Here is a 115,343-nt window from a genome sequence, read left to right as displayed (position 1 = left end):
ACCAAGCATGCCGATATCAAGCGGCGCTGCCGCCGCCTTCATGTGTTTCAGATGGCGTCCGGTTTCGCTACAGGTCTGATGCAGGTCGTCCAGTGGCGCGCCGGACAATTCAAGCTGGCCGCCGGGTTCAAGGGTCACCGCGCCACCATCGGCATCGACAATACCGATAATGTTGCCCTTTTCCATGATTGGTTCGGCGTCTGGCCCAAGTTCGGTCAGCAATCTGTCCAGCAGCACGCCGATACCAGCCTCGCCCTCATAGGCGACTGGCGTCAGGCTCCGCCTGTGAAACAGGAATTTTTCATGCTCTGTGCCGATTTTCTGTTCGCCAAAGGGCGTTTCACCATCGGCAATCCAGGCAATCATCTGCCCGACATCTACGGGGTCGTCTTGGTGATCATGCATCGGAGTGGGTCCGTCCCTCGCATGGCGCCCCGCAATTTGCGGCCCGGGGCGTCGGACTGATGGTGGCTGACATCATGCCCAGTCTCCGCACACTGACTGGAAACAGGCAAGGGCCGCAATGGCCGCTGTGTCGGCGCGCAATATGCGCGGGCCGAGTGAAAGTTTCAAACTATTTTGACGGGCGGAAATCAGCGCCCTTTCCGGATCCGAAAACCCGCCTTCAGGGCCAATGACGATTGCCGCCCGCACAATGGGCGCGGCGTCTGACAACACGCGGATGGCATTCCGGTCGGTATCGCCGGCGCTGGCTTCGTCGCAGAAAATGATGTGACGGTCCGTCTCGCAGCTATCGAGCGCCGCGGCAAGATCGGTAAAGGGCATGATTTCGGCAATGTCGAGCCGTTCAGTCTGTTCGGCCGCCTCGATGGCGTTGGCCAGCATGCGATCATCATTCACCCGGGATACCTGACAATGGTCGGTGCGGACCGGCCAGATACGACGACATCCCATCTCGGAGGCCTTCTGCGCGATGAAATCAAGCCGCGCCTTCTTCACCGGCGCAAAAAGCAGCCATAGATCGGGGCTGGCGATCTGCTGGCGTGTCGCCTGTTGCATGACAAGCTGGCATTCACGCTTGCCTTCTCGTTGGATTGTGGCCTGCCATTCACCATCCCGACCATTGAAAACCAGCACCAAATCACCATCCCGGCAGCGCATCACGTTGAGCAGATAATGCTGCTGTTCCCGAGATGGCAGGATGGCGACTCCGGCGGCAAGTTCATCGGAGACAAACAATCTGGCCTTGGCAGATGTTGCGGTCATTTGACACATGTAAGCCGCCGGCGCCAGCTTTACAAGCCGGTCGTCAGCGCGTTGACACACCCACCTGACCGGCTATACGCGGCAGGTAAACTGCGCTAAGGCTGGTGCCCATGAATGACAGCGGCAGACATCCATCATCCGGCGGCAACGCCCCGCGACAACGCCACACCGACATCAATCCCGGCGGTATGTGGCGACGGTTGCCTCGGCCGCTTCATCCCTACATCCTGCTGGCCCGTTTCGACCGGCCCATAGGCTGGTGGCTGCTGTTACTGCCAGGATGGTGGGTTATTCCCGCCGCCACAACTGAAACCGGCCCGATGGTCGAGCTGATGCTGCTGTTCCTGATCGGCGCGGTCACAACGCGCGCGGCAGGCTGTGTGATCAACGATCTGTGGGACCGGCGGCTGGACCAGCGGGTCGAGCGCACTGCCGGCAGGCCGCTTGCCGCCGGTACGGTCAGCATCGGCGCGGCATTTGTCTTTCTTGGCCTGCTTGGCCTTGTCGGGCTTGGCGTTCTTGTCCGGCTTCCCGTTGCCGCCATCCTGACGGGACTCGCCGCGCTGCCGCTTGTGATCCTGTATCCACTTGCCAAGCGCGTGACCTGGTGGCCACAGGCGGTTCTCGGCCTGACCTTTTCCTGGGGGGTGCCCCTTGGATGGGCGGCGGCGACCAATATGACATCTGCCTTCGGGGATCTGCCGACGGGGCTGCTGATGGTCTATGCCGGCAGCGTGGCCTGGGTATTCGGCTATGACACCATCTATGCCGTTCAGGACATGGAAGATGACCGCACCGTCGGGGTCAGGTCATCTGCGCTCGGGCTTGGCGGACACCTGAAGCAGGGTGTTGCTGCGGCCTATGTGCTGGCCATTCTGGGGCTTGGCGGCGGGTTCTGGATGCTGATCGGACCCGGAGTGTGGCTTGGCGGGCTGGCGGCGATGGCGTGTCATCTTTGCTGGCAGGTGGCGCGTCTGGAGCCTGACAACCCCGCTGGCGCACTGCGGCTGTTTCAGTCAAACCGGGATGCCGGGCTGATCATGACCGCCGGTCTTGTCTGCTCGCATCTTGTTGTCTGACAGCTAGAGAAACGCGCCGATTTCGTCAGCCTCGACAATCTGCATCTTCCAGGGACCGTCGGCATTCATGGCCCGCCCGGCAAGCAGCCTGTTCACCGCCTGACGACACGCCTTGTCACCTGTTACCCTTGTGATGAAGCTGTCACGGTCCGTACCAAGACCAAGCGCCGGGTCGATGCCGGCAACATAGGCCTGAATCAGGGCCGCCGCCCTGTCCTGTGCCAATGTCGGAAACTGGCGGTTGCGGGCGGGAATGCGGCTGAGCCCTGCCGGCTGGCCGGCACCAAGATCCAGAACGCCGTTGCGCGCGCAGTAGCCGAATACCGGCTGCGCCGCGGCAACAATATCTCCACCGGCATCCGGCACCTGCAGATGGGTCACCGTACCGGTCAGCATCCGGACATAGTCATAGGCAACACCAACCGCTTCGGTACGGTGCATGATCGCCAGCTGCGCGTCATCGAGCCAGGCCACATTCAACATGACATCGGTGCCGCGCGAGGGATAGGCAGTGCAGGACACCGCGCCGTAATAGCTGACCGTCGCAGCATGGACAATGTCACAATCATGGAGGATGGCGGGCGTGACCGGCACAATGGCCCCGTCACCAAACTTGCGAAGAAGCTGCACCGGAGCCCGGTTCGACCCGACCGACAGCACCGCGGTACGACCGGCAAGAATCTGTGGATCATCCAGCGTCACCAGACGGCCGGCATTCAGCACAAACGCGCCATCCGGCGCGGCATAGGGATAGTCGGTGGCGCGCTGTGTGTCGGACTGCGCGGCAAGATAGGCATCATCAAGTGGCGCTGTCATGATGCCCGGTCAAAGTGTCAGGCCGGTGGCTTCGTCAAACCCGAGGGCGATGTTCATGTTCTGCACCGCCGCGCCGGACGCCCCCTTGCCAAGATTGTCAAGCCGCGCCGTCAGCCAGAACTGGCTGGCATCGGCATTGGCAAAGACGAACATCTCCAGATAGTCACTGCCGGCAAGCGCGGACGCATCAAGCATCAGAGCGGCCGTTTCCGGATCAACTGCACGCGCCGCACCCATACGCAAAAACTGCGTACCTTCATAATGTGCTGCCAGAACATCATGGAGGTCGGCCGGTGACACGGATTTCGAAAGCTGCGCTGCATGCAGCGGCAGATGCACCAGCATGCCGGCATAGAAGGACCCAACCGATGGCATGAAGATCGGCGGCGTTTTCAGCCCGGCATAGCGCGTCATTTCGGGAAGATGCTTGTGCGCCAGCGCCAGCCCATAGGCACCGTGAGGCGGCAGATCGCCATTTTCATGGCGGGCAATCATCCCCTTGCCACCGCCGCTGTAGCCGGACACGGCCGGCGCGGCGAGCTTTGCGTCTGCCGACAGCAGGCCGGCATCGACAAGCGGTCTGACAAGCGCCAGAAATCCGGTCGGATAGCAACCGGGGTTGCTGATCTGGCGCGCGGTGGCGATGTGGTCGCGGACGTCATCTGCAAGTTCGGGAAACCCATAGGCCCAGCCATCGGCAGTCCGGTGGGCCGAGGACGCGTCGATCACCCGTGCGCCCGCTTCAGCAGCCATCACCGCCGATTCCCGCGCCGACTCGTCAGGCAGGCAGAGGATCGTCAGGTCGCAGTCACCCATCATCGCACGCCGCGCCGCCGCATCCTTGCGCCGCGCGTCATCAAGCAGGACGGGGTCTACCAGCGGATGCGCCAGCAGCCTGTCATGCACCTGCAGGCCGGTTGTACCGGCCCCGCCATCGATGAAAATGCGATAGGTCATCGCGATTTCATAAACAGAATGGCCGCCCCATGCAAGGATGGTTATAAGGATGATTATTGGGACGGCCCGGTGGTTGAAACGCCGCCCTTCACCCTATATCTGGGAAGCGTTATGAGCACTGTTGATGAACATCTGATTTCCGAACTCCTCGACGCCGCGCGAGCTGCCGGCGCCGATGGAGCCGACGCCGGAGTGGCCCGCAGCGAGGGCACCTCGGTTTCCGTCCGACTTGGCAAGGTCGAATCAAGCGAGAGATCCGAGGAGGTAAACGCCGCCCTGCGGGTCTTTGTCGGCCAGCGCAATGCGTCGGTTTCGACAAGCCAGCTTGACAGCGAGAGCATCCGTACGCTGGCGGCGCGCGCCGTCGCGATGGCAAAAGTGGCCCCCGAAGACCCCTATGTCAGACTTGCCACCGCAGATGAGATCGCCACCGAGATCCCACAGATCGACATCTATGACCCGGACATACCTTCGGTTGCGCATCTGACCGAGACCGCCACGACGGCCGAGGCAACGGCCCTCGCGGTTGACGGCATCACCAATTCCGAAGGGGGCTCGGCAAGCCACGGCGTGACGCATGTCATGATTGCGACCACAAACGGGTTTGCCGCCGATTATCGTCGCTCGTCACAAGGCATTTCGGCGGTCGTGATCGCGGAAAAAGACGGTGCGATGGAACGCGACTATGACTACACGGCGGCCGTGTTCGGCGAGGATCTGGACGCCCCCGAAGAGGTTGGCGCCAGCGCCGCCAGCCGGACACTGGCCCGGCTTGGCCCCCGCAAACCACAGACAGGGCAATTCCCCGTGGTCTATCACCAGCGGGTTGCCGGATCGCTTGTCGGCACGCTTGCCAGCGCCATTAACGGCGCGGCGATTGCCCGCGGCACAAGTTTTCTCAAAGACAGCATGGATACACAGGTCACCAGCGCCGGCCTGACCTTCATTGATGACCCGCTGCGCCCACGCGGCATGTCGAGCCGGCTGTTCGATGGTGAAGGCCTGCCTGTCAGCCGCCGCGCCATGGTCGAGGACGGCATGCTGAAAAGCTGGTTTCTCGATATCGCCTCGGCAACCAAGCTTGGCCTGACACCCACAGGCCAGGCGGCGCGCGGCATGGGAAGCGCACCGGCACCGGGAAGCAGCAATTTCTATCTGGAAAACGGTGATATGAGTTTTGACGAGCTGATCGCCGACATCACGGACGGGTTCCTTGTCACCGAGATGATGGGAAGCTCTGTCGACATGATCACCGGTGACTACAGCCGCGGTGCCGGCGGTTTCTGGATCAGCAATGGCAAGGTTACCTATCCGGTCGCCGAGGCCACGATCGCCGGCAATCTGAAGGACATGTTCATGGCCATCACCCGTGCCGATGATATCGATATGCGGCGTGGCACCGCCGCGCCGTCATTGCGGGTCGAGGGCATGATGGTGGCCGGATCATGAGTTTTGCCGCCCCACCCGGCGCGCGTCGCGGGATGCGTGACTGGATGGAACTGATCTTCAAGGATCACGGCTTTCTGCGGATCTGGTGGCACAATCATCACCTCGTCGCGCCCGGCATGTGGCGATCGAACCAGCCGGGACCATCGCGGATCCACGCCGCCGCCGCCAGCGGCATCAGGACAGTGATCAATCTGCGCGGCCCGCGAAGTGACGGCGGCTGGCAGCTTGAGGCCGAGGCCTGCAAGGCGGCCGGCATCACGCTGCTGGATTTCACCGCGCGATCCCGCGCCGCGCCCGACAAGGCGATGCTTCACGCGGCGCGCCAACTTTTTGCCGAAGCACAGCTTCCGGCGCTGATGCATTGCAAGTCCGGGGCCGACCGTGCCGGCCTGATGTCGGCGCTGTATCTTCTGATTGTCGAACACAGGCCAGTCCGCGAGGCGGCGGCACAGCTTGCCTGGAAATATGGCCATGTGAAACAGGCCAAGACAGGCCTTCTGGATGCGTTCCTGGCGGCCTATGCGCCGTATGAAGATCAGGGGATGGCGTTCTTTGACTGGGTCGACAATATCTACGACCCCGAAGAGGTGACAAGGAATTTCCAGGCCAGGGGATGGGCCGTTCGCCTGACCGACAGCATCCTGCGCCGCGAATAGGCCTGAACCAGCTGCCTAGCCGCCCAGTGATTGCAGGCGGCACAACCGCGCATACAGACCATCAGCCGCCAGCAACGCATCATGCGTGCCCCGCTCGACGATGCCACCGTCTTCCATCACCAGTATCATGTCGGCATCGCGAATTGTTGACAGCCGGTGGGCGACGACAAGCGTTGTTCTGCCGGATTGCAGACGCAGCAGCGCCGCCTGAACCTGTTGTTCCGATGCCGCATCCAGTGCCGCTGTGGCTTCATCAAGAAGCAGGATCGGCGCATCCTTGAGCATGGCCCTGGCAATCGAGATGCGCTGTCGCTGCCCCCCGGACAGGCGGTTGCCCATCGCACCGACCTGAGTGTCATAACCATGATCCAGCGCCATGATGAAGTCATGCGCGGCTGCCGCCTTTGCCGCCTCTTCAATGTCCTGGCGCCGCGCGTCGGTGCGGCCAAAACCGATATTGGCGGCGATCGTGTCATCGAACAGCACCGCATCCTGACTGACCAGAGATATGTTCCGGCGCAGGCTGTCCAGTGTCACCCCGGCGATATCGGTGCCGTCGATCATGATCGCGCCACCGGTAAGGTCAAAAAAGCGCGGCAACAGATTGATCACCGAACTTTTGCCAGCGCCACTCGGCCCGACGAGCGCCACGGTCTCGCCACGACGAGCGGTGAAACTGACATCGCGAAGCGCCGGCGGCGCTTCCTGAGATGCGGTGTCGTAGGCAAAGCTGACAGCATCAAAGCTGATCGTGCCCGCCACCTTGCCAAGGTCGGTGGCACCGGGCCGGTCGGCAACAAGCCGTGGCCGATCAAGCAATGACAGCACACGTTCCGCAGCGGCAAGCGCCTCCTGGGTCACGGCGTTCAGCGTGCCAAGCCCGCGCACCGGCTGTACAAGAAGGATCAGGGTGGTGATAAAAGCGATGACATCGCCAACCTGAAGCAGACCATTGGCAACCCGCCAGCCAGCCAGCGCGACGACGCCGCCGACCGCCACACCGCCAACCACCTCGAGTATCGGGTCGATCTTGGCACGGCCGGTAAGCAGCCCGACAAGCCGTTCATACAGGCCGTCAAAGGCCGATTTCGTCCGCGCGATTTCTGCCGCTTCACGCTGATAGGCCTTGATCATCCGCGCACCCTGCAATGTTTCTGCAAGGAGCGAGGTCACATCCTCCATATGTTCCTGCAGATTGCCGGAAGCGCGTCGCTGCCGCGCCCCAATGCGGATGATGGGCTGCATCGCCAGCGGATAGACCAGCAGAACGATGATGGCCATCAGCCAGTCGAGCCACAGCATCGCCCCGATCAGCACGATGATCGTCAGCAGGTCACGCACCAGATTGTTGGCAAGCCGCACCGCGGCCTCGCGAACCAGATTCAGGTCATTCATGATCCGCGACATGAAGGCGCCTGCCGGTTCGCGTGACAGCACCGCCAGATCGGCATCGATCAGCGTCCGCGCCATGTCCTTTTGCAGATCGGTCGTCACCCGCAGCGCCAGCGCATTCACCTGCACGGTCTGGGCAAACAATGCCAGCCCCTTGACCAGTGCCAGCACAATGATGGCGGGCGGCGCCAGCCAGATCACCTCGGCCGCGCGTCCATCGGCCAGAGCATTGAAAATATACCGTGTCAGAAGCGGATAGGCCGAGGCGGAACCCGCGACAACCGCCATCAGCGCGAAGGCGACCAGCAGACGTCCAAGATAGGGTCGCACCCACCCGCGCCACAACCGCAGCAGAATGGCGCGGCTGTCCGGCGCATCATGGTTCGGCATATTCGTCTGCGGATCGGGAGTCGAAGTCGTGGTCAAGAAAGCAATCCTGTTCTGCCCTGCGGTGACCCCGATCTGCCATGCGCCGTCAGGTTCAACATCATGTCTTCGCCACCGACTGGCTGGCCAGCACCGCGGCAACAACATCAAATGCCTGTGCTGCCGTGATGCGGGCAATGGCCCCCGGCTCACCAAAGCGGCCATCCGGTTCGGCAATCGGTATAATCACATCACTATAGTCCAACGGTCGGGATTGCGCAAAAATACCTGCCGCCGGCCGACCACAGGCAGCGGCAAGGTTCAGCAGGCTGGAATCATTGCCGACAAACAGCCGCGCCGCATTGATCAGGGCAATGGCCTCGTCGAGCGGTGCCGTATTTGCGATCAGATCGCCGGGTGCCGCCGGATCGGTGCGTATCGTATCGATGATCGGCTGTTCCGAAGGCGCACCCATCACGACAATCCGCAGGGATGGCGCAACATCCTTTATCCGTGCTGCCAATTCCGCAAAATGGGATGAAGGCCATTTGCGCTCTTCATCCATCGCGCCAATTCCCATCACCACCATGTCGCGAAGCCCTTCAGAAGGGACACCAAAGGCCGGGATGCCGACCTGATCGCACCAGAGGTCGGCGGCCTGCTGTGCGGTGGCCGTCGGCGGCATGCGCCATTCCGGGCTGGCCAGCCCGAACCCGTTCATCTCCGCGAATCTGGCAAGCTTGCGGGTCGGATGCTCGTAACGCGCCTCACGGTCAAGGAAGTCACCGCGATTCAGCCACCGCCGGCTGCCGCCAATGCCATAACCCCAGCGATTCCGGATGCCGGCCAGCCGGGCCGCCATCGCATAGGTGGCGCTGTGATGCAGTATCAGAACATGCTCAGCCTGGCTGCGCCGAAAGGCCGCCGCAAGCCGCAACAACCCTGCAGGACCATCATGCCGTCCCTTGCGGCCGCGCAGCGAGCGTTCGATCGACAGCCATTCGACAATGCCCTCGGTTCCGGCGAACAGGACTGGTGCCTTTGCCGTCGGCTTGCAGGCAAGGATGACATCGAAATGCGCCGCAAGATGATCGATCCAGGGTTTGTGCCAGACCATGTCACCAATACCGACAAGCGGCTGCACCACAAGCAGACGCGGGCGCACACCGCCACTATTTGCCATTAGGTCGCGCTGCAACGCCATGATCAGAGGCCCCTTGTCGGATCGCAAAGGCGGGTGATGTGCAATCGGCCGCCCCTGTCAGCTGGACGGCCACCGGCTCGCCGGTTATAACCGCAAGGCTGGCTTGGGGAAACCGTAATCAGTTCAGGTACCCGTTATCGTCACCGAGCCAAAGCGATACGGAATCTGGAACTGGACCCATGACATGCATTTTATTCACCCCGCCGGCGGCTTTTGTTTCCGGACCAGCCCGACCCGTTATGCTGAAGCGCTTGATAAGAACCAAGATCGGCCTGTTCTGCCTCAGCTGGATAGCTGCGTTGATTGTTGCTGCACTGATGGCAACGGTACGCTGGCGAACTGACAATCCTGACGGCCTGCGCAGCCTGCTGGCGGATCATGACGGATTCATCCTCGTCTTCTGGCATGAGCATATCCTGTCGATGCCTTGGCTTTGGCCACGACGTCACCCCATGACAGCGCTGCAATCACCGCACCCGGACGGCCGGATGCTGGCGCATACGGTCAATCATCTCGGTGTCAGAACGGTCTGGGGAAGCTCGAACCGCAACGCGCTGTCAGGGCTTCGCGGGCTGAAACGCGTTCTTGACCGGGGCGGCATCACCACCATCACCCCGGACGGTCCGCGCGGCCCGGCCCGACGCGCCGCGATGGGGCCGGTTGCGCTGGCACACCTTTCTGGCAAGCCCATTGTGCCTGTTGCCTGGGCAACAGACCGTTTCTGGCGCGCGCCGGGATGGGACGGCATGCGTATTCCAAAGCCTCTGTCACGCGGCGTTCTGGTTGTTGGCGACCCCATCGCGCCGCCAGCCACCGGGGATCGCTCGAACATGGAAGCACAGCTGAAAAGACTGGAAGCCGCCATGAATGACACGGCACGGACGGCGGACCGTCTGGTCGGCGCGGCGGATGGTCGGAGATGAGCGTGCCGGCAAGTTACAATCTGATGTGGCGGCTGGCACGCCCGGCGATTCCCGTCATCTTGAAACGCCGCGTTGCCGCCAGCAAGGAAGATCCGGCACGAATTGACGAGCGGTATGGCAGGTTTGATCACCGGTCCGACATTCCCCCATCACCGATATGGATCCATGCTGTCAGCGTTGGTGAAAGCGTTGGTGCGGTGGCGCTGGCGCGGGCGCTTCGCGCGCGGCGTCCCGATATCCCGCTTCTTGTCACGACAAATACCGTTACCGCTGCGGCGCGCATCGCATCACAACCTGCCGATCTCGGGCTGACACATCTGTTTCAGCCGCTTGACCATCCGGATATGGTTGACGGCTTTCTGCGCCATGTAAGGCCGCGCGGGGCGCTGTTCCTCGAATCCGATTTCTGGCCCAACCTGATCACCCGGACAGCGGCGGCAAACGTGCCTGTGGCACTTGTCTCCGCACAATTGTCAGACCGCGCCTTTGCCCGATGGACACGGCAGCGCAGACTTGCCAGCGCCGTCTTTGGCGCTGTCAAACTGGCGCTGGCAGTTGATAGCGAGCAGGCGCACAGGTTCGGCAAACTGGGCATGAACCCGCAAAATGTGCATGTTGGCGGGTCGCTGAAGCTGCCGCCGGCCATCGGCACTGTCGATGAAGGTCTGGTGTCAATGCTGGGACAGGCGGCAGGTGGCAGACGCATCCTTCTTGCCGCCTCGACCCATGATGGCGAGGACGGGGCGATTATTGACGCCGCAGCGACGCTTGGTGACAGCTGGTTTACCATCATCGCGCCGCGACACCCCGACCGCGGCGGTGCGGTGGCGTCACAATGTGCGGCTGCCGGTTTTGACGCGGCACAGCGAAGCACCGGCAGGGCCGCAGCACCCGGCGACAGCATCTATATTGCTGACACGCTTGGCGAGATGGACAGTCTTTTCAGCGTTGCCGACATCGTCTTTCTTGGTGGGTCACTGCAACCGCTGGGAGGACACAACCCTGTTGAACCGGCGGCATATGGGCTGCCGATCATCACCGGGCCCCATATTTACAAGAATCGCGCCGAATTCGCCGGATTGTCCGCGGCCGGTGTGGTCAGTGAGATTGCCGATGCCGGGGCGCTGGCTGCCGTGGCAAGGCAGGTCACAGACGATTCGGACAGGATGACACGGATCGCGCAGGCGGCGCGTGACTATGCGGCGCGGGCTGGTCAGCGGCCCGAATTCGCGGCAGACTCCTGTCTTGGCATTATCGAGGGAACAGGCAGCACAGCATGATGAAGACGCCGGCATTCTGGAGTCATCGCGGCATTGCCGCCATCTCGCTGTTGCCTGTAAGTCTGCTATGGCGTGCGGGCAGCGCGCTGAAACAGATTACAGCGCGTCCCGTCACGCCGTCGATTCCCGTCATCTGCGTTGGCAATCTGACAGCTGGCGGCACAGGCAAGACCCCGCTTGTCGGCTGGCTTGCCGACAGGCTGACCGAACGTGGCTGGACACCGGCAATTCTCAGCCGTGGATATGGCGGCAGCGCCACCAGACCTGTCTGGGTCGATCCAGCCGAACATGATGCGGACACTTGCGGTGACGAGCCGCTGATGCTGGCCGACGGGCGGCCGGTGATGGTGTCGCGTGACCGGGGCGCCGGCGCCCGCGCCATAGCTGCCGGTGGCACCCATGATGTCATCATCATGGATGATGGCATGCAGAATCCGACGCTGCGCCGCACCCTGACAATCGGTGTCTTTGACGGCGGCAGTGGCATCGGCAATGGCTGGTTGATGCCGGCCGGACCTCTTCGCACGCCCTTTGCCAACGGGCTGGCCGAGCTTGATATGGCGGTGATCAATGGCGATGACGAGACCGGGTTGACAGGGCGCATTGGCGATGCGGCACCGGTGTTCGCGGCCATGCTGCGCCCCGAGGCCAGCGTCATCGAATCCCTTGCCGACACGCCGCTTCTGGCCTTTGCGGGCATTGGCCGACCAGCCCGGTTCTTTGCCAGCATCGAGGCAATCGGCGGCCAGATCGCCAAGAAACTGTCATTTGCCGACCACCACCCCTATTCACAGCAGGATCTGGCACAGATTCAGGAAGACGCACAGCGTTATGGTGCCCAGATGATCACCACCCAGAAGGACTGGATGCGGCTTCCGGCCGACTGGCGCGCCCGTGTCATCATGCTCCCCGTCAGCGTGGAAATGCCTGGAGACATCGCCTTTCTCGACGCCATTGAGCAGCGGCTTGCCGAGGCCGGCTTCAAGGGGGTCATGCATGGGTGATCCATCTGGCGATACAGTCGCCACCGAGTTTGGCAGGGCTGTGGTCCGCAATGTTCGGAAGATTTTCATCTGGCCTCTGGAAGCCGCACTTGTCGTGCTGATCTTCGGGATTGCGCGTCTGCTTCCCCTGCCCGTCGCCAGCGCCGCCATGGGCGGGTTGTTTGCCGGTCTTGGGCCCCTCACGCCGTGGCAGCGGCGCGCGGCGCGGAATATGAGGCTGGCGATGCCTGAAATGACAGCCGGCGAGCAACGCCGCGCTCTGGCCGGCATGTGGTGGAACCTTGGTCGGGTGATTGGCGAGTTTCCGCATGTTCACAGAATGGTCGGACTTGGCAGGATCGAATTTGAGGGGCTGGAACATCTGCGCGATCTGCAGGGCGGCGCCATCCTTGTTGGCGCGCATATCGGCAATTGGGAGCTTGGCCCCTATGCCGCCCTGACGGAGGGGCACAAGGTGGCCGCGATCTACCGGCCGCTGAACAATCAGCTTCTTTCATGGCTGCTGGCGCGCCGCCAGGCCAATTATGGCGGCGACATCTATCGCAAGGGGCGCGAAGCGGCGCTTGGCATTGTCAGCACGCTTCGCAAGGGACAGGTCATGTGCCTTCTTGTCGACCAGCAGCTTCGCGAGGGGATGGCGGTGCCTTTCTTCGGGCATCCTGCCCAGACATCCATCAGCCATGTCAAGCTGGCCATCCGGAAACAGGTGCCGTTGATCTATATGCGTACGCAGCGGCTCGCGGGCAGCCGTTTCAGGGTCACCATCTCGCCGCCCATTGCGCTCCCCCCCTCGGATGATGATTCATCCGTGCTGGCGGTGGCATCGGAGATCAACCGCACCATTGAAAACTGGATCAGGGAAACACCGGACCAGTGGTTCTGGCCGCACCGGCGGTGGGGAAAGAACATTCAGCCGCCGGCCTGACAGTCACCGGCAGACAGGGTGGCTTGATTCACCGGACAGGTCTCACCCGATGGACAGATCAGATCAGATCAGATCAGACTGTCCTGAGTGTCGGAAGACGGTTTTTTCACTGCCTTGGGCCGCCGTGCCGGCCTTGCCGGTCCCTTATCGGATCCACCTGCCGGATCACCCTCGGCGTCAAGCCTTGCCGTGCGACCGCCATCGGCAAAGCGCACCGCCACCTCGGCGCCCGGCGGCGCCTCGGCAGCACGTTTCACAGGCCGGCCGTCAGGCGTGGTGACAAGAGCAAAACCACGTTCAAGAACACGTTCGAATGAATTGGCCTCAAGCAGGCGGCCCGCCTGGTCAAGCGCCACGCGCCGCCTGTCGAGCTGCATATCGACCAGCTGACCGAGATTCGACCCAAGCGTGCCAAGTCTGGCGCTGACCTCGGTAAAATGGCGCTCCGGCGGCCGCAGCCGCGCCCCCAGATCGGCCAGCCGCAGGGCTGTCGCGGACAGCCGCTGCTGAAGCCCACGCTCCAGCCCGGCAACGGCAAGGTCGACGGCCTGGGCGCGCCTTTCAACCATTTCCGCCGGATTGAGAAGGCCGCGTTCGGCGACACGGAGCGCCTGTGTCGCCCGGTCAAGCCGTTGTGCGATGCCACCACGGATACGCGCCTCGATCTCGGCGATCCGTGACAGCAGATCAGCCCGCACAGGCACCGCCATTTCAGCAGCAGCTGTCGGTGTCGGCGCCCGCTGGTCGGCAGCAAAGTCGATCAGCGTGGTGTCCGTCTCGTGCCCGATGGCCGATATCAGGGGAATCCGGCAATCACACACCGCGCGCACCACCTCTTCCTCGTTGAAGGCCCAGAGATCCTCGAGCGATCCCCCACCACGCGCCACAATCACCAGATCCGGTCGCGGCAGATCGCCCCCCGCCGGCATTGCATCGAAACCGCGGATGGCACGCGCCACCTGCCCGGCCGCATCAGGGCCCTGGACAAGGGTGCCCCAGACAAGCACCCGCACCCCGAACCTGTCGGTCAGGCGATGCAGGATGTCACGGATCACCGCACCGGTGGGGCTGGTCACCACACCAATGACGCCTGGCATGCGCGGGATCGGTTGTTTACGCTCGGCATCGAACAGCCCCTCGGCGGCTAGGCGACGGCGGCGCTCCTCAAGCTGTTTGAGCATTGCCCCTTCACCAGCCATTTCCATGGTCTGGACAACGATCTGGTATTTTGAACGACCGCCATAGATGGTCAGCTTGCCGGTGACAATCACCTCCAGCCCTTCTTCAGGCTGCACCGCCAGTGACCCGGCAACGGTTTTCCAGCACACCCCGTCAAGCGTGCTTCGGTCATCTTTCAGGGTGAAATAGAGGTGTCCCGACGCGGCACGGGTCGGGCGTGAGATTTCGGCCCTGATCCGCACAAAGTCAAACTGGCTTTCAACCGTTGCCTTGAGATGTTGCGCAAGCTCGGTGACAGTCAGGAAAGGTGGCGCGTTGGAACCGGTTTCATTCAGCGACCCGGCGGAGTCAACAGAACTGTCATCATGCATGGGCGGGCCTCTTTCTTAGCAGCTCGATCTTATGCCATATTGTGCGCCGGGCAAACCACCATGCCTGTCATCCACCCGAAGGATCATCCAAAAAGGACCACCTGATGAAAATACTTCTTATCGGCAGCGGCGGCCGTGAACATGCTCTTGCCTGGGCCATTGCCGGATCAGCGCTGACCGACGAACTGATCATCGCACCGGGAAGCGCCGCGATGGCATCGCTGGGCCGCTGTGTCGATGTCGGAGTGGACGATCTTGACGGGATGCTGGCGCTTGCCAACGACATCCAGCCTGATCTGGTTGTTGTCGGCCCCGAGGCACCCCTTGTCGCAGGACTTGTCGACAGGCTGACCGCCGCCGGGCACGCCGCCTTTGGACCGGACGCGAGCGCCGCACAGCTTGAAGGGTCGAAGGCGTTCGCCCGCGAGGCCTGCGCACGATTTGGCATTCCCCAGCCCGGATTCACCGTCTGTCGTGACATGGACAGTGCGATTGCCGCCATCACCGCTGTCGGCGGCGCCTGTGTGGTCAAGGCGGATGGGCTGGCCGCTGGCAAGGGTGTTGTTGTTGCCGACACCGCCGACGAGGCTGTCGCCGCGGCGACCGAAATGCTGGATGGCAGATTCGGCGAGTCCGGCAGGACATTGCTGATCGAAGAGCGGATTGCCGGGCCCGAAGCGTCGCTTTTCGCCTTGATCGACGGACCGAATGCCCTGTTCATGGGGAGCGCGCAGGACCACAAACGCGCCTTTGACGGCGACAAGGGGCCAAATACCGGCGGCATGGGCGCTGTTTCACCGGCACCGCGTCTGACCGAAGCGCTGCAAAGGCAGGTCATGGAACAGATCGTGGCACCACTTGCCACGGGCATGGCGGCTGAAGGCACGCCCTATCGGGGCATTCTCTATGTCGGGTTGATGCTGACCGACAGCGGCCCGCAGGTCATTGAATTCAACTGCCGTCTTGGCGACCCGGAAGCGCAGGTCATCCTGCCCCGGCTGCGCTCCGATCTGGTGGCGGCAATGCTTGCCACCATCGACGGCACGCTTGGGCATCTCTCGCTGCGGTGGGATGATGGCGCGGCGGTAACCGTAGTGATGGCAACAAACGGCTATCCGGGAGAGTATGAAAAGGGAAGCGTCATTGCCGGCACCGACACTGCCTGTGACGGGGATGATGTCATCCTGTTTCATGCCGGAACGACGATTGACGGTGACGGCACCCTGCGCGCGGCTGGCGGGCGGGTTCTGGCGGTAACCGGCCTTGGTAGCGATGTGGCGGCGGCCCGCAGCGCCGCCTATGACGCGGTTACGGCCATCGACTGGCCCGGCGGGTTCTATCGCCGCGATATCGCTGCCGGCCAGGGATAGCGATCAGCGTCGTTCGGCAAAAAAGGCGCGAAGAAGCGATGCCGACTTTGTTTCGGACAGACCCCCGTATATTTCGGGCCGGTGGTGGCAGGCCGCGCTGGCAAAAAACCTGACACCGGCCTCGACCGCGCCAGCCTTGACGTCATGCGCGGCGAAATAGAGCCGCCGGATCCGGGCCAGCGAGATGGCCCCGGCGCACATCGTGCATGGCTCCAGCGTCACCCAGAGATCGCACCCGTCAAGCCGTTCATCACCCCGCACGGTCATCGCCATGTCGAGCGCCACCAGTTCGGCATGCCGCAGCGCGTTCGAGTCGCGCTTCATGCGGTTCTGCGCCAGCGCGATGACAGCACCCGACGGATCGGTCACAGCAGCGGCCACAGGCACCTCTCCCGCCACGCCGGCAGCCTCGGCCTCGGCCAGAATCAGCGCCATGATGTCGGGACGTTCAGAGGATTCGGTCATGCCGTTCTTGTGGCATAGACACCGGCGATTTGCAAAGCGTGGGAATTGCGAGTAACACGAGCCATATGAGCGACAAACCCTCCTTTACCCTCGACGGACCCGCCGCATCGGAACGGATTGCCAAACATATCGCGCGCGCCGGTATCTGTTCACGCCGGGAAGCCGAGAAACGGATCGAAGATGGCCGGGTCACCGTCAATGGCGAGACTGTGACGAGTCCGGCGCTGAATGTCAGCGCCGCCGACAGCATCACCGTCGATGGCAAGCCGCTTCCCACGCGCCAGCCGGCACGCCTGTGGCGCTATCACAAACCGCGTGGCCTGATTGTCACCGCACGGGATGACAAGGGACGCCAGACCATCTTTGACACCTTTCCCGACACCATGCCGCGGGTGCTGTCGGTTGGCAGGCTCGATCTTGATTCCGAGGGGCTGCTTCTGCTGACCAATGATGGCGATCTGGCGCGGCATCTGGAACTTCCCAGTACGGGATGGAGCCGCAAATACCGGGTTCGTGTACAGGGACAGGTTGATCCCGAAGCCCTGCCACGGCTTGCCGACGGCATCACCATTGACGGTATTCGGTATGGAAAGGTGGCAGCCCAGCTCGACCGGCAGATGGCCAGCAACGCCTGGCTGAGCATCGCCATTCGCGAGGGCAAGAATCGCGAAGTGCGGAAAATCATGGAGCATCTTGGGCATCATGTCAGTCGCCTCATCCGGGTTTCCTACGGCCCCTTCCAGCTTGGTGATCTGGCTTCCGGCGCGATTGAACCGGTAAAGCCGCGGGTGCTTGCCGATCAGCTGGGGCTGGTGCCGGAGACGCCAACATCACAGGGCGGAGATGCGGCGCCAACCGCCAACCGCCATCGCAAAAAGCCATTTCGAGGACCACGACATGCGGATCATCGCCGGCCGACATCGCGGCACAAAACTGGCCCAGCCCGGCGGCGCTGACACCAGGCCGACCGGCGACCGGGTGCGCGAATCGCTTTTCAACATTCTTGAAGGCGGTCGTTTCGGTGATGTGCTGCGAGGGGCCATCGTCATTGATGCCTTTGCCGGCACCGGTGCGCTGGGGCTTGAAGCGCTGTCGCGCGGCAGTGCCCAGGCAAGTTTCATCGAACGTGACCAGGCCGCGCTGTCGGTTCTTCGCGCCAATATCGCCCGGCTTGGCCGCGCCGATGACAGCCGGGTCATTGCCGGCGACGCCACCTCGCTGGCCAGATGGCAGGGCATGCCGGCGTCACTTGTCTTTGCCGATGCGCCCTATGGCAGCGGTGACGGACTCGGCGCGGCAGCGCGGCTTGTGGATATCGGGGCTGTGGCAGCAGGTGCGCTGATCATTCTGGAGACCGAAAAATCCGAACAGCCCGACAGCGCGGCGCTGACGGCAGCCGGCCTGACGCAGATGGATGATCGCCGCTATGGTCGGGCCAGACTTCATTTTCTGCAATCCGCCATCTGACGGGATTCATCAGCGACGCCCGAACAGCCGTTCCACATCGGCAAGTGAAAGCCGAACCCAGGTCGGACGCCCATGATTGCACTGTCCGGAATTTGGTGTGTCTTCCATTTCCCGCAAAAGCGCGTTCATCTCGGCATCGTTGAGCCGCCGCCCGGCCCGCACCGACCCGTGGCAGGCCACTGTCGCCAGAACGTGTCCGATCTTGTCTTCCAGAACCTGACTGCCACCAAGCTCGACCAGCTCTTCGGCGATGTCGCTGACAAGGCGCGTTGCATCCGGCGTCCCGAGAAGAGCCGGGATGCCACGAACCAGAATACTGCCCTCGCCAAAGCCTTCGATCTCCAGCCCCAGCCCGGCCAGAAACCCAGCTTCGTCGAGAACCGCCTGCCGCTGATCGGATGGCAGATCCACAACCTCGGGGATCAGCAGCGCCTGGACCGCCACCCCATCGGCGGCAAGCGCCGCCTTCATCCGTTCCATCACAAGCCGTTCATGCGCGGCATGCTGGTCGATGATGGTTATGCCGTCGCGTGTCTCGGCAACAATATAGGTCTTGTGAAGCTGTGCCCGCGCCGCGCCGAGAAGCGTGTCGTCACCGACAGTGTCGTCTGCCTGATCTCCTGTTGATCGGGCGGTCGGCGGCATGTCACCGGCAAGCGAAGACTGTACCGGCTCTGTCAGCGGTGCCTGCCAGTCGGCAACCGGCCCGGCATAGGCTGGTGCCGGTGGGGCCGCAAATCCCCGGCTTCCGGCGCGCCCGGATCCGGAAAACAGCCGTGTTGCCGTCGTCGCGCCCTCTGCCGTTGTCTGCACCCCATGATCGCGAAGCTGTGCCGATATCGCCCCGACAAGAAGCGAGCGCACGCCCGACGCATCACGGAACCTGACTTCCGACTTCGCCGGATGGACATTGACGTCAAGAGCCGTTGCCGGCAGATGAAGGAACAGCGCCGCCATCGGATAGCGCCCACGCGGCAAGGTATCGCCATATCCGGCACGCACCGCCCCAAGCAGCGAACGATCCTGAACCGGACGGCCATTCACGAACAGGAAGATCGAGGCTGGTGTCGGCCTGTTCATTGTCGGCAGGCCCGCCAGCCCGCCAAGCATTGCCTCGTCCCGTCTGGCATCAATCACCAGCGCCTCGGCCCCGAATGTACGTCCCAGGACATCGGACAGGCGGCGCTGCAGACCCGTGTCGTCATCCGATTGCGGCGCCAGATCAAGAAGCGCCCTTCCATCGCCTTTCAGGGTAAACCCCACCCCGGGCCAGGCCATCGCAAGACGCCTTACGATATCAAGACAGCGCCCCTGCTCGGTGCGCTCGGTCTTCAGGAATTTCAGCCGCGCCGGAACCGCCTTGAACAGCTGCCGGACCTCGGCAGTGGTGCCGCGGGCAAGAGCCGCCGGTTGGGGCGGCGCAACGCGTCCGGCATCGACAGTGATCTGCCAGGCATGAGGCTCATCAGCGGTGACAGAAGTAATGGCAAGCTGCGACACCGCCCCGATCGACGGCAGGGCCTCGCCGCGAAATCCCAGAAACCTGATCTCGTCAAGCCGACTGTCGGGAAGCTTTGATGTGGCATGGCGCCGGATTGCCAGCGACAGGTCGGCAGGCGACATGCCATGCCCGTCGTCACGGACTATGATTTCGTCTATGCCGCCGCGTTGCAGCGTGATGTCGACGCGGCTGGCGCCGGCATCAAGGGCGTTTTCGACAAGTTCCTTGAGAGCGCTCGCCGGTCGTTCGACAACCTCTCCGGCAGCAATCTGATCAACCAGCGTGTCGGGAAGTTGCCGGATCCCGGACATATGGCTAGTTGCCGATCGTTACCGACTTGTCATCGAGAACGTCCAGCGCCGGCGATCCGCCATCGGTGGCGGACTTGCCTTCACGAATAGCACGGCGAAGCCGCTGATCCTCGGCGAATTTGTCAAGCACAGGCCCGATATCCGGAAGGCCGCCAAACAGGATCTGCAACGGGATGCGTCTTTCGAAACGGATGCCGTAGGTTTCCTCGTCAACAATTTCGCGGATGTTTTCGGGCACCGCGGCAAAATTGAACAGCTGCTCGTAATTGTCGGCCGCCCTGCCCTCGCTCGCCCCGAGAGCGGCGGCGGCAACCGACCGTGCATCGATCGGGCTGTCATTCGACGTGGCAGCCTTCGGCGCGGTTTCGGTCAGCTGTTTCGAGCTGGCAAAGAAATTCGGGGGCAGCGACAATGGGGGGCGGACAACCACCTCGAATTCATCAGGCGATGATTTTTCCTCGCCGATGGCCTTGCGAAACCCGGTGCATCCGCTGGCCGCAAGCCCGAACCCGGCAAGCAGGAGGCAGGTTACCGCCACACGACCGGCGCGGCGGCGTATCCGGGGATTGTTGTGGTCTGCACCAGCCAGGGCCGGATTGTTCGAATAGGTCATGTCGGTCCATTCTCTCGCTCGACAAACAGGCTGACGATCCACAACAACGCCCCGACAGTAATCGCGGCGTCGGCGATATTGAACGCCGGCCAATGCCATGTTTGAACATAAACGTCGATAAAATCAACCACCTTGCCAAAGCGAACACGATCCAGTGCGTTGCCAACAGCACCGCCGGCGATCAACCCGGCCCCAAAGCGTTCCAGTCGTTGAAAAGCCGGCGCCTTCCAGACCATCCATGCCGCCACCGCAAAAGCCAGCACAGTCAACAGCAGCGGCATCACGCCGCCGGCGTCGGCCAGCATGCCGAAACTGATGCCGGGATTCCAGACAGGCACGAAATTCAGGAACGGCAGGACTTCAACACGTTGCGGCGGATCGAAGATCCAGCCGAGCATCAGCTGTTTGGTCACCAGGTCGGCGACAAGCACCGCCAGCCCGGTCACCAGCACCGGACGGCGGCCATTCAGCCCTTGTGTATCGTCAGGTTCCTGCATTCACCACATCATCGCAGCGCTGACAGATTTCCTGACTGTCCGTGACCTCCGGCATGACCCGCCAGCACCGGGCACATTTGTCACCGCTGGCCGTGGCGAAGGCCACCGCCACATCCTTGACACCTTCCAGCCGAAAAGCGTCGGCAGGTGCCGCGTCGGTGCTGATATCCGCAGCCGAGGTGATGAAAAGACTTGCCGCATCCTCGCCCTCGAAGGCGGCCGCAAGATCGGCACTTACATGCACGGTCGGGGCCGCCTGAAGCGAGGCCCCGATGGCGCCGTCATTACGCGCTGTCTCAAGCGCGCTTGTCACCACCTGACGAACCTGCCGGATAGAGTCCCAGCGCGCGCCAAGCGCCGGATCAAGCCAGGCCGCGGGAATCGCATCATAGCTGCGAAGATGGACCGAGTTTTCCATGTCCTGAACCCGCGACTGCCAGGCTTCCTCGGCGGTGAAACACAGAATGGGCGCCAGCCACGCCGTCAGCCGTTCGAACACCTCGTTCATCACTGTCCGGCAGGCGCGGCGCTCGACCGAATCCAGCGCGTCACAATACAGGCGATCCTTGCGGATTTCGAAATAGAAGGCCGACAGATCGCTGTTGCACAGGGTGTGAAGCTCGGTGAAGATGCCGTGGAAATCATACCCTTCGGTCAGCACACGGATACGATCGTCAATCTCCGCCAGCCGGTGCAGAACCCACCGCTCGAGAGCCGGCATCTGATCATGACCCACGGCCTCGTCAGCGGTAAAGCCATCCAGCGCGCCGAGAAGATAGCGAAGCGTGTTGCGGAACCGGCGATAGCTGTCGGTTGTCCGCTTGATGATTTCCGGCCCAATCCGCAGATCATTGTAATAATCGGAACTGACCACCCACAACCGCAGGATATCGGCACCATTCTGGTCCATGATCTTCTGGGGCGTGACCACATTGCCAAGCGATTTTGACATCTTGCGGCCCTGTTCATCCAGCACGAAACCATGTGTCAGCACACCCTTGTACGGCGCAACACCGCGTGTCGCGCAGGATTGCAGCAGCGATGAATGGAACCAGCCACGATGCTGGTCCGAGCCTTCGAGATAGAGGTCGGCCGGGCTTGCCAGATCGTCACGTTCTTCCAGCACGAAGGCGTGCGTCGAGCCGGAGTCAAACCAGACATCGAGAATGTCGACGACCTTTTCAAAATCATCGGGATTGTAGTCCGGCCCGAGGAAGCGCGATGAATCCGAGGCGAACCAGCAATCAGCGCCTTCCTCGCGCATCGCGGAGACAACGCGGTCGATCACCGCCTGATCACGAAGCGGCTCGCCGGTGGCCTTGTTGACAAAGATGGTGAGCGGCACGCCCCAGGCGCGCTGGCGCGACAGGCACCAGTCGGGACGCTGCTCGATCATCGAGGTCAGGCGACGCTGGCCAGCCGGCGGATAGAAAGCTGTCTTGCCAAGTTCGGCAACGGCGGTGGCGCGAAGGCCATGCGATTCCATGGACACGAACCATTGCGCCGTATTGCGATAGACAAGCGGTGCCTTGGACCGCCAGGAATGCGGATAGGAATGGAAAAGCTTGCCGATGCCGATCACACCGCCATGTTCCGCCATGATCTCGGCGATCTTCTGATTGTCACGCAACACATGAAGGCCTGCAAAGACCGGCAGATGGTCCATCAGACTGCCATCCTCCGCCACCGTGTCGGGAAGCGGGATGCCATGTTCAAGATGCGCCAGTTCGTAATCCTCGACACCGTGACCCGGGGCGATATGGACAAAGCCTGTTCCCTGCTCGGTGGTGACATAATCGGCAAGCAGCATCGGCACGTCATGGTCATAGCCATGCTCATGCATCGGATGACGCGAGACCGTGCCTTCGATATCGGTGCCTTTCAGTGTCGCCAGCGTTTCGGTTTCGGCAATGCCGATGGCGGCTGTCACCTCGGCAACAAGATCCGTCGCCAGACAGATCACATCACCCCTGGTCGCCAGCGCCCCCTCGTCCAGCGCGGTGATCCGCAATACCGAATAGTCGATGTCGGCACCGCAGGCCATCGCCCGGTTGCCCGGCATGGTCCAAGGGGTCGTTGTCCAGATAACGATGTTCGCACCTTCCAGCGCCGGATGGCTTGGTGTCTGCACCGGAAAGCGCGCATAGATGGTGACAGAGGTATGATCCTGATATTCGATTTCCGCCTCGGCAAGCGCCGTCTTCTCGACCGGTGACCACATCACCGGCTTGGCACCGCGATAGAGGCTGCCATCCATCACCAGGCGTCCCAGTTCGCCGGCGATTGTCGCCTCGGCTTCAAAGGCCATCGTCGTATAGGGGTTGTCCCAGTCACCAAGCACACCAAGGCGCTGGAATTCATCGGACTGCACGGCAAGCCAGTGGGCGGCGAAATCACGGCATTCCTGACGGAATTCCTTGACCGGCACCTCGTCCTTGTCCTTGCCCTTCTTGCGGTATTGCTCCTCGATCTTCCATTCGATCGGCAGACCATGACAGTCCCAGCCAGGTACATAGTTGGCATTCTTGCCAAGCATCGACTGTGACCGGTTGATGACATCCTTGAGGATCTTGTTCAGCGCGTGGCCGATATGAAGCTGCCCGTTGGCATAGGGCGGACCGTCGTGAAGCACGAAAAGTTCGGCATCGGCGCGGGTTTCGCGAAGCCGCCTGTAGATATCGATCTGCTGCCACTGGGCCAGGATTTCGGGTTCTTTTTGTGGCAGGCCACCCCGCATTGGAAAGTCGGTCCGCGGAAGGAACACCGTTTCTTTGTAACTCATCGCAAGCTGTCTCGCTTTCCAATCATCTTGTCCGGCAGGCTCTGACCTGGCGGCTGGTCTATTCAGGCTGTCTGTCTGATGGGGGGCAGAAGGGCCCGCGCCGCGCGGGCATCCTTTGCAATCTGGGCCGTCAATTCATCAATGCCGGTAAATTTGCGCTCGGGGCGGATAAAGGATTTCAGGCCAATGGCAAGCCGGCGTCCATAAAGGTCGGGCTGCTGGTCGAACAGATGCGCCTCGCACAGCACGCCGCGATCCTCGACTGTCGGTCGCACGCCGATATTGGCCACACCATTGCCGAGAAGCCGGAATGGCTGGCCCGGCGCCGCGTCATAGATCTGAACCGCATAGACCCCGAAGGCCGGATGCAGCAGATTGCCGAGCGGGATGTTGGCTGTCGGAAACCCGATGGTGCGACCCCGCTGGTCGCCAAGCTGCACAACACCCGTCACCGACCAGTCATGGCCCAGCATTTCTGCCGCACGCTCCGGTTCACCATCCTGAAGGGCGGCCCGCACACGGCTTGATGTGATTACGGCGCTGTTGGGATCGGACAGCAACGGCACAGCGGTGGCGCTGATGCCGATACCGGCACCAATGTCATTGATCGTTGCGATATCCCCGCCACGCCCGCGACCAAAGGCAAAGTCCGACCCGGCAAACAGCGCCTTTACGCCCAGCGCCGGCAGCACCGATGTAACAAAGCCCGCGGCATCGGTGCAGCGCAGATTGTCATCGAATCTGACATGGATGATCCGGCTGACACCAAGGGCCGAGATCAGCCTGTCCTTTTCCTGCCTGTCGGCAAGGTGGAACGGCGCGTCATCCTGCCGGAAAAATTCACGAGGGTGGGGATCAAAGGTGACAACCGCCGAGGCAAGGCCATGCGCCCGCGCCGCTTCGATGGCAGACGAGATCACCTCGGCATGCCCGCGGTGGACACCGTCGAAATTTCCGATTGCGGCAACCAGCTCCGGCCCACCCAGAGGGGGGTGGCCGACACTCCAGTCGATGGTTTCGCAGTTTTGATTGTAGCTAGGATCCATGGCGCGGCACTATATCGTGCAACCTGCCCGAATATCAACGCTCGAACGTGCTTTAATTTCTGCGTCGGCAGAACCTGTCAGGCTGACGGAAGAGACCGGAAGCTGCCAGCTGTCGGGCGAATTGCCGCTCCGCCTCCAGCAGAGGTTGGCGATGACAGGGGCCGCGTCTATACTTCACACCAAGGGCGTCCGGTGCAGATGATCAATCCGGGGCATCCGATTTCGCAACTGCAGGGTCGCGGCATGAACGACATATCTCTCAGCACACTTTCAGACAGTCTTGGCGTGTCGACATTGTTGACCGAACAGACGCTGACCCTGGCCACCGAATATGGGCTGAACTTTCTGGCGGCACTGATCACCATCATCATCGGCGTGTGGGCGTCGCGGCGGTCCAGTGCGATGCTTCGCGACTGGCTGACAGGATCAAGCCGCTTCGACAAGACGCTGGCCCCGATCCTGGCCGCGCTTGTGCGGTATCTGATCCTGACGCTTACTGTCGTCGTTACCCTTGGCAATTTCGGGGTTGAGACAACATCGATCATCGCCGTTCTCGGTGCCGCCGGCCTTGCCATCGGCCTGGCCCTGCAGGGTACATTGTCGAATGTTGCCGCGGGGCTGATGCTGCTGTTTCTGCGGCCTTTCAAGATCGGGGACTGGGTCGAGGCTGCCGGCGTGTCCGGGTCGGTGCGGGAAATCGGTCTTTTCACCACCATCATCGACACATTCGACAATGTGTATATCAGCGTGCCGAATTCGGCCATCTGGACATCCAATATCATCAACCATGCGCGCTATGGCACAAGGCGGCTCGATCTTGATATCGGCGTCAGCTATGACAGCAACCTCGACGAGGTCGAGGCGGCGATGATGGAACTTGCCGAGGATGCCCGTGTCCTGGCGGATCCGGCACCGCGATTCCTGGTTGTCAGCTATGGCGACAGCGCCATCAATGTGCGGCTTCGCGCCTATGCGGAATATGATGATTTCTTTGATCTTTACTGGGACCTGAACCGCAGGCTGAAAGGTGTTCTCGATGCGCGGGGAATCGATATTCCCTTCCCGCAACGGGTTATTCGCCATATTGGCGACGGTTCCTCGCCAGCGGAGGGTGACGAGGGTTATGACGGATGAACCAATCCTGAAAGTTACCCGCGAAAGCCTGGCTTCTGGCACCATCATGAAAATGGCGAATGAGCGCAATGACGGTGCTGTCGATATTGCGTCTGAAGACGAACTTTACGCCTCGCGCCGCCAGCTCGTCCCGGATGATGCCGATTGCTCCGACATCTGGATTTTTGGCTATGGCAGCCTGATTTTCAATCCGGTGATCGACTATGTCGAACAATCACCCGCCCGCATATATGGCAATCACCGGCGGTTCTGCCTGTGGACACGGCTTGGCCGTGGATCGCCCGACTGTCCGGGGCTGGTGCTGGCGCTTGACCGCGGCGGCAGCTGCACCGGGGTTGGGTTTCGGCTCAATCCCGAAACGGCGATTTCCGAGCTTGATCTGCTGTGGCGTCGCGAGATGATCACCATGGCCTATCGCGCGCGGTGGCTGACGCTGCATACCCCGCAGGGTCACAAATCTGCGATCGGATTTGTCGCCAGACCGGAACGACCGAATTATGCCGCCCCGATGTCGATCGAGGATGAGGCTGGCGTGATCGCCGCCGCAAGCGGCTTTATCGGGCCATGCCGCGACTATCTTTTCGATACGGTCGCAGCGCTTCGCGAGAATGGCATTTCGGATCCGCATCTGGAAAATCTGACACAACATGTCAAGCAGAGGCTTGCCAGTGACGGGGGGGTCGGTTAGTACCGTGGCTGGAACATGCGAGTGTGGCGGAATTGGTAGACGCAGTGGATTCAAAATCCACCGCCCGCAAGGGCTTGGGGGTTCGAGTCCCCCCACTCGTACCATCACCCTGCATCATCTTTCAGGGCATCATCTCTCAGGGATTTGACCGAGGCCCGTGATGACATCACTCTGGCGCTACTGCAAAGACCGGTATGACAATGTCATAGGCATCGCCGGGACGGCTGCCGCCGAACGTCTGATGTGGCTGTTTGCGGTGCTGGAATCGATCATCATCCCGATACCCGTCGACCCGCTTCTGGTCGCCACGGTGCTGGCCAGACCTGCGGCATGGATCCGGCTGACCGCTGGATGCACCATCGCCTCGATCATTGGTGGCGGGCTTGGCTGGGCGCTTGGTGCGGGTCTTGGTGTCGGCATCGAACAGATCCTGGCCATGCTGCCACATGTCATTGCCGCGCCGGAGAAATTCGCCGCCGTTCAGGACGGGTTCGTCACCTTTGGCATTATCCTTGTCTTTATCGGCGCCTTCACCCCGCTTCCCTACAAGGTTATCGCCGTCAGTGCCGGAATTGCCGGCTTTGCGCTGGTGCCATTTCTTGCCACCTCGCTTGTCGGTCGCGGCCTGCGCTTTGCCATTGTTGCCGGCATTGCCCGCCACCATGGCGATGCGCGCATTGTCATGGCCCTGCTCAGCACACTTGTCTTTCTGATTGGAGGCGCGCTGTGGCTGGTCCATTGACACCTGCACCCCGCCCTTCGCTTGGTGCCGAACTGTCGGTAATCCTGGCGCCCCGAAACGGGCTGATCATCTGCGCCGGTATCTCGGTCGCACTTCTGATCGGGGCTTTCCTGTTTGAATATGTCGGCGGCATGGCACCCTGCAGCCTGTGCATCTGGCAACGCTGGGCGCATGTCGGGGTGATCGCCGCCGCCGGTATCGGGGGTTTGATGCTGCCAGCCCGTATAGGCCTGCTTGGCGTCGCCGCCGCCGCGCTGGCAAGCTTTGCCGTGGCCGGCTATCACGCCGGGGTCGAATGGTCACTGTGGGACGGACCGACAGGATGCACGGCAAATCTGGCGTCGGGGGCGAATATGGCGGATCTGGTCGACCAGCTTCTGGCGACGCCTGTTGTCCGCTGCGACGACGTGCCATGGTCCCTGTTCGGACTCTCGATGGCAGGGTGGAATGCGTTGTTCAGCCTCGATATCACCGCTGTGGCGATACTGGCTTACATCTTTGGTGGACGCATAGCGAGACAGACATGACGGAATTTTCCAGACCCGTCGCCGGGCGGCGCGATATCGAACGGTTCCTGCGGGTTGATCATGCCGGCGAGCGGGCCGCACAACAGATCTACCGCGGTCAGCTTGCGGTGCTGCGCAACCACGCCACCGGCCCACAGATCCAGCATATGATGGAACAGGAAGTCGAACATCTCGAGGCGTTTGAATCCCTGCTGAATGAACGCCGGGTGCGACCATCACTTTTCGACCCTGTCTGGGGCGCGGCGGGCTTTGCGCTCGGCGCGGTAACAGCGGCGATGGGGCCAAAGGCCGCCATGGCCTGCACGATTGCCGTTGAGGAGGTCATTGGCGAGCATTACGCCAAACAGGCGGACCAGCTTGGCGACGAGGAAGCAGAGCTTCGCAGCACCATTTCAAAGTTTCGCGATGATGAGCTGGAGCATCGTGACATCGCGGTCGATCATCGCGGACGCGAGGCCATGTTCTATGCAGCACTGAAAGCGGTGATACAGCAAGGGTGCCGCACCGCCATCAAGATCGCCGAACGGGTCTGATCGAAAGGCCGGCGGCCCCGCGGATCACGCCGCCGCTCAGCTCTGCTGAAGTTCGGAATCCCAGTACAGATAGTCCCGCCAGGACTCATGGAGATAGTTCGGGGGAAAGCCGCGGCCATTTTCCTGCAACTGCCAGATATTGGGTGCCGCCGGGCGTTCCAGCGGCATCATCCCGCATTGTTCCGGCAGCAGATTGGCCTTGCGAAGATTGCACGGGCTGCAGGCCGCCACAACATTTGTCCAGGTCGTGCGCCCGCCGCGTGACCGCGGTACGACGTGGTCAAAAGTCAGGTCGGCGGCGGCATGGCCGGTGCCACAATACTGGCATGTAAATTTGTCACGCAGAAACACGTTGAAGCGGGTGAAGGCCGGGTTGCGCATCTGCGGCACATATTCCTTCAGCGCGATCACCGACGGCAGCTTCATTTCCATTGAAGGCGAGCTGATCGAAAAGTCATACTCGCTGACGATCGTCACCCGGTCGAGACACACCGCCTTGACCGCGTCCTGCCAGGACCAGAGTGACAATGGAAAGTAATTGAGCGGGCGGAAATCTGCATTCAGGACAAGAGCCGGTGCGAAACTGCCTGCGTTCATCATGTCCCCCGTGTGGTTCAACCCTCACCAACCACCAGCAAAACATGTCAGCGCCAGAAAGACAAGTCTTCCACTATATATTGCGCACCGCGACACAGTGGCCGCTAAATATTGCGGAAGACTGACGGGTCGGCCGGCAGCTGCCGCGACCAGATCGTCAGTCGGGCAGATGTATGGCCAGGAAATCGATTGCCTGTGTCAGCGCATCCGGATCGATGCCATGTCCCAACCCCGGACGTGTCACGCAGGCAGCCTCGATGCCATGCGTTGCCAGAATCTCCGACGCGGATCCCATCATGGCAAAGGGTACCACCTGGTCATCGGTGCCATGAACCAGCATCACCGCTGGCCGGCCCTCAATATCCGCTATATCGCCAACGCCGAGAAGCGCGCCCGAGAAGCTGACAACAGCCTGTGGCCGGTCGGCCATATGCAGCCCGCAATGCAGGCTCATCATCCCGCCCTGTGAAAATCCAGTCAGCGCCACAGCCGTCATATCAAGCTTCAGCTCAGCGATCGCGGCTGCCACCGCGCCTTCGATCACCGCTGCCGCGGCGGCCGGACCATCGGTTGTATCGGCAAGGTCAAACCATTGTCTGCCCATCGGGTTCATCGAGCATGGATCGGGTGCATTGGGAATGAAAAAGGCCGCACCCGGAAAGCGAAGCGACATCGGATAGGCAAGGTCCGCAAGGTCACTGGCATCGGCCCCCCAGCCATGCATGATGATGATCAGGCTCGACGGCATGCCGCCGCGCGCCGGTTCATTGAAATGGCCGTTCAGCCCGCCAAAGCTCTTCATCATCATCCGGTCCCCCTTACACCCCGCCACGGTTCATACAACGTCACGGTTCACTTACCACCACGCTGGCAAGAGGCTACACCCGACCGCCCTATCTGGTCTATATTCGCGGGCATATGGGCAGACGACGACGCCCGCCACAGCCACGAACAGGAACCCCGTGACCGTTTCTTCGTCACCACAGACCCCCGTCACGCGGTTTGCGCCAAGCCCGACCGGCCTTTTGCATCTTGGCCATGCCTATTCCGCGCTTGTCGCCTCGCGGCTCGGCAATGGCTATATCCTGCGGATCGATGACATAGACCATACGCGGTGTCGTCCGGAATTCATCGACCGGATCTATCGCGACCTTGAATTCCTTGGCCTCCCCTGGCGGGGAGACCCCGTATTCCAGAGCCGCCGGCTCGCTCTCTATGATGATGCGCTGGCCAGTCTGCAGGCGCGCGACCTTGTTTATCCCTGCTATCTGACGCGGGCGGAACTTGCCGACGTACTGTCCGCACCGCAGGAAGCGCCGCTGGCAACGGACAGCGTCCTTTCGACGAGCGAGGCGGAACGGCGATCGGAACAGGGGATGTCGCCCGCCTGGCGACTGCGGACCGGCCATGCGCTCGACCTTGTCGGAGATATCACCTGGAATGATCTTGCCACCGGCCAGCGCCGTCCCGTTGACATGTCCAGCCACGGCGATGTGGTTGTTGCCCGACGAGATATCGGCACCTCCTATCACCTGTCGGTTGTGGTGGATGATTCGCTGGATGGCGTCACGCTTGTCACACGCGGCGCCGACCTTTTGGAAAGCACCCATGTGCATCGGTTGCTGCAGGCGCTTCTGGACCTGCCCTCTCCGGACTATTTCCATCACCGGCTTGTGCGGGATGAAGCCGGAAGCCGCCTTGCCAAGCGCCATGACGCGCAGAGTATCCAGCAGCTGCGTGACGCGGGTCATCGGGCTGAAGATATTGTCGCATCTCTTCCGGATGTAACAGTTCCATTACATTTTGCAGTCGATTTTTGAAATTCAACTGAATGTTTTTACATTGTTTTTTACAAATAGTTGCGCCGGTGATTTTTTTGCCGAAATGCCGTCAAGCCGGGGTTGACGGAGCCATGCTGCAAGCGCATATACGCCCTGCACGGCGAGATGCTGTGCGTTTCCTCCCTAAACTCGGCCGTGAGATATCTCACGGCCTTTTTTTTGCGCAAGACGACAAGCGCAAGACGACAATCTGTAACACGGCAATCTGATGGTGTTCAGGGTGCCGTGTCGGGGTGCGACGTGTCGTTCCTTGCCAACCCCGAAGCCACCGGCGTAGCATGTGTGAAATTCATGGAGAGACGCCATTATGCCGCTCACAGACGCCGCGCCAGCCAGCTCGACAGGTCAATTGATCGACCCGTACGGCCGCACCGTTGAATATCTCCGCGTCTCGGTGACGGATCGCTGTGATTTTCGCTGTGTTTACTGCATGGCAGAGGAAATGACCTTTTTGCCAAAGGCAGACCTTCTGACACTTGAAGAGCTGGAGATCATGTGCCGGCGGTTCATGGCCGCAGGTGTTCGCAAAATCCGGCTGACCGGGGGCGAGCCGCTGGTCAGACGCAACATCATGCAGCTGATCCGCGCCCTCGGTGCCGAGGTCAAGGCCGGCCAGCTGGACGAGCTGACAATCACCACCAATGGCAGCCAGCTGGTGAAAATGGCAGACGATCTGTTCGATGCCGGGGTGCGGCGCGTCAATATCTCGCTCGACACTCTGGATCCGGACAAATTTCGGCAGATCACGCGGTGGGGTGATCTCGACAAGGTTCTGGCCGGACTGCGCGCCGCACAGTCGGCCGGGCTTGCCGTCAAGATCAATGCCGTCGCGCTGAAGGGCGGCAATGATGCCGAGCTTGGCGACATGCTGGCCTGGTGCGGTGATGAAGGCTTCGACATGACGATTATCGAGGTCATGCCGATGGGTGACATCGGCACCGAGAACAGGCTTGATCAATATCTGCCGCTGTCACGTGTGCGCGCCGACCTGTCGAAACGCTTCACCCTGACAGATATCCCCTTCCGTACCAGTGGCCCGGCCCGCTATGTCAAAGTCGAGGAAACCGGGCGCAAGCTTGGATTCATCACCCCGCTGACACATAATTTCTGCGAAAGCTGCAATCGGGTGCGGGTGACCTGCACAGGACAGCTCTATATGTGCCTCGGGCAGGATGACAATGCGGATCTGCGGCGTGCCCTTCGCGATGGCGGTGAGGCGGCGCTTGATGACTCGATCGCCGAGGCCATCGGGCGCAAACCCAAGGGCCATGATTTCATCATCGACAGACGTCACAGCGACCCGGCGGTCAGCCGCCATATGAATGTGACGGGTGGCTGACCCCGGCGGGGCTAATTCAGGTGGGGCGAATTCAGGCGGGGCGAATCCTGTTTGGCGATTTTCAATCGGAACAGGATCAGACGACTGATGCAGCCTGTCGTCGCTGCGCCAATCCCAGCCAGACCAGCGCCAGCGACAGCACGGTGACCGGAACAAGAGCCGCCAGGCTGACGGCATCCCATCCAAGCTGGCTGTGAATGGCCCCGGCCGACAGCGAGGCAACAGCCACGGTCGTGGTCGTGGCAAGATCGGCAAATCCCTGAACACGTCCGCGTTCTTCCGGTTCGGCAACCGCCGCAACAAGCGAGGTGCCGCCAACATACAGGAAGTTCCAGCCGAGCCCGAGCGTTGCCAGCGCCATCCAGTAGGGCCAGAAACCAACAGCGCCGACGGCAAGATATATCGTCACACCATACAGCAGAACACCTGCCCACAGCACGCGCAGCGCTCCGATTCTAGCGATGATCGACCCGGTGAAGAAGGAGGGCAGGAACATGGCCACGACATGCCATTGAATGATCGTGGCATTGGCCGAATTGCCAAGCCCGGCCACATTGACAACCTGCAGCGGTGTGGCCGTCATGAGATAGCTCATCAGCGCATAGCCAAGCGCGCTGCAGATAACGCCGACCACAAAAACGGGCATGCGAAGGAAAGCACCAAGGGGCCTTCCTCCGCTGGCACTCCGCTTGGGCACTTCGATCCGCAGGCCGGACAGCGCGATGATTGATGTCAATTGAACGATGGCAACGGTGAAGAAGCATCCCGCATACAGGATGTCCGGCACCAGATCGACCGTCCGTCTGGCAATTTCAGGCCCGAGAACGGCCGCCGCCAGCCCCCCTGCCAGAACATAGGCAATCGCCTTTGGCCGCAGATTCGTCGCCACACCATCTGCCGCGGCATAACGGTAATAGCTGGCAATGCCCATCGCCACGCCAAGCCCCATGCTGCCGGCACAGAACAGCAGGAAATTGCCGGTTACGACAGCCACGCCAAGGCAGGTTGTCGACATACAGCTGATCAGCACCCCGGCAATCATCACAGGGCGCCGACCAAACCGTGCCATCAGAAGCGACGCCGGAAGGGTGACCATCATTGATGTGATGAATTGCAGCGACAATGGCAGCGTCGCCAGCCAGGCGACAGGTGCCAGCAACACCCCCACAAGAGCCGTATTGATGATGTTGACATTCATCGACGTCATCGACAGCGCCTGCGCGATGGCAAGCCTGATGACGTTGCGGCGCTGCGTTGTACTGTCCATCAGCGGGACGGCCAGCCGCAGACCAGCGCGGTTGCTGCGGCGATTGAAATAGGATCAGTTGTCAAGAAACGATACCGTTCAGGCTTTGCCGGATGGCAGTTTGCGGCCAAACAATTCGAGCCGGTGATCAACAAGTTCATAGCCCATTTCACGGGCAATCTGCTCCTTTAGCGCTTCAAGCTCTGCATGGTAGAATTCAATCACTTCACCGGTTTCCACATCGACAAGATGCTCGTGATGTTCTCCGGATTCCTCGTATCGTGCCCGACCATCACCAAACTCCAGCCGGTCAATGACACCGGCCTCTTCAAGAAGCTTGACGGTGCGATAGACGGTTGCAATGGAAATCGTACTGTCTTCGTCGACAGCCCGGCGATACAGCTCGTCAACATCGGGATGATCTTCAGAATCGCCGATCACGCCGACAATAACCTGACGTTGGCTTGTCATGCGAATGCCGCGGCTGAGGCATTTTTCCAGAAGACCAAGAGACATGGCTGTTCCGTCGTGGCTGGCAAGGATATTGCCGAGCAGGGTTATGCGAGGCCGGTATTTTGCCCGTTAACCGGACAAACTGCAACCTTGTGCCTGCAACCTTGAACCTTGTGCCGGCATCTGTGTGCCGCCGCAGCCCTGCAACCGGATATGGCCCCTGTCCGGCGGGACACGAGTTTGATTGACCTTGCTTTCACTTGCCATGCAGGATGCCGACATGGAAATCGTCAGAGTAAAGCAACAGAACCATGCCCTTGGCGCCCTGCAGATTTGCGCCGGCATGCTGATCATCCCGTTTCTTGACGTATTTGCCAAACTGCTGGGGGTTACGCACGGGCCGTTCGAGATCACCTTCTGGCGGTTTTTCATGCAGACTGTGCTGATGCTGCCCTTTGTCCTGGTTTTGCGACTGTGGGATGTCCCTGCAGGAACGTTGATTCCGCAGGCGGTGCGGGGGCTGCTGCTGGCAATGGCAACGGTGTTTTTCTTCTCCGCCCTTCAACATCTGCCAATGGCCGAGGCGATTGCCATTTTCTTTGCCCAGCCGATTATCCTGACATTGCTGTCGGTGGTGTTGCTTGGCGAACGGCTGCGCGCGCGGCGGATCAGCGCCATTCTTGTCGGACTCGCAGGTACGATCATCATCGTTCAGCCAAGCGTCCTGATTTTTGGCTGGGCCGCGATATTGCCGCTTGGCTCGGCGGTATCGATGGCCCTTTACATGGTGCTGACCCGGCATCTGGCGGATGACGTCGATCCGTATCAGATGCAGTTTCTTGGCAGTGTGGCGGCGATGATTGTGCTTGGCGCCGTGGTGCTGGTCGGCAGCCTGTTGTCAATTCCCGGTGCCAGCATGACGATGCTGACCTGGCAGGAAACGGGCTGGGTGATCGGCATGGGAATTGCCGCCACGCTGGGTCATGCGTTCATTGTGCTGGCCGCCGGCAAGGCCCCGGCCAGTCTGCTGGCCCCCTTTCAATATGTCGAGATCATTGGCGCGACGACACTTGGCTATCTTGTCTTTGGCGACATTCCCGCCAACAGCACCATTCTTGGTGTTGGCATCATCATCGCCAGCGGTCTGTACCTGTTTCATCGTGAAAACATAGCCGCGCGCCGACAGGCCGCCGGAGACTAGCCGTCAGCCACCAGGTTGCTGGCGGTGGTAATGCAGTGCCGAGACCGGGATCGAGGCCGCATAGGCGGCCGCCAGCGCCATATAGGTGATCCAGGGTTGCATGAAGATCCCGGCAATCAGGATTGACCCGACAGCCATGACCGGCAATACGGTGCCAACCGGCAGCTTGACCCGCTTGCCAGCGAAGGTCGGCAACGCAGATACCGCCAGCCCCCCGATCAGAACCAGCCAGCCACTGACATAGGCGGCCTCGCGCGCCCAGGCGATTCCGAATTCCAGATCAACGGCAATCGGCACAAGAACCAGAAACGCCGCCGCGGGCGCTGGCACACCGGTGAAATAGTCTTTCGATTGTTCCGGCGGACTGCGGAGTTCGGAGTCGAAGCGCGCCAGTCGCAGGGCGATCGACACCGCATAGAACATGGTCGCCCACCAGGCAAGATTTCCGGAATCCTTCAATGCCCAGAGATACAGGCACAGCGCCGGCACAACGCCAAAAACCACCAGGTCGCTGAGACTGTCGAGCGCCGCCCCGAAGGCCGAACTTGTCTTGAAACGGCGGGCGGTGCGCCCATCAAGCGCATCAAACACAGACGCCAGCGCAATCAGTCCAATCACCGCCGCCCAACGCCCATCAAGCGCAAATCGCAACGCTGTCAGGCCGGAAATCAACCCGGCCACGGTCAACACATTTGGCAAAAGCCAGAAAATCGAAACCGTTCTGAAAGGACGCGGCTGACGCGGTGCGGGTGTCATTATGCCTGCCTCGATTCATCGGGTTCCTGCAAGTTGCCGGACATGTCGGCAAGCACCGTCTCGCCAGCCACCGTGCGTTGTCCTGCCATCACCAGCACCGGTGTGGTGGCCGGGATCCAGACATCGACACGGCTGCCAAACCGGATGATCCCGAATTGCTGGCCAATCGCAAGCTGATCACCGATATCGGCCTCCAGAAGGATCCGTCTGGCAACCAGACCGGCAATCTGCACGATGCCGATAGCCTGTCCAGCGTCTGTTTCCATGATGATATTCTGCCGTTCATTGGCCTCGGCAGCCTTGTCCAGACTGGCATTGAAGAATTTGCCGGCGTGGTAGCTTGTCGCCGTCACCCGCCCGGCAACAGGCGCGCGGTTCACATGCACATCGAACACATTCATGAAAATGGCGATGCGGCGCCATTCACCGTCAGGCAAGCCCAGATCGGCAGGCGCCGGCGCGACGCCGGTTGACAGCACGCGGCCATCGGCCGGTGCCACAATCAGATTGTCGGTGACAGGTGTTGTACGGACAGGATTGCGAAAGAAGTAGACGCACCAGAGGCTGAGCAGCGTTCCCGGCAGCGCAAAGGGCGACCAGAATACCGTGATCAATAGGCTGGCCACGACAAAGATAAAGATAAAGGGCCACCCTGCCGGGTGGATCGGCACCAGGACCTCGGTGGTTATCGCCTTGTAGATATTCATCGACGGATTTCCGGTTCAGACAGGCTTCAGCATCGCAACAACCTATGCGCTACGCCGGAAAAAATCACCCAGAAATGCGTGTCGCGGTGTTCTTTGACTGGACCGGCACGCCATCACCGACCAGCCCAACCGGCGTTCACTCGGCGTCATCTGCCGCGGCAAGGCCGCGTTCCCTCAATTCGCCAAGCTTTTTCATCATCGCCTCGCGTTCCAGCGCCCGCGGCGCATCGAGCCCCGGCACTGTTACCTCGATCACCGGCCGCGGATAGACCGGCCTGTCGGGCATTGCCGCCTGCAATATCCTGCCTTTGGCCGGCTGGGGTTCGGATATTTCCACCGCAACGGGCTGCTGGTTCTGTGACGGCGTCGGCGCGGCTGATACGCCATCAAAGGCCGGTTCCGGCGTGGTTGGCACGAAAGCCGGCGATGGCATGCGGACCGGATACAGCCCGAGCTGTCGATGTTTTGTTGCCTGCACGGGCTGGTCCACAGCCTTACCGGTATAGATGCCGAGAAATTCATCGACAAGAAGCGTCTGCCAATGACAGGCCTCGACTTCCCACGGGCGCAGGTGCCAGGCAAGATTGTCGATGATGATTGGCTTGCCACCCATCCAGCGCGCCACGTCCACCCTGGTCTTCTGGCCGGCGACCCTTGTTTTCTTTGACGAAATCAGAAGCCGCTCATTCACCGCCTGCGAAATGTGAAGCATTTCATGGGCGACGGTTTCGGCAGCATCACGAATGCCGGCGGCTGTCGACACGGTCATTTCAAAACATGTCGGGGCCCTTGTGCCAAAGCCGGCCTTCTGCCGCGCCAGCATCGCGCGGGTCACCAGAACGCGCAGCGGATGTCTTGTCACATCTATCAGGACGTTCAGGCGCTTGCGCTGACGGGCCGTGAACAGACGCAAGGCCATGTAGTTCGCCGCATAGGCCAGCAATTCCGCTTCACCGGGGACCGAATCGTTGGAAGTTACCTCGACCATCGTCATGATGTGGCATGCCCTGATAGATTAACTTTATTAGCAAAACATAATAGTAAGACATGTATTACCACGTTAACCTTTTTGTTCAAACTCCCTGAAATTCTCATTATTTCAGATTGTTGATTCACTCTTTGATGATTTCCACAAGCCAAGGCGCGCCACTCCGGCTATAGTTTGATCCGTCGTCAGTCAGGCGATCACAATACGGGCATATCGCCCGGATCGGGCCCGGCCCGTAACCCACCCGAACAGGTATGAACCCGAACAGCTATGAACACCAACAGGTATGAAAAGGTAGAGGAAGATGGACGATATGTTTGAAACAGGCCTGGCGCAGCGCAAGGCTACACTTGGCGATGCGTATGTCGACGGCGTTTTCGAAAGTGCCGACGATTTCAACCGGCCGTTTCAGGAAGCCATGACAGCCTGGTGCTGGGGTTTTGGTTGGGGTGATGACGCCATTGATGCCAAGACGCGGTCAATGATGAACCTGACGATGATTGGTGCGCTTGGCAAAATGCATGAATGGGAACTGCATTGCCGTGGGGCCATCGGAAATGGCGTCACCCGCGAAGAACTGCGCGCCATCATCCATGTCATTGCGATCTATTGCGGCGTTCCGCAGGGCATCGAATGCTTCCGTTCGGCCCGCAAGGTGCTTGACGAATTGGACGGCTGAAACACGGCGATCTCTGAAACCGAAAGCGGGGCCACCCGAATTCCGGACAGTTTCATCCAATTCCGGACAGTTTCATCCGGGGAAAAGCGACTAAAAACTGGACATGGGTCCTATTTTGGGCGATTTTCACTTGGTTAGAACGCTGCAAGTACCGTATTGATGTCTTGGAACATTTCAGGATGCGTTTAGGGTGACTTGCATTGTGGACGGAAACGCTTGTGATTGTTAGGGGGTCATGAGTATGCGCCAACTGTGGATTTCATTGATCGCCGGGACAGCTCTGTCTGCCGGCGGGACCGCTTTTGCCGGCGGTCTTCCTGAATCCGGTGCCGCATCAACCGCGTCTGCGGGGGCAGCAGAACAGACCACTACGGCGCCGGCAACAACCAGTGTCGAAACCACCGTGTCTGCCACAGGTTCGGCAGGCGGTGGTGCCAGCCAGCCTGCCTCTGGCCAATCCGGCACTGGCGGAACGGCCGCCTCTGGCACAGCCACACAAACCGCCAGCGGCGGCGTTGATTCGGGTGAAGTCCAGACGGGATCCTTCATCGCCATTGAAGACGACCCGTTGATCATTGACGCCTCGTCGATCGTTGACGGTGACGGTGTTGGCAGCATGCAGGTGCAATGGCAGATTTCCGCCGACGGCACTGCCTGGTCAAACCTGTCCGGCGAAATCCGCCAATCCTTTACCCCGCGTGAGCGCCATGTCGGCAGGCTGCTGCGGGTCCAGCTGTCCTATGTCGATGGGCAGGGCAATCTGGAGACAATCCTCAGTCCCCCTTCCAGCCCGGTTCAGAACGTCAATGACAAGCCGAACGGCGCCCCACAGCTGGTGGGCGCGGCGCGTGAGGAAGATGCGCTTGTGGTGGACACAAGCATGATCTCCGATGATGACGGGCTGGGTAATTTCTCGATTATCTGGCAGCGGTCAAGCACCAAGACCGAGTGGCAGGCCTTCCCGGAAACGAATGGTGAAGTGCTGCAGCTTGGGCAAAGGCATGTCGGCTATTCCTATCGGGCGGTTGTGTCCTATGAGGACGGCCACGGAACCAAGGAACTTCTGGTAACCAGCCCATCGGAAACGGTACAGAATGTCGATGATCCGGTTCAGGGTGAAGTTCTGGTCACCGGTGAAGCGACTGAAGGCGAAGTCATTCAGGTCAGCACCACCGGCGTATCCGACGAGGATGGGATCGCCAGCATCTCCATCGGCTGGGAAGCCTCGACCGATGGTCGGAACTGGCGCGCCATCGAAACCGGCGGCGCAACCCAGCTGTCGCTGTCGCAGGCTCTGGTGAACAAGCAGATCCGGGCCCGCGTTGCCGTTGTTGACAGCTTTGGCGTGGAAACGGTGATCTTCAGCCAGGCCACCAACACCGTCCGCAACGTCAACAACAAGCCGGCTGGCACGATCTTCGTTCGCCGTGTCGGTGGCTAGGTAGCCCCTCGCACACAAAGGCGCCGGCCAGCATAGCGGTACGGTAACTGTCAAAGAGGCCTTGAGAGGCCTCTTTGTGTTTGCGCGTTTGTGTTTGCACGATATTTTCGGCATCGATTCATTTTTTGCTTTGCAGCAATTATCTTTGCGTTCACACTGTATCTTGTATGGAACGCACGGACTTGCACCTAAGTGTAGATTTTCCGCGTCATGGCGCCCTCAGGGGCTTTTTGTCCTTCATTTCTCTGACAAAGCGTACGGTCTGGGCAAGGCGGCGTGTCTTCCATCTTTTCGTACTGACAACCTCCTCTACCGACCCTGTCAATGGAGCATGCCAATGCGACTGACCGACCGAGATCATCGGCCGGAATGTGATGTCATTCCGTTCAACCGCCCTCACACCGAACCGGAGGTGGCGACAACAACAAGCATCGCCGCCGTGATTGCCGTAACGGTGCTGCATTCATCAACCGAGTCACCTGAAGACCGGCTTCTGGCCATTCTTGAACAGAGTGGCGAGGTTGAGATTCTGGATGCCGAGGACGCTCTTGGAGCGTATGAGGCGGCCTATCCCGAACTTGTGACAAACCCTGTCAATGACAACGCCACACTGACAGTCATCTAACCGCAGGCTGCCGCTTGCAGCCTCTAGGCCGCCGCAATCTTGCCGGCGAGCCAGATCCACAATGGCAGCGAAATGGCCGCTGCCAGCGTCTGGATTGACACAATCTCGGCCATCAGTTGGGCATCGCCACCCAATTCGGTTGCCAATGTGTAGGTGGAACTGGCGGTCGGGGCCGCGCCGACCGCCGCAAGAACCGCCAGCGCCAGAGGATCAAGACCCAGCGCCAGACCGATCCCCACCATCGCCAGCGGGAACACCAGAAATTTGGCAAGCAACGCCAGACCCAGCGGCGCGATATTGCCGCCGATGGCCGAAAATTTCAGCGAGGCACCAATGCTGAGAAGAAGCAGTGGCAGCGCGCCGGCACCAAGAAAGGAAGCCGCCTGCGAGATGAATTCAGGCACTGGGATCTGCAGCAGGTTGACCAGAACACCGATAAGCATCGAGCCAAGAAGCGGATTACGGGCAATTTCGGCGAAAATGGCACGTTTCATGTCCGTTTTGCCGGGCGGGCGACCCAGAAGCATGATCGCCACAACCGAAACGATATTGGAGATCGGCACCAGAAAGGCAATCGCGATGGCGCCAAGCTGCAATGCCGCGACACCAAAGGTGCCCTGCAGGATCGACAGCACCAGAAATCCATTATGCCGCAGCGCACCCTGCACCAGCGAACTCAGGGACGGGCCCGGCATGGCGATGGCGCGTCCGGCCAGAAATGCGTAGCCGACAATGATGAAACTGCCACCGGCAATCGTGGCCAGAAACGGCACCAGCGACACGGCGTTGAGATCGGCCTGCGACATCAGATTGAACAGCAATCCGGGAAACAGCACCCAGTAGCACAATGGCGACAGGGTCTGCCACGCCGCCTCGGGCAGGAAATTCCGCTGCTTCAGACCGTAACCAAGGGCGACAATCGCCAGCGTCGCGGCGATCGCCGAAAGCATCAGGATGTCATCCTATTGTGCATCTGCGTCGGCACCGTCATCACCATCCCGGCTGAGCGCGCGAACAGCCCTCCAGGCAAGTGGCATAAGACCTGCGGCAACAATCAGCTTGAGCGCATCGCCATAGAGGAACGGCATCACGCCGCCGGCAATGGCTTTGTCAAAGCCGATGAACTGGCCAAGCCATGACACGCCCGCCGCATAGATGATGACAGTGCCAATGGCCATTGCCACCGCAGTCGAGATCGGCCCGCGGCCCATGCCGCGCTCGGCAAGCCAGCCCAGAGCGAAGGCGGCCGCAACGAAGCCGATGAGATAGCCACCGGTTGGCCCCATTATTACCACCCAGCCAGCCGTGCCATTGGCAAAGACCGGAAGCCCCATGCCGCCTTCGACAAGATATGCCAGCACCGTGGCGCTGCCGAGGCGTGACCCGTAGGCCATGCCGATCAGCAGAACAGCAAGCGTCTGGCCGGTGACGGGAACAGGCGATATCGGGATTCGAAAGGCAAACTGCGCCGACAGGGCAAGAAGCAGACTGCCGGCAAGAACCAGAACAAGCTGTGCCGTCAAAGCCAGGCCACGGTCATTCGTCACGTAACGGGCCAACATGCTGTCGGCAAGGGTTTCAAGCTGGCGTGTGTTTGATGACGGGGCATTCATCACTTGGTCTCACTTTCATCTTTAGGGAGTCTATTGGATTACGGAGCCTGCTGGATTACGGAGCCTGCTGGACATTGCGGTGCCAGAGAGCTACCGCAAGATCCAGCGAGCCACCGCAAGATAAGGTGACGCACGGCCATCGACCCTGCTGTCTGCATCATAGCTGGCCGGAAGGCAAAGACAAGCGTGCGCCACCTGCGCCCTGACCTTATATTTGGACCAGACCGACACCGTTGCCGGCGGGCACGCTGTCCTTGCTGTCCACCATTGCCGTCAACATCACGGCATGTGATCTGAAAGAAATATTTTTCGGGTCTGTCAGCGTGCGGTAATTGATGCTAACACCCTCGGAGTTCGCCTATTACCCGCCGACGCGCCGGTTGAAACCGCCGTGCAGCGTCGCATGATGGAGACCCTGTATGAACCGCTTCTTTGGACTCGATGAGGCCAACACGACCATCCCGCGTGAGCTTCTGGCCGGTCTCAGCACCTTTTTGACGATGTCCTTCATCGTCGCCGTCAATCCGATGTTTCTGGCGGATGCCGGCATTCCCTTTGCGGCCGGATTTGTGGCCACGGTGCTGGCAACCGCGATTGGCACCACGATCATGGCGCTGTGGGCCAAATGGCCGGTGGCCGTGGCGCCGGGCATGGGGCTGAACGCCTATTTCGCCTATGGTCTCGTGCTTGGCCAGGGATTCACCTGGCAGCAGGCGCTGACAGCGGTATTTGTCGCCTCGGTGGTGTTCTTCCTGTTTTCGCTGTCACGGATCCGTGGATGGCTGATCGGCGCCATTCCAGCATCGCTTCGTGCCGGTATCACCGCTGGCATTGGCCTGTTTCTGGCGATGATCGGTCTGCAGGGGATGGGGCTTGTCGTCGACGATCCGGATACATTGCTGAAGCTTGGCAGCGTTGCCGCGCCTGAATTGCTGCTGGCGCTTGTCGGCCTTCTGATGATGGCAGGTCTCGCCGCCCGCGGCATTCATGGCGGCATCCTGATCACGATCCTTGGTCTCAGCATCATCGGCTGGGCAAGTGGCCTTGCCGAATTTGGCGGCATTGCCTCAACGCCACCAGTGGCAAGCGCGGCACTGTCGCTCGATTTCTCGCAGATCACCAGCTTTGGCTTTCTGACGGTGGTGTTTGTGCTGTTCTTTCTGGATTTCTTCGACACGACCGGCACTCTGACAGGTATTGCCGACCTGGCTGGCAAGCGCCGGCCCGACGGCAGCATCGAGAATCTGGATCGGGCCGTGCTAGCCGATACCGGCGCATCGATGGTCGGCAGTCTTCTCGGCACTTCCAGCATGACAACCTATCTGGAAAGCGCCACAGGTCTGCGGGTTGGCGGGCGTACCGGCCTGACAGCATTGACCGTCGCCGCGCTGTTTCTGCTGTGCCTGTTCTTTGAGCCGCTCTTCGCCTCGATACCCGCCTTTGCCACCGCACCGGCGCTGGTTTTTGTTGCGGCTGGATTTCTGGCGCCGCTTGGACAGCTCGACTGGGATGATCTGGTGACCGCCGTTCCGGTGATGCTGATGGCAGTTCTGATGCCGCTGACCTTTTCCATTGCCGCGGGTATTGCGGTCGGGTTTATCGCCCATGTCGCCATCTGTCTTCTGGCGGGCCGGGGTCAGCAGGTGAATGCAGGCACCTGGGTCATTACCATCTTTGGTATGCTGTGGCTGGCGACACCGATGATCGGCGGCTAATCGGCAGAGATGATCGCTGACAGAAGCGATGCCGCGGCTGTCACCGGGCGGATCACCGCATAGCCGGCACCGGAACCTGCGATGATTTCGACCAAGCCGCCTGTCGCGATGTTGGACGTACCGACAAGCTGGCCGGGTGCCATCTCCAGCCCGTCAAGCGGCCAGCGCAGACCGCTTGACCGGGTGAAGCGCTGTGGTCCCAGTGGCCACACGGACACCCTTTCACCGGCAGAAGCGGGAAAGGCAAGATCGCCGCGCAGCCTGACCAGCATGTCATGCGCGCCAACCAGCATGATCGGCCTGTCATGCGGCACCGCCGCCAGCGCGTGAATGGCGGCAAGCGTATGATCCAGCCTGCCTTCCAGAAAGCCGAACCCGACAATCAATGGCGCGTGGATACGTTTCAGGCATTTCTCAAAATCCGTATCATCCTGACCGTGCAGATGCAGTTGGGGAATGTCGGGCAGCAGATCCTGCTGTGAATCCATATCACCAATCACCAGATCCGGACGCCGACCGGACGCCAGAATGGTCTGCACCCCGCCATCTGCTGCAATCAACGGCCAGTGTGACGGCAATGCCGTGAACAAATCGTCGATCGGCACCGGCGCGGCACCGACAAGGATGACCGGCGTTGCATGGGTGAATGTCTGGTCAGGCACAATCATGGCTCATATCTGCCGAATTCCGTGCCTGTACGCAATAGGCGGCATGCCAACCGGACCGCAAAGGCCTGGTCTTTCACAGAAACGGCGCCGTCATCTGTTTAGACTAATTTCAATTTCACACGACTTAGGGCTTGTGACTAAAGTTAGGTGTGGCTAAATAAAGGTGATGGATCAAGAAGTGACATCAGGCGCAGCCAACCGATCCGGGCTGTCAGCACAGTCCCACACCAACAGGAAGAGCCTTGCTCTTATCCTGGCCCCGGCTCTGTTTGCGGCCATGCTGATGCTGAACGCAGAAAGCGATCTTCTCGACATCATCTTCACGGCGATTGCCGAAGCCTATCTCCAGGTCAGTACATTTGTTGCCGCGACCTTCCTGATTATCTACGGGCTGGAACGCGCGCTGAAAATCGACGCGACGGCGATGCTGAAGCGTGACTCCATCTGGCAGGTGCCTGTGGCGGCCGGGCTTGGCGCGCTGCCGGGATGTGGCGGGGCGATCATCGTGGTGACGCAATATGTCACCGGACGCCTGTCCTTTGGCGGTGTTGTCGCCGCCCTGACAGCCACCATGGGTGACGCCGCCTTTCTGTTGATCGCACGCGAGCCGATTACCGGCCTGTCGATGATTGTCCTCGGATTCACTGTCGGCACGCTCAGCGGCTGGATTATAAACGCCATTCATGGCGGCGACTTCCTTCGCAGCAGCAAGGTAACGCCCGACGCCAGGATCGAGGCTGAACATGATGATGCGTCAACCCGGCTTCTCGACAAATTGTGGATGGTGATCCTGGTTCCCGGCATGGTGCTGGCGGCACTTGTCGCCTTTCAGGTCGATGTCGATGCGATGTTCGCCACCGAGTCATTCGACCGGCCGGCAACGCTTCTTGGCGTGGTTGGCGGCACGCTGGCGATGAGCATGCGCCTTGCCCCCCGCTTTGGAATCCGGGGTGATGCCGCCTTTTCCGCCAGCGCCGGCCTTGTCCGCCGGACCATTTCAGACACCAATTTTGTCACCGTCTGGGTGATCTTTGCCTATCTGGTTTTCGAACTGTCGGTCTATTTCCTTGGCCTTGATCTGAAGACGGTGTTTGACGGCTGGCCGCTGTTGACGCCGATGATCGCCATTCTTCTGGGTTTCCTGCCCGGATGCGGGCCGCAGGTGCTTGTCACGACGATGTATCTGTCCGGCATCATTCCGCTGTCGGCACAGATCGGCAATGCTCTCAGCAATGATGGTGATGCGCTGTTCCCCGCCATCGCCATCGCGCCGAAAGTGGCGATTGTCGCGACCCTCTATTCCGCCGTGCCGGCCATCATCCTGGCCTATGGCTGGCTGTTCTGGATGGAATAGCCCCGTCCGCCTCACCCTATTTTTCCCGGAACGCCGTTGCCAGTGATTTCTGGATCGGGGTCATGATGTAATTCATGATGGTGCGCTTGCCACCTAGGATATCGACCTGAAGCGGCATCCCGGCTGTGATGACAGGTGTTTCCGGTGATTTCGTGAAAGCCACCTCGGGAATGGCGATGATCGTTTCATAGAACGGCATCGCATTTTCCGGCTGGGTGGTATTGCCGGCAACCTTGCGCACAACCCCCATGATGACGCCATAGCGTGACGGGTCATAGGCGGCCAGCGAAATCCGCGCGATCTGGCCCGGCTGGACATCCTTGACATTCTGCGGCAGCACCTGGGCCCGGACCAGATACTGGGCTTCGGACGGCACGATCTCGGCAAGCATGGTGCCAGCCTGGACAACGGCCCCCACCGTTTTCACATGCACGGCCGACACGGTTCCGTGAAGCGGCGCGCGAACATCGGCATGGCGGACCTTTCCACGGAGCGCATCCTGGCGCGCCAGCAGCTGGGCGGCCTTGGTCTGTTCCTCGACAAGCGCCTCGGCGGCCCCCGCCCGGAAATTGGCAATGGTGGATTCGATCTCGCTCTGTTTGCTGGTCATGTCAGCCCGCCGGGCGTCAGCGGCAAGCTGGGCCAGTTCGGCGGCACCGGTTTCCTGCTGGTGACGCGCGCGCGCCGACAACAATACAGCGCGGGGTTCGTGACCAGCCTCGACCAGCGGCGACAGAAGGGCGATTTCCTCGGCGACAAGGGCGGCCTTCTGAAGCGAGATCCGTTCCTCGGCTTCCTTCTCGATGATGGTTTTCTGCAAGGTCGCTATATTGTCGCGAAGCACCGACAGCCGCCTTTCCAGCGCCTCGGCGCGGGTCCGGAACAACGATGCTTCCTTTTCAACCATGTCCGGGGCGACCGCGACCAGCTCTGCCGGGAACACAAGCCGGGATGACCCGGCCGCCTCGGCTGTGAGACGCAATTCAGCCGTCCGCGCCGCATTCAAGGCAATCTCGTTATCGGCGAAATTTGCCGTCACATCCTCATCCTCAAGCCGGTAAAGCACCTCGCCCTTTTCGACTTCCCGGCCCAATTCGGCATTGATGATGACAACCGAGCCCGGAAGACGGCTCTGTACATGCTGGACCTCGGACGGGGTAAAGATCATGCCCTCGGCCCGGACCTGCTCGTCAATTTCGGCATTGGTCGCCCAGACAACGGCAACAATGAAAAATACGGAAATCAGAACATACAGCACCTGCCCCTTTATACCTGCCTTGTCGGGCAGCAATTCCGGCGTCGAATGATCGATCGGCGCACCGCCAATCATCATCGGGGGCGGTGCCCCGAACAGCTTGTTGAACACCCATTTGAAGGGCGTCAGGATCAGGCCGATCAGCCACCATACAAGACGGAAGGGGAACAGGATAATGGACAGAAGAACCTTCACTTGTGGCTCCTTTCAGCATGGTTTCCTAAACAATCTCAGGCGCGGGTCTGGGCAACATCGACCGGTGCCGGCTTCATCACCTCGTCGCGCGGCCCAAAGGCGGCGATGCGACCATTCTCGACAGCCAGCACCTTGTCCGCCATCTGAAGCATGGCGCCGCGATGCGTGATGAAGATCGTGGTCAGCCCCTTGGTGGCGGTATCCAGACTGGCGACCATCGCTGCCTCGGCCTGGGCATCGAGCGGCGCCGTCGGCTCGTCCATCAGCAGGATATTGGGCTTGCCGATCAACGCCCGTGCGATGGCAACCGACTGGCGCATACCAACGGACAGTTCGCGGCCACGCTCCGACAGCGGAAAATCAAAACCACCGGGTAATGCCGCGACAAACGCCTCGACGCCCGACTGCCTGGCGGCTTCAAGAAGGTCCGCATCACTGGCATCGGGATTGCCCATCATGATGTTGTCCCGGATCGAGCCTGAAAACAGGATCGGGTTCTGCATCACCACACCGATGTTGCGGCGCACATCATCCGGCCTGATCTGGCGGATATCCGCTGTATCGATCAGCACCGCGCCCCGATCCGGCGGGTTCAGGCCACACATCAGGCGAAGCAGCGTTGTCTTGCCCGATCCGATACGGCCCACAATGGCCAGCCTTTCACCGGGCTCGATCCGGAAATTGATGTCGGACAGCACCGGTTCCGGCTGACCTTCATAGGTAAAGGTCACATTGCGGAATTCGACGCTGCCTTCCATGCTTGGCCTCTCGACCTGATCTGTACGGGCCTCTTCCTCCGACACGCCCGCCAGAATTTCATCCAGCGCCCGATAGGCCGACAGCGCGGAATTCATCCGCCCCAACAGTCCCGTCAGCTGCGCCAATGGCGCCATGACCCGCCCCGACAGGATCACACAGGCAATCAACTGACCCATCGTCAGGCTGCCATCGGCAATCAGAAACACCCCATAGACAACCATTACAACCTGGCTGACCTGCTGGCCAAACTGCGTGAACTGGGCCGCCAGCTGGCTGGTGACCTTTGTCTTCATGCTGGATTTCGCCTGATGAAGCACCGAATTCATCCAGCGATTGCGCAGCATTGAAATGCCACGCACCGTCTTGACCGTTTCCAGTGCGGCGATCATTTCGACAATCACAGCCTGTTTCGATTTCCCCTGCGACTGGCTGAGTTCGGTCATCCGCTTGATGATCGGCTGCAGCGTCAACGCAAAGATGATCACCGTCGGCACGATGACCGCCGGTACAAAGGCTAGCGGCCCGCCGATCAGATACAGCACATAGATGAACAGGAAGATGAAAGGCAGATCGACAAGAACGGTAAAGCTTGCCGAACCGATGGCGTCTTTCAGAATATCAAAATTGCGCACCGTACCGGCAAGCGACCCCGTTGCCGTGTTCGTCAGGGACGCATCATGCCGGGCGATCCTCTCGAACAGAACCGCCGAGACCCGCTGGTCAACACGCGCGCCGGCACGGTCGACAAAGATCCCCCGCAGAATCTTCATGATCAGGTCGAAGACAATCACACAGGCGATCATCGCCGTCAGCGCCCACAATGACTCAATGGCGTTATTTGGCACCACGCGGTCATAGACAGTCATGATGTAGACCGACGACGCCAATGCGAACACATTGATCAGGACCGAGGCCCACATGACCTGGAGATAGATGGCCTTGCAGCCAAGGACGGGACCAAAGAACCAGTGGTCCTGGTTTGTGGCGACTGGTTTCAGCATGATGAGTCCTCCAACGAGAGACCAAGCGTCCCATCGATTTGTTCGGTGATCATCAGGGTGCGCGCGCGGACGAGTTCCTGATCACTGCGGATTTCAACAATTTGGGTTTCAGCGGAACCGATCTGGGACCGCAATCGCGCCAGAGCCAGTGGCGAGCTGACCGTCTTTCCCTGGCGTTGCTGCAATGAGCGGAACTGCGCCATCAATTCGTCACGCCGCGCCAGTGCCTCGCTTTCCTCGCGAAACTGCTGCTGGAAGCGTTGCGCCAGTCCTTCCATCTCGCGATTATGGTCACGGGTCAGCGCGTCAAGGCTGGATTTCAATTCATTCTCGCGCCAGGCGGTCTCGCGAAGGCGCGCCCGCGCGGTGCCGCCATCATAGAGCGGCATCGTGATCTCGATCTTTCCGACAACTTCATATTCATCTTCATAATCCGTCATGTCGAAAATCGTTCCTTCGACAACACCGTCAAGCTTTGGAAACCGCGAGCCGCGAATCTCGGCTGCCTGATGGGTCACCTCGCGGGTGCGAAGACGAATGGCATGCGCCTTGTCCGAACGGTCGGCCTGCAACACCGGAAGTCCGGACGGACGGCGGGACAGAAATGTCTGCACAAGATCACGGGCGTCATTTTCATTGAGGCCGAATTCGGTTGTCAGCCGCTCGCGGATCTGATCCTGTTCGGCCTGCGCCCTGTTGATGATGATCTCCTCATCAAGGGTGATCAGCTGGGCCTCGCGCAGATCGGTCATCCGCCCGACACCCGCCTCGACGCGGGCCCGCACCGAAGCAACCTCCTCCTGAATTGCGGCCAGGTTTTCCTGCCTGACGGCAATCACATCGCCGGTGCGGCGCAACAGCAACGCCAGACGAACCAGTTCATGGGTCCGCTCGCGCATCACGCCAAGCGTGTCGATCCGTGCCGCCTGCAGGCCCAGCGTGCGCGCCTCGGTCCGGTTGCTTCGCTGCCCCCAGTCGACAAAGGTATGACGGACGGAAATCTTGCCGTCATAGATGTTGTTCTTCTCGCGATGGTCGAATTCGCGCTTGTGCGCGCCTGTATTTTTGATTTCTCTTTGTGAGGGTGTCAGCCACCGATCTGGAACGCTGCCATACCTGTTTTTCTTGATCCGCCCGACCAGCTGCCGGCTGCCGGTGATGCTGGCATTGATCTTTGGTCGGCCCTCGGCCCGCGCCAGCCCCAGCCGGTGTGCCATCTGGCAGGCCCGTGCAGCCGCCTCGGCAACTTTCGGGTCAAGCAACACCGCCTGACGAAGCCGTGGCGACAGGGGTGACACATGCCGGTTCAGAACAACCGTGTTATCCGCCCCTTGATCCGGCTCGACATCCGGCGCGGCATGGGCAGTGACTGTCAGCATCATCAGACCTGCCGCCATAAAAGCGCCGGCAAGACGCCCTTGCCGGCACAGGACGGACCGCCACAGCGCCGCCGACGGGGGGATCCGCAGGGGCTTTATGGTGGAAACAAGCTTGAAACTGCCAGGAATGTGCGCGCGAAGCGCACCTGTCGTTCGAAGGCATAAAATCATTTACGAAACTCGCAAAGGTTACCGGTCAGGCCACGTCAGCGAGAATAGGCCCTGCCAACCTAATTTTTCGTAAAGATCAAATGTATAAATGCCGTCTTTGGGCGTTGGAGTTTCGCGATTGCGAGAGAAAAATTAACAGACCGTCAATTGCTTGAAATCAATTCCGGGCTCGCTGGTGGCTCGCCCCCGGCCGCAGTCGGATTCGCCATCACGCTGTCAGCAAGCCCCGCCTCGACAGCGTCAAACAGTGACAGCAGGGTGGCGGCGCTGCCGGCAGGCAATGTGGCGAGGAGCTGCGCCTCGAACGACTTTGCAAGATGTGACAGGCTGGCGGCCAGATCGCGCCCGGCAGGCGTCAACGCAAGTCTGACCAGACGACGGTCCGATTCATTGACGAGTTTTGACACCAGATCACGGGATTCGAGGCGCTGTACGGCACGTGTCACGCGGGCCCGGTCCATATCGACGCGGGTAAAGATATCGCGCACCGAAATTTCGCTTTCCTGCGTCAGGTGAACAAGCACCCGCCATTCCGCAACACTGATCCGGTACCGCGCCTCATATTGTGCCGCCAGACCGCGACTGAGCGCTGTAGCCAGGCGGGCCGCCCGGTAGGGCAGAAAACCGTCAAGTCGCAGGGGGGTGGCGGTGTCGTCCATTTCAATCCATCTTTCCCGGTCGCATCACCGGCAGGACTTCACGCGCCGGATATTCAAACGCATGCCATGCCTGCCGGTACCTATTGCCATTGACAATCATTTCATTTGAAATGATTGTTGGAAGGACGTCAAGATGGAGGCTGACATGACACTGGCGATGATGCCGGGATTCGGCAATGACTTTGAGACAGAGGCGTTGGAAGGGGCGCTGCCACAGGGCCGCAATTCGCCCCAGAAATGCGCCTATGGCCTGTATGCCGAGCAGCTGAGCGGATCGCCCTTCACCGCGCCGCGGGCGACGAATGAAAGATCATGGCTGTATCGAATCCGGCCCTCGGTTCGTCATAGCGGGCGGTTTGCCAGAACGGATGTGCCGCTGTGGAAGACCGCGCCGGATGGCGATCCGGATGATCTGCCACTTGGCCAATATCGCTGGAATCCCCTGCCCCTGCCGACAGGCGACGTCGATTTCATCGACGGCGTGCGCACGATGACCAGTACCGGTGATGCCCGCCAGCATGTCGGCATGACCGCCGGCATCTACACCATGACCAGCAGCATGACCGACCGCGTTCTGATCAATGCCGACGCCGAAATGCTGATCGTCCCCCAGCAGGGCGAGATCGAGATCTTCACCGAAATGGGGCGGATGCAGATCGGCCCGGGACAAATCGCCATTGTGCCGCGCGGCATGATGGCGAAATACCACCTTCTGGACGGTGCGGCGCGGGGCTATCTGTGCGAGAATTACGGGGCCAAATTCACACTTCCCGACCGCGGACCGATCGGTGCCAACTGCCTTGCCAACCCACGTGATTTCAAGACACCCGTTGCCGCGTTCGAGGACAGCCAGTCCGCCCACCAGCTGGTGATCAAATGGTGCGGCGGCTTTCATGTTACCGAACTTGGCCATTCGCCTCTGGATGTTGTTGCCTGGCATGGCAATTACGTTCCCTGCTGCTATGACCTGTCGACCTTTTCACCTGTTGGCGCGATTGCCTTTGACCACCCCGACCCGTCGATTTTCACCGTTCTGACAGCGCCGTCCGAGACAGCCGGCACCGCCAATATCGATTTTGTGATCTTTCCGCCACGCTGGCTGGTGGCTGAAAATACGTTCCGTCCCCCCTGGTATCACCGCAACATCATGTCGGAATTCATGGGGCTGGTGACCGGCCAGTACGACGCCAAGGAAGAAGGCTTTGTTCCCGGCGGGGCCAGCCTTCACAATATGATGCTGCCGCACGGCCCCGACCTTGACGCGTTCGAGAAGGCTTCAAACGCCGAGCTGAAACCGGTAAAGCTGACGGATACGATGGCGTTCATGTTCGAAACACGCTTTCCGCAGAAGGTCAGCCGGTTCGCCGCGACGACAGACAGGCTGCAAGACGATTATATCGACTGCTGGGGCGGGCTGAAGAAACAGTTCGACGGCACACCGGGCGCCGGCAGCTGACGCCGCCAAGCCGGAAGGTTATTTGACAGGAAGGACTCCCCGATGAAACTTGCGACCCTCGATGATGGCAGCCGTGACGGACAGCTGGTTGTCGTCACCCGCGATCTGACGCGCTGTATGGCGGCACCGCACATCGCGCCGACCCTGCAGGCGGCGCTGGATGATTGGGCGATGACGGCGCCGCAGCTGGCGGCACTGGCAGCCGACCTCGAGGCCGGGCGCGGGAGTGGTATGCCGTTTGATCAGAAAGCGGCGCATTCCCCGCTGCCACGCGCCTATCAGTGGGCCGACGGGTCGGCCTATGTCAATCATGTGGCACTTGTCAGGCAGGCGCGCGGCGCCGAAATGCCGGAGAGTTTCTGGAGCGACCCGCTGATGTATCAGGGCGGATCGGACGATTTCCTGCCACCGCACGCGCCCATCCCGATCCCCGACGAAGCCTGGGGAATCGACATGGAGGCCGAGGTGGCCGTGATCACCGACGATGTGCCGATGGGGGTGTCCGAAGCGGAGGCGGCAGGGCATATCAAGCTGGTGATGCTGGTCAATGATGTGTCTCTTCGCAATCTGATCCCGGCCGAGCTTGGCAAGGGGTTCGGATTTTTCCAGTCAAAGCCCTCGACCGCCTTTTCACCGGTCGCGGTGACACCTGACGAGCTTGGCGATGCCTGGCGCGATTGCGTTCTTCATCGGACCATGGAAGTCGATCTGAACGGCGTGCCGCTTGGCCGTGCCGACGCCGGCACCGATGCCACATTCAGCCTCGCCAGACTGGTGGCACATGCCGCGAAATCCCGCAATCTTCGCGCTGGCGCCATCATCGGGTCCGGCACTGTGTCGAACCGTGATGCGGATGGCGGTCCCGGTCGGCCGGTAGCGGATGGCGGCAGGGGCTATTCCTGCCTTGCTGAAATCCGTATGGTGGAGACGATCCGCGATGGCAAACCCGTGACACCGTTCATGAAGTTTGGTGATCGTGTGACAATTGACATGCATGATTCGGACGGTGCCAGCATTTTTGGCTGTATCGACCAGATAGTGGAAGAATATCATGGCTAAGAGTTTTGCTTCACAGGGCGACCTGGGCGAAAAGACCATCAGTTTCACCGAGATCGGACGTGATCTGTGGGCTTTTACCGCCGAAGGGGATCCGAATACCGGTGTCATCATCGGTGATGACAGCGTGATGATCATCGACGCCCAGGCAACGCCGCGGCTTGCCAACAAGGTGGTCGAGAAAATCCGCAGCGTGACCGACAAGCCGATCAAACATGTGGTGCTGTCGCATTATCATGCTGTCCGCGTTCTCGGGGCCTCGGCCTATGACGCGTCGGAAATCATCGCCTCGCAGACCTGCCAGTCGATGATCCACGAACGCGGGCAGGAAGACTGGGACAGCGAGTTTGCCCGCTTTCCCCGCCTTTTCGAGGGCCATGAAAGCATTCCCGGTCTGACCTGGCCGACAATGACCTTCAGCAACAGAATGACGGTCAATCTGGGCCGACGCCGGGTCGAGCTGATGTTTCTTGGACGGGCGCACACCGCCGGCGATATCGTGGCCTTTGTGCCGGACGAACAGGTGATGTTCACCGGTGACATCGTCGAATATCACTCGGCCTGCTATTGCGGTGACGGGCATTTCAATGACTGGGGCGCGACCCTTGACAGGATCGCCGATTTTCAGCCGGCCGCCATCGCACCGGGGCGTGGTGATGCGCTTGTCGGTGATGAAATGGTGACAGCCGCAATCGAAAGCACCCGTGATTTCGTCGCCAGCACCTATCGGCCAGCGGCAATGGTGGCGGCGCGTGGCGGCACGCTGAAAGATGCCTGGGACGCGGTCCGCGCCGAATGTGACCCGAAATTTGCCGACTATGCCATCTATGAACATTGTCTTCCCTTCAATGTGGCGCGGGCCTTTGACGAGGCAAAGGGTATCGATACGCCGCGGATCTGGACAGCCCAGCGTGACATGGAGATGTGGAACGCGCTGCAGAATGGCTAGCGCGAGGAGGATTGCGTATCATGGCAAGATATCAGTTTGCGCCTTTTGAGTATGTAACACCTCCCGAATTGTCGGGACAGAGCAGCGCGGCCGCGCCCGTGATCATCGTCGGCGCGGGGCCCATTGGTCTGGCCGCCGCCATCGATCTTGCCACGCATGGCGTCGCCAGCATCGTTGTTGACGACAACAATGTCGTTTCGGTCGGCAGCCGCGCCATCTGCTGGGCCAAGCGGAGCCTGGAGATTTTCGACCGGCTTGGCATCGGTGAACGGATGCTGGAGAAGGGCGTCACCTGGAAGCTTGGCCGGGTCTATCGCGGCGACCGGGAAGTCTATAATTTCGACCTTCTTCCCGAAGACGGCCACAAATTCCCGGCCTTCATCAATCTGCAGCAATATTACGTTGAACAGTTTCTGGTCGAGCGGTGCGCCGACTTCCCGGACCTGATCGATTTGCGGTTCAGGAACCGTGTGATGTCGGTGGCGCAGGATGAAACCGGCATCGCTGCCGAAATCGACACACCGGACGGCCCCTACACGCTTCGCGGTGACTATCTTCTGGCCTGTGACGGCGCCAACAGCCGCATCCGCCGGCAATTCGGACTGGATTTCGAGGGCCGGCATTTCGAGGAACGGTTCCTGATCGCCGATGTCGAGATGGATGCCGATTTCCCGTCTGAACGCTGGTTCTGGTTTACACCAAGCTTTCATCCCGGCCAGTCGGCGCTTCTTCACAAACAGCCCGACAATATCTACCGCATTGATCTGCAGCTGGGCCCGGACGCCGACCCGGAAGAGGAAAAGAAACCGGAAAATGTCATCCCGCGCATTGAAAAGGTTGTCGGGGGGCGGCCCTTCACACTGGACTGGGTGTCTGTCTATTCCTTCAATTGTCGCCGCATCGACCGTTTTGTGCATGGCCGGGTGATCTTTGTCGGTGATTCGGCACATGTCGTTTCACCCTTCGGCGCGCGTGGCGGCAATGGCGGTATGCATGATGTCGACAATCTGTGCTGGAAGCTGGCCAGAATCATCGGCGGCGCGGCGGGTGCCGAGCTGCTGGAAAGCTATAATCAGGAACGCGGTCACGGGGCGGACGAAAATATCAGGAATTCCAGCTGGACATCACGGTTCATGTCGCCGGAGCCGGGGGTCGAGATGGCCTTTCGCAATGCCGCCCTGAGCCTTGCCGTCGATACTGACTTTGCCCGCCGCATTGTGAATGCCGGACGGCTGTCAGTCCCCTGCCAGCTGGTGGACAGCCCGTTGAATGGCCATGATGATGCCAGCTTTGATGTACCGCAGAAGGTTGGCATGGTGGCGCTTGATGCGCCGCTTCACGACCATGATGGAGGCTCCACCTGGTTGATGAAGCAGCTTGGCGGACGCTTTGTATGTCTGGTGACCGGCGACGCCGAGGCACCGTCCGGCCTTCCCGACGGGGTTGATCTTGTGCGGGTCGGTGATGGCGGTTTCGGAGATGCCGAGAACCGCGTGCAGGAACGCTATGGCAGCGGTGTCTATCTGGTGCGCCCGGACCAGCATGTCACCGCACGGTGGACCACGGCAGGACCGGACGACATCGCCGCCGCGCTGGCCCGCTGTCACGCCGCAGTCGCCGTGTGAGGAAGAACGAGATGACCCTGAATACCGATTTCAACCTTGGCACGCAAAGCGACGCCCTGTTCAATGAATTGCTGCAGGCCCATACGGGGTTGAGCCGTGAGCAATCCGAACAGCTGAATGCAGGTCTGATCCTGATCCTGATGAACCATATCGGCGAGCCCGATACCATCCGTGACGCGGTGGCGCGGGCGCGGGCCGCGCTTGACGCCTGACCCCGTGACATCCTCGCGCCGGGATAAAACCGGCAGACCGACAGCAAAGGCACGGACATGACAGATGTCGTTCTCTATGACTACTGGCGTTCATCGGCAAGTTTTCGCGTACGCATCGCGCTGCATCTGAAGGCCATCGAGTTTACCTCTGTCACCGTCAATCTGCTTGACGGCAGCCACCGCGCGCAAACCCATCTGGCCCGCAACCCGCAGGGGTTCGTTCCGGCGCTTGCCATCGACGGGATAATGATGACGCAGTCGCTTGCCATTATCGAATATCTGGACGCGCGCTGGCCTGATCCGGCTCTGGTACCGTCCGACCCCGGCGAGGCGGCACGTTTGCGGGCCATCGCGCATGCCATCGCAATGGACATCCACCCGATCTGCAACCCAAATGTCGTCACGCATCACGCAGCCGCCTTTGACGGCGATGCCGATGACAAGGCTGACTGGATGCGCCATTTCATCGACAGGGGGCTTCGCGCCGTCGAGGCACTTGCCGACCATCCCCGGACGGGGCGGTTTCTGCATGGCGATCTGCCGGGCCTTGCCGATTGTGTCCTGGTTCCGCAGATCTACAACGCCCGCCGCTGGGGGGTTGATCTTGCCGCCATGCCGCGCCTTGCCGCCATCGACGCTGCCTGTATGGCCCTGCCCGCCTTTCGCGCTGCCGCGCCGGAGACGGTCAAGCCGTCGGACGGCTGAGCTGCCGGCGCGCGAGTTCGACAATGTTTCATGTCATCCTCTTCAATCCCCAGATTCCGCCCAATACCGGAAATATCATCAGGCTGTGCGCGAATACCGGGGCCAGTCTTCATCTGATCCACCCGCTTGGCTTCACGCTTGACGCAAAATCATGTCGCCGGGCCGGCCTTGACTACCATGACCTTGCCAGCGTGGTTCAGCATGACAGTCTTGACGACTGCCTTGCAACATTGCAGCCGGGGCGGCTGTTCGCGGTAACAAAATTCGCCGCCCAGCGTTATGACGGACCGCGCTATTCACCCGGTGATGCCTTCCTGTTCGGTGCCGAGACAACCGGTCTTCCGGACGCGATCCATACCGGCCTTGCCGATGATGCCAAAATCGGGCTGCCGATGAGCGGTGGCAATCGCAGCCTCAATCTCGCCAATGCAGTATCGGTCGTCATCTATGAGGCATGGCGCCAATGCGGCTTTGACGGTATGGTCGACCCCACCGCCCGCAACGAGTTTTCCTGACCCATGACATCCCTTGATCCGTCCATCGGCGGCCCATCCGACCTCCGCCAGAACGACATCGCGCCACCAGCCGATGGCAAGATCGTGCGGCTTGCCGACGATCTGGTCTGGTATCGCTTCCGGATGCCATTCCGCCTGAACCACATCAATCTGTTTGCCCTGGAAACAGACGCCGGATGGATGCTGGTTGATTGCGGGATCAACACCGATGACACCAGCGCGCAATGGGATGCGATCCTGCCACAGTTGACAGCGCAGCGACCGATTGCCGGTATTATCGTCACCCATCACCATGGCGATCATATCGGTCATGCCGGCCCCCTGGCGGCGCGCACCGGCGCACCGATCCTGATGGGGCGGGCTGAATTCGACATGGCGCAGGCGGCGCTGGCGATGAGCGACGCCGAATATGGCGACATGACGGCCCGGGCCTATGCAAATTTCGGGTTCGACGACGATGTGATCGAGCGCAACCGGCAGATTGGAAATTACTATCGCCAGCTTGTCGCGCCGCTTCCCGACGTGACGATCATCGAGTCCACATGGCGTCTTCCCACCATTGCCGGCGAATGGTCGCCAAGATTTGATGCCGGTCATTCGCCAGGACATCTTGGCCTGATCGACCATGAACGTCGGCTTTACCTTGCCATCGATTTTCTCCTTGGCCGGATTTCGCCCAATATTTCGGTCAGCCTTCGCAACCCGGATGGCGATGTTCTGGCCGGCTATTATGACTATCTGGACGATCTGGATTGGCTGACACCAGACTGGAAGATTTTCTGCGGACATGACTGGCATTATTTTGACGGGGCACGGCGGGCGCGGCAGCTGATCGCCCATCATGATCGCCGCCTCGACCAGCTTCGCGCCAGCGCGGCGGCGCAGACGACAGCCGATGCCATCAGAACGCTGTTTCCAATGGAGCTGACGGACCATGAAGTCTATTTCGCCAGCTGTGAGGCGCGTGCGCATCTCAATCATCTGGTAACGCGAGGCGAGATGAGGCGCGAAATAACCAGCGGTATTGCCAGCTTCACACCAGTCTAGGCATCAATGGCGTGCGGGATGCGGCGCTTGCCACGATTGACAGCCCCCGGCCAGTCCGGCACAACCGAACGCGACTGACGCAAGGGAGGCGCAGCGATGAGCGACGACTATAAATTCGATACCCTGAGCCTTCATGCAGGCCATGTCCCCGACCCGCAGCACGGTTCGCGCGCGGTGCCGATCCATCAGACAACCTCCTATGTGTTTCGCGACACCGAACATGCGGCGGCGCTGTACAACATGGAGCTTGGCGGTCATCTCTATACCCGCATCTCGAACCCGACCGTCGCCGTTCTCGAACAACGTGTAGCGGCGCTTGACGGCGGGGTGGCGGCCACGGCCACGGCATCCGGCATGGCGGCGCTGACCACTGCGGTGATGACCATCTGCTCGTCGGGCGACCATATCGTTGCATCATCGCGCATGTATGGCGCGAACATCAATCTTCTGGAAAATACGCTGCCGCGTTTCGGCATCACCACAACCTTTGTAGCGCCTGACGATCCGGCCGCCATTGCCGCCGCCATCCAGCCGAACACGAAGATCATCTTTGGCGAGGTTATCGGCAATCCCGGCCTTGATGTCATGGATGTTGCCGCCGTTGCCGAAGTTGCCGGCAAGGCGCATGTGCCGCTGATGCTTGACTGCACCTTCAATACGCCCTGGCTTCTGAAGCCGATCAAACTTGGTGCCAATATCATCATCCATTCACTGACAAAATGGATGGGCGGGCATGGCATCGCCATTGGCGGCGCGGTTGTCGATGGCGGCAATTTCGACTGGGGACGCGATGACCGGTTTCCAACCATTGCCGGACCGCATTACGCGATGAACGAGATCAATTTCCACGAGGAATTCGGTCCTGCCGCCTTTACCGCGAAATTCCGTGCCGAGGGCATGTATAATTTCGGTCCGTCAATGTCGCCGACCAATGCGTTCCACATCCTTCAGGGACTGGAAACATTGCCGCTTCGCATGCAGCGTCACATGGACAACACCGCCGCGATGCTGGATTTTCTGACCGGCCATGATGCGGTGGCGTGGGTGAAGCATCCGACATTGCCCGACCATCCCAGCCATGAGCTGGTCCAGCGGATGCTGCCACGCGGTGCCGGGTCGATCATCGTCTTTGGCCTGAAAGGCGGGCGCGCTGCCGGCAAAGCCTTTATCGAGGCAGTCGAACTGGCATCGCATCTTGCCAATGTCGGTGACGCCAAGACGCTTGTCATCCACCCTGCCAGCACGACCCATTCCCACATCTCGGCCGAGGCGATGGTTGAAGGCGGTCTGTCGGATGACATGATCCGGCTGTCTGTCGGGCTTGAAGATATCGATGATATCAAAACCGATTTCGAACTCGGCTTCCGGGCCGCCGCCCGCGTCGCCGCCAAGGCGGCAGAGTAACGACCGGCAGGAGGCGTATCATGAAGCATGAATTGCATGGTGAGATGATCCATATTGCCACCGGCGGGCTGGATTTCGACAACAGCAAGCCTGTTCTGCTGTTTCTTCATGGCAGTGGACAGAGCCACCTGACATGGGTGCTGCAGAGCCGCTATTTTGCGCATCGTGGCTTTTCAGTGCTGGCGCCCGATCTGCCTGGACACGGGCTGTCGGGTGGCACGCCGCTTGCCAGCATCGAGGAAATGGCGGACTGGAGCGTGGCGCTGCTTGACAGTCTGCAGGTCACCGGCGCGACATATGTCGCACATTCACAGGGCGTTCTTGTCGCGCTGGACGCCGCCGCCCGGCATCCACGCCATGTGTCGGCGCTGGCGCTGATTGCCGGTGCGATGGCGATCCCGGTCAATGACGTGCTGATCGAGATGGCGCAGGACCGGCCGGAAAAGGCCTTTGCCATGATGACCAGCTGGGGCCATGGTCCCGGCGCGCATAAATTTGACAATACCCAGCCCGGCCATTCCTTTCTTGGCTATGGCAGGCGGGTGATGGCGCAGAGTGATGCCGCCGCCCTTCACGCCGATCTGGTGGCCTGTAACAGCTATGTATCCGGCCCTGCCGCTGCCGCTGCCGTGACGCAACCAAGCCTGTGCCTGATCGCCGGTCGGGACAGGATGACCCCGGCGAAATTCGGTCACAAGATGGCGGCGACCATCCCCGGCGCCACAAGTTGCGAGTTTGATCGTGCCGGACATTTTCTGCCGGCAGAATTCCCGCTTGAGGTGAACGCGGCGCTTGCCGACTTTCTGGCGCGCTGATTCACAGCCGTTTTTCAGGGCCACGTTTCGGCCAGAGGTGACAACCATGACTTCCCTGGACACGACTTTCACCAAGATCGCCGTGATCGGCGCGGGCACGATGGGAAGCGGCATTGCCGCCCAGATCGCCAATGCCGGCCATGAAGTGATGCTTTTCGACCTGCCGGCGAAACAGGATGGCGACCCGGCACCGGCTGAACGTGCCATCGAACGTCTTCTTGCCTCGGACCCGCCACAGCTGATGCACAAGCGCAACGCATCCCGGATCATCACCGGCACGATCACCGATGATTTTGCCAGCCTTGCCGAATGCGACTGGATCATCGAAGCGGTGGTTGAACGTCTGGACATCAAGCGGGATCTCTACAGGCGGCTTGACGCCACCATCGGCCCGGACTGTATCGTCAGCTCAAACACATCGACCATTCCGATCCGTCTTCTTGTCGAGGGCATGCCGCCCTCGTTCCGCGAGCGTTTCGCCATTACGCATTATTTCAATCCTGTGCGCTATATGCGGCTTCTGGAACTTGTGCGGGGCACAGATACCCGCGGTGACGTGATCGACAGGCTTGCCGATTTCAATGATCGCGTGCTTGGCAAGGGCGTGGTGCGCTGCGCCGATACACCCGGGTTCCTTGGCAACAGGGTCGGTGTTTTCGCGCTTCAGGTTGGCATTGACGAGGCGAGGCGATGCGGTCTCGATATCGAACAGGCGGATGCCCTGATGGGGCGGCCAATGGGAATACCGAAAACGGGCGTCTTCGGACTCTATGATCTGATCGGCATTGATCTGATGGTCGATGTTGTCGCCTCGCTTCGCAACATTCTGCCCGAAGGGGACGCCTTCCACGCGGTCGCGGGACAGAATGACATGATCACGGCGATGATTGCGGACGGCTTCACCGGCGACAAGGGGCGCGGCGGCTTCTATCTGGCCGGCGATGAGGGCGCTGAACTGGCGCGCCCGCTGACAGGTGCCGGCACACCACTTGCCACGCCACGCGCGCGCGACAAATCTTTGCCTGATGCGGCGATGCGCGCGGCCGAGGCCAGCGCCACGCGCGGCGAACCACTTCACGAGATCATTGATGGCAATGATCAATGCGCCCGCTTCTGCCGCCGTGTTCTGGGGCGGATCCTTGCCTATGCGGCGAGCCTTGTCCCTGATGTCACGGAGTCACCGCAGGATATCGACGATGCGATGAAGCTGGGTTTCAACTGGCAGCGCGGCCCGTTCGAGATAATCGATGCCATAGGCCCGGAAAAGATGGCGGCCCTGTTCGCCGAAATTGGGCTGAGCGCGCCACCATCACTGGCTGACACCAACCCTGTCTATCGCACCGATAACAGCATCCTGACCGTAAGGCATGCCGACGGTGCCTATCGCCCTGTCAGCCTGCCAGCCGGGGTGATGCGCTTCCATATGACACGCCAGACCCTGACGTCGATTGTCAGTAACAACGCGGCAAGTCTGTTCGCCCTGGATGGCGATCTGCGGCTGGTCGAATTTCATTCCAAGGCCAACGCGCTGACCGACGAATCCATGCAGATTGTCGCCGCTGCAGCCGAGGATCATGGTGCCGGCATCATCATCCATAATGACGCACAGCATTTTTCCGCAGGCGTCGATCTGAATGCGTTCCGCGCCTATATCGAAGCTGGCGACTGGGATGGCATTGACGGCTTCCTTGCCCGCTTCCAGCAGGCGGTGTGCAAGCTGAAATACACGCCTGTGCCGGTTGTCGGCGCGCCATCGGGACTGGCGGCAGGTGGCGGATATGAAGTGCTGGCACATTGCGACAGGCTGGTTGTCCATACCAATTCGGTGATGGGCCTTGTCGAGGCCGGTGTCGGCGTTGTTCCGGGCGGCGGCGGCATCAAGGACACCTATTTCCGCTGGTTTGACGCCAAGCAAAGCTGGGATGATGCCGCCTGGCAGACCTGGATGAATATCGGTTATGGAGCCACCGGTTCATCCCCCCAGCTGTCGGCCAGAATGATGTATTTTCTGGAATCGCGTGATGACACGGTGATGAACCGCGACCGGCTGTTGCCGCGAGCCATCGAAATGGTGACAGCCATGCAGGATGGCTACCGCGCGCCCCGGCCGCCGGTGGCACAGCTTGCCGACGGCGCGCTGGCGTCAAAGATGGAAACCTTCATGCAGGACGGTATCGATCGCGGCGATTTCATGCCGCATGACAAGACGGTGGCAATGGCGATTGCCAGCGTCATGCTTCGTGGTGACGGGGATCGCGAGACCGCCGATGAACAGGAACTCTATGCCCGCGAACGTGCCGCTTTCATCCGGCTGGCGAAAACCCCACAGACCTATGAACGGATCACCAGCATGCTGGATGACGGCGCGGCCATCAGAAACTAGAGCCAGTCGGGATCCATCTCTGCAAGCGCGGCAGGGCCGGCGGTGATACGTGACGCCATCCTGGCCACGTCCGGCAGACTGTACGCCATATAGGCGCTGGCCGTTGCCAGCTTTGCCGTCATGAAGGCAGGGTCACCCTCGCCGTTGGCCTTGGCCCTGGCGGCGGCGGCGGCACCACGCGCCAATTGCCAGCCACCGGCCAGATAACCAAGCATCATCAGAAAGTCGGTTCCCGACGCTGCGGCGTCGCGCGGTGCGTTGGCGCGGGCCAGGACGGTATCAAGAACACCCTCGGCGGTATCGCAGGCGGCACCGACCGACCCGGCAATCCCGGCCACCCCATTGCCGCCGCCGGCAATCTGATCCATGTCATCGCGGATTTCGGCCAGCAGGGCCCGAACGGCATCCCCATTGTCGCGAAGCGTCTTGCGGAATATCAGGTCATTTGCCTGGATCGCCGTCGTGCCTTCATAGATCGGCAGGATCCTGGCATCACGGAGATGCTGCGCGGCACCTGTTTCCTCGATGAATCCCATCCCGCCATGAACCTGCACCGCATCAGAGGTCAGTTGAAGCGACCGTTCGGTCATCCAGCCCTTGATTACCGGGATCAGCAGGTTGGCGCGGGTCTGCCAGAACACGGAGTCTTCGCCAGCCATCAGATTCGCGCGGTCGAGGCATGCCCCACCAACCAGCAGCAGCGCCCGCATCGCCTCGATTTCGGCCCGCATACCTGTCAGAAGACGCAGCACATCGGGGTGATGAACAATGGCATCGCCACCGGCGCGTTCCAGCGGCGTTCCCTGGACCCGGTCACGGGCATAGGACACCGCCTGCTGATAGGCTCGCTCTGAAATGGCCAGCCCCTGAAGACCGACATCAAAGCGGGCGCTGTTCATCATCAGGAACATGCAGTCGAGGCCGCGGTTTGCCTCGCCAAGAAGATAGCCGACCGCGCCGCCGTCCTGGCCATATTGCAGAACGGCTGTCGGTGATGATTTGATCCCCAGCTTCTTTTCGATCGACAGGCAGTGGACATCATTGCGCGCGCCAAGGCTGCCATCCTCATTGACCAGATATTTCGGCACCAGGAACAGCGAGATCCCTTTCACACCGGCCGGTGCATCGGGAAGGCGTGCCAGCACGAGATGAACGATGTTCTCGCTCATATCATGTTCACCATAGGTGATATAGATCTTCTGGCCGCGGATCAGATAGTGATCATCCTGCGGCGTCGCGGTTGTACGGATTGCGGCAAGATCGGTTCCGGCCTGCGGTTCGGTCAGGTTCATGGTTCCCGACCACTCACCGGCATTCAGGCGCGGCAGATAGGTTGCCTTCTGCTCGTCACTGCCAACGATTTCAAGCGCATGGATGGCGCCCTGCGTCAACAGCTGGCACAGCGCAAAGCCCATATTGGCGCCATTCCACATTTCATTGACGGCGGCGCTGACACATTGCGGCAGCCCCTGCCCTCCATGATCAGGCGACGCATTCAGGCCTATCCAGCCACCCTCGGACATTGCCTTCCACGCATCGGCAAACCCGGGCGGTGTCGACACCCGGCCATCATCATGGCGCACCGAGCCGGCAACATCGCCGGCATGGTTGAGCGGCGCGATCACCTCGCCGGCAAGCTTGCCAGCCTCATCAAGAACCGCCTCCACAAGGTCGTCCGACACCATCTCCATGCCGTCCAGCGCCGCCACCCCGTCCAGACCGACAAGGTGCCGCAGCACGAATTTCATGTCATCCACCGGTGCCTGATACATGCCTAGATCCCGTTCTTGCCTAGATCCCGTTTTGGCCTAGATCCCGTTTTGGCCTAGATCCCGTTTTGGCCTAAACCCTGTTTGCGCCTGGCCGCGCCGCCCCTGCGCTCCTACTCGTCATCTTTGACAAGGCCGGCCTTCTTGCGGGCGGCCAGCAATTCATCCTCGTCCCAGAACCCCAGAATGATGCCGGTACGAAGCTGGCTATTATTCTCTGCATAGGCGGCAACATCACTGTCGCTTCTTGTCACACGATATTTCGCGGTCAACGCCCAGTCATGGAGATGCGCCGTCAGCCGTTCAATCACCGGGGCATATTCCGGATCCTCGCCAAGGTCGAAATATTCCTCCGGATCGGTTTCAAGGTCATGCAGAAGCGGTCTGTATCCCTGGAAATAGACCATCTTGTAGCGTCCGTCGAAGACCATGATCATCCGGCATTCGTCGGGCTGGCGATCAAGCAGCACACGCATGCGCTGATGACCGTAATCATATTCCGAGAACACAACCTGTCGCCAGTCCGGCACCGCCTCGCCGGTCAGCAATGGCGTAAGCGACCGGCCCTCGACGATATGGCTGGCAACCTCGCCGCCACATGCCTCGACAAAGGTCGGCAGCAAATCAACGCCCTCGACAAGCCGGGTGTCGACAGTGCCCCGGGTGGCGTCGGCCGCGCGTCTCGGATCATAGATGATCATGGGAACCCGGACGGATTGTTCATGGAACATGTCCTTTTCCCCCATCCAGTGATCACCAAGATAATCACCATGATCAGAGCAGAACACGATCATCGTATTGTCCAGAAGGCCGCGCTCCTCAAGAAACGCCATCAGATGTCCAATCTGGTCGTCAATCTGCTTGATCAGCCCCATATAGGCAGGCAGCACATGTTCGCGCACACCCTCGCGCGAAAAAACCTCGGCGGCGCGCATCTGCATGAAGGCATCATAGACCGGATGCGGGTTCTGACGTTCGATTTCGGACCTGACCGCCGGGATCAGATCATCGGCTCCATACATGTCGTGATAGGGTGCCGGTGCAACATAGGGCCAGTGCGGCTTGATATATGACAGATGGCAGCACCATCGCTGACCCTTGTCCTCGGCCTCGTCGATGAACTGCATGGCGCGGCGTGTCATGTAGGGGGTCTCGGTATCCTCCTCGGCAGCGCGAACCGGTTTGTCGGCATGGGCAAGCAGCCAGCCAGACAGGATATTCCCCTCGTCATCCTCGGCGGCGTTCGCCCAGTCATGCCAGGGATTTTCACCGTCATAGCCCTTGTCCTGCATATAGCGGTTATAGGCGAGCCCCCCTTGTGGAAGCCGTTCTGTGGGGTTCAACCCGTCATCACGTTCATATGGTTCAAACCCGCATTGCGATACATGCACACCAACTGCCGAATCCGCCTCGATACCGAGGCGTTTCATCGCCGGCCTGTGGGCGGCCATATGCGTCTTGCCAACCAGGGCCGTGCGGATATCTAGATCCTTGAGGTAGTCGCCAAGCGTCAGTTCATCAACGCGAAGCGGCACCGCGTTCCATGTCACGCCATGCGAACGGACATATCGGCTGGTGTAATAGCTCATCCGCGATGACCCGCAGGTCGTCGACTGGACATAGGCGCGGTCAAACCGCACGCCACGTGCCGCCAGCGCATCGATATGCGGGGTGTGAAGATGCGGATGGCCGGCACAGGACAGATAGTCATAGCGCAGCTGGTCGGCCATGATCCACAATACATTGCGAACCGTTTCAGTCACTGCCACCTCCCGCACCCAGCCGGCCTTGCGGCCACCATTCCTGATTCACCGACAGGCTAGCACGCCAGCTGTCAGTCGAGCAAAATCTGGTAGCTTGCGCGCAGTCTGGCGTCAAGTTCCGGCGACAAATGCTGGGGAACGAAGTCGGCAAGGATCTGCTTTTTACGCTTGACCGCCTCGGCGACAAGATTTGGTTTGCCAAGCTCCTCCCATTCCTTGGGACTGGAACGGTCGCCAAGCGCGGGATAGACATATTCCGTCTGCATCAGCCCAATCGTCTGGTCATGGCCAAGATAATGGCCAGGCCCGCTGATACAGACATCCTTCATCACATCGATGCCAATGGTCTGTTCATTGACCTCGATACCACGGACACACCGCATGCACTGACCAAGCATGTCATTGTCGATGATCAGTGATTCAAGGCAGAAACCAAGCAGCGAGGCGTGCATGCCGGCAGCCTCGTAAACCATGTTCAGGCCGGACAGCCCCGCCATGACAAGGGTGCTGCCCTTTTCATACCCTGACTGCGCATCCGGCATCTTGGAATCGGCCATGCCGGCGGCAGCCCCGCCGGGAAGACGATAATGCTGCAGCATCTGCGAACAGGCCGCCGTCAACAGCCCCTGCTCGCCCGACCCGCCCGACATGGCACCTGTGCGAAGGTCCGAAACAAAGGGCCAGGTGCCGACAATACATGGATGACCCGGCGCCATTGAATTGACATAGATCAGGCCGGCAATGACCTCGGCAAGTGCCTGCGCGACCGCCCCGGCAATGGCGGCCGGCGCCGTGGCACCGGCCTGACCGGCAGACAGCAGCAGCACCGGCATCCCGGCATGAACCGCCTCTTCCATCACCAGACAGGATTCGGTGGCAAACCGCAGCGGCGGCACCACGAAACAATTGCTGTTCGACACAAAGGGTCTGGCCCGCCACCTGTCCTCGCCACCGGCGATGTCATGCAGCATCGAGATCACCGGCGCGACAAAGGGCGCTTCGGTAAAGCTGGTGCCAACATGTTTGGTCGTGCCCTTGACAGCCGCATAGACGGTGTTCAGGTCCAGCGCTGCCGGATCAGTCACATCACGCGCCACCATCGGTCTCTGAAAGAAATGGATGTTGTCCATATTCTCGACAATCCGCGCTGCGTCATAGATATCGGCAAGGTAGGATTCGCGATAGTTGTTTGCCTCGACATCGACAACATGAACCGCCGCGCCGGCAGTGCCGAAATGCACCCGTGAACCGGACAGCAGCATGTCGTGCCGCGGGTCCTGTCCGAACAGGGTTATGTCGCGGGCCGCTTTGGCAAGCATGTCGTCGACAAGTGCGCGCGGAAACCGGACCCGCCCGTCATCACCGGCGATTGCACCAGCCGCGGTCATATAGGCAACCCCGCTGTCAGGCGCCTGGCTGAGCCCGATTTCTTCAAGAATCTGATAGACCGCCTGGTCGATGGCACGGACCGCCTGGTCATCGAGCGGCCGATACTGGCCACCTGTCATGCCCGGCCGGATGGGCCGCAATTCATCTGCCAGCGGTGCGGCACGTTCCATCCGCCTGGCGGCACGGCCACCGGCCCGCCGTGACGACGCTGGAATTGACGTGAAGAGGCGTCTGTTCATCTGGCTCTCTCCTTTTTGGATCTGGCGGGGCGGCCCTAGAGCCTGACCTGAGCCGCCTTGGGGTCATATAGGGGGCGGAAGCTGACCTCTGCCGGGACTATGGTGCCGGCAACATCAATCGTGTATTCGGACTGAAGCTGGGCATCGGCGGATTCGCCATTGCTGGCGCATTTGACGTAGCCAAGACCAATCGCACCACCGAGATGGTGACCGTAATTGCCGCTGGTCAGATGACCGACAATCTCGCCATCGCGAAGGATAGGTTCATTGTGATAGAGCAGTGGCACCGGATCCAGCAGCCGGAACTGCATCAGACGTTGCGACAATCCATCATTGCGTTTTGCCTTCACCGCATCGGCGCCGATCATCGGGCCAAATCTTGTGGCGGGCTTGTCTTCCTTGACGGCAAAGCCCAGCCCGGCCTCGAGAACATGATCCTCGTTCGAGATATCATGCCCGAAATGGCGAAAGGCCTTTTCAATCCGGCAACTGTCAAGCGCGTGAAGCCCGCACAGCCGCAGCGCGTGATCCTCGGCGCGCCGCATCAAGGTATCAAAGACATGGTTTGCCATGTCCGTTGACACATACAGCTCCCACCCGAGTTCACCGACATAGGTGACACGATGCGCCCGCGCCACGCCATGTCCAATCTCGATATCCTGGACGGTACCGAACGGGAAATCCTCATTCAGCAGGCTTTGCGGGATCAGCGGTTGCAGAAACTCGCGAGACTCCGGTCCCATCACGGCCATCACCGATTCCGACACAGTAACATCCATTGCAAAGCAGTGCGCATCATCGGCAATGTGTCCCCTGATCCAATGCAGATCGCGACGCACAGTCGCCGCCGGCGTGACAATCAGGAATTCGTCCGATGAAAGGCGGGTTACAGTGATGTCAGCCTCGATATGGCCGTCCTCGTTCAGGAACTGGGTGTAGACAATCTTGCCAACCGGCACCGCAACATCATTTCCGCACAGCCGTTGCAGCACCGCCTCGGCGTCACGGCCGACAACCCTGATCTTGCCGAAACTCGACAGATCAAACATACCGACATGCGATCTGACCGCGCGGTGTTCATCAGCGCTGTAGTCGAACCAGTTCTGGCGTTTCCAGCTATATTCATATTCCGCCTGCTTGCCGGCATCGCGTTCGGCCTGTGGCAGGAACCAGTTGGCACGCTCCCACCCGCTGACCTCGCCGAAACAGGCGCCGTTCACCTTCAGCCGGTCATGGATGGGAGACTGTCTGACATCCCGCGCCGTCGCGACCTGGCGATAGGGGAAATGATCGGCATAGAGAAGGCCAAGCGTTTCCGAAACCCGGGTGCGAAGATAGGTGCGGTTGGCCTGGAATGGCTGCATCCGGCGGATATCCACATCCCACAGATCCATCGGCGCGTTGCCGCCATCCATCCATTCGGCCAGCACCATGCCGGCACCACCGGCAGACTGGATGCCAACCGAATTGAACCCGGCGGCAACAAAGAAATTCTTCAGTTCAGGCGCTTCGCCGAGAATGTAGCGATCATCGGGGGTAAAGCTTTCCGGACCATTGAAGAAGGTCTGGATGCCGGCTGTCGCCAGCACCGGCAGACGATCCACCGCGCGTTCGAGGATGGGTTCGAAATGGTCGAAATCCTCGGGCAGCGAGTCAAACTCGAAATCTTCGGGAATGCCGTCCATACCCCATGGTTTGGAATTCGGCTCGAAGGCTCCAAGAAGGATCTTGCCGGCATCCTCCTTGTAATAGGCGCATTCATCCGGCACCCGCAATACCGGCAGGTTCGAGGTGAGCCCCTCGATCCCCTCGGTCACGATATAGAAATGTTCACAAGCGTGAAGCGGCACCGCGACACCGGCCTTTTCACCGATCTCACGCGCCCACATGCCGCCGGCATTGACCACATATTCCGCCTCGATCGGCCCCTGGTCGGTCATCACACCGGTAACCCGGCCATCGGCCTTGTGGATGTCGGTGACCTTGACGCCCTGAATGATCTTGACCCCGAAGCCGCGTGCGCCCTTGGCAAGTGCCTGGGTGATATTCACCGGATCGGCCTGACCGTCCTTTGGCAGCCACACCCCGCCAACGGCATCATCGACCTTCAGCCCCGGATAGCGACCGGCGATGTCGGACGGGGTGATCTCGTCAACCTCGACACCGAAGGCCCGCGCCATTGCCGCCGACCGGCGCAGTTCTTCCATCCGCTCGTCGGTCAGGGCCACCGTCATCGACCCGTTGCGCTTGAAACCTGTTGAAACGCCTGTTTCGGCTTCCAGCCCGAAATACAGCTCCTGCGAATATTTCGCCAGTCGGGTCATGTTCTGAGTGGCGCGAAGCTGGGCAATCAGCCCGGCGGCATGCCATGTCGTGCCACAGGTCAACTGCTTGCGCTCGAGAAGCACAACATCGCGCCAGCCAAGCTTGCCAAGATGGTAGGCAATCGAACAGCCGATCACCCCACCCCCGATAATGACGGCACGGGCCTTTGCCGGTACATCCATGAATCTACACCTTCATCCGTGAATTGTCGGGATCATAAAGAACATCGCCTTTGACAAGCATCGCCTTTCGCTCGCGCCCAAGAACATCGACGCTGATCGCACCACCGGCAGCCAGCATGGCGGAGTCAACCACCGCCATCGCGATGGATTTGCCGACACGATGTCCATAACCGGCTGACACGACAAGGCCGGCGGCATTGCCGTCGATCAGCACGGTACTGAGATAGACCGCCTCGCCAAACGGTTCGCCATCACCGGGGTCCTCCAGCGTCAGGGTGACAAAGCCCTGTTTTGCGCCAGCCTGATGCTGGGCCTGAAGGGCGGCCTTGCCAACAAAACTGTCCTTGCCGAGATTGACCCAGCGGCCAAGACCGCTCTCGAACATCGTGTAGTCCGATGTCAGGTCCGACTTCCAGGACCGATACCCCTTTTCAAGCCGCATGGAATCAAGCGCCAGCATGCCGAAATTGCCGATTTCATGCGCGGCGCCGGCACCCCATACAGCGTCATAGAGCGGCTTGATATCGGCCATGTCGCAATGCAGTTCCCAACCGGCCTCGCCGGCAAAGGATACCCGAATGGCCGTCACCCCGATGCCGGCAATGGTCACCCGCCGGTATGTCAGCCACGGGAAATCATCATGGCCCGTCGCCTCGCCCGTCAGGTCGGCCATCAATACCGGTGCCTTTGGCCCGGTCACCAGAAGCGTCGCCATCTGCGCGGTAACATCGCTGATGCTGATCGACCCATCTGCAGGCAGCTGGAAATTCAGCAGGTCGCGGTCATGCCAGTAGGCACCGGCACCGGTCATCATCAGGAATTCGTCCTCGCCAAGGCGCGTCGCTGTCATCTCGGTCAGGATCTTGCCTTTCTCCGATGCGAAATAGACCAGCCCGATCCGGCCAACCTTCGGCAACCCGCCGGTGACAAGACCACGCAGCCAGTCAGCCGCACCGGGCCCCTTGACCATAAATCGTGAAAAGCCGGTCAGTTCCAAAACCCCGACATGTTCGGCAACATGGCGGCATTCGGCACCAACAGCGTCAAACCAGTGCTGGCGGTCATAGCTGTCCGCCATATGGTCCTCTTCACCGTCGCGGGGGAACCAGTCGGCGCGCTCCCAGCCCCCATAGGATCCGAAGGCGGCACCCGCAGCGGCCAGCGTGTCATAGAGCGGAGAGGTCTTTGCCTTGCGGCCGGCCGGCCACTGAATCTGCGGGAAATGCATCGCATATTCATGGCTGTATGTCTCGATCGCCTTGGCCTTGGCATAGTCATGCGTAACGTGATCGGTGAACCGGCGCGGGTCGACTGCCCAGCTGTCGGTCTCGGCTTCACCCTCGATGATGATATCGGACAGCAGCTTGCCGGCCCCACCGGCCTGAACGATGCCGAAGGTAAAGACACAGGCCTCGAACGCATTCGGCACGCCCGGCATCTGACCGATCAGCGGCAACCCGTCCGGCGCATAGGGGATCGGACCATTGACTACACGGGTGATCCCGGCGGTGCCAAGAAGCGGCACGCGGGCGCAGGCATCCTCGATATACCATTCGAGCCGTTCCAGATCGTCGGAATAGAGCTGGAATGAGAAATCCTCGGGCATCGGGTCGGAGGCATCGGTCCAGTGCGCGCGGCATCCCTTCTCGTAGGGACCGAGAAGAAGACCGTCCTTTTCCTGACGAAGATAATATGAGCTGTCCGGGTCACGAAGCAGTGGCAGTTTGGTGTCGCGCTCGGCAAGCTCGGATATGCCCTCGGTCACCAGATACTGGTGCGCCAGCGAAATGCAGGGCACATCACGGCCAAACATCCGGCCAACCTCGTTGGCGCGATAGCCGGCGGCATTGACCACATATTCACAGCGGATCTCGCCCTGCGGGGTTGTCAGCACCCATTCATCATTCTCGCGCCGTGCCCCCGTGACCGGACAGAACCTGATCACCGTCGCGCCCTTGTCGCGGGCACCCTTGGCAAGTGCCTGGGTCAGCTGCGCCGGGTCGATATCGCCGTCAAGCTGGTCCCACTGGCCGCCATGAAGATCATGCGTCTCCAGAAACGGATAGAGGTCCTTCATTTCAGACGGCGACAGTTCCTGGAATTCGACACCCATCTGGCGACCCATACGCTCGACATGGCGGAACTCCTCCATGCGCTGGCGGGAATGCGCCAGACGGATGGCACCGGTGACATGATAATTCATCGGATAATCGACAAGATCACCAAGCTTTCGATACAGGCTGGTCGAATAGGACTGGATTTTCATCATCGTCCATGACCCGACATAATTCGGGCAATTGCCGGCGGCATGCCAGGTCGACCCCGAGGTCAGCTCGTTCTTCTCCAGCAGCACGACATCGTTCCATCCGCGCTCGGCAAGATGATAGAGAACCGAGGCACCAACCGCCCCGCCGCCAATCACCACCACCCGTGCGGTGCTTGGCAGCTTGCCGGTGGCCTTGTGTGCCTGTTCATTCACAGATAGCTCGTCCATCATGCGTCTCGCTTTCTTGCTGACGGGGCGGTCTGGCACCCCGCATCATCCATTTCATCCAATCCATTCAATAAACTGGCCATCCAATAAACCGCCATTCAATATACCGGCGGTGCGATCACCCAGATCAACACCGCAGGCACATCGCCCTCATTGACCCAGGACACGGTCTCGCCGGCAAAGCGGAAACTGTCACCCTTCTCAAGTTTTATGGCTTCACCATCGATGATCAGCGTCAGCGACCCCTCAATGACATAGCCGGCTTCCTCGGTCGGTCGCACGAACGGCTCCGGGCAGCGCGCGCCGGCGGCAAACACCGAATGTACAATTTCAAAGGCACCGCCAAGGTCGGGGGACAACAGGCTTTCGACCAGCCCCTTGCCCTCGTCGCTCATTGTCCGGCGGCTGTCAGCCCGCACCACATAGGCCGCCTCGGGCGTGTCCGGGCTCTGGCTGAAGAAGAAACTGACAGGAAGATCGAACAGCGCCGCCACGCCGCGAATATCGACCAACGCCGGTTCGGATTGCCCCCGCTCGACCTGTGACAGCCAGCCGACAGACCGGTCAAGCCGCGCGGCAAGGTCGCTCAACGTCCAGTTGCGCGACCGGCGAAGCGCCCGGATATCGGCACCTATAGACCCGGTCGAACGTAACGGCGCGCGACCGACTGTCGTTTTATCAAATTGAACAAGCATGCTTTATCCCCACGCTGAAATCGTTGCGTGCATTGAATGAAAAAATCAAACATTTTTTCATTTCCAGCTTTTCAGCAGGAAGGGATCTGCAAAGCGGACACATGCGACGGCGCTCAGCCGCGGGGTGTCTTGTCCGCTTCATCGTCCAACGTGGCCGGATGCGCGAAACTGTCCTCGCCGGTCGCGCCCGTACGCCAGATCAGGGCAATGAACAATCCTTTTGCGCGCGGCAATGTCCAGGCAACGCCGGCAAGCATTGCCGCCGACAGCAGTGCAATGGCCGCCCAGACCGGTATGCTGTCATCGCGGCCAAGCATCACCATCAACGGGGCCAGCACATGCCCGACGACAATCAGCGTTGCCCATGCCGGCCCGTCATCAGCACGGATTTCGGAAAAATCGGTGCCGCATTCGGTGCAGGCTGGCACCCGTGTCAGATAGCCTGTCAAGGTGGCACCCTTGCCACAGTGCGGACAGCGCCGCGCAAGGCCACGCCGGATCGCGGTCATGAAAGGGATATCGACCGATCTGGAATCGGCGCGGTCTGGTTCGACGGGCATTGGCGGCATCCACAATGGCAATTGCGGTTCTGATACCGCTTTTCACCGTCACAGCAAAGCCGTCATTTCGGCACGCCTCCTAATGACGAAGGCTGAGGCCGAGCATGACCAGATTGTTGGACAGCCCGCGCCGGTGGCTCCAGTTCCGGTGATGCGCCGCCGCCGCAAACCCCGAAAGACGCCCGCCGAGCGGCCGCTGATAGACCAGCTGTGTCATGCGGTGCCGGTCACGTGCCGCAAGGTCCAGATCGCGACCGGTCACCCTGTAGGCACCGGCGGCGTCATAGCCTGTCACCGAAGTCTGGTGTATCGCCCCGCCGGTGACCGCCAGCGGTCTGCCATGCTGCAACACCAGCCTGTCACCAGCCACCGCGGCATCGCGAAGCGCGAGATGGACGCTCGACGACCCGGCGCGCAGCACCGTGTCACGTACAAAGGCGTCATGCCGAAAATCCACTCTGGACCGCAGCCGCGCAACATCGGCGCCGATGGACAGCCGCGTTGTCAGGCGACGCGACGCTGCAAGATGCAGATAGGTCGATTCCGTCGACCGTGCCAGCGCATATCCACCCTCCGGCTTGCTGCCGAGGAAGCGCCCGCTTTCGCTGAACCTGCCGAACCGCGCCTCGATGCTGTCGCCTTCACCACCGATACGGCCCGACAGGCCGTAGTCGCGGATGCTGTAGGCCCCGCCGCGGCGGGTCGCGGCCTGAATTTTCGCACGGGCGAAGAAGATTCCAGCCCGCAGACCGTCGGTCAGCCGCCAGTCCGACCGGCTGGCAATCACATCGCGCACCTGCGGGCCCAGCCCGTCCCAGACACGTGGCGCGCGATCCCGCCGCAACAGTGCAGCCGGCGACAGGGCGCTGCCCCGGCGTGCCGAGATGAAGGACAGGTCGGTGCGGTGCCGCGCCGACTGAAAGCTGATCTTCTGGCCGTCGCCGATCTCGCTGTCGGCTGAATGCGAGCGGCGGAGACGCGTCGTCACCTCGCCGGACCGATCAAGCGTCATCACATCCGGCGGTGTGGCGGCGGCCAGCATGCCAGCCAGACGCGGCCCCGGCATCACCCGGTCCAGAAGCGGCGCGCGGAAACGATAGACCCGCCCCAGCGAATCAAAAGCACCAAAATGATGCTCCGCCGAAGGCGCGGAATCGCCGAAGGCGGCGGAAAAGGCGACCCGCGTATCGGCCGTCGGGGCGATGCCGAGCGTGTCGGCCGAGGCGGCACGGGTCGGGCCGATGGGCTGCAGCGCCCGCGCCAGATTGACAAGACCATGACCATAGACCTCGCTTGGCGTCCAGCCGTTGGTGTAGGTCAGGCCCGCACCCGTATCCTCAGTCGAAACACAGGCGGCGATGGCCGCATCACTGGTCGGTTTAACATTGCCGGAGCGACCTCTTTCCCTGAGTTCCGTGGCCGTGCACAGCAACGCTTTCACCGCCTTGCGGGCGGTAAGTTGCGGATCCTTCGACTTCAGAACCGCGAGCGCGCCTGACACGATCGGCGCAGCCATGGATGTGCCGGAAAACGTCCCGTAGCCATCCCGCGCCTTGTTATCGACATCGCCATCGACATTCAGACCGGTTTCATCGCCGTCATCTTCCAGCTCTCCCCGTGCAAAGGTCGAGTTCACATCTGTTCCCGGCGCCGCAAGGCAATAATCCTTGGCGATCCCGCAACCATTGCTCCATTTTGCAATTACCTTCTGCTTTGTCACATTCACCACCGATAACCATCGTCCGCGGAGGACGCTGCTTGTCAGAAAATAGCTGCTCTCAAGTGAAGGAATATTCTCAGGTATCTCTTCATCTTGTCCCAATTTGTCCCGCACAAAGAGGCCCTTGGTTTTCCGGTAAGCAATGGGGTTGTTCGCAGCCTTATTGTCGAAATCGATTGCCTTGTTGTAGATCGGAACCTGTCCTGTCTCGCTGTTCCAACCGTTGTTGCCAGCCGAGAACACAATCACTTTGTCCGACCCTGCCGCCGCTTCCCAAGCCTGACGTGAATTGGCGTGAAAAACGTCAGCATGGCTATACGGATCATCACGCAAAAAATAATTTGGAAGCAGATATCTACGCTGGCTGTTGAAGAATGTGACTTGTTTGGGAGCGCGGTTCCGACTCCAGCTGTTGTTGATCACGAAGGCATTGCCGTTCTGCGCCTTCGTGACGGCTTCGGCAACGCGGCGATTGCTGGCAGCCCAGCCTGGGAGCCTTGGGTCTGATGAACCCCAAGCCTGATATTTTCTCGGCACATAGTAATCACGAAATAATACGATTGGCAGCACCGTTGCTTCCGGCGCGATTCCCACTGTTCCAAAATCGTTGTTTCTTGCCGCAATGATCCCGGTCACATGTGTCGCGTGGGAAATATCGCGCGAAAAATCCACCTCGTAATCCCGCTCCAAATTTCGCTTGTCTTCAAGGGAATAAGATTCGGTGATGTCTTTGCGAGGTTTGGCAATCCGCTCTTTGACAGGCCTAACGTCACCGTGACCATCTCTGACGTTGTGGCCGATCACATGGCCGTTCGCGTCACGTCGAAACGCTTGTGAGATATCCGGGTGATCCACATCGAACTCGCCATCAATAATTGCGACTGTGACACCCTGTCCCTTGAAACCACCCGATCCTCCCGATGAATCCGCATTTACAAGACCAACAGCATATGAGGGGATTTGCGGCCCCTGCTTGTATTGCTGGAGCTGTGCGCCACTTGTTTCCGCGCCACCACCTCCCCCGCCACCGCAGGCGGTAAGGGTGATTGCCATGACCGCCGGCAGGATCGCCATCGCCAACCCTGTCCGACGCTGCGTGCCAGTTGCACGGCTCTGATGTGATTTCCTGTCCATAACGGACAAGAGTCGTTCGTGTCCGGTAAAATTATTCCGGACCAGGCTTCACATTTCCGTGATACCAAGGCCCCGTCACACCAAGGCCCGTGACGACACAAAGGCATGGCCCACACATCCGCCCGCTTGACGTCATGCCGGTCACCGGCGCAAGGTCACGGCATATTCCGGGGAGACGAACCTGCCCTTGCCGGACGGGTCGCATATATATAATGGTCGCAGTAAGGGGCCGAAGGTGAATGTCATGCAGAGTCCCGGACTGACAAAACTGCTGCCGTGGCTGGCGCTGCTGGTGATGGGGGCCGCCTGGGGCCTGTCCTTCTCGCTGGCGCGCATCGTTGTCGCCGCCGGGGGCACGCCCTTTGGCATCACCTTCTGGCAGTCGATTGTCTGTGGCGGGTTGCTGCTGGTCTTCACACTGGCACGACGGCGGCCATTGCCGTTGAGCCGTCGGCATTTCGGGATCTATCTGATTGTTGCGTTGCTTGGTGCCTCGGTGCCAAACAGCCTGTTCTATTTCGCCGCCCCCTATGTCCAGGCCGGCGTGCTGTCGATCACCGTCACCCTGATCCCGATCATCACCTATGCGGTGGCAATGGCCATCGGGTCAGAGACATTGTCCGCCATCCGCGCGACCGGCGTTGTCTGCGGGGCGGTCGCCATTATCATGCTGGTGGCACCGGAAAGCAGCCTTCCGGACCGTGCCGCGATGCCGTGGGTCCTGCTGGCCTGTGTCAGCGCGGTCTGCTACGCGCTGGAAAACATCTATCTGGCACGGCCATCGCTTCAGGATATCGGGCCGGTCAGAACCGCCTGCGGGATGAACCTGTTCGCCGCCATGATCATGCTGCCGGTGGCCCTGCTGACCGACCAGATGTTCCTGCCGACCTTTCCGTTCGGCACCGTGGAATGGGCCGTGATCGGGCTTGGCCTGATCAATGTTGTCGCCTACACCACCTTCATCATGGTGATCGGGCTTGCCGGGTCGGTATTTGCCAGCCAGACAGGCTATGTCGTGACACTTGCCGGGGTCATCTGGGGGATCGTGCTGTTCGGGGAAACGCATTCGCCCTGGGTCTGGGGGTCGGTGGTCATGATGATGCTTGGTCTGGCGCTTGTCACCCCGCGACGCCGCGATGATAAAGACGAAATTGTCGAGGCATCCTAACTGCCCTTGAAATCAGGTTCGCGCTTCTCGTTGAAAGCGGCGACACCCTCGCGCCGGTCGGCGGTGGTCACGGTGCGGTTATAGGCCTCGATTTCAAAGGCCAGCCCGGCGGCAAGCCCCATATCCATTCCTGTGCGGATGGCCTGTTTCGCCTGCCCGACCGCCACCGGCGCGTTGCCGGCAATCACGGTGGCCACTTCCAGCACGACCGACAACAGGTCGTCAGCCGGCACCACCTTGTTGACGAGTCCCCATTCGGCTGCCTCGTCCGCCGAAAATGCTGTACCTGACATGATCAGCTCCTTGGCCCGGCGTTCGCCGACCGCGCGGCCAAGCAGCTGGGTCCCGCCGGCACCGGGAATGATGCCGAGACGCACCTCTGTCTGGGCAAAACGGGCACCGTCGGCCGCGTAAATGAAATCGCATGCCGAGGCCAGCTCGCACCCGCCGCCATAGGCGGCACCATTGACCGCCGCAATCAATGGCAGCGGCATGCCGATGATCGCCCGCGCCATACGTTCATAGATCCGGTGCTGGGCAAACCAGGCGGCATCACTCATGCCGTGGCGTTCCTTCAGATCCCCACCGGCACAGAAAGCCCTGTCGCCGGCACCTGTCAGCACCACAACCCGCACGTCACCGGAATCAAGGTTGAGCGCCTCGAAGAGTGCGGTCAGCTCCTCGGCCATTGCGGTGTTGAAGGCGTTGGCGACATCGGGCCTGTTCAGGGTCACCAGCAGCACCCCCGGCGCCGCGCGTTCGGCAAGCAGCGTTGTATAGGATGGCAGCCCGGGACCGGTGCCCTGTGACAGATTTGTGTTCATCGCCCTCTCTCCACTCAACGCTCTCCACTCTACGCTCTCCAGGCGGCTCATGCCCGCATCCGGTCGTATCTGGCTGCGCGCCATGTCATCAGGCCTGAAATGTCATCAGGCCCGAAATATCATCAGGCCCGAAGCCGCGCCCCCGCCGCGTCAAAGGGCGGTTCGGCCAGCACCGTGGCGGCGTGCGGCTTGCCAAGGATATAGATATCGACCCGGTCGCCGGCTGCCACAATACCCTCACGCGCATAGCCGATGGCAAGCGACTTGCCGACCGTATAGCCATAGGCACCGGAGGTGACGCGGCCCACCGGCGTGCCGTCGGCAAGGAAGATCGGCTCGCCACCATTGGCATCGGCGTCATTGGTCACATCGACCTCGAACATGGTCAGCGTCTCGCGCGGCGGCATGTTGCTGATCCGCAGATAGGCATCCTTGTTCAGGAACTCCTTGTCGAGCTTGATCAGCCCGTGAAGGCCGGCCTCCTGCGGCCAGTATTCCGGCGAATATTCACGCCCCCACGACCCATACCCCTTTTCGATCCGCAGCGCGCCGAGCGCCCGCCCCCCGACAGGACCGCCGCCATGCGCGGCTGCCGCTTCCAAAAGCGCTTCATACAGCACCACCTGGTCGGCAACGGCGCAGTGGAGTTCCCACCCCAGATCGCCGGTAAAGCTCACACGGATGGCAAGACATTCGACACCGGCAACCGAGATCGTGCGCGAGTGCATGAACCGCCACCCTTCAGCCGACAAATCGGCATCTGTCAGCGCCGACAGCATCGCCCGCGATTCCGGACCGGCGACATTGAAGCCGGCGATATGTGACGTCGCCACCTCGAGGCTGGTTCCCTCGGGCATCGGCACCATATCGAAGAACCGGCGGTGATAGCGTTCGGCCATGCCGGACCCGATCATCATATAGCTGTCCTCGCCGGTCTTGGTGATGGTGAAATCACCGGCAATGCCGCCGCGCATGCCGATCAGCGGTGTCAGGCAGGACCGCCCGACCCGGTCCGGAACATGATTGGCGACAAGCGCGTCAAGCCAATGCCGGGCGTCAGGACCGCTGATGATGTAGTTACCAAAATTCGAGATATCGATCACCCCGACATGATCGCGCAGCATCGCCGCCTCGCGGCCGACCGGTGCGAACCAGTTCTGGCGGGTAAAACCGGTTGTCTCTTCGGTGTCCGGTGCGTCGGCAAACCACAGCGGATGTTCCCATCCCGCATTCAGACCGAATACCGCGCCCCTTGCGCGCTGTATGTCGTAGACCGGGCGGGTCCTGGCAGGGCGGCCGGCGCTCCGCTCCTCGTTCGGGAAATGGATCTTGAATCGATGGATATACTGGTCGCGCACGCGGGCCTTGGTGAAGGCGGCATCGGCCCAATCGCCAAAGCGGGCCAGATCCCAGGCGAACATGTCCCATTCCGGTTCGCCCTCGATCATCCATTGCGCCGCCAGCAGACCGAGGCCGCCGGACTGGCTGAAACCGGGGATGATGCCGTTACAGCAGAAATAGTTCCGCAATTCAGGCACCGGCCCGAACAGCGCGTTTGAATCCGGACTCCAGATCATCGGTCCGTTGATGACCCGCTTGACCCCGGCCTCGGCAGCGGCCGGAACACGGTCGATGGCCCGCATCACATTGTCCATGATGCGGTCGAGATCGTCATCGAACAGCTCATGGCCGAAATCGAGCGGCGTGCCGGTCTCGGCCCAGAACTTCATCTTTTCCTCATAGGCGCCGATCAAAAGCCCGTTGCCTTCCTGCCGGAAATAATATTCCCCGTCACGGTCGGCGATTGACGGCAGGCGACGTCCAAGCGCCTCGACCTCCGGAATGGCCTCGGTGACGAAATACTGATGTTCGGTCGGCTGCAACGGCAGGGTCAGGCCAGCCATCGCCGCCACCTCGCGGCCCCACAGACCGGCGGCGTTGACAACCCAGCCGGTATGGATATCCCCCTTTTCGGTGCGGACGATCCAACTGCCATCCGGCTGTGCCTCGGTTCCGATCACAGGGCAGAACCGGTTGATCTCGGCACCGAGCATACGCGCGCCGGCCGCATAGGCATGTGTCACCCCGGACGGGTCGACATTGCCGCCATCCGGTTCAAACATGATGCAGCGCACATCATCGAACTGCGCCAGCGGGTGAAGTTCCAGCGCCCTTTCGCGGCTGATTTCATAAAAGCCAAGGCCATAGAATTTGGCCTTTGCCTCCTGCAGGCGCAGCTGATGCTCGCGCGCCTCGGTCTGGGCGAGATAGAGCGATCCGGGCTGAAAGACACCGCATCCCTGACCGGTCTCGGCTTCCAGCTGCTTGTACAGATTCATCGTGTAATGCTGGATACGGGTGATGTTGTTGTTGTCGTGCAGACCGTGAATGTTCGCCGCCGCATGCCAGGTCGACCCGCTCGTCAGCTCGTCACGTTCCAGCAGCACAACATCCCGCCATCCGAGCTTGGCAAGGTGATAGAGGATGGAACAGCCGACAAGACCGCCCCCGATAACCACCGCCTGCGCATGCGTCCGCATCTTCCGCTATCCCTTCCTGTGCCGCCCGACAGGTCCAAGCTTGCGGCTGAACAGACCCTGCAAATGGCCCAGACACGACAATTGATGCAGGGTTTGCGTCGGCACTGTCGGCTCACCTTCTGAAGATCAGAAGCCGGATGATGCGAAGCACAACACCAACCAGAATCTGGCGAATAAAGGGGTTCTGCATGATGCCGGCCACCCGCGTGCGAAGCCGTGGTGACAGCCTTATGACAAGCACCGCCACCGCAATCGCCAGAAGGCCGAAAATGACAATGCGCAGCATGGTTCGCCTCCACAGGGGCCAAAGGGGGACCGGCACCCCGGTCAATGGTCTCTGGTCGCCAATAGTCTCTAGTCTATGGCCACCATCTTGCCGGGATTCATGATATTGGCAGGGTCGATGGCCCTTTTGATAACACCCATCAGCGCATAGGCGTCGCCATGTTCGGCCTGCATGTATTTTTTCTTGCCGAGGCCGACGCCATGCTCGCCGGTCATTGTTCCTCCAAGCTCGATCGACATCAGGTTCAGTGTTTCGGCAAGATCATGCGCGCGCGCCAGATCGGTCGGCTGATCAGGCCGAATCAGGATCACAAGATGGAAGTTTCCATCCCCGACATGGCCGAGGATCGGTGCCACCAGCCCCGATCTGTCGATCTCCTGCCGGGCCCGGCGGATGGCCTCGGCAAGCCTCGAGACCGGCACACAGCAATCGGTCACGAATCCTTCTGCTCCGGGGACCAGCGCCTTGGCGGCGTAATAGGCTTCGTGACGCGCCTTCCACAATCTGTTGCGGTCTTCGGTATGGGTTGCCCAGACCAGTTCCGCGCCCCCATGTTCGGCCGCGATGGCGGCAAAGGTCTCGACCTGCTCGGCGGTACCCTGAGTGCTGCCGTGGAATTCCAGAAACAGATGCGGTGTTTCGGGCATGTTCATATCCGGATTGTAGAGGTTCATGCCGCGCATCTGAACCTCGTCCAACAGCTCGATCCGCGCCATTGGCAACCCTGCCTGCATGGCATCCATCACCGCTTCAACAGCACCCTCGACATTGTCAAAGGCGCAGGTCGCAGCCCGGATCGATTCCGGCTGGCCAAACAGCCGCACAGTCAGCCGGGTGATGATCCCAAGCGTACCTTCAGAGCCGACAAACAGATGGGTCAGATCATATCCAGCAGCGGATTTACGCGCTCTTGTACCTGTCTCGATGATCTGCCCGTCAGGCAGCACGACCTGAAGCGCCATCACGGTCTCGCGCATGGTTCCATAGCGTACCGCATTGGTGCCCGAGGCACGGGTCGCGGCCATACCGCCGATTGTGGCATCCGCGCCCGGATCAACCGTGAACATCAGGCCGGTATCCCGCAAGGCGGCATTCAGCTGATTGCGGGTCACCCCCGGCTCGACAACAGCCAGAAGATTGCGCTCGTCAATCTCGATGATCCTGTTCATCTGTCCAAGATCGACACTGACACCGCCATGCAGCGGCACGACATGACCTTCCAGCGAGGTGCCGATGCCAAAGGGCACCACCGGGCACCCGGTCCGTGCGCAGGCGGTGATGATGGCGGCCACCTCGTCCACATCCTGGGGAAACACCACCGCATCGGGCAGCGCTGGCGCGGTGTAGGCTTCGTCACGCGAATGCGCTGTTCTCGTCGAGTCACCCGTTGTCAAACGCGTGCCGAGAAGATCGCGAAGCTCGTCAAGCGTGGTGTCATAGGGCATGGCCGGAATCCATCTTCATTGCCGTCCCGCCGCTTCGCACAGCACGCGATGGCGCGAGATCAGCGAATCCCGATCGGCATAGCATCCCTGCAGCCAGCGATGGCCGGTCCCCCCATAGGCCTTGCGGGCATGCAGCACACGGGTGTTGTCAACGACGAAACATTCACCCGGCTCAAGCCGGAAACTGACTTCCATGGCCGGATCGTCGATGATTTCGCCAAGCCGCCTGTAGGCGTCATAATAGGTCTGCATGGCGTCAAAGGGGATGTCCGTCAACGCGGCTGCTGAACGATTGTTGAACCGAATGCCAATCAGTTCACCATCCGGTGCCAGTTCGATCATCGGCCGCCGTGCGGTCAGTCTGGTATCGGTGCCGCCGGCATATTCAAACCGGGCACAATGGTCGGCAAGGACATTGAACCAGGCAATATTTTCATCCCGAAGACGCCGCGCTGCGGCAAAGCCGTCGACAACCATATTGTCACCGCCGGCAGCCGAGCTTTCGAGGCAATAGAGGATCTGGATTGTTGGCACCGGGTCACGATAGGGATTGTCGGTGTGTGCCTGCAGCCCCAGTCCGGTATAGGCAAGATTGGTCGGGTTGATTTCGGTACGAACTTCAAACTGCCGCCCGTAATTGGTTTCCCTCACATAGCCGAACAGATCGACGATTTTCATCAGCGCGCCATCTTCGACCGGACCACCCGACAGATGCGCAAACCCGTATGTCACCAGATCGCCGAGCCAGTCCCGAAGCGCCGCGTCATCCTGTTGGACATCTGCGAGACGTGCTGTCGGCAGTGCCGCGCCAAGCCCGGCATCCCAGCACGCCACCCCATCCGGCAGCCAGCCCCGTTCCGGCGCCGGGCCGGGTCGGTCATAGCGATGTTCCATCAACCAGTTCGGATCATAGGTGATTGGTGCCGGGTCGGAGGAAAACGTCACCTCCAGCCCCGTCCCGGTGACGGTTGCGGCGGTGATCACGATATCACCCGGAATATCGGACAGGGTGATCAGCCGCTGGCCATTGCCCGGCGAGCGCGTCGCCTCGTCCCACGCATTGTCGCGAAGCCAGACAGCATGGAACCTGGCATGGTTGCCGGTACCCTGGTCGGTCAGGGTCAGACAGCGCCCATCATCGCTGAGTGTTGGTTCAAACATGACAGACCTCCTCAAGTCGTTCTGCCTCAAATTGTTCTTTGAAGACGCGCTTGGTGGCGTTCGCGAAGCATGATGATGATACCAGCCGCAACAATAAACAGAATACCCGGGAACAGATCGTCGAACGGGGCCTCGGCAAAAAACAGCCAGCCAAGAACAAAGGATACCGGAATGCCGAAATATTCAAACGGCGAGACGCTGCTCGGATCCACAAGCCGGTAGGCAATGGCCAGGCTGAGAACGCCTGTGCCGCCAAGAACCCCCATGATCACGAACAGGCCGGCATCGCCAAGATTACCTATGGGCACCGGATCGACAAACAGGATCACCACCAGCGTTGCCAGCGCGCATGTGGCTGTCTGCTGTCCGAACTGGATTGCCGCCGAGGGAATTTCCGGTGGATAGAACCTGACAAGAACGCTCGAGGTGGCGTAACAGAAACCGGCGAGGACCGGCAGCAGCATGTAAGGGGAAAAGCCGTCCTGAAAGGGTTGCAGAATGGTGACAACACCGGCAAATCCCAGCATCACCGCACCCCAGCGCCAGATCCCGATATAATGACCAAGAAGCGGCACCGACAGCGCGGTAATGAACATCGGCCCGCTGAAGCCAAGCGCGCTGGCGGTGGCAAATTCGATTTTCGTCAGCGCCGTGTAAAAGCAAAGCTGGGCCATCACCACCGACGAGGACCGCATCAGATTGATCAGATGGAGTCGCGGCCTGTTGAGCAATGGCAACGCCGCAAATTGCCGGCCATGCCACAGCAGGATCAAGGCTGGAATGACACCAAAGAAATTACGAAGCGCGGAAATCTGCATGACCGGATAGCTGCCGCCAAGCATCCGGACAATAATGCCCATCATTTCAAAGGCCAGGATGCCGAACATGATGACACCAATGGCAATAAGCAGGTTACGCGGCATAATTGGCCTCGTCCGGACTGTGGACCGGGCACACTATGACAGCTTCCTTGGCGTCAGTATATCTCGAACAATCCGGCAGCCCCCATGCCGCCGCCAATGCACATCGACACGACACCCAGCTTCGCACCGCGCCGATGCCCCTCGATCAGAAGATGCCCGGCAAGTCTGGCACCTGTCATGCCGTAAGGGTGGCCAACCGCGATCGCCCCGCCGGAGACATTGTATTTCTGCGGATCAATGCCAAGCCTGTCCCGGCAATAGAGTACCTGCGAGGCAAAGGCCTCGTTCAGTTCCCACAGATGAATATCGTCAACAGCAAGCCCGTGCGCGGCAAGAAGCTTCGGCACGGCAAAGACAGGACCAATCCCCATCTCTTCGGGATCGCACCCCGCCACGGCAACACCGCGCAGCGCGCCAAGCGGCCTCAGGCCGCGCCGCTGCGCCTCGTCCGCGCCCATGACCACCATGGCTGATGCGCCGTCCGACAACTGGGATGCGTTGCCGGCGGTGATGAATTGCCCGGCGGCAATCTGCTGGCCATCCTTGAACACCGGCTGCAGCGCCTGCAAACCGTCAAATGTTGTCGATGGCCTGACACCTTCATCAGCATCCAGCGTCACCTGCTGGTCGCTGATCTCCCCGGTCTCGCGGTCCTTGACCTTCATCACCGTGGCGAGAGGCACGATTTCGGCGTCAAAGCGTCCTTCTGCCTGCGCGGCGGCAGTGCGGCGATGCGATTCAACGGCATATTCATCCTGCAGCTGACGCGAGACACCATACCGTGCGGCGACGATCTCGGCGGTTTCAAGCATGGTCATATAGATGTCCGGACGGTTGGCATCGATCCAGGGATCGACAAGCCGGTCGATGTTCATCTTTGGCGTCTGCACCAGCGAGATCGATTCCACCCCGCCGGCAACCCCTATCTCGATCTCGCGATGCCGCACCTGATTGGCAATGATCGACAGCGCCATCAACCCGGATGAACATTGCCTGTCCACAGTCATACCGGGAACCGAGGTTGGCAGCCCGGCCCTGATCAGGGCCTGCCGCGCGACATTCATATGTGTTGATCCCTGCTGCAGAGCCGCGCCAAGGACAACATCCTCAATTTCAGCCGTCGCCACGCCGGCGCGCTCGATGGCATGCGAAATGGCGTGCGCGGCCAGCGTCTGGGCCTGGGTATTATTGAAGGCCCCGCGATAGGCCTTGCCGATCGGGGACCGGGCGGTAGACACAATAACGGCATCACGCATGGCAACGTCTCCGGTGGACTGCTGTATCGGCCAAGCCTAGAGACACCCGCCGCCGGATGCAAACCACTGATGACAGATGATCACAAACGATGACAGGGGCAGGACTGCAAGAAGATGCACAGCCTGCGCGCCGCCGGCATCGAGGCGGGAGAGCGTTACAGCGTGGTGGGCTGCGAGGACGGGCAGGTGATCCTCGCCGACATGGACGGCCGGCAATACAGCTTCGATCCTGGCGGCGGCACTGCGCCATAGCCACATCGACGACCTCCCTCGCCTGCCGATGCGACCACCTGTTGAGTTCCATCATCCAGACCAGCACCCTGTCTTCCGTCTCCCTGCCTTTGATACTGGTACGGCCCCAATGTCGGATGGCATGGCAGGCCGGGCAGAGCGCGCAATCACACCCTTCAGGGTGCTGTGGTATCGTTCATCGTCATAGTCTCAGGCCTTATCGGCCTCGACTGGCCATCTGGGACCCCTGCCACCACATACGCAGCAGCGGTGACCAGCCTGTTGATAGGCGGTCTTTCGCACGACATCCCAATCCTGTTTGCGGAGCACTGCGCGCAGATTCTTGCCCCAAAGCGACTGCGGGACCATCCAGGGGCGTATGACAGGGCCCTCGAGATCCGGTCTAAAGCGCCGTGGCACAAAGGGGTGAAGAAGATCGTATTGTTCCGTACGCAGACCCTCAATGGTGCATGTCCAGACGCCAAGCTCCGCGTTCCACCTTGCGCCGGCTTCGCGTACAATCCCGGCGCTTTCCTTCGGAACGCAGAGGAGGATGGTGCGCCTGTCATCAATATTCAAGACAAACCCTCGCGGTCCGTTCCGCGACGATCATCACGATCGGCACCCCCGCCCTGCGTTTCCCGACAGATTTCGACCGCACGCGCATCAGCTGCTTCGAACAGTGAACTATCGGTGTCGTCTGTTGAGTGTTCGCGTTTTGCGAGCGCGCACAGAAGGAAAACGCCTTCCGCCATTCGAATCTGTGTTTCCTCTGTCAGCACCACCGTCGGTACCGGCTGTGCCAACGCATCTTCCCTGATAACGGAAAGCACGGCATCGAGAACGAAATGTGACTTCGGCTTGCCGGCATTGGATGCTGCTTCCTCGATCAATTTCATCTCTTCATCGGTGCATCTGAAAGTCAGTTTTTGATGGGTTTCGGTCACTGGCTATCTCCTCATTCTGCTAGGCAGAATTGTCGTCGCCGGACCTCAGATTCACAGAATGTCGCCGTCTGCTCCCGTCCGACAGTGTATGTTTGGTTAACTTTCTGATTTTAATGAAACAAGTATCTCGTCCGACGCCGTCGGACAGTCGGACGGGCAGCCTGCTGCGTTAGGTGTACTGAATTTGGCGGCGACTGCCGGACCATCAGGCACATGTTCGCTGTTGATCCAGCGCGGCGATATCTGCCATCCGGCCATGCGGTGGAAGCCATCGCACGGCGCGTGAGTGCGGCGTGGCGGATACAAGACCCTCCTCACGTCCCTTGTGCCGTCGGTGCAGGTTCAATCAGACCCTGTCAGCCCTATCATGAAGTCATAGAGCCCGGCGCCCTTCTGATCCACGGCGTCCTTGATGGCCAGATGAATGCTGTTAGGGTGCTGGCGATCCAGCATCACCATTTTCTGACCTTCCGAGAAATTCGCCGCTGCCAGTTTTACCGGGATGTCTTTCAGGATCAGCTTCAGCCGTGCGATATTGGAATCAAACCATTCCTGTTCAAGATCCTCCTCACCTGCCGGAAAAATATAACGGTGATCCGTTAGCTGCTTGATATGCAGGACCCGTTCGGCGATTTCCTGAAGCTTTGAATAGCCTCCAATGATGTTCACCGCATCCCGCACATCGCGGTTGACGCCAGCGCCATCGGTACGTGGCATCGGCTGCGGCGGCCGGGCGTAGAATGGCTGCTCCGGCGGGGGTGCCGGCACATTACGGGTCTGGTCACAGGCGACCACATGCGGGACCGCTCTAAACGGGCCTGAATCCTGAAGCATGGTGGCGGAGATTTTCTGGCGCGTGGTCGGGTTGGCAATGCCTGCTGCAACAAGCCGGTCCTCCGCCTGCGGCAGCCCATCCGGCCTGTCCGGTGCCGCCACATAGTCTTCCTGCCTCTCAAGGCCAAGCTGATCCAGTGCCTTTTGGACAAGCATAGGATTGGCACTTGCCGGCACCCGGCCGTGACGACCCACCAGATAGTCGGCGATGCCGGGATAGAGGCTGTGATATTTGTCACGCCCTTCAAGTCTATGCCACAGCGACAGGGCCGCCTGGCCAGTGGTATTGGCGGCATAGGGCGTGACCTGGGTCGGCTGTCCCAGATCCTTCAGAATCTCTGCCTGCATCCGGTAGATCGCGATCTGGATCCGGTCCCAGTTGGCATGGCTGGCAGCCGTCCCGAGAAGCCGTCCAAGGTTATCGACCAGCCCTGGAATCGATTTCAGCGTTGCCGATGCGCCGCCCGGGGTGCGCGCCGCATACATTGCGTCGACAAGCTCTGTGTTGTAAGAGGATTCAAACTCGCGATAGCGGAAGCGCAGCCCGTAAAGCGAGAACATGCTGGCCTTGATGGCGTCGATGTCCAGTTTGGGCGTTTGCGAGCTTATCCGTTCATCCGGGTAGTTCCTGATAAGGTCCACCATCTTGTTCATGCTTGGCTGCGCCGTCGATCCGGCCAGCGCCGGATGCTGCACATCCATGGTGATGTCCTTGTCCTGCTCGATGGCGGCCAGCGTCGCCGCCATATAGCAGGCGGGCGCCTCGCCATAGGTCGAATGCGCGTGGATGGTCACATCCTGATCCGGAAAACGCCGATAGAGGGCGGAGACAAGCTCATAGACGAAATAGGGGTTCAGCCTTCCGCTGGCCGATTTCAGATAGAACCCCGAATGACCAAGCACCACCAGCTCGTCGGCGAACGCAAGGCATCTGGCGACGGTGACGTTGGGGTTGTCCTCGATACAGATGGTTCCCTGCGCGATGATGTCATGACCGGCGGCCTGCGCCTCGGCAACGGCCCTCGCCACACCGGCCAGACAGCGCGCGTCGTTCAGCCCATGGAAATTCTGCAGGACATTCATCCCCATGGCCGCATATTCGAAGACCAGCGCCCGGATTACGTCATAGGGCTGCGGTTCATAGCCGAAGAGGAAATCACCGCGGATCAGGGTCGACTGCCGGACGCCGAGATTCCTGAAATGGGAGATCAGCTTTTCAACTTCATCCCATTCATTGCGCCGCTTCTTGGCGAACAAATCAAAGAAGGTCCCGCCGCCCGTCTGGATGGCATGCGTGCCAGTCAGATGCGCTGTGGGATAGGAATCGATAATTTCCTGCGCGTCCGGGTTTGTGCCAAACAGCGACTGCACGGCGTCACGCAACACATCCTGAAATTTGATTTTTGACATGGCGTATGTTTAGCCTGTCGCGCCGGATGATGCCAATGCGTTTGGTCCTCTTACATAATCACATGTCAGCGAGTGCTCTGGAGCAAAGCGCAGACAATCCCCGGCACTTGGCAGCGAAACACAATCAGACCAGCGCCTCGTCAGCATAGACGCAGCAACGGTTCTCAGGGAATTTCAGCCATGCCTTGTCACCCGGCACCGCCACCTCACGCTTTACCTTCACCTTGATGGCGTTCTGGCCAGCATGCGCCGATACCAACTGGTAGTTTCCGAAATCATCAACGCGCTGGATATCAACCTGAATAGCGTTTTTTGTCTTCTTGGTTGCCAGCTCGATAAATTCAGAGCGTATCCCTAGCTTTATATTGTCCGTGCCAGTCTTGCTGAGATCGGTCTCGGTGGCAAATTCCACATCACCGACTGCCACAATATTTTTCCCTGTCACCCGGGCTTCGAACATGTTCATCGCCGGCGCGCCGATGAAATAGCCGACAAATGTTGTACTTGGGCGTTCAAACAGCTCCTTTGGCTTGCCGATCTGCACCACACGCCCGCGATCCATCACCACAATATCCTCGGCAAAGGTCATTGCCTCATTCTGGTCATGCGTCACATAGATCAGGGTCGATTTATAGAATTCATTGATTTCCTTCAGCTTTCGACGTAGCCGGAATTTCAGGTCAGGGTCGATCACGGTCAGCGGCTCATCCATCAGGATGGCCGCGACATCATCACGGACAAGGCCGCGCCCGAGCGAGATCAGCTGTTTCTGGTCGGCCGTCAGGCTTTTCGCGCGGCGGTCAAGAAGTCCCTCCAGCCCAAGAATCTCGGCAACCTCCTTCACCTTCTTCGCAATTGCCTCCTTCGGCGCGTCGCGACAGACCAGTGGGAAGCCCAGATTCTGTCCCACTGTCATGGTGTTGTAGATCACCGGGAACTGAAACACCTGGGCGATGTTGCGCTCCGCCGTCTTTATTTCGGTCACATCGGTGTCGTCGAAGGTCAGGCGCCCTTCTGAAGGCGTCACGATCCCTGACATGATATTGAGCATCGTTGTCTTGCCGCAACCGGACGGGCCGAGGACCGCATAGCGCCCACCATCGCGCCAGGTCAGATTGCATTTTTCCAGCGCATAAATCGGGTCAACGGCATCCGGGTCATAGCTGTGGGCAATGCCGCGAAGGTCGATACGTGCCATCAGAAGCCTCCTGGAAAAGGTGAAGAAATCAACGCACCATCCTGGCCGAAGGCATAGAGCCGGGATCCATCCAGCTGCAGGTTCACGGAATCACCTGCATCGAAATTCTGCACCATGTCCAGAAGACCGACGATGGTATGCCCGCCGCTCTGCACATGAAGGAATGTCTCGGAGCCGCTGATCTCCGCAAGCTCAACCGTAAAGGGCAGACCCTTTGCATCAAGCGACACGTCACTTGCCCGAATGCCGAAGATATAGGTGCCAGGGGGCAGGGATTTGAAATGCGCCGGGATGGGCAGCTTGATGTCACCACTGATGGCAATCTTGCCGTCATCGATGGCACCGGGGAGAAGATTCATCGCCGGATCATTCGAAATCTCGGCCACACGGGTGGTTGCCGGGTTCTCAAAAATCTCGTGCGCCGGCCCCTGTTGCAAGACCCTGCCCTCATCCAGAACGATGATATCACCGCCAAGTTGCATGGCTTCCAGAGGGTCGGTGCTGGAATAGATCAGAATCGAGTTTGAGGATACCTGGTCGGAAAAGATGTTGCGGAATTCTTCACGAAGCTGCTCACGAAGCTTGTAGTCGAGATTGACCAGCGGTTCATCCAGCAACAGGATTCCAGCCTGTTTCGCCAACGAACGGGCAAGCGCCACACGTTGCTGCTGCCCACCTGACAAGGCCTGAATCTTCCGTCCCTCGAAGCCGGTGAGACCAACGCTTTCCAGGGAATCCATAACCCGGCCCCTGATCACACCTTCATCCATCTTTCGCTGGCGCAGCGGAAAGGCGACATTGTCGAAGACTGTCAGATGCGGATAGTTGATGAACTGCTGGTAGACCATCGCAATGTTGCGTTCCCAAACCGGCACCTTGCCGAGATCCTTGTCATCGAACATCATGCGGCCGCCTTCCGGCGTGACCAGCCCGGCGATCGTTTTCAGGAGAGTCGTCTTGCCGGACAGGGTCCTGCCAAGAATGGTGTAGAGTTCACCCTTTTGCATGCCGAATGACACATCATTCAGGTGAAACTCGTCATCTGGCCTGTAGGTCAGACCTTTCGCGATCAGATCCATTTTATTTCAAGGCTCCGGACAGGTTCCCTTTCGACAGGAAACGTTCGACGATGAAGGCCACCACGACCAGTGGCGCGACAGAGATCAGCGCCGAGGCTGAAAGGCTCCACCATGGGGTGATCGAGGAATTCAGGGCGACAATGCGCACCGGCAACAGCTGCACCTCGGTGAAGGTGAGGATGAAAGCAAAGAAGAAGTCGGTCCATCCAAAGATCAGGCAGAACATGCCGGCAACGATCATGCCCGGGATGGAGTTCGGCAGCACCACCTTGAAGAATGCCTGATAGGGATTGCACCCGTCGATCAGCGCCGTCTCGTCGATTTCACGTGGCACCTTGTTAAAGAAATCCACCATGATCCAGACAGCGATCGGCATCAGCAGGACGATATAGACCATGATCAGGCCGACAAGGGAATCCAGCAGCCCGAGATAGCCAAGCATGATAAAGAACGGGATCGACAGCACCACCGGCGGCATGATGCGCTGCGAGATGAAGAAGAAGGTGATGTCGTTGTTCTTGATGAAGCCAGCCTTGAAGGTGAAGCGTGACAGCGCATAGGCCGACAGCGTGCCGAGCATGATGCTGATCAGGCTGGCCGAGCAGGTCACAATGATGCTGTTGAAATAAGGCTCGACGATATCGACACCACCACTCGCCGGTGTCCGCCACAGCACGCGCCAGCCTTCCAGCGTCGGCTCGAACTGCAACCACGGGATGTAAGTGGCCCCGCTGGTCACCGACTGAAAATCCTTGAAGGACGTCGACAGCGCCCACAGGAACGGGGCGACGACAAACATCGACCAGATGCAGATGAAGCCATATTTCAGGAATGTGTAGAGATTACGCATGGTCAATCCTGTTTGATCATGACCCGCACCAGCACCTTGGCGATAATGGTCAGGCTGACGATCATGATGACGAGATAGGTGAAGGACAGCGCCGCCGAATAGCCCATTTGAAATTCGCGAAGCCCCTTGATGAAAATATAGAAACTTGATGTTTCCGTTGCCGTTCCCGGCCCACCTGATGTCAGGACGTAAATCGTGTCCATGATCTTCGAGGCCTCGATTAATCTTATGATGATCGCTCCGATCGATATGGGCGCCATTAGCGGGAAGGTCACATAGATAAACTTGCGCAACGGACCCGCGCCGTCGATGGATGCGGCAAGAAAAGCTTCCTCGGGCAGTGACAGCAGGCCGGCCAGAAGCAGCAGGAACATGAAGGGCGTCCACTGCCAGGTCTCGACAATGATCACTGTGACTTTCGCCAGTGTCTCGTCACTCAGCCACAGCGGGGTGATCTCGAACAGGCTGAGGAAGTCATTCACCGGGCCAAGCGACTCATGAAATACCGTCTTCCAGATCACCGTCATAATGACGGGCGTAGTCATCATCGGGATCAGGAACAGGACCCGAAAAAACCGCTTGAAGGCCAGATCGCGCCACACCATCAATGCCAGAGAGAAACCGAGCACATACTGCAGAAACACGGTGGTCAGCGACAGGAAGCTCAGCCGGAAAAACGATTCCCAGAAACGCTGATCCTCGGTGAACAACCGGACATAGTTTTCAAGGCCGATGAAATCCAGGCCAGGGTAAAAACTATCCCAGCTCGACAGGCTGAGCCTGATGGTGAACAGAATCGGAAAGATCAAAATCCCAATCAGCACCAGAAGGCCCGGAAGCAGGAAAATATGTTTATGCCTGAAGTTCATGACGAACCCTCGATTAAGGCTGTTCAATTCGAAAAATGAATGCGGGTGACCGGCAGGAGGGTCCGGTCACCCGTGATTTGGCGGTTAGTTGAGATTGTCTTCGAGGGCAACGCCAACAGCGTAGGCCTCACGGACATTATCCTTGCCAACACGCTTCAGGATCTTCTCCCAATCGGCAGCGACCTCATCGAGAGCCTCTTGCGGGCTCAGCTGACCGGCAAGCGCCTTGGATGTGCCGGTAGCCACCGCGCTGGTGAACTGGAAGACACCCGGGACACGAAGTGGGAAGACGCGGTTGGTGCTCTTCTCTTCCATATCCAGAAGGGTCTGGGTGTATTCCTTGGCGATCTCTTCATCCCAACCCTGACGCTCAACATAGATATCCGGCACAAAGTCGGATTTCTTGAACGGGTTCACCCCAAAGCGTCCGATGGCGATGTCAGCCTGATGGTTGGCGTCGTTCGAGAAGAAACAGAGATAGTCGAACGCCATGTCGTGGTTCTTCGACTTCTTGGCGACAGCCGCGGCCCAGCCCCAGACGATGTAAGGCGCCTGGTTGAACTGGTTGTCCCAGTCACCCTTGGTACGGTTCCAAACACGGTCCGAACCGGGAAGCGGTGCGACACCAACCTTGTTCTTGATCGGACTGTCATCTTCCATCGCAGCAACGAATGCATCATCCCAGGAGAAGCTGAACAGCGTCTGTCCACCACCAAAGGAGTTGATCTCGTCGCCAAGGCCGAAATTGATACCGCCCGGCGGCACATATTTCGTGGCTTCGACCCAGTCGGTCAGTGCTTCGACAAACCCCGGACCATTGATCAGCGGAGTCATGGTCTCGAGATCGAAGAAGAAACCGCCTGGAGTGCGTGGGTTCTTCGAATAGGCGACCGAACGGCTGAAGAACGCTGCATACATCAGGTCGTCCTTCTTCATCACCTCGGCAGAGCCATATTCCAGCTCGCCGTCACCGTCCCAGTCCCAGCCATTGAAGAAAGCCGCGATCTCGCCATACTCCTTCCAGGTGCGCGGAACCCGCAGCTCCCGGCCAGTCTCGGCCTTGTACTTGGCCTGATACTCGGGATTGTCGATCACGTCCTTGCGATATTTCAGATAGTGACGGTCGCCATCGATCGGGAACTGGATCATCTGGCCATCCCAGGACGCCACGTCGATATGCGACTTGGTGACGTCCTGCATCTGGCGCATGTTGACATAGTAATCCGGCACCGGCTCGAGATACATCATCCAGTCACGGATGAAGTTCGAGAAGCCGAAGACAATGTCATACGGCGCCTGGCCAGCCTGGAACGGGATCATCGCTTTGGAGTAGAGATCACCCGCCGGCGTGTGGATCACGTCGACTTCAGCACCGGTCAGCTTGGCAAACTGCTCGGCATGAAGCGCGGTCGGCTCACCCATCACAGGCACGGCGTGCGTGTTGATAGTCAGCTTGCGGCCGCTATAGTCCTTCTTCGACATGGACTCATAGGAGCACTCGCCAGGGATATCCCCGGTGTTCTTGATATGCGGGAACTGGTCGCTCCACTTGTCGGCATGCGCAGCGGTGGCAATCATTGATGCCCCGACCACAATGCTTGTTGATAACACACTGAATTTCATAGGTTCCTCCGTAGATTTTCATGTGGTTGAAAGGGTTCTGGCTTAAGGTACGAGAACGGCACGACCCTTGACGTCGCCGCTATTCAGGTCATGCAGGGCCTTGTTGGCCTCATCGAGCCGATATTCCTGCATCGACAGTTTCACGAGGCCTTTATTGGCAAGCTCCATAAGCTCATAGAGCTCAGCCCAGGTGCCGACCAGATTGCCAACAATGGTCTTTTCGGAAATGATCATGTCCACAGCGAGCACCTGAATTTCTTCGCCGTAACCAACGATGTAGTAGAAGCCACTGTTGGCGGTCATGTTCAGACCCATGGTGGTCGAACCGTGCTCACCGACGAAATCGATGACAGCTTCAGCACCTTTGCCATGTGTCAGTTCCATGATCGACTCATGCTCATTGCCGTCGATCAGCACGCCTTTGTCAGCACCAAGTTCGATGGCGTGTTTCAGCGCGTTGGCAGATTTCTCGACAACAATGATGTCAGCGGCGCACATCGCCTTCAGACACTGGATTGCAATGTGACCAAGGCCGCCAGCGCCGATGATGACGCAGGACTGGCCCGGCAGCAGATGGCGGGTAGCCTTCTTCACCACCCGGTAAGCAGTCAGACCGGCATCCGAGAAAGGAGCAACGTCCTTTGGGGTCAGAATAGATGGCAGCTTGATAAGGTTGCGGACACTTGTCTTCAGCAACTCGGCATAACCACCTTCCTTGATGTTCAGACCCGGAAAGGCGCCATCCTCGGCATGCATGTCATGACCACGCCGACAGGACAGGCATGTCCCGTCAGTCCCCGAAATCAGCGGGTGCAGGATAACAGCATCGCCTTTCTTGAATCCGGTAACGTCCTTGCCGACCTCTTCGATCCAGCCGGCATTTTCATGCCCCATGACACAGGGCAGAAGCTTGTTGTCAGGATCCTGGATATGGCGCCAGACACCTTCAATGATATGAAGGTCCGTCCGGCACACCCCCGCCGCACCAATCTTGACGATCACATCGGATGATTTCTCGATCTCCGGGTCAGGCATTTCGGCGCCTTTCACCCAGACATCGCTTTTCATCTCCGGATCGTACTCATAAAGTACTTGAGCTTTCATGTTCCTCACCTCTTGAGACTTTGTCAGTCGCAAGGGTGGCGTCTTCAAAACAAAGGAACAATGACGGTTTGTGTTCAAAACCGAGCAAAACAGCCAACCCTGTGTTCAGTTTTTGAACAGTCTGCTATATTGGCCTCTGTCCCCAACGCTACTAGCGTCATGGATACGACACCGGTGCCGCCTACATGTGTCGATGCGAGGATTGGACATGGCGAGCGACGAATACGGATACGAATTTCCCGAAGCACGGGATGCCCTTCAAAGAGGCGGCGTGTTATCCGCGATCTCTGACAGTTGGTCCCGGTGTCGGGAATTCGGACTGCGCGCCTCCGGCAAACCTGTGGAGGCTGTTCTCAGCTCGGAAAAGTTCCGCATCGTTATGGAACAAAACGAGAGTGTCAGGCATCTAGTTCTGCCCGAACTGGAACTTCTTTATAATCAGATTGCCGGCACCAATTTCATGGTGGCCTATGCCGACGGCTGCGGCGTGGTCCTTGATTCCATTCAGGATGACGATTTTCAGGCTGGCGAAGGTGGCAAAGCCGTCATTCCAGGATCGGTATGGATGGAAAGCCACCGCGGGACAAATGCGCTGGGTCTTGCCATTCATAGCCGTCGGCCGGCCATTGTCACCGGCCGTGACCATTTCTTTCACAAGCTTGGCGACCTGTCCTGCTTTGCGGCGCCAATTTTCGATCATGAAAGCAATATTGTCGGCGTTATCGATGCGACATCCAATGCAAAGGCCCGCAACGACCATACGCTGGCATTGGTCAAGCTGGCCTCACGAAACATTGAAAACCGGTTGTTCAGCGAACAATTTTGCGATTCGCTGATCCTGATGTTCCACGCGCGCCATGAGTATCTGCCAACGACGAGCGTGGCGATGATCGCAGTAGATGATTACGGCTTCATCGAGGGCGCGAACGTTAACGCCAAATCGATGCTGAGCGGATTGAACCTCAGCAGCAAGCAGCATTTTGGCGAGGTATTTCAGGTCAAGTTTTCCGACATCATCGACCAGCTTCGCTCCCACGAAATTGTTCGAATCCGTGACCGGATGGGCTCGGTTGTCTTTATGAAGGCACAGCCACCTGTCACCCGCCGCTTTGTAAAGGTCGAGGGCGACTTCATTACCCAGAACGACCAGCATCACATGATTGGCAACGGGGTGATCTCGACTGCTAGCAAGCCGGAAAATCCACAACGACCGACACGCGCCTTTGACGACGAGGTGCTGAAAAAGGAGATCGAATCAGCGACCCGTGCACTGACCATCGGGCTTCCAATTATCATCGAGGGCGAAGCGGGAACTGGCAAGCTGGAACTGGCGCGCAAGATACATGCAGACGCCTTTGGGGACGCCGCGCTGACTGTTATCGATTGCCGTCTGCTGACAGGGGACAATTTCGAAACCTATTTATTTGGCGACGCTGGCATGATCGACTTCTTCGATCCGGAGGCGGGCCCCAATTCAAAAGGAAAACTGTCTCTCGCCCGTGGCGGATCGGTATTGTTCAGAAATCCTCAAACTCTCGACACAAGGATCCAGTCCCGCATCGCCGATGTGATGGCATTCGAAGATGAACGTCGGCATGATGGCAATATTTCCGCCATCAAGGGCTGGCTTTTTGTCGGACCGTCCTCATGGATGAGAGACCCAGAATTTGATGTCGCGCCGGCATTCTCGAACGCCATCGATGGAAAGACGGTGACAGCGCCACCACTGTCACAACGATCCGATTTCCAGAAAGTCGCCGCGGCCATGATCGCTGACATCTCACAGGAACATTCCCTGTCGCCTGTCGCGCTCAGCATTCTTCAGGCGGAAAGCTGGCCAGGAAATCTGAAGCAGCTTCGCAAGACCATTCAACATGCCGTCGCCCAGGCAACCGGCAAGGTGATCAGGCAGGACATCCAGAACGTTCTGCAGTCCTTTGCCCGTGATGGCATGGCACCCTGCCCGCAATGCAACGGCTCGCCAGTCCGCGAGGAAACCTGTGTGATGATCAAGCGGAGCTGGAAAGAGACAGGGGGGAATGTCAGCCTTGTCGCCCGACGACTGGGCGTGTCCCGCAACACTGTCTACAAGCATGTGCGCGAGGCCTGAACGTCAAACCCCCAATATTCTAGATAACAGGCACCGAGATTGCTTAAGGCTGCATACTAGACACCCTTCACTCCGCACTTGAACCTGACACCACAATTCCCGGCATCACTCGGCATCCAGTTTCAGACCGGCCCGCAGCAGCCGGTTGAGGCGCGCCGCCAGTGCGACATTGCTGGTGCCGGTCTCGCGCATCGCCGTATAGAGAGCGAGCTTCCCGGCGACGACCGGCGGCAGAACGATCAGATACTGCCCTCTCATCAGCGAGCCCGGCGCCGGGATGTCGCGTTTTGCAAGCACATAGCCCGCAAGCGCTGCCGACATCCGGGCCGGCATCGCCGACCAGGTGATCGCGGTGCTGGATTCAACCCATCAGGAGCTGACGAACGAGAAGACCTTTTATGTCGAGATCAGCCGGGCGCGCGACCGCCGTTATTTGCATCTGAATTTTGTGACGCTGTCACAAGATGAATGGATGCGGGATCGATTATGTCACCAATTCGGCAAACCGAGTATTTTCAATTTTCGCGAAGCGCAAGCAGCGCCACGCCTATACTGGCCTGATCCCGCGTGGCAACCTCAACAGGCACACCTATCTCGCGTTCTCTTATCAGCCGCCAGGTTTCGTTGCCTGCACCTCCTCCAACTGTAAGAACCCGTTGAACAGCTCCGCCGCCCATTCTTTCAAGCGCCCTATATCCCTGGCTCTCTATACGCGCGATCCCCTGCAACAACCCATGCAGGAAATGAACATCATCTTCCGGTCGGGGTGTGAGGCGCGGAAGCATATCTGGATCGTTTGTCGGAAACCTCTCCCCCGGGCGCAGGAGTGGATAATAGTCAAGGTCGGTTTCGCGCGAAGGGTCTATAAGCTCACTCAGGTTCCGCAGTTGTGCCTCGTCAAAGAATCTAAGAAGCACCCCGCCACCTGAGTTCGAGGCGCCACCCGCGATCCAGGCATCTCCAACTTTATGACTGTAAAGCCCTATTGACGGATCTTCGATCCTGGCAGGGCTCAGCATCTTGACAGCCAGAGTCGTGCCAAGCGAGGTAACGGCGGTGCCTATTTCAGAGGCGCCTGTTGCCAGGTAGGCGGCGATGCTGTCTGTCGTGCCGGCCTTTACGACAAGATCACGTGCAAGGCCAAATTCATCCGCAACCTTCGGATCAATCTGTCGGACCGCCCGCCCCGGAGGCAAAACACGTGGCAAGAGGTCCGTCCGAACACCCGCAGCCTCCAGCCAGTCAGGCCAACTTTCACGCTGTGGGTCATACCCTGTCTTGAGTGCGTTGTTATGGTCTGAAAACCCGGCCACTCCGGTCAGGTGCGCCATTACAAAATCAGCTTGGTGACAGAGAAAGTTGGCCGAACCAGACATGTCATAGGACTGCAGACGAATGAGGCGGGCCAAAGCGGAGTTTGAACCCTGGGTGATATGGTTCGCCGGCCCATGGCGTCTGATCAACTCAGCTTCAGCGTCAAAGCCCGAGGAATTATACATCAGCGCCGGTGTCACTGGACAGATAGTTGCGTCCACCAACACCATGCTGCCCGAAGTTCCATCTACTGCCAAAACCCCGATGTCGCGGGGGTTCAACTTTGCTTCATGAAGCGCATCTATGGTATGGGCCAAACAATTTCGGACCGATGCCCACCAATATTCGGCCTGAACATCACCTGCCACCTGCAAAAGGTGTGGAGAGCGCGATGAGGACAGGAGGGTGCCACTCTCGTCCAGCACGGCACTCCTGACGCCGGAGGTTCCTATGTCAATCCCCAGCGCCAGCATCTTTCAACCGCGACGCGCGAGTGACATGCGGTATTTTTCAGCGTCCCAGTTCATAAGGTCCGCTTCGGATTCCTGGCCTATCGGCTCGGCTTGCCAATCTTCAGGCAACCGCGACAAAACCGCAGCAAGACAGTCCAACATAGAAACCTGAGTTGGCGTTGCGTCAGTTCTGATCAACACTCCCCTTCCCTTGACCAGCATCGCAGGGCGGTCCTGTGCTTCCCCAAATTGAGGAAGCGCGGGGCCAAGAAACACAACATGGTCAGGGTAATAGGATCCTGCACGCGCCAGATCAAATAAACGGGGATCTGTTGCGAGCTTTGTTACATCAGCCGCCCATCTGGTCCCCTCCGGCGGACTCTCACCCGGTGCCGCTACCACGTCTGTGACGGCAAGCGCGAGCCGGCTCTCGACTGCCGCGATGAGGGCGGCAGCTTCCTGAACCGTTTGTCCGCAACAGATTAGCCCATGATTTTGAAGCACAACGATCTGGGTGTCTGAATTTATAGATGCAACTATTTCTCTGGTAAGAGGCAGCCCCGGCTTTCGATAGGGTACAAATGCAAAAGGCAGGCCCGACAGCTTTTTGGCCGCCGCGACCCGGCCTTGAGGGGAAATGGCGTGGACGATAGTGGCTACGGAATGAGTGTGTATGACCACTGGCCACTGAAGTACGGCATGGAAGGTTGTTTCAATGGAGGGCCTTAGCTTTTGTTCAGGATCAATCACAGCGGCCTTGCAATTGCCATCGCCCTGACCGTTGGCCTCGGTACGGGCTGCCTCAAGGTCAACCGCCACAAAAATTTTCTTGGTTTCCGAATCAGCCAACTCTTTGCCAGAGGCCTTGATCCACATGACACCGTCACCTTTGATCGAGGTATTGCCACCCGGCCCCTGAACCTGCAACGGATCCCGGCCCAGCTGGGCAGAGAGCGAACAAAAGTCATTTGTAAGGAGATCGTGATATGTCACTTGGCTTCCCTGATGGCAAAAGTCGGCGGCTTGATTCCATGCGCATTCACAAGGTCTTTAACACTGCCCGCAATATCATTCTCGTCAATTTCAGTCTTGTGAAGACCACCCAGAACAAAAACGCTGTCCCAGCCGGCAACGTTCGCCCCGGCGATATCATGCTCAAGGCTATCTCCAATCATAAGAAGCCGACCCCCGACCATATCAACCGCTCGCTCGAGTCCGGAAAACACCGGCAAATGGGGCTTCCCATAAAAGGTGACCGATCCACCCCTATCCTTGTAGGCGTAAGCCAGCGCGCCCGGCTGCAATGCCAGTTTTCCATCGGGTCGGGGAGAGAACCGGTCAGGATTGGCACAGTAGACAGGCAGATTGAGCGCGGCGGCTTCATTCAGGCTATGTTCCCATTCTTCAATGATGCTGTCATCGGGAACACCGAGAAGAAGAACCGCTTCGACTTCGCGCATTTTGGAAGCAAACTCGATTTTCAGGCCCTCGGCAAAGTGGGCAGCATCGCAGGGTCGTCGTTCAACCTTGAAGAAAATTCGCTCGGCAATCCGCCCTGTATATATGTCCTGCCAAAGCGCTTCACCCGAAGACATCACGCGTCCAAAGAGTCCCGGCGGAAAGCCAATTTGTTCAATCAGCTCTTGGTTGGCTCTCGCGCGCCTGCCTGAATTTGAAAGCACAGCCATGAAATGTCCACGTCGGCGCAGTTCAGTCAGGATATCGACGGCATGAGGATAGGGTTCTGCACCGTTGTGCAGCACGCCCCATTGATCAAAAACAAGCCCATCATATGAGGTGGCAATGTCCAACAGGCTTTCCAGAAGATGTGTCACGGGTTTCAGTATTCGGCCATATCCTTGGGATCGACAAGATTCGACATGAAAACCTCGGCCTCTTCGGCAGACATGGCAGGGACGATCTTGTCGGCCATGTTCGCGGGCATATCACCAAAGTAGAATTTGAAGCCTGGTATCGATTGTCGCCGCCTGCGAAGTGGCATCCCCGCATATGGGAAGACGTGCGAGCGTGCATTTGCAGCTTCGTCGTGGCAAGGCAGGACATAGTCGGCGCGCTTGTCGATTTCCTCTACCGATTTCCAACCCTCAAAGGAGTTGACGAAACGCGCCGGCACCCAATAGCGCCATTGCTCGGCCGGGTTGGGGTCGAGATTGCGTTCAACAAATATCGCATCTCCGGCAATCACGATATCGCCCGCCGTCGTAGCAACCGTGACCGCCATATGTCCAACAGAATGGCCGGGAGTATGGAACATGGTAATGCCGGGGAAGATTTCACATTCATCTTCAACAGCCTCAAACACACAACCGGCGTAAGCAGGCTCTATTCCAAGAATGCCGCATTCATAGGTGCGGTAATAAAGTGGCAACGGATTGTAGGCCATCTCGATCTCGGCCTTCGGGGCTATATAGCGCGCATTCTTGAACCGCTTCATGTTTTGCACATGATCCCAGTGCAGGTGCGTAAAGATGATGGCATCAATCTCGTCACAACTGACACCAAGCTTCTGCTCGAGATGATTATGCACCTCAAGACAGCCACGCTTCTCACATCTGTGATGATAGAGTGTTGCTCTTTCCTCATCACATAGACCGGTATCAATCAGTATCTTGTGTTCACCTGTATCGACATAGTGGCAGTAGACGGGATTCCAGTATTTTTTCCCAGCCGGACCTTTCCAGAAAATATATGTGCCGAGATCTGCCTCCAGCCATCCTGTGTTAATGGGATAAATTTTAGTTTCCGCGACACCCACTTGTCTTCTCCCAGTACTGATCTGCTTTATAAATCCACTTTGAGTATACAAAATCATATTTTTGCATACATTTCTAGCAAATTTTGCCTGCGACCTCAGTTCGCGGCGAGAGCTTTGCTGAGACTCTCGGTCATGTACGACATCATGCCATTTGATGCCGTCGTCGAATCCTTGCTGAAAATATCTCGCATCAGGCGCTCATGAGATTCCGCGGCAGCGAGGAGGTCCTGCTTCACAACGAACTTCTTGGCCCGGAACGGACCAGTTCGGCGTCGAAAGTCAGAGGCGAGTTCAGCAATGAAAGGGTTCCCGGTCGCGCGGTAAATCGTCTGGTGAAAAGCCTCGTTGGCGCGCAGAAATCCTGTTCGGTCACCGGCTTCGGCAGCCGTTATGCATTCCGCCTGAGCCGCTTCTATTTCATGCCGCGACAACAGAGTAAGGCGCGATGCTGCAATGCGGGCACAGGCGATTTCAATCTCATGCATGGCCTCGAATATCTGACTGAGTTCCTCTCGCGTATATTCAGCAACACGGATCCCACGCCTTTCACCCTCGACCAGAATGCCTTGCGCAGCCAACCTTAGGAGCGCCTCACGAACTGGCGTGCGTGAAGCTCCAAACCTCTGGGCAAGACCAGCTTCGTCTAGTCTGCGACCTGGCTCAAGCAACCCGATGGAAATATCTTCGACAAGCTGTGCCTCTATGGCTCGGGCAAGCGGTAGACTCTGGTTCTGCACATTATCAGCCATTTTCCTGTGATATCCTCGTTCTGTTAAATTAGGTGTATGAACAGCCTTAGTTCTAAATTGCATTCAATTATGTCTTTTTGTATGCATAAATGCGGTTAGCCAGTCAACAATCTGCAAGGTGACAATATGAGTAGGTCGGTTCTGTTGATTGTCGCAATGGAAACCAAGAAGGACTCGGTATCCTATATCAAGGATGCGCTGTTGGCGCACAAACTGACAGTAACCATAATCGATATCTCACTTGGTTCGAACGGAGAAGTCTGGGATGGCGAGCGCAAGCTGGCGGCCATGGACCAATCTGTTGCCGATGCGGTCACCCGGATTGGTGAATGTACAGATGATGATGGGCCGATTGTTCTGGGTGTTGGCGGCGGGACGGGAAGCGACATGATTGTACGGGTGATGAAAGCTCTGCCCGGCAAGATGTCGAAGGTGCTGGTGACAACCCTGCCTTTTGACCCTCGCGCAGCGGTGGCTGAAGATTCCATCATCCTTGTTCCCAGTGTCGTTGATATTGAAGGTTTGAACCCATCGTTACGGAGCGTTTTTGACAGGACTGCAGGTCTGGTCTCAGGCTTGGCCAATCTCTCACCATCTGCCAATCCACAACCATCGGTCGGGTTGACAACACTCGGCATAACAGGCAGGGCCGGGGTTGAAATTAGCCAAAAGCTGATTGACGCGGGCCATGAAGTGACCGCGTTTCATGCAAACGGATTCGGCGGTGCCGCCTTTGCCAAACACGCTCGCGAAGGTGCATTTGCTGCGGCAATCGACATGACAGTCCACGAGATCACCAGAATGGTCGTTGCTGGCACTTGCGTCGAAATGCCAGACAGATTCAGTGCCACCGGCCAGATTCCCCGCATCATTCTTCCCGGCGGCATGAATGTCATTGGCCTTGGTGGCATAGACAGCATTGCATCTCACTTTCTGGACAGACCCCATTATCGGCATTCCGCGCATTTCACGCATGTAAAAATGAGTTCTGAAGAAATGCACAACGCGGCCACCGCTTTGGCTGCCGCATTGAATTTGGGTGAAGCGCCGACACGTGTTCTGATGCCAATGGGCGGTTTTTCCAGTGAGGACCGACCAAATGGTGCTGTCGAGGATGCCCACCTTCGTGCGGTCGCAGCAGAGACCTTCGAGGCCAGCGCGCAAAAATACGAAGTTGTCAGAATTTCAGACCATATCTTTGCGCCAGAGACAGCTGAAAAGGCTGTGCATCTTTTATTGGAGACACTTTGAAGGAACTTCACACGATGATTGATCAGGATGAGATTTTCGAGAAAAAGAGTGATTTGATAGCTATCGGCAGACGCTGTTTCCAGCAAGGCCTTCAAACCAATGCTGGCGGCAATCTGTCTGTTCGGATTGCGAGCGCAGAGGCAATTGTCATCAAACCCTCGGGCGTCGGCTTCAATGAATGTACCCATGAAAATCTGCAGATCGTTCATCTTGATGGAACGATCGAGGCATCGGACTACAAACCCTCCAAGGATCTTGGCTTCCATCTCGATCTATACCGTATACGCGACGATATAAACGCCGTTGTGCATTGTCACAGCCCCTGGGCAACGGGCTATGCGAGCGCTGGCCTGGAAATTCCATGTTTGACAGTGCAAACAATCGAAAAGATCGGTCGAATGCCTCTGATCCCACTCTCTGGCAAGGGCGGGCCGCAGACCGAGGTTGAGATCAGCCCGGTATTCCGCGACAAGCGTGTTGTAGCTGCCGTTCTGGCGAACCACGGCACGATTGGCGTTGGGTCAACATTGATGAAGGCCCAATATCTGGCAGAAATTATCGAGGAAACGGCTCATATTGCATTTGTGCGAGACACTCTTTTGGCCGCACATGGCGCACCAAAACCGGCCGCACCAAAATTCGGCACTGCGATAGAGGCAGCGGCAGGCTAAACAGACCGGGACCGTCTACTCTGGAAACCCAACTTCGTCGGGCACAGTCCCTGACGGTGGCTGCGGATAATGCACCCCGCGCTGCGCCGAAAAAGTGCGATCGGTCTTCGGTTTATAGGGACCGGGATCAAATCCTGCGAGCCGATCATCCTTCACCCATTCTTCTTCAACATCCTTGCCATAGCAGGACTCAAAGAGCGCTCTTTCCAAGCGATCTCTCACCGGCTTCATTTCGGCAAGATCGGCAATATTTCTTGACTCCTGCGGATCCAACTCAAGGTCAAACAGCTGTATGAAATTGCCTGCCGGATACCAGATAAGCTTGTAACGGCCATCATGCATCATCCGGGAGGCGCTGTTGTTCTCCAGAACCTCGCCATAAAGCAGCTCTCGACGCCTTTCTCCGGTCATGGAAAGACCGTCACAGCTCTCCGGCACATCAATGCCGGCAAGATCCAGCAGGGTCGGCATAACGTCTTGCAACCCTACCAGCCGGTCATCACATGTGCCGGGCTCGATGCGGCCATCACCTGGCAGTCCCATGAGTATCATGGGGATACCCGCCGAACCCTCGTAGAAGGTGCGCTTTGCAAATAACCCAAGATCTCCCAGCATCTCTCCATGGTCACTGCAGAAAAGGATGATCGTGTTGTCGAGTTCCCGTTCCTCACGAAGGGTGCCAAGAACGACACGCAGTTGATGGTCCAAATGTGTGCAAAGCGCATAGTAGGCCCGTTTTATTTCCTGAAGCGCAGGACCATCGAAACGCGGGTAATAGTTGAGGAGTGCCTGAAGTGCGTGGGGCAGCCTTTTCCGATCATCACTCCACGGCGCCTCAAGTGGTGGTTCCATGTCGAATTGTCGGTAATGCTCCATATATGCAGCCAATGGCGCAAGCGGTGGATGCGGTGCTTCGTATGAGAGGGTCCAAAAGGCGGGTCGTGTCGGGTCACGCCGTTTGATTACGCGGCACATGGCCTGCGTTGCCCAGTTCGTAACATGGCAATGTTCAGGCAGGTGCCAAGGACGATGAATATAGCTGTTATTCGGCAGCCCGTGCGCAAAGGCAGAGCCTGTAAACCCATGATCTGAAAGGTAAAGCGAATAATCGTCTATGGCCAGATGTGGTCGTCCCTCTTCTGACAAGAGCACATCATCGAAACCAATTCGGTCACGTTCCGGGAATACATGAAGTTTTCCCACACAAAAGGCTTGATAGCCCGCTTCGCGAAAACACCCCGCCAAGGTGGGAAGGCTTGGCATTGGCTGTGATTTCCGAAACACGCGGTCTCCGTGTGTTCGTGGTGTCGTTCCGGTCATCAGCGTCCTGCGGGCCGGTATACATATCGGGCATTCACTGTAAGCTCGGGTGAATCTGATACCATTGCGGGCGATCTGATCCAGAGTTGGCGTTTGCACGGTAGGATGACCAGCGCATCCAAGGCGACTCGCCGACCATTGATCGGCAATTACGAGCAGTATGTTCGGCTGGCGGTCATCCATGTCCCTTGCTCTCCCCTATGTCATATTCTTGCATGTGCGGTTGGACCAAACCCACAATAGGGCTTGTCACTGAATGTCTCAAATGCGCTGGCCTTCCTCGCCGGGGGGGGGCGTATGTGTGACCCCGCCTGCTGCGACGATCGAAGCCATGCCTCCAAGCTCTTCAAGCCGGCGCCGCTGATCGGCCTTTGCCCGTTTGTCTGTTTCCTCTGGATCAACAATTGCGCGAAGATCTCGTTCGAACTTTGCAAGAATATCGGCAAATGCAGGATCATCAGCCAGATCATTTAGTTCCTGAGGGTCGGCTTCCAGATCGAAAAGTTCAGAGCCGAAGCCTGTGTAGTGAATGAACTTGAAACGTCCCTGCCGAAGCATCATCAATCCAGTTCTGGCGCAGGAAGCGTGATATTCGGAGAAGACCTGACGCTCGCTATCGTAAGGTTCACCGGCAATTGAACGCAATGATCGACCCGGCAAGGCTTTGTCCTCATCAGTGAAATCAACGCCAACAATATCGAGAACAGTCTGATATGCGTCTATCAAACCAACCGGGGTGTCGCATTCCACACCTTGTGCAATATGCGGCCCAGCAAGAATTAGGGGGACTCGAACCGACTCCTCATACATGGTCGATTTGCCCCAAAGACCCCGCGAGCCCATGTTGTCTCCGTGATCTGACAGAAACAGTACAACAGTGTCGTCAGCTTGCCCGCTCGCCTCCAGGGCCATCAACACACGCCCAACATTTTCATCAGCAAAACTCGACAAAGCGTAATAATGCAAGAGAGCGAGACGACGATGCTCGTCGTTCTCAAAAAAATCATCAAAATTATACCCAAACCTGAGCAACTCCCACCAGGGCGCTATCGACGGTTTGTTTGTGAGCGGCTTTGAAGCCAGCGTGACCTCGGCCAAATTGTAGAGATCAATATATTCTTGCGGCACAGTGAAAGGAAAATGAGGGGCAATAAAGGACGTAAAACAGACCCAGGGCTTGTCACCCTGATCCGCAACCCTTGAACGGAACCACTCTTCTGTCAGAGCACATATTTTCTTGTCATAACGTGTATATTGGCTGTCGCCCGCCATGACTTCAGCCGCTACTGAGGCGCTCTGTGGTCGCGCGGGAGGTTGTTCGCGCTCCAGACCGAAGACATCGCCTCCACCATAGATGTGCATCGGCAGGATTTGCTCGTCGATACCGGTGTCAGACTCGCTGTCCTTGTAGTGCAGCTTGCCGATTGTTGTGAAGCGGTGCCCCTCTTCCTGCAGGCGATGCCCCCAGCCTCGTACCCTACCATCATAGGCAAATACGTTGTCCCAATATCCAGTCTGATGCGGATATCGCCCCGTGGCAAATGCGGCCCGCGCCGGCACGCAGATTGGCGAACTGGCATAGGCATTCGTGAAACGCACACCCCTGGCGGCAAGACGGTCAATGTTTGGCGTCTTCACGATCCGGTTTCCATAGGCACCCACCGCCTGAGCCGCCATTTCATCAACCATAATTATCAGCAGATTGTGAGCTGTCATCTGCGAAGCCTTTCTCCAGGTGTGTCAAAGCCAAGCCGCGCATAGGCTTCTGGCGGCGCCTCGGTTCGCTGCATGATTGCAATCATTTCTGCTATCAGCCGCTCTTCGGTGATGGGATCGTTGATTGGACTCAGCTGTTTGGGGTCACTTTCCAGATCATAAAGAACGGTGACAGCATCCTCGATACGGGCGCCTTGACCTTTGACAAGCGCGCGCCCCGCTGGCAGGCGCATAACCGGAAAGTCGCCGAGGAAGGTGAAAGGCTTGACCAGCGTGGCACCCTCAAATTCGACATCGGCAAACAGCCCTTTCTGATGCGTCGGCATCAGTGTGTATTCCCAAAGATCCTGATTTTCCATGTCCTCCGGATATCGGAAGTAGGTATATCGCCCGTCAGTGATATTTGTCGCTGCGCCGAACCGTCCAAAAATCCCGGCGTCGCGTATCTTTTGGTCGCCACCAAGCAGCGGTAGCAGAGACACACCTTCAACGGTTTCAGGTATTGCGCAGCCGTGAATATCAAGAAAAGTTGGCATCAGATCGATCGTCTGGGTTAGGGCGCTCCGTCGTTCACCTGCCTGATCCGCAAAATCTGGGTGATATACAATCAGAGGAATGTGGCTTACTTCTTCAAAGAACGGCATTCGGCTCTTGGCCCACCAGTCATGCTCGCCAAGCAGAAAGCCATGATCCGTTGTCACAACAAGGCTCGTGTCCTGCCAGAGATCGTGTTCGTCGAAATAGTCGAGCAACTTGCCGAGGTACCAGTCACACATGGTCAGGAGTGCTGCGTAGTTTGCCCTGAGTTCGTTGATTTCCTCAGGGCTTTCATCAACCCTTTTGTAAAGAGGCCAATCCAGTATCGGACCATCATAGTCAGAGGGGTAAAGCGATTTGAACCTGTCTGGTGCCATAAATGGTTCATGCGGGTCGAAGCATTCGAGTTGCATGAACCATTTATCGGATTGTCGGTTGGCATCGAGGAAGCGGAATGCCCGGTCAAAGCAACCGACAAGAGAATAATCGGTCTCCGAATGGATGAATTCACGATTGACCATCCCCTGATGTCTTTCCTGCTGCATCGGATGATAGCGTGAAGTCATGCCAGCAGGCGGTTCAACCAGCGCCGAAAAGGGATCCCAGGCCTGTCCGCGCAGAAACTCCCAGCTTGAAAACCGGCTATGGTAGGTGGCCCCGCCATCACTCCAGTAGTGATAGTGGTCAGAAATCAGATGGGTGTAGGTTCCGTTCTTCTGCAACTCTTCGGCGAAGGACACATCGAATGGTTCCAGTGGACCCCAGGAGCGATGCAGGAAATTGTGTCTGCCGGTGTGCATTTCACGACGCGCCGGCATACAAGGCAAACTGCCGACATAGTGGGTATCAAAAGTCACACCACGACTTGCCAGGCGGGCAAAATTGGGTGTGATGTTCGTGCCACCGTAACATTCCAACGCGAGCCGATTGAGCGAATCAAAGATTACAAATACCGTCCGCATTCAACTCATTCCGTCTTTGCGTGTCCGCGGATCATCTTTACCAGCGGCAGCAAAAGCACAACCAGTGTCAGTCCAAGAAGGACAGCACTGATGGGGCGTTCCAGAAAGATCATCGGGTCGCCACGCGACAAGAGCATTGCCCGCTTTAGATTGTCCTCCATCATCACGCCAAGCACGATCCCCAGCAACATTGGCGCGGGGGACATTTTCGTCAGTGACATTGCAAAGCCCAGAACCGTGAAAACAAACACGATCATCAGATCAAACGCACTATTGTTGACGCTGTATACACCAACGCTGACCAACATCAGGATGCAGGGGAAAAGGTGGCGATAGGGAATCTTCAATATCCGAACCCAGACCCCAATCATCGGAATGTTCATTATCACCAGCATCAGGTTTCCAACCCAGAAACTTGCCAGCAAACCCCAGAAGATTTCGGGATTTTCAGTGATGAGCTGTGGCCCAGGCTTAACTCCGTGGATAAGAAGAGCGCCCAACATCAGGGCCATGACCCCATCTCCCGGTATGCCAAGCGACAACGTCGGAATGAAGGATCCTTGAGCAGCGGCGTTGTTTGCTGTTTCAGGTGCTGCAATCCCTTCGATCGCACCCTTGCCAAACCGGGTACGATCTCTTGCGATGCGCCTTTCAACCCCATAGGCGACAAACGCAGATATCGTAGCCCCTGCGCCAGGCAGGACACCCAGAAACGTTCCGATTGGGGCTGCGCGAACCATGGGCTTTATCGCTTGTCGCATATCATTGCCTGTTGGCAGAAGTTGGCGAAGGCCGACATTCTGGGCTTTGGCACGCAGATGTTTTGGGCGACTGAGATTGGTGATGACCTCGGTTGCCCCGAAAACACCCATCGCAACGGCGACAAGCGTAATACCATCTGTCAATTCAATGAAACCGAAGGTAAATCGGAAGGTTGCAGTCGTGATATCTGTCCCCACCAGCCCTAAGACAAGCCCCAAAAGCACCATCGCAATTCCCTTGAGCTGGGATCCTGGGGACACAACAGAGGCGGTAATCAGCCCGAAAACCATTAGCGAAAAATACTCAATGGAGCCAAAGCTCAGAGCAAGTTCGGCAATCACAGGGGTAAAGAGTGTAAGGCAAAGAATAGCGAAGCAGCTTCCAAAGAAAGATGCGGCGGTTGTGATGAAGATTGCAGGCCCCGCCTTCCCCTGCTTGCAAAGCGGATAGCCGTCCAACGCGGTGACAGCCGAAGACGGCGTTCCCGGAACATTCAAAAGAATTGACGTAATGGAGTTGCCATATTGGGCGCCATAATAAATGCCTGACAACATGATGAGCGCCTGACTTGGCTCAAGATAGAAAGTCAGCGGCATCAGCATAGATATAGCAGCCATGGAACCGATACCGGGCAGCACCCCGATAAGCATTCCTACGGTCACTCCAAACAGGCAGAGACCGAGTGTCTCAATTGTCATCAAGACTTGAAAGCCAAGCGCAAGGTTTGAAATTGTATCCATCCGCCTAACCGCCAATCATATCAAATGGGATTGACAGAAACCGGACAAAGACAACGTATACAACGCCAAGCAGGAAAACGAAGATTGCCAAAAGGCTGCGCCATGTATGCTCTGGATCAGCCATGCCCGATATAAAGACCAGCGCCCCTGTTGCAACGATGAGTCCGGCCGACTCGACAAGCAGCGCGAATGCAAGGAGGGCGCTCAGGATCAGAACAACAGGCCGCCACCTGATGACTGGAGCCGCCTCTTCACCGTCTGGGTTAATAATCGCTATCAGCAGTCCCAAAAGAGCGATGAGAATTCCAAGCACAAAGGGCAACGCCCCTGCGCCAAGGCGCGACAAGTCACCCAGACCGTATCCAAAGGCTTTGTAGGTGACATAAGCGCCAATGAAGACGAGAACCGCCCCAACGGCTTTATTCCTGTTGGCCAAACTTGGGAATTCGCTGTCTTCAAGCTCGGTATTCATCCAATCCTCGGATCCAGTTCGAACGACCCACATGAAAGTCGCCAGGTCAAAGGTACAAGCCCATTTGACCTAAAACACGGAAACGGCCGGGCGACCTGAGGCAGCCCGGCCACTAGACGTGATTAGAAGGTCAAACCAGCGGCTTCAATAACACTTCGCCAACGCTTGACTTCGTTATGCCCAAAGGCAGTCTGCTCATCGGGTCCCTTTATCCAGGGCGTGGCCCCCACATTAAGGAAGAGCTTCCCTGTCTCAGGCATTTGCAGCACCTCTGAAAGAGCATCGGCAAGTATTTTGACAATTTCATCTGGTGTATCCGAACGGACGTAAAGCGCGTGCCAATTGTCGGCAGTCAACCCTTCATAGCCCAGCTCGATCATTGTGGGCACGTTCGGCACAGCCGGCGATCGCTCTGGCGTCGAGATGCCAAGTGCAGTGAGCGCTCCAGACTTTGCATGCGGAAGTGCGGGCGGAATACCAGCGAAAAACAGCTGCACCTCATTTGCAATGACAGCCTTCGTAGCGTTCCCGCCGCCGCGATAGGGAACAACTGTCATCTGGATACCGGCACGCTTGGAAAATTCTTCAGTCGCAAGATGTTGAATTCCGCCGATGCCAGGAACGGAGTAGAAAATATCACCGGCTTTCGCCCGATTGACAAAGGCTTCCATGTCAGTGGTGCCCAGGTCATTGTTCACAACGAAAAGGAGAGGCACGGAAGCCATCATGCCAACTCCGCGAAAATCCTTTTCGAAGTCATATTTGAGATCGTTGCGCGTTGTCGGAGTGATCGAATGCACTGCCGTCATCAGCATCAATGTGTACCCGTCCGGATCTGCCTGAGCAACCTGCGTTGCGGCGATAGAACCGTTTGCACCTTGCTTGTTTTCAACCACTACCGGTTGACCAAGAACATTTGCCATTCGCTCGGCGACGATGCGGCCCAGCGTATCGGGCGCTGATCCTGGCGTTGATCCGAGGACCATAGTAATTGGTTTTTCTGGAAATCCGGCCATCGCCGGATTCATTACAACTGTCGCATTTACACTGATTGCGACAGCAACTGTGGCCAAGGCCCTGCCCCAAATAGTTAACAACCCCATGAGTTTCCTCCCAACGAACTGTGTCAACTTATGTGTATTTTGCATACACAATTAATGTCTGGTATACCAGAATATGGTTTGGGGTACAATAATCTGCTGATAGTTTATTTCCATGTGCCGGTGTAAATTTTTATGAGAGTTGAAAATCCGCACTTTAGTGTTGGTCAGTACAAAGCAAAGGATGACAACTGGGTATGGGGAAAAAGACCATCGCGCCTTCGAAAGGAACACTTCGGGTTGGCTCTGGAGACACACTTGCCAATGCACTGCGTCGGCAGCTTGCAGATGATATTCTCGATGGCAGACGAGAGCCGGGGTCTCGTCTTGAGGAACGATCCCTTGCGGAGCAATACGGGGTATCGCGCACGCCGGTCCGGGAAGCTCTGCAACAGCTTGTTTCGGCAGGGCTGGCAATCAGAAAGCCCCGCTCTGGAGCAGTCGTTCAGCGTGTCGAGGCGGGCCGCGTATCTTCGCTTTGTGAAGCATCCATATTGCTTGAGACACTCTGTGCACGGTTAGCCGCAGTGAGAATAACCACCATCGAGCTTGGGCGTTTGAGGCTTGTTCTCAATGCCTGTGACGCATGCCATCACAACGGAGACGTTGAAGGCTTTGCCCTTGAAAATAGGAACTTTCACAGTGCGATAATTGCTGCAACGCAGAACCAGGATCTGGTTGATACCGTTGAATTCTGCCGCCTTCGGATAGCCCCCTACCATCGCGCACCCTTCAAGTCAGCAGCGCGCCGGGTTAGCGCTCAGGCGGAACTCGAGAGAATTTTAGTGGCTCTCGAAAGTGGCGATGCGGACCAGGCAGCACGTGCGATGACAGATCACCTCAAGGCCGCCGCCATCGCCATCGACAATCAAATAAGAAGGTCTTGATCCGACGTCGTAAATCCTGATGGGCCTGTTGTCTTATCGTGATAAATTCCGGAACTTCACCGCTGATCCCCTGCCGGCCAGGGCCCTTCGCGACGTTCGCGCGATTACGCTTTTGGGGCCACCTTGGAACCAGAACCAGTCTTTGTTGTTGATTGAAGACTCACTCTAGGGGCTTGTTTGCTTGCGCCAGCTT

102 protein-coding genes and 1 tRNA gene (1 of these 103 running past the window's edge) are annotated in these 115,343 nt (G+C 59.2%); 41 read left to right on the top strand and 62 right to left on the bottom strand.

Annotated elements, in window-relative coordinates; translation table 11 throughout:
• Nucleotides 1-405 carry the beginning of a glutamate--cysteine ligase gene (locus AB3X55_10430; protein MEX0503999.1) on the bottom strand. It extends 963 nt beyond the left edge of the window, so 405 of the gene's 1,368 nt are visible here — the first part of the coding sequence; the start codon lies at nucleotides 403-405; the stop codon falls past the left edge of the window.
• A gap of 72 nt (nucleotides 406-477) precedes the next feature.
• Nucleotides 478-1,227, bottom strand: coding sequence for a 16S rRNA (uracil(1498)-N(3))-methyltransferase (locus AB3X55_10425; protein ID MEX0503998.1), 750 nt, complete (start codon nucleotides 1,225-1,227; stop codon nucleotides 478-480).
• Nucleotides 1,228-1,337: 110 nt separating this feature from the next.
• Here AB3X55_10425 and ubiA point away from each other — a divergent pair, with 110 nt between their 5' ends.
• Nucleotides 1,338-2,306 (top strand): 4-hydroxybenzoate octaprenyltransferase, encoded by a 969-nt coding sequence (ubiA, locus tag AB3X55_10420; protein ID MEX0503997.1) that lies wholly within the window; start codon nucleotides 1,338-1,340, stop codon nucleotides 2,304-2,306.
• 3 nt (nucleotides 2,307-2,309) lie between these two features.
• Here the strand turns inward: ubiA and AB3X55_10415 are convergent, their stop codons facing one another.
• Both AB3X55_10415 and argC read right to left on the bottom strand, forming a co-directional pair.
• Nucleotides 2,310-3,122 (bottom strand): hypothetical protein, encoded by an 813-nt coding sequence (locus AB3X55_10415; GenBank protein ID MEX0503996.1) that lies wholly within the window; start codon nucleotides 3,120-3,122, stop codon nucleotides 2,310-2,312.
• 9 nt (nucleotides 3,123-3,131) lie between these two features.
• Nucleotides 3,132-4,079, bottom strand: a complete 948-nt coding sequence (gene argC / locus AB3X55_10410) for an N-acetyl-gamma-glutamyl-phosphate reductase (GenBank protein ID MEX0503995.1) — start codon at nucleotides 4,077-4,079, stop codon at nucleotides 3,132-3,134.
• Nucleotides 4,080-4,190: 111 nt separating this feature from the next.
• Here argC and AB3X55_10405 point away from each other — a divergent pair, with 111 nt between their 5' ends.
• Nucleotides 4,191-5,528 carry a TldD/PmbA family protein gene (locus AB3X55_10405; protein ID MEX0503994.1) on the top strand — a complete coding sequence of 446 codons (1,338 nt, stop codon included), beginning with the start codon at nucleotides 4,191-4,193 and terminating at the stop codon, nucleotides 5,526-5,528.
• Nucleotides 5,525-6,184, top strand: a complete 660-nt coding sequence (locus tag AB3X55_10400) for a sulfur transferase domain-containing protein (GenBank protein ID MEX0503993.1) — start codon at nucleotides 5,525-5,527, stop codon at nucleotides 6,182-6,184. The genes AB3X55_10405 and AB3X55_10400 overlap by 4 nt, the downstream gene beginning before the upstream one ends.
• A 15-nt stretch (nucleotides 6,185-6,199) precedes the next feature.
• On the opposite strand, the gene AB3X55_10395 is transcribed toward AB3X55_10400, so the two are convergent.
• Together AB3X55_10395 and AB3X55_10390 are read right to left on the bottom strand one after the other, a co-directional pair.
• Entirely contained in the window at nucleotides 6,200-8,002 is a 1,803-nt protein-coding gene (locus tag AB3X55_10395; protein MEX0503992.1) for an ABC transporter ATP-binding protein, read from the bottom strand.
• Between the two features lie 61 nt (nucleotides 8,003-8,063).
• The gene (locus AB3X55_10390; protein ID MEX0503991.1) at nucleotides 8,064-9,146 is read right to left on the bottom strand and encodes a glycosyltransferase family 9 protein; all 1,083 of its coding nucleotides are present in this window, start codon (nucleotides 9,144-9,146) and stop codon (nucleotides 8,064-8,066) included.
• Between the two features lie 299 nt (nucleotides 9,147-9,445).
• Here AB3X55_10390 and AB3X55_10385 point away from each other — a divergent pair, with 299 nt between their 5' ends.
• From AB3X55_10385 to AB3X55_10370, 4 genes are read left to right on the top strand one after another with little or no spacing between them, the layout of a single operon-like run.
• On the top strand, nucleotides 9,446-10,069 hold the full coding sequence (locus AB3X55_10385; protein ID MEX0503990.1) for a lysophospholipid acyltransferase family protein: 624 nt from the start codon (nucleotides 9,446-9,448) through the stop codon (nucleotides 10,067-10,069).
• Nucleotides 10,066-11,349, top strand: coding sequence for a 3-deoxy-D-manno-octulosonic acid transferase (locus AB3X55_10380; GenBank protein ID MEX0503989.1), 1,284 nt, complete (start codon nucleotides 10,066-10,068; stop codon nucleotides 11,347-11,349). The genes AB3X55_10385 and AB3X55_10380 overlap by 4 nt, the downstream gene beginning before the upstream one ends.
• Complete coding sequence (gene lpxK / locus AB3X55_10375) at nucleotides 11,346-12,353, top strand: tetraacyldisaccharide 4'-kinase (protein ID MEX0503988.1); 1,008 nt, start codon at nucleotides 11,346-11,348, stop codon at nucleotides 12,351-12,353. Before AB3X55_10380 ends, lpxK begins: the two co-directional genes overlap by 4 nt.
• Complete coding sequence (locus AB3X55_10370) at nucleotides 12,346-13,278, top strand: lysophospholipid acyltransferase family protein (GenBank protein ID MEX0503987.1); 933 nt, start codon at nucleotides 12,346-12,348, stop codon at nucleotides 13,276-13,278. Before lpxK ends, AB3X55_10370 begins: the two co-directional genes overlap by 8 nt.
• Before the next feature lie 68 nt (nucleotides 13,279-13,346).
• On the opposite strand, the gene xseA is transcribed toward AB3X55_10370, so the two are convergent.
• On the bottom strand, nucleotides 13,347-14,828 hold the full coding sequence (xseA, locus tag AB3X55_10365; GenBank protein MEX0503986.1) for an exodeoxyribonuclease VII large subunit: 1,482 nt from the start codon (nucleotides 14,826-14,828) through the stop codon (nucleotides 13,347-13,349).
• Nucleotides 14,829-14,932: 104 nt separating this feature from the next.
• Between xseA and purD the strand changes: the two genes are divergently transcribed.
• The gene (gene purD, locus AB3X55_10360) at nucleotides 14,933-16,198 is read left to right on the top strand and encodes a phosphoribosylamine--glycine ligase (GenBank protein MEX0503985.1); all 1,266 of its coding nucleotides are present in this window, start codon (nucleotides 14,933-14,935) and stop codon (nucleotides 16,196-16,198) included.
• Between the two features lie 3 nt (nucleotides 16,199-16,201).
• On the opposite strand, the gene AB3X55_10355 is transcribed toward purD, so the two are convergent.
• Nucleotides 16,202-16,663 carry a nucleoside deaminase gene (locus tag AB3X55_10355; GenBank protein MEX0503984.1) on the bottom strand — a complete coding sequence of 154 codons (462 nt, stop codon included), beginning with the start codon at nucleotides 16,661-16,663 and terminating at the stop codon, nucleotides 16,202-16,204.
• Nucleotides 16,664-16,728: 65 nt separating this feature from the next.
• Between AB3X55_10355 and AB3X55_10350 the strand changes: the two genes are divergently transcribed.
• Together AB3X55_10350 and rsmD are read left to right on the top strand one after the other, a co-directional pair.
• Complete coding sequence (locus AB3X55_10350) at nucleotides 16,729-17,619, top strand: pseudouridine synthase (protein ID MEX0503983.1); 891 nt, start codon at nucleotides 16,729-16,731, stop codon at nucleotides 17,617-17,619.
• Nucleotides 17,561-18,130 (top strand): 16S rRNA (guanine(966)-N(2))-methyltransferase RsmD, encoded by a 570-nt coding sequence (rsmD, locus tag AB3X55_10345; GenBank protein MEX0503982.1) that lies wholly within the window; start codon nucleotides 17,561-17,563, stop codon nucleotides 18,128-18,130. Before AB3X55_10350 ends, rsmD begins: the two co-directional genes overlap by 59 nt.
• A 9-nt stretch (nucleotides 18,131-18,139) precedes the next feature.
• On the opposite strand, the gene mutL is transcribed toward rsmD, so the two are convergent.
• The 5 genes from mutL to AB3X55_10320 form a co-directional block, all read right to left on the bottom strand.
• Nucleotides 18,140-19,942, bottom strand: coding sequence for a DNA mismatch repair endonuclease MutL (mutL, locus tag AB3X55_10340; GenBank protein MEX0503981.1), 1,803 nt, complete (start codon nucleotides 19,940-19,942; stop codon nucleotides 18,140-18,142).
• A 4-nt stretch (nucleotides 19,943-19,946) separates the two neighbouring features.
• Nucleotides 19,947-20,555, bottom strand: a complete 609-nt coding sequence (locus AB3X55_10335; GenBank protein MEX0503980.1) for a DUF3035 domain-containing protein — start codon at nucleotides 20,553-20,555, stop codon at nucleotides 19,947-19,949.
• Complete coding sequence (gene lspA / locus AB3X55_10330; GenBank protein MEX0503979.1) at nucleotides 20,552-21,052, bottom strand: signal peptidase II; 501 nt, start codon at nucleotides 21,050-21,052, stop codon at nucleotides 20,552-20,554. Before lspA ends, AB3X55_10335 begins: the two co-directional genes overlap by 4 nt.
• The gene (ileS, locus tag AB3X55_10325; GenBank protein MEX0503978.1) at nucleotides 21,039-23,834 is read right to left on the bottom strand and encodes an isoleucine--tRNA ligase; all 2,796 of its coding nucleotides are present in this window, start codon (nucleotides 23,832-23,834) and stop codon (nucleotides 21,039-21,041) included. The genes lspA and ileS overlap by 14 nt, the downstream gene beginning before the upstream one ends.
• Before the next feature lie 62 nt (nucleotides 23,835-23,896).
• Nucleotides 23,897-24,880, bottom strand: coding sequence for a bifunctional riboflavin kinase/FAD synthetase (locus AB3X55_10320; GenBank protein ID MEX0503977.1), 984 nt, complete (start codon nucleotides 24,878-24,880; stop codon nucleotides 23,897-23,899).
• A 243-nt stretch (nucleotides 24,881-25,123) separates the two neighbouring features.
• On the opposite strand from AB3X55_10320, the gene AB3X55_10315 reads away from it, so the two are divergent.
• The 6 genes from AB3X55_10315 to AB3X55_10290 all read left to right on the top strand — a co-directional run bounded on the left by AB3X55_10315 (nucleotide 25,124) and on the right by AB3X55_10290 (nucleotide 28,504).
• On the top strand, nucleotides 25,124-26,014 hold the full coding sequence (locus AB3X55_10315) for a mechanosensitive ion channel family protein (protein ID MEX0503976.1): 891 nt from the start codon (nucleotides 25,124-25,126) through the stop codon (nucleotides 26,012-26,014).
• The gene (locus AB3X55_10310) at nucleotides 26,004-26,702 is read left to right on the top strand and encodes a gamma-glutamylcyclotransferase (protein MEX0503975.1); all 699 of its coding nucleotides are present in this window, start codon (nucleotides 26,004-26,006) and stop codon (nucleotides 26,700-26,702) included. Before AB3X55_10315 ends, AB3X55_10310 begins: the two co-directional genes overlap by 11 nt.
• Before the next feature lie 17 nt (nucleotides 26,703-26,719).
• Nucleotides 26,720-26,806 (top strand) — tRNA-Leu (locus tag AB3X55_10305).
• Between the two features lie 56 nt (nucleotides 26,807-26,862).
• A complete protein-coding gene (locus AB3X55_10300; protein ID MEX0503974.1) occupies nucleotides 26,863-27,444 on the top strand; it encodes a YqaA family protein in 582 nt (193 codons plus the stop codon).
• Nucleotides 27,429-27,971 (top strand): disulfide bond formation protein B, encoded by a 543-nt coding sequence (locus tag AB3X55_10295; GenBank protein ID MEX0503973.1) that lies wholly within the window; start codon nucleotides 27,429-27,431, stop codon nucleotides 27,969-27,971. The genes AB3X55_10300 and AB3X55_10295 overlap by 16 nt, the downstream gene beginning before the upstream one ends.
• On the top strand, nucleotides 27,968-28,504 hold the full coding sequence (locus AB3X55_10290; protein ID MEX0503972.1) for a demethoxyubiquinone hydroxylase family protein: 537 nt from the start codon (nucleotides 27,968-27,970) through the stop codon (nucleotides 28,502-28,504). Before AB3X55_10295 ends, AB3X55_10290 begins: the two co-directional genes overlap by 4 nt.
• Before the next feature lie 36 nt (nucleotides 28,505-28,540).
• On the opposite strand, the gene AB3X55_10285 is transcribed toward AB3X55_10290, so the two are convergent.
• A complete protein-coding gene (locus tag AB3X55_10285; protein MEX0503971.1) occupies nucleotides 28,541-29,101 on the bottom strand; it encodes an HNH endonuclease in 561 nt (186 codons plus the stop codon).
• A gap of 157 nt (nucleotides 29,102-29,258) precedes the next feature.
• On the bottom strand, nucleotides 29,259-29,909 hold the full coding sequence (locus tag AB3X55_10280) for an alpha/beta hydrolase (GenBank protein MEX0503970.1): 651 nt from the start codon (nucleotides 29,907-29,909) through the stop codon (nucleotides 29,259-29,261).
• 154 nt (nucleotides 29,910-30,063) lie between these two features.
• On the opposite strand from AB3X55_10280, the gene gluQRS reads away from it, so the two are divergent.
• On the top strand, nucleotides 30,064-30,921 hold the full coding sequence (gene gluQRS, locus AB3X55_10275) for a tRNA glutamyl-Q(34) synthetase GluQRS (protein MEX0503969.1): 858 nt from the start codon (nucleotides 30,064-30,066) through the stop codon (nucleotides 30,919-30,921).
• Between the two features lie 328 nt (nucleotides 30,922-31,249).
• Complete coding sequence (gene moaA / locus AB3X55_10270) at nucleotides 31,250-32,281, top strand: GTP 3',8-cyclase MoaA (GenBank protein ID MEX0503968.1); 1,032 nt, start codon at nucleotides 31,250-31,252, stop codon at nucleotides 32,279-32,281.
• 76 nt (nucleotides 32,282-32,357) lie between these two features.
• Here moaA and AB3X55_10265 read toward each other — a convergent pair whose 3' ends face one another.
• The gene (locus AB3X55_10265) at nucleotides 32,358-33,548 is read right to left on the bottom strand and encodes an MFS transporter (protein ID MEX0503967.1); all 1,191 of its coding nucleotides are present in this window, start codon (nucleotides 33,546-33,548) and stop codon (nucleotides 32,358-32,360) included.
• Between the two features lie 78 nt (nucleotides 33,549-33,626).
• Nucleotides 33,627-34,043 (bottom strand): Fur family transcriptional regulator, encoded by a 417-nt coding sequence (locus tag AB3X55_10260; protein ID MEX0503966.1) that lies wholly within the window; start codon nucleotides 34,041-34,043, stop codon nucleotides 33,627-33,629.
• A gap of 181 nt (nucleotides 34,044-34,224) precedes the next feature.
• Here AB3X55_10260 and AB3X55_10255 point away from each other — a divergent pair, with 181 nt between their 5' ends.
• Nucleotides 34,225-35,181, top strand: a complete 957-nt coding sequence (locus AB3X55_10255; protein MEX0503965.1) for a DMT family transporter — start codon at nucleotides 34,225-34,227, stop codon at nucleotides 35,179-35,181.
• A gap of 3 nt (nucleotides 35,182-35,184) precedes the next feature.
• Here the strand turns inward: AB3X55_10255 and AB3X55_10250 are convergent, their stop codons facing one another.
• The 3 genes from AB3X55_10250 to AB3X55_10240 all read right to left on the bottom strand — a co-directional run bounded on the left by AB3X55_10250 (nucleotide 35,185) and on the right by AB3X55_10240 (nucleotide 37,638).
• Nucleotides 35,185-35,937 (bottom strand): phosphatidylcholine/phosphatidylserine synthase, encoded by a 753-nt coding sequence (locus AB3X55_10250; protein MEX0503964.1) that lies wholly within the window; start codon nucleotides 35,935-35,937, stop codon nucleotides 35,185-35,187.
• Nucleotides 35,937-36,644 (bottom strand): phosphatidylserine decarboxylase, encoded by a 708-nt coding sequence (locus AB3X55_10245; protein ID MEX0503963.1) that lies wholly within the window; start codon nucleotides 36,642-36,644, stop codon nucleotides 35,937-35,939. The genes AB3X55_10250 and AB3X55_10245 overlap by 1 nt, the downstream gene beginning before the upstream one ends.
• A gap of 136 nt (nucleotides 36,645-36,780) precedes the next feature.
• Nucleotides 36,781-37,638: a hypothetical protein gene (locus tag AB3X55_10240; GenBank protein ID MEX0503962.1), complete on the bottom strand. Its 858-nt coding sequence runs from the start codon at nucleotides 37,636-37,638 to the stop codon at nucleotides 36,781-36,783.
• Between the two features lie 298 nt (nucleotides 37,639-37,936).
• On the opposite strand from AB3X55_10240, the gene AB3X55_10235 reads away from it, so the two are divergent.
• The 3 genes from AB3X55_10235 (at nucleotide 37,937) to AB3X55_10225 (ending at nucleotide 40,377) form a co-directional block, all read left to right on the top strand.
• The gene (locus AB3X55_10235; protein ID MEX0503961.1) at nucleotides 37,937-38,311 is read left to right on the top strand and encodes a carboxymuconolactone decarboxylase family protein; all 375 of its coding nucleotides are present in this window, start codon (nucleotides 37,937-37,939) and stop codon (nucleotides 38,309-38,311) included.
• A gap of 235 nt (nucleotides 38,312-38,546) precedes the next feature.
• Nucleotides 38,547-39,752 (top strand): hypothetical protein, encoded by a 1,206-nt coding sequence (locus AB3X55_10230; GenBank protein MEX0503960.1) that lies wholly within the window; start codon nucleotides 38,547-38,549, stop codon nucleotides 39,750-39,752.
• A 337-nt stretch (nucleotides 39,753-40,089) separates the two neighbouring features.
• Entirely contained in the window at nucleotides 40,090-40,377 is a 288-nt protein-coding gene (locus AB3X55_10225) for a hypothetical protein (GenBank protein ID MEX0503959.1), read from the top strand.
• A 23-nt stretch (nucleotides 40,378-40,400) separates the two neighbouring features.
• On the opposite strand, the gene AB3X55_10220 is transcribed toward AB3X55_10225, so the two are convergent.
• Together AB3X55_10220 and AB3X55_10215 are read right to left on the bottom strand one after the other, a co-directional pair.
• Nucleotides 40,401-41,327 (bottom strand): AEC family transporter, encoded by a 927-nt coding sequence (locus tag AB3X55_10220; GenBank protein MEX0503958.1) that lies wholly within the window; start codon nucleotides 41,325-41,327, stop codon nucleotides 40,401-40,403.
• Between the two features lie 12 nt (nucleotides 41,328-41,339).
• Nucleotides 41,340-41,990 carry a biotin transporter BioY gene (locus tag AB3X55_10215; protein ID MEX0503957.1) on the bottom strand — a complete coding sequence of 217 codons (651 nt, stop codon included), beginning with the start codon at nucleotides 41,988-41,990 and terminating at the stop codon, nucleotides 41,340-41,342.
• Nucleotides 41,991-42,409: 419 nt separating this feature from the next.
• On the opposite strand from AB3X55_10215, the gene AB3X55_10210 reads away from it, so the two are divergent.
• On the top strand, nucleotides 42,410-43,705 hold the full coding sequence (locus AB3X55_10210) for an NCS2 family permease (GenBank protein MEX0503956.1): 1,296 nt from the start codon (nucleotides 42,410-42,412) through the stop codon (nucleotides 43,703-43,705).
• Here AB3X55_10210 and AB3X55_10205 read toward each other — a convergent pair.
• Complete coding sequence (locus AB3X55_10205; protein MEX0503955.1) at nucleotides 43,702-44,373, bottom strand: thiamine diphosphokinase; 672 nt, start codon at nucleotides 44,371-44,373, stop codon at nucleotides 43,702-43,704. The genes AB3X55_10210 and AB3X55_10205 overlap by 4 nt on opposite strands.
• Nucleotides 44,374-44,551: 178 nt before the next feature.
• Between AB3X55_10205 and AB3X55_10200 the strand changes: the two genes are divergently transcribed.
• The gene (locus AB3X55_10200; protein ID MEX0503954.1) at nucleotides 44,552-45,727 is read left to right on the top strand and encodes a putative manganese transporter; all 1,176 of its coding nucleotides are present in this window, start codon (nucleotides 44,552-44,554) and stop codon (nucleotides 45,725-45,727) included.
• A 16-nt stretch (nucleotides 45,728-45,743) separates the two neighbouring features.
• On the opposite strand, the gene AB3X55_10195 is transcribed toward AB3X55_10200, so the two are convergent.
• From AB3X55_10195 to AB3X55_10180, 4 genes are all read right to left on the bottom strand, one after another.
• Nucleotides 45,744-47,177, bottom strand: a complete 1,434-nt coding sequence (locus AB3X55_10195; protein ID MEX0503953.1) for an HlyD family type I secretion periplasmic adaptor subunit — start codon at nucleotides 47,175-47,177, stop codon at nucleotides 45,744-45,746.
• A gap of 35 nt (nucleotides 47,178-47,212) precedes the next feature.
• A complete protein-coding gene (locus AB3X55_10190; GenBank protein MEX0503952.1) occupies nucleotides 47,213-48,937 on the bottom strand; it encodes a type I secretion system permease/ATPase in 1,725 nt (574 codons plus the stop codon).
• Complete coding sequence (locus AB3X55_10185) at nucleotides 48,931-50,487, bottom strand: TolC family protein (protein ID MEX0503951.1); 1,557 nt, start codon at nucleotides 50,485-50,487, stop codon at nucleotides 48,931-48,933. Before AB3X55_10185 ends, AB3X55_10190 begins: the two co-directional genes overlap by 7 nt.
• Nucleotides 50,488-50,630: 143 nt before the next feature.
• Nucleotides 50,631-51,146: a MarR family winged helix-turn-helix transcriptional regulator gene (locus tag AB3X55_10180; GenBank protein MEX0503950.1), complete on the bottom strand. Its 516-nt coding sequence runs from the start codon at nucleotides 51,144-51,146 to the stop codon at nucleotides 50,631-50,633.
• Nucleotides 51,147-51,291: 145 nt separating this feature from the next.
• On the opposite strand from AB3X55_10180, the gene hmgA reads away from it, so the two are divergent.
• The 11 genes from hmgA to AB3X55_10125 all read left to right on the top strand — a co-directional run bounded on the left by hmgA (nucleotide 51,292) and on the right by AB3X55_10125 (nucleotide 63,313).
• Nucleotides 51,292-52,602 (top strand): homogentisate 1,2-dioxygenase, encoded by a 1,311-nt coding sequence (gene hmgA / locus AB3X55_10175; protein MEX0503949.1) that lies wholly within the window; start codon nucleotides 51,292-51,294, stop codon nucleotides 52,600-52,602.
• Nucleotides 52,603-52,644: 42 nt separating this feature from the next.
• On the top strand, nucleotides 52,645-53,661 hold the full coding sequence (locus AB3X55_10170; GenBank protein MEX0503948.1) for a fumarylacetoacetate hydrolase family protein: 1,017 nt from the start codon (nucleotides 52,645-52,647) through the stop codon (nucleotides 53,659-53,661).
• Nucleotides 53,654-54,607 carry an MBL fold metallo-hydrolase gene (locus tag AB3X55_10165; protein MEX0503947.1) on the top strand — a complete coding sequence of 318 codons (954 nt, stop codon included), beginning with the start codon at nucleotides 53,654-53,656 and terminating at the stop codon, nucleotides 54,605-54,607. The genes AB3X55_10170 and AB3X55_10165 overlap by 8 nt, the downstream gene beginning before the upstream one ends.
• 20 nt (nucleotides 54,608-54,627) lie before the next feature.
• Nucleotides 54,628-56,232, top strand: coding sequence for an FAD-dependent oxidoreductase (locus AB3X55_10160; protein MEX0503946.1), 1,605 nt, complete (start codon nucleotides 54,628-54,630; stop codon nucleotides 56,230-56,232).
• A gap of 11 nt (nucleotides 56,233-56,243) precedes the next feature.
• Complete coding sequence (locus tag AB3X55_10155; GenBank protein ID MEX0503945.1) at nucleotides 56,244-56,444, top strand: DUF2783 domain-containing protein; 201 nt, start codon at nucleotides 56,244-56,246, stop codon at nucleotides 56,442-56,444.
• A 57-nt stretch (nucleotides 56,445-56,501) separates the two neighbouring features.
• Entirely contained in the window at nucleotides 56,502-57,149 is a 648-nt protein-coding gene (maiA, locus tag AB3X55_10150) for a maleylacetoacetate isomerase (GenBank protein ID MEX0503944.1), read from the top strand.
• A gap of 23 nt (nucleotides 57,150-57,172) precedes the next feature.
• A complete protein-coding gene (locus tag AB3X55_10145) occupies nucleotides 57,173-57,664 on the top strand; it encodes a tRNA (cytidine(34)-2'-O)-methyltransferase (GenBank protein ID MEX0503943.1) in 492 nt (163 codons plus the stop codon).
• Between the two features lie 3 nt (nucleotides 57,665-57,667).
• Complete coding sequence (locus tag AB3X55_10140; GenBank protein ID MEX0503942.1) at nucleotides 57,668-58,711, top strand: MBL fold metallo-hydrolase; 1,044 nt, start codon at nucleotides 57,668-57,670, stop codon at nucleotides 58,709-58,711.
• Between the two features lie 96 nt (nucleotides 58,712-58,807).
• Nucleotides 58,808-60,115, top strand: coding sequence for an O-acetylhomoserine aminocarboxypropyltransferase (locus AB3X55_10135; protein ID MEX0503941.1), 1,308 nt, complete (start codon nucleotides 58,808-58,810; stop codon nucleotides 60,113-60,115).
• A 20-nt stretch (nucleotides 60,116-60,135) separates the two neighbouring features.
• Nucleotides 60,136-60,930: an alpha/beta fold hydrolase gene (locus tag AB3X55_10130; GenBank protein ID MEX0503940.1), complete on the top strand. Its 795-nt coding sequence runs from the start codon at nucleotides 60,136-60,138 to the stop codon at nucleotides 60,928-60,930.
• Nucleotides 60,931-60,976: 46 nt separating this feature from the next.
• A complete protein-coding gene (locus AB3X55_10125) occupies nucleotides 60,977-63,313 on the top strand; it encodes a 3-hydroxyacyl-CoA dehydrogenase NAD-binding domain-containing protein (GenBank protein ID MEX0503939.1) in 2,337 nt (778 codons plus the stop codon).
• Here AB3X55_10125 and AB3X55_10120 read toward each other — a convergent pair.
• From AB3X55_10120 to AB3X55_10085, 8 genes are all read right to left on the bottom strand, one after another.
• Nucleotides 63,310-65,085 (bottom strand): acyl-CoA dehydrogenase, encoded by a 1,776-nt coding sequence (locus AB3X55_10120; GenBank protein ID MEX0503938.1) that lies wholly within the window; start codon nucleotides 65,083-65,085, stop codon nucleotides 63,310-63,312. The two genes, AB3X55_10125 and AB3X55_10120, sit on opposite strands and share 4 nt — an antisense overlap.
• A 110-nt stretch (nucleotides 65,086-65,195) precedes the next feature.
• On the bottom strand, nucleotides 65,196-66,812 hold the full coding sequence (locus AB3X55_10115; protein ID MEX0503937.1) for a sulfatase-like hydrolase/transferase: 1,617 nt from the start codon (nucleotides 66,810-66,812) through the stop codon (nucleotides 65,196-65,198).
• Nucleotides 66,813-66,916: 104 nt separating this feature from the next.
• The gene (locus AB3X55_10110; protein ID MEX0503936.1) at nucleotides 66,917-68,473 is read right to left on the bottom strand and encodes a trimethylamine methyltransferase family protein; all 1,557 of its coding nucleotides are present in this window, start codon (nucleotides 68,471-68,473) and stop codon (nucleotides 66,917-66,919) included.
• 35 nt (nucleotides 68,474-68,508) lie between these two features.
• Nucleotides 68,509-70,980 carry an FAD-dependent oxidoreductase gene (locus AB3X55_10105; GenBank protein ID MEX0503935.1) on the bottom strand — a complete coding sequence of 824 codons (2,472 nt, stop codon included), beginning with the start codon at nucleotides 70,978-70,980 and terminating at the stop codon, nucleotides 68,509-68,511.
• A 4-nt stretch (nucleotides 70,981-70,984) separates the two neighbouring features.
• Entirely contained in the window at nucleotides 70,985-73,474 is a 2,490-nt protein-coding gene (locus AB3X55_10100) for an FAD-dependent oxidoreductase (GenBank protein MEX0503934.1), read from the bottom strand.
• A gap of 98 nt (nucleotides 73,475-73,572) precedes the next feature.
• Nucleotides 73,573-74,169 carry a helix-turn-helix domain-containing protein gene (locus tag AB3X55_10095; GenBank protein ID MEX0503933.1) on the bottom strand — a complete coding sequence of 199 codons (597 nt, stop codon included), beginning with the start codon at nucleotides 74,167-74,169 and terminating at the stop codon, nucleotides 73,573-73,575.
• Nucleotides 74,170-74,282: 113 nt separating this feature from the next.
• Nucleotides 74,283-74,729 carry a DUF983 domain-containing protein gene (locus tag AB3X55_10090; GenBank protein ID MEX0503932.1) on the bottom strand — a complete coding sequence of 149 codons (447 nt, stop codon included), beginning with the start codon at nucleotides 74,727-74,729 and terminating at the stop codon, nucleotides 74,283-74,285.
• Nucleotides 74,730-74,808: 79 nt separating this feature from the next.
• Nucleotides 74,809-77,523, bottom strand: coding sequence for a S8 family peptidase (locus AB3X55_10085; protein MEX0503931.1), 2,715 nt, complete (start codon nucleotides 77,521-77,523; stop codon nucleotides 74,809-74,811).
• 304 nt (nucleotides 77,524-77,827) lie between these two features.
• Here AB3X55_10085 and AB3X55_10080 point away from each other — a divergent pair, with 304 nt between their 5' ends.
• Entirely contained in the window at nucleotides 77,828-78,751 is a 924-nt protein-coding gene (locus AB3X55_10080; protein ID MEX0503930.1) for a DMT family transporter, read from the top strand.
• On the opposite strand, the gene AB3X55_10075 is transcribed toward AB3X55_10080, so the two are convergent.
• The 7 genes from AB3X55_10075 to AB3X55_10045 form a co-directional block, all read right to left on the bottom strand.
• On the bottom strand, nucleotides 78,748-79,575 hold the full coding sequence (locus tag AB3X55_10075) for an enoyl-CoA hydratase/isomerase family protein (protein MEX0503929.1): 828 nt from the start codon (nucleotides 79,573-79,575) through the stop codon (nucleotides 78,748-78,750). The two genes, AB3X55_10080 and AB3X55_10075, sit on opposite strands and share 4 nt — an antisense overlap.
• Before the next feature lie 122 nt (nucleotides 79,576-79,697).
• Nucleotides 79,698-82,115, bottom strand: coding sequence for an FAD-dependent oxidoreductase (locus tag AB3X55_10070; GenBank protein MEX0503928.1), 2,418 nt, complete (start codon nucleotides 82,113-82,115; stop codon nucleotides 79,698-79,700).
• A 112-nt stretch (nucleotides 82,116-82,227) separates the two neighbouring features.
• Nucleotides 82,228-82,401 (bottom strand): hypothetical protein, encoded by a 174-nt coding sequence (locus AB3X55_10065; protein ID MEX0503927.1) that lies wholly within the window; start codon nucleotides 82,399-82,401, stop codon nucleotides 82,228-82,230.
• Between the two features lie 68 nt (nucleotides 82,402-82,469).
• Nucleotides 82,470-83,846 (bottom strand): FAD-binding oxidoreductase, encoded by a 1,377-nt coding sequence (locus tag AB3X55_10060; GenBank protein MEX0503926.1) that lies wholly within the window; start codon nucleotides 83,844-83,846, stop codon nucleotides 82,470-82,472.
• Between the two features lie 15 nt (nucleotides 83,847-83,861).
• Nucleotides 83,862-85,007, bottom strand: a complete 1,146-nt coding sequence (locus AB3X55_10055; GenBank protein MEX0503925.1) for a TauD/TfdA family dioxygenase — start codon at nucleotides 85,005-85,007, stop codon at nucleotides 83,862-83,864.
• A 26-nt stretch (nucleotides 85,008-85,033) separates the two neighbouring features.
• Complete coding sequence (locus AB3X55_10050) at nucleotides 85,034-85,930, bottom strand: DMT family transporter (GenBank protein MEX0503924.1); 897 nt, start codon at nucleotides 85,928-85,930, stop codon at nucleotides 85,034-85,036.
• Nucleotides 85,931-85,983: 53 nt separating this feature from the next.
• On the bottom strand, nucleotides 85,984-87,186 hold the full coding sequence (locus AB3X55_10045; GenBank protein ID MEX0503923.1) for an acetyl-CoA C-acyltransferase: 1,203 nt from the start codon (nucleotides 87,184-87,186) through the stop codon (nucleotides 85,984-85,986).
• 114 nt (nucleotides 87,187-87,300) lie between these two features.
• Here AB3X55_10045 and AB3X55_10040 point away from each other — a divergent pair, with 114 nt between their 5' ends.
• Nucleotides 87,301-87,438: a hypothetical protein gene (locus AB3X55_10040; protein ID MEX0503922.1), complete on the top strand. Its 138-nt coding sequence runs from the start codon at nucleotides 87,301-87,303 to the stop codon at nucleotides 87,436-87,438.
• A 554-nt stretch (nucleotides 87,439-87,992) separates the two neighbouring features.
• Here AB3X55_10040 and AB3X55_10035 read toward each other — a convergent pair.
• The 8 genes from AB3X55_10035 to AB3X55_10000 form a co-directional block, all read right to left on the bottom strand.
• Nucleotides 87,993-88,316, bottom strand: a complete 324-nt coding sequence (locus AB3X55_10035) for a hypothetical protein (GenBank protein ID MEX0503921.1) — start codon at nucleotides 88,314-88,316, stop codon at nucleotides 87,993-87,995.
• A gap of 390 nt (nucleotides 88,317-88,706) precedes the next feature.
• Nucleotides 88,707-90,608, bottom strand: a complete 1,902-nt coding sequence (locus AB3X55_10030; GenBank protein ID MEX0503920.1) for a hypothetical protein — start codon at nucleotides 90,606-90,608, stop codon at nucleotides 88,707-88,709.
• Between the two features lie 124 nt (nucleotides 90,609-90,732).
• Entirely contained in the window at nucleotides 90,733-91,806 is a 1,074-nt protein-coding gene (locus AB3X55_10025) for an ABC transporter ATP-binding protein (protein MEX0503919.1), read from the bottom strand.
• Nucleotides 91,806-92,885 carry an ABC transporter ATP-binding protein gene (locus AB3X55_10020; GenBank protein ID MEX0503918.1) on the bottom strand — a complete coding sequence of 360 codons (1,080 nt, stop codon included), beginning with the start codon at nucleotides 92,883-92,885 and terminating at the stop codon, nucleotides 91,806-91,808. The genes AB3X55_10025 and AB3X55_10020 overlap by 1 nt, the downstream gene beginning before the upstream one ends.
• A 1-nt stretch (nucleotide 92,886) precedes the next feature.
• On the bottom strand, nucleotides 92,887-93,735 hold the full coding sequence (locus tag AB3X55_10015; GenBank protein ID MEX0503917.1) for a carbohydrate ABC transporter permease: 849 nt from the start codon (nucleotides 93,733-93,735) through the stop codon (nucleotides 92,887-92,889).
• A gap of 2 nt (nucleotides 93,736-93,737) precedes the next feature.
• Nucleotides 93,738-94,604 (bottom strand): carbohydrate ABC transporter permease, encoded by an 867-nt coding sequence (locus tag AB3X55_10010; GenBank protein MEX0503916.1) that lies wholly within the window; start codon nucleotides 94,602-94,604, stop codon nucleotides 93,738-93,740.
• Between the two features lie 84 nt (nucleotides 94,605-94,688).
• On the bottom strand, nucleotides 94,689-96,227 hold the full coding sequence (locus AB3X55_10005) for an extracellular solute-binding protein (GenBank protein ID MEX0503915.1): 1,539 nt from the start codon (nucleotides 96,225-96,227) through the stop codon (nucleotides 94,689-94,691).
• A gap of 42 nt (nucleotides 96,228-96,269) precedes the next feature.
• On the bottom strand, nucleotides 96,270-97,331 hold the full coding sequence (locus AB3X55_10000; GenBank protein MEX0503914.1) for an NAD(P)-dependent alcohol dehydrogenase: 1,062 nt from the start codon (nucleotides 97,329-97,331) through the stop codon (nucleotides 96,270-96,272).
• A 208-nt stretch (nucleotides 97,332-97,539) separates the two neighbouring features.
• Between AB3X55_10000 and AB3X55_09995 the strand changes: the two genes are divergently transcribed.
• Nucleotides 97,540-99,441, top strand: coding sequence for a sigma-54-dependent Fis family transcriptional regulator (locus AB3X55_09995; GenBank protein ID MEX0503913.1), 1,902 nt, complete (start codon nucleotides 97,540-97,542; stop codon nucleotides 99,439-99,441).
• A 105-nt stretch (nucleotides 99,442-99,546) separates the two neighbouring features.
• Here AB3X55_09995 and AB3X55_09990 read toward each other — a convergent pair whose 3' ends face one another.
• The 6 genes from AB3X55_09990 to AB3X55_09965 form a co-directional block, all read right to left on the bottom strand.
• Nucleotides 99,547-99,762 carry a hypothetical protein gene (locus AB3X55_09990; protein MEX0503912.1) on the bottom strand — a complete coding sequence of 72 codons (216 nt, stop codon included), beginning with the start codon at nucleotides 99,760-99,762 and terminating at the stop codon, nucleotides 99,547-99,549.
• A 194-nt stretch (nucleotides 99,763-99,956) separates the two neighbouring features.
• Nucleotides 99,957-101,228, bottom strand: a complete 1,272-nt coding sequence (locus AB3X55_09985) for an FGGY-family carbohydrate kinase (protein MEX0503911.1) — start codon at nucleotides 101,226-101,228, stop codon at nucleotides 99,957-99,959.
• Nucleotides 101,229-101,231: 3 nt separating this feature from the next.
• The gene (locus AB3X55_09980; GenBank protein MEX0503910.1) at nucleotides 101,232-102,200 is read right to left on the bottom strand and encodes a class II aldolase/adducin family protein; all 969 of its coding nucleotides are present in this window, start codon (nucleotides 102,198-102,200) and stop codon (nucleotides 101,232-101,234) included.
• Complete coding sequence (locus AB3X55_09975; GenBank protein MEX0503909.1) at nucleotides 102,197-103,018, bottom strand: TIGR01459 family HAD-type hydrolase; 822 nt, start codon at nucleotides 103,016-103,018, stop codon at nucleotides 102,197-102,199. Before AB3X55_09975 ends, AB3X55_09980 begins: the two co-directional genes overlap by 4 nt.
• Before the next feature lie 29 nt (nucleotides 103,019-103,047).
• Nucleotides 103,048-103,983: an N-acyl homoserine lactonase family protein gene (locus AB3X55_09970; protein MEX0503908.1), complete on the bottom strand. Its 936-nt coding sequence runs from the start codon at nucleotides 103,981-103,983 to the stop codon at nucleotides 103,048-103,050.
• Nucleotides 103,984-104,078: 95 nt separating this feature from the next.
• On the bottom strand, nucleotides 104,079-104,732 hold the full coding sequence (locus tag AB3X55_09965) for a GntR family transcriptional regulator (protein MEX0503907.1): 654 nt from the start codon (nucleotides 104,730-104,732) through the stop codon (nucleotides 104,079-104,081).
• A gap of 126 nt (nucleotides 104,733-104,858) precedes the next feature.
• Between AB3X55_09965 and AB3X55_09960 the strand changes: the two genes are divergently transcribed.
• Complete coding sequence (locus tag AB3X55_09960; GenBank protein ID MEX0503906.1) at nucleotides 104,859-105,983, top strand: Tm-1-like ATP-binding domain-containing protein; 1,125 nt, start codon at nucleotides 104,859-104,861, stop codon at nucleotides 105,981-105,983.
• 14 nt (nucleotides 105,984-105,997) lie between these two features.
• Nucleotides 105,998-106,654, top strand: a complete 657-nt coding sequence (locus tag AB3X55_09955) for a class II aldolase/adducin family protein (GenBank protein MEX0503905.1) — start codon at nucleotides 105,998-106,000, stop codon at nucleotides 106,652-106,654.
• 15 nt (nucleotides 106,655-106,669) lie between these two features.
• On the opposite strand, the gene AB3X55_09950 is transcribed toward AB3X55_09955, so the two are convergent.
• The 6 genes from AB3X55_09950 to AB3X55_09925 form a co-directional block, all read right to left on the bottom strand.
• The gene (locus tag AB3X55_09950; GenBank protein MEX0503904.1) at nucleotides 106,670-108,157 is read right to left on the bottom strand and encodes a sulfatase-like hydrolase/transferase; all 1,488 of its coding nucleotides are present in this window, start codon (nucleotides 108,155-108,157) and stop codon (nucleotides 106,670-106,672) included.
• Between the two features lie 78 nt (nucleotides 108,158-108,235).
• Entirely contained in the window at nucleotides 108,236-109,690 is a 1,455-nt protein-coding gene (locus tag AB3X55_09945; GenBank protein ID MEX0503903.1) for a sulfatase-like hydrolase/transferase, read from the bottom strand.
• The gene (locus tag AB3X55_09940; protein ID MEX0503902.1) at nucleotides 109,687-111,189 is read right to left on the bottom strand and encodes a sulfatase; all 1,503 of its coding nucleotides are present in this window, start codon (nucleotides 111,187-111,189) and stop codon (nucleotides 109,687-109,689) included. Before AB3X55_09940 ends, AB3X55_09945 begins: the two co-directional genes overlap by 4 nt.
• Before the next feature lie 5 nt (nucleotides 111,190-111,194).
• The gene (locus AB3X55_09935) at nucleotides 111,195-112,691 is read right to left on the bottom strand and encodes a tripartite tricarboxylate transporter permease (GenBank protein ID MEX0503901.1); all 1,497 of its coding nucleotides are present in this window, start codon (nucleotides 112,689-112,691) and stop codon (nucleotides 111,195-111,197) included.
• A gap of 4 nt (nucleotides 112,692-112,695) precedes the next feature.
• Nucleotides 112,696-113,163: a tripartite tricarboxylate transporter TctB family protein gene (locus tag AB3X55_09930; protein ID MEX0503900.1), complete on the bottom strand. Its 468-nt coding sequence runs from the start codon at nucleotides 113,161-113,163 to the stop codon at nucleotides 112,696-112,698.
• Between the two features lie 122 nt (nucleotides 113,164-113,285).
• The gene (locus AB3X55_09925; protein MEX0503899.1) at nucleotides 113,286-114,266 is read right to left on the bottom strand and encodes a Bug family tripartite tricarboxylate transporter substrate binding protein; all 981 of its coding nucleotides are present in this window, start codon (nucleotides 114,264-114,266) and stop codon (nucleotides 113,286-113,288) included.
• Between the two features lie 194 nt (nucleotides 114,267-114,460).
• Between AB3X55_09925 and AB3X55_09920 the strand changes: the two genes are divergently transcribed.
• Entirely contained in the window at nucleotides 114,461-115,150 is a 690-nt protein-coding gene (locus AB3X55_09920) for a GntR family transcriptional regulator (GenBank protein MEX0503898.1), read from the top strand.
• Nucleotides 115,151-115,343: the final 193 nt, after the last annotated feature.

The organism is Alphaproteobacteria bacterium LSUCC0719, assembly GCA_040839025.1.
Taxonomy (GTDB): Bacteria; Pseudomonadota; Alphaproteobacteria; order Puniceispirillales; family Puniceispirillaceae; genus UBA8309.
Note: the sequence above shows the minus strand (reverse complement) of the source record. Positions and strands in the feature narration are given on the sequence as shown.

Coding starts and splice junctions, on each gene's coding strand:
- argC (MEX0503995.1), bottom strand. CDS start 4,079: ATGACCTATCGCATTTTCATCGATGGCGGGGCCGGTACAACCGGCCTG.
- xseA (MEX0503986.1), bottom strand. CDS start 14,828: ATGCATGATGACAGTTCTGTTGACTCCGCCGGGTCGCTGAATGAAACC.
- AB3X55_10110 (MEX0503936.1), bottom strand. CDS start 68,473: ATGAACAGACGCCTCTTCACGTCAATTCCAGCGTCGTCACGGCGGGCC.
- AB3X55_10240 (MEX0503962.1), bottom strand. CDS start 37,638: ATGACGATGGTCGAGGTAACTTCCAACGATTCGGTCCCCGGTGAAGCG.
- AB3X55_10120 (MEX0503938.1), bottom strand. CDS start 65,085: ATGTATCAGGCACCGGTGGATGACATGAAATTCGTGCTGCGGCACCTT.
- AB3X55_10050 (MEX0503924.1), bottom strand. CDS start 85,930: ATGCCGCGTAACCTGCTTATTGCCATTGGTGTCATCATGTTCGGCATC.
- AB3X55_09990 (MEX0503912.1), bottom strand. CDS start 99,762: ATGTCGGCAGCGCTTGCGGGCTATGTGCTTGCAAAACGCGACATCCCG.
- AB3X55_09965 (MEX0503907.1), bottom strand. CDS start 104,732: ATGGCTGATAATGTGCAGAACCAGAGTCTACCGCTTGCCCGAGCCATA.
- AB3X55_10005 (MEX0503915.1), bottom strand. CDS start 96,227: ATGAAATTCAGTGTGTTATCAACAAGCATTGTGGTCGGGGCATCAATG.
- AB3X55_09920 (MEX0503898.1), top strand. CDS start 114,461: ATGGGGAAAAAGACCATCGCGCCTTCGAAAGGAACACTTCGGGTTGGC.
- AB3X55_10315 (MEX0503976.1), top strand. CDS start 25,124: ATGAACGACATATCTCTCAGCACACTTTCAGACAGTCTTGGCGTGTCG.
- AB3X55_10210 (MEX0503956.1), top strand. CDS start 42,410: ATGAACCGCTTCTTTGGACTCGATGAGGCCAACACGACCATCCCGCGT.
- AB3X55_10285 (MEX0503971.1), bottom strand. CDS start 29,101: ATGAACGCAGGCAGTTTCGCACCGGCTCTTGTCCTGAATGCAGATTTC.
- AB3X55_10390 (MEX0503991.1), bottom strand. CDS start 9,146: ATGGCGTTGCAGCGCGACCTAATGGCAAATAGTGGCGGTGTGCGCCCG.
- AB3X55_09985 (MEX0503911.1), bottom strand. CDS start 101,228: ATGCTGGCGCTGGGGATTGACATAGGAACCTCCGGCGTCAGGAGTGCC.
- AB3X55_10290 (MEX0503972.1), top strand. CDS start 27,968: ATGACGGAATTTTCCAGACCCGTCGCCGGGCGGCGCGATATCGAACGG.
- AB3X55_10400 (MEX0503993.1), top strand. CDS start 5,525: ATGAGTTTTGCCGCCCCACCCGGCGCGCGTCGCGGGATGCGTGACTGG.
- AB3X55_10100 (MEX0503934.1), bottom strand. CDS start 73,474: ATGGACGAGCTATCTGTGAATGAACAGGCACACAAGGCCACCGGCAAG.
- AB3X55_10425 (MEX0503998.1), bottom strand. CDS start 1,227: ATGACCGCAACATCTGCCAAGGCCAGATTGTTTGTCTCCGATGAACTT.
- AB3X55_10260 (MEX0503966.1), bottom strand. CDS start 34,043: ATGTCTCTTGGTCTTCTGGAAAAATGCCTCAGCCGCGGCATTCGCATG.
- AB3X55_10095 (MEX0503933.1), bottom strand. CDS start 74,169: ATGCTTGTTCAATTTGATAAAACGACAGTCGGTCGCGCGCCGTTACGT.
- ileS (MEX0503978.1), bottom strand. CDS start 23,834: ATGAGTTACAAAGAAACGGTGTTCCTTCCGCGGACCGACTTTCCAATG.
- AB3X55_10040 (MEX0503922.1), top strand. CDS start 87,301: ATGCACAGCCTGCGCGCCGCCGGCATCGAGGCGGGAGAGCGTTACAGC.
- AB3X55_10380 (MEX0503989.1), top strand. CDS start 10,066: ATGAGCGTGCCGGCAAGTTACAATCTGATGTGGCGGCTGGCACGCCCG.
- AB3X55_10405 (MEX0503994.1), top strand. CDS start 4,191: ATGAGCACTGTTGATGAACATCTGATTTCCGAACTCCTCGACGCCGCG.
- AB3X55_09960 (MEX0503906.1), top strand. CDS start 104,859: ATGAGTAGGTCGGTTCTGTTGATTGTCGCAATGGAAACCAAGAAGGAC.
- AB3X55_10030 (MEX0503920.1), bottom strand. CDS start 90,608: ATGTCAAAAATCAAATTTCAGGATGTGTTGCGTGACGCCGTGCAGTCG.
- AB3X55_10135 (MEX0503941.1), top strand. CDS start 58,808: ATGAGCGACGACTATAAATTCGATACCCTGAGCCTTCATGCAGGCCAT.
- AB3X55_10160 (MEX0503946.1), top strand. CDS start 54,628: ATGGCAAGATATCAGTTTGCGCCTTTTGAGTATGTAACACCTCCCGAA.
- AB3X55_10010 (MEX0503916.1), bottom strand. CDS start 94,604: ATGAACTTCAGGCATAAACATATTTTCCTGCTTCCGGGCCTTCTGGTG.
- lspA (MEX0503979.1), bottom strand. CDS start 21,052: ATGCAGGAACCTGACGATACACAAGGGCTGAATGGCCGCCGTCCGGTG.
- AB3X55_10355 (MEX0503984.1), bottom strand. CDS start 16,663: ATGACCGAATCCTCTGAACGTCCCGACATCATGGCGCTGATTCTGGCC.
- AB3X55_10080 (MEX0503930.1), top strand. CDS start 77,828: ATGCAGAGTCCCGGACTGACAAAACTGCTGCCGTGGCTGGCGCTGCTG.
- AB3X55_10035 (MEX0503921.1), bottom strand. CDS start 88,316: ATGAAATTGATCGAGGAAGCAGCATCCAATGCCGGCAAGCCGAAGTCA.
- AB3X55_10105 (MEX0503935.1), bottom strand. CDS start 70,980: ATGGATGTACCGGCAAAGGCCCGTGCCGTCATTATCGGGGGTGGGGTG.
- AB3X55_10265 (MEX0503967.1), bottom strand. CDS start 33,548: ATGGACAGTACAACGCAGCGCCGCAACGTCATCAGGCTTGCCATCGCG.
- AB3X55_10370 (MEX0503987.1), top strand. CDS start 12,346: ATGGGTGATCCATCTGGCGATACAGTCGCCACCGAGTTTGGCAGGGCT.
- AB3X55_09945 (MEX0503903.1), bottom strand. CDS start 109,690: ATGACAGCTCACAATCTGCTGATAATTATGGTTGATGAAATGGCGGCT.
- AB3X55_10185 (MEX0503951.1), bottom strand. CDS start 50,487: ATGATTTTATGCCTTCGAACGACAGGTGCGCTTCGCGCGCACATTCCT.
- AB3X55_10190 (MEX0503952.1), bottom strand. CDS start 48,937: ATGCTGAAACCAGTCGCCACAAACCAGGACCACTGGTTCTTTGGTCCC.
- AB3X55_10140 (MEX0503942.1), top strand. CDS start 57,668: ATGACATCCCTTGATCCGTCCATCGGCGGCCCATCCGACCTCCGCCAG.
- AB3X55_10055 (MEX0503925.1), bottom strand. CDS start 85,007: ATGTTTGAACCAACACTCAGCGATGATGGGCGCTGTCTGACCCTGACC.
- AB3X55_10415 (MEX0503996.1), bottom strand. CDS start 3,122: ATGACAGCGCCACTTGATGATGCCTATCTTGCCGCGCAGTCCGACACA.
- AB3X55_09940 (MEX0503902.1), bottom strand. CDS start 111,189: ATGCGGACGGTATTTGTAATCTTTGATTCGCTCAATCGGCTCGCGTTG.
- mutL (MEX0503981.1), bottom strand. CDS start 19,942: ATGTCCGGGATCCGGCAACTTCCCGACACGCTGGTTGATCAGATTGCT.
- AB3X55_10015 (MEX0503917.1), bottom strand. CDS start 93,735: ATGCGTAATCTCTACACATTCCTGAAATATGGCTTCATCTGCATCTGG.
- purD (MEX0503985.1), top strand. CDS start 14,933: ATGAAAATACTTCTTATCGGCAGCGGCGGCCGTGAACATGCTCTTGCC.
- AB3X55_10335 (MEX0503980.1), bottom strand. CDS start 20,555: ATGACCTATTCGAACAATCCGGCCCTGGCTGGTGCAGACCACAACAAT.
- AB3X55_10205 (MEX0503955.1), bottom strand. CDS start 44,373: ATGATTGTGCCTGACCAGACATTCACCCATGCAACGCCGGTCATCCTT.
- AB3X55_10250 (MEX0503964.1), bottom strand. CDS start 35,937: ATGACACCCGCACCGCGTCAGCCGCGTCCTTTCAGAACGGTTTCGATT.
- moaA (MEX0503968.1), top strand. CDS start 31,250: ATGCCGCTCACAGACGCCGCGCCAGCCAGCTCGACAGGTCAATTGATC.
- AB3X55_10045 (MEX0503923.1), bottom strand. CDS start 87,186: ATGCGTGATGCCGTTATTGTGTCTACCGCCCGGTCCCCGATCGGCAAG.
- hmgA (MEX0503949.1), top strand. CDS start 51,292: ATGACACTGGCGATGATGCCGGGATTCGGCAATGACTTTGAGACAGAG.
- AB3X55_10235 (MEX0503961.1), top strand. CDS start 37,937: ATGGACGATATGTTTGAAACAGGCCTGGCGCAGCGCAAGGCTACACTT.
- AB3X55_10310 (MEX0503975.1), top strand. CDS start 26,004: ATGACGGATGAACCAATCCTGAAAGTTACCCGCGAAAGCCTGGCTTCT.
- rsmD (MEX0503982.1), top strand. CDS start 17,561: ATGCGGATCATCGCCGGCCGACATCGCGGCACAAAACTGGCCCAGCCC.
- AB3X55_10025 (MEX0503919.1), bottom strand. CDS start 91,806: ATGGCACGTATCGACCTTCGCGGCATTGCCCACAGCTATGACCCGGAT.
- AB3X55_10060 (MEX0503926.1), bottom strand. CDS start 83,846: ATGCCCTATGACACCACGCTTGACGAGCTTCGCGATCTTCTCGGCACG.
- AB3X55_10220 (MEX0503958.1), bottom strand. CDS start 41,327: ATGCTTTCGGCGATCGCCGCGACGCTGGCGATTGTCGCCCTTGGTTAC.
- AB3X55_10280 (MEX0503970.1), bottom strand. CDS start 29,909: ATGATGATGAAGAGCTTTGGCGGGCTGAACGGCCATTTCAATGAACCG.
- AB3X55_10020 (MEX0503918.1), bottom strand. CDS start 92,885: ATGGATCTGATCGCGAAAGGTCTGACCTACAGGCCAGATGACGAGTTT.
- AB3X55_10155 (MEX0503945.1), top strand. CDS start 56,244: ATGACCCTGAATACCGATTTCAACCTTGGCACGCAAAGCGACGCCCTG.
- AB3X55_10170 (MEX0503948.1), top strand. CDS start 52,645: ATGAAACTTGCGACCCTCGATGATGGCAGCCGTGACGGACAGCTGGTT.
- AB3X55_10215 (MEX0503957.1), bottom strand. CDS start 41,990: ATGAATGCCCCGTCATCAAACACACGCCAGCTTGAAACCCTTGCCGAC.
- AB3X55_09995 (MEX0503913.1), top strand. CDS start 97,540: ATGGCGAGCGACGAATACGGATACGAATTTCCCGAAGCACGGGATGCC.
- AB3X55_09950 (MEX0503904.1), bottom strand. CDS start 108,157: ATGGATGACCGCCAGCCGAACATACTGCTCGTAATTGCCGATCAATGG.
- AB3X55_09925 (MEX0503899.1), bottom strand. CDS start 114,266: ATGGGGTTGTTAACTATTTGGGGCAGGGCCTTGGCCACAGTTGCTGTC.
- AB3X55_10000 (MEX0503914.1), bottom strand. CDS start 97,331: ATGAAAGCTCAAGTACTTTATGAGTACGATCCGGAGATGAAAAGCGAT.
- AB3X55_10180 (MEX0503950.1), bottom strand. CDS start 51,146: ATGGACGACACCGCCACCCCCCTGCGACTTGACGGTTTTCTGCCCTAC.
- AB3X55_10320 (MEX0503977.1), bottom strand. CDS start 24,880: ATGGATCCTAGCTACAATCAAAACTGCGAAACCATCGACTGGAGTGTC.
- AB3X55_10065 (MEX0503927.1), bottom strand. CDS start 82,401: ATGCTGCGCATTGTCATTTTCGGCCTTCTGGCGATTGCGGTGGCGGTG.
- AB3X55_10075 (MEX0503929.1), bottom strand. CDS start 79,575: ATGAACACAAATCTGTCACAGGGCACCGGTCCCGGGCTGCCATCCTAT.
- AB3X55_10300 (MEX0503974.1), top strand. CDS start 26,863: ATGACATCACTCTGGCGCTACTGCAAAGACCGGTATGACAATGTCATA.
- AB3X55_10225 (MEX0503959.1), top strand. CDS start 40,090: ATGCGACTGACCGACCGAGATCATCGGCCGGAATGTGATGTCATTCCG.
- lpxK (MEX0503988.1), top strand. CDS start 11,346: ATGATGAAGACGCCGGCATTCTGGAGTCATCGCGGCATTGCCGCCATC.
- AB3X55_09935 (MEX0503901.1), bottom strand. CDS start 112,691: ATGGATACAATTTCAAACCTTGCGCTTGGCTTTCAAGTCTTGATGACA.
- AB3X55_10115 (MEX0503937.1), bottom strand. CDS start 66,812: ATGGCCGACCAGCTGCGCTATGACTATCTGTCCTGTGCCGGCCATCCG.
- AB3X55_10145 (MEX0503943.1), top strand. CDS start 57,173: ATGTTTCATGTCATCCTCTTCAATCCCCAGATTCCGCCCAATACCGGA.
- AB3X55_10090 (MEX0503932.1), bottom strand. CDS start 74,729: ATGCCCGTCGAACCAGACCGCGCCGATTCCAGATCGGTCGATATCCCT.
- ubiA (MEX0503997.1), top strand. CDS start 1,338: ATGAATGACAGCGGCAGACATCCATCATCCGGCGGCAACGCCCCGCGA.
- AB3X55_10125 (MEX0503939.1), top strand. CDS start 60,977: ATGACTTCCCTGGACACGACTTTCACCAAGATCGCCGTGATCGGCGCG.
- AB3X55_10070 (MEX0503928.1), bottom strand. CDS start 82,115: ATGCGGACGCATGCGCAGGCGGTGGTTATCGGGGGCGGTCTTGTCGGC.
- AB3X55_10230 (MEX0503960.1), top strand. CDS start 38,547: ATGAGTATGCGCCAACTGTGGATTTCATTGATCGCCGGGACAGCTCTG.
- AB3X55_10165 (MEX0503947.1), top strand. CDS start 53,654: ATGGCTAAGAGTTTTGCTTCACAGGGCGACCTGGGCGAAAAGACCATC.
- AB3X55_09930 (MEX0503900.1), bottom strand. CDS start 113,163: ATGAATACCGAGCTTGAAGACAGCGAATTCCCAAGTTTGGCCAACAGG.
- AB3X55_10350 (MEX0503983.1), top strand. CDS start 16,729: ATGAGCGACAAACCCTCCTTTACCCTCGACGGACCCGCCGCATCGGAA.
- AB3X55_10245 (MEX0503963.1), bottom strand. CDS start 36,644: ATGAATATCTACAAGGCGATAACCACCGAGGTCCTGGTGCCGATCCAC.
- AB3X55_10130 (MEX0503940.1), top strand. CDS start 60,136: ATGAAGCATGAATTGCATGGTGAGATGATCCATATTGCCACCGGCGGG.
- AB3X55_09955 (MEX0503905.1), top strand. CDS start 105,998: ATGATTGATCAGGATGAGATTTTCGAGAAAAAGAGTGATTTGATAGCT.
- AB3X55_10085 (MEX0503931.1), bottom strand. CDS start 77,523: ATGGCGATCCTGCCGGCGGTCATGGCAATCACCCTTACCGCCTGCGGT.
- maiA (MEX0503944.1), top strand. CDS start 56,502: ATGACAGATGTCGTTCTCTATGACTACTGGCGTTCATCGGCAAGTTTT.